72 protein-coding genes and 1 pseudogene (1 of these 73 running past the window's edge) are annotated in these 115,343 nt (G+C 41.3%); 62 read left to right on the forward strand and 11 right to left on the reverse strand.

Annotation, left to right across the window (positions count from 1 at the left end; all coding sequences use genetic code 11):
- The first annotated feature begins 92 nt into the window (after positions 1 to 92).
- The 23 genes from AB5217_RS07220 (at position 93) to AB5217_RS07330 (ending at position 32,934) form a co-directional block, all read left to right on the forward strand.
- Positions 93 to 584 (forward strand): hypothetical protein, encoded by a 492-nt coding sequence (locus AB5217_RS07220; protein WP_195647480.1) that lies wholly within the window; start codon positions 93 to 95, stop codon positions 582 to 584.
- A gap of 22 nt (positions 585 to 606) precedes the next feature.
- Complete coding sequence (locus tag AB5217_RS07225; protein ID WP_195647478.1) at positions 607 to 2,379, forward strand: hypothetical protein; 1,773 nt, start codon at positions 607 to 609, stop codon at positions 2,377 to 2,379.
- A gap of 43 nt (positions 2,380 to 2,422) precedes the next feature.
- Complete coding sequence (locus tag AB5217_RS07230) at positions 2,423 to 4,372, forward strand: protein-disulfide reductase DsbD family protein (RefSeq protein ID WP_195355488.1); 1,950 nt, start codon at positions 2,423 to 2,425, stop codon at positions 4,370 to 4,372.
- 311 nt (positions 4,373 to 4,683) lie between these two features.
- Positions 4,684 to 5,202: an HU family DNA-binding protein gene (locus tag AB5217_RS07235; protein ID WP_195355489.1), complete on the forward strand. Its 519-nt coding sequence runs from the start codon at positions 4,684 to 4,686 to the stop codon at positions 5,200 to 5,202.
- 85 nt (positions 5,203 to 5,287) lie between these two features.
- On the forward strand, positions 5,288 to 5,638 hold the full coding sequence (locus AB5217_RS07240; protein WP_143260142.1) for a hypothetical protein: 351 nt from the start codon (positions 5,288 to 5,290) through the stop codon (positions 5,636 to 5,638).
- Positions 5,639 to 5,666: 28 nt separating this feature from the next.
- Positions 5,667 to 6,605 carry an N-acetylmuramoyl-L-alanine amidase gene (locus tag AB5217_RS07245; RefSeq protein ID WP_195355490.1) on the forward strand — a complete coding sequence of 313 codons (939 nt, stop codon included), beginning with the start codon at positions 5,667 to 5,669 and terminating at the stop codon, positions 6,603 to 6,605.
- Positions 6,606 to 7,334: 729 nt separating this feature from the next.
- Positions 7,335 to 8,084, forward strand: a complete 750-nt coding sequence (locus AB5217_RS07250) for a DUF5131 family protein (RefSeq protein ID WP_195355491.1) — start codon at positions 7,335 to 7,337, stop codon at positions 8,082 to 8,084.
- Positions 8,085 to 8,212: 128 nt separating this feature from the next.
- Entirely contained in the window at positions 8,213 to 10,309 is a 2,097-nt protein-coding gene (locus tag AB5217_RS07255; RefSeq protein ID WP_195647476.1) for a glycoside hydrolase family 127 protein, read from the forward strand.
- Positions 10,310 to 10,345: 36 nt separating this feature from the next.
- Entirely contained in the window at positions 10,346 to 12,202 is a 1,857-nt protein-coding gene (locus tag AB5217_RS07260) for a right-handed parallel beta-helix repeat-containing protein (protein WP_195647474.1), read from the forward strand.
- 121 nt (positions 12,203 to 12,323) lie between these two features.
- Positions 12,324 to 14,528 carry an alpha-L-rhamnosidase C-terminal domain-containing protein gene (locus AB5217_RS07265; protein ID WP_195647473.1) on the forward strand — a complete coding sequence of 735 codons (2,205 nt, stop codon included), beginning with the start codon at positions 12,324 to 12,326 and terminating at the stop codon, positions 14,526 to 14,528.
- A 182-nt stretch (positions 14,529 to 14,710) separates the two neighbouring features.
- On the forward strand, positions 14,711 to 15,331 hold the full coding sequence (locus tag AB5217_RS07270) for an RNA polymerase sigma factor (RefSeq protein ID WP_128131912.1): 621 nt from the start codon (positions 14,711 to 14,713) through the stop codon (positions 15,329 to 15,331).
- Between the two features lie 5 nt (positions 15,332 to 15,336).
- Positions 15,337 to 16,329, forward strand: a complete 993-nt coding sequence (locus AB5217_RS07275) for a FecR family protein (RefSeq protein WP_008640446.1) — start codon at positions 15,337 to 15,339, stop codon at positions 16,327 to 16,329.
- Positions 16,330 to 16,356: 27 nt separating this feature from the next.
- Positions 16,357 to 17,112 carry a creatininase family protein gene (locus AB5217_RS07280; RefSeq protein WP_195647471.1) on the forward strand — a complete coding sequence of 252 codons (756 nt, stop codon included), beginning with the start codon at positions 16,357 to 16,359 and terminating at the stop codon, positions 17,110 to 17,112.
- A gap of 350 nt (positions 17,113 to 17,462) precedes the next feature.
- Positions 17,463 to 20,711 (forward strand): TonB-dependent receptor, encoded by a 3,249-nt coding sequence (locus AB5217_RS07285; RefSeq protein WP_195647469.1) that lies wholly within the window; start codon positions 17,463 to 17,465, stop codon positions 20,709 to 20,711.
- A 20-nt stretch (positions 20,712 to 20,731) separates the two neighbouring features.
- A complete protein-coding gene (locus tag AB5217_RS07290; protein ID WP_195647468.1) occupies positions 20,732 to 22,480 on the forward strand; it encodes a RagB/SusD family nutrient uptake outer membrane protein in 1,749 nt (582 codons plus the stop codon).
- Between the two features lie 16 nt (positions 22,481 to 22,496).
- Positions 22,497 to 24,179 (forward strand): hypothetical protein, encoded by a 1,683-nt coding sequence (locus AB5217_RS07295; RefSeq protein ID WP_195647467.1) that lies wholly within the window; start codon positions 22,497 to 22,499, stop codon positions 24,177 to 24,179.
- Between the two features lie 13 nt (positions 24,180 to 24,192).
- A complete protein-coding gene (locus AB5217_RS07300; protein ID WP_195647465.1) occupies positions 24,193 to 25,905 on the forward strand; it encodes a hypothetical protein in 1,713 nt (570 codons plus the stop codon).
- A gap of 3 nt (positions 25,906 to 25,908) precedes the next feature.
- Complete coding sequence (locus tag AB5217_RS07305; protein ID WP_394811995.1) at positions 25,909 to 27,480, forward strand: PQQ-binding-like beta-propeller repeat protein; 1,572 nt, start codon at positions 25,909 to 25,911, stop codon at positions 27,478 to 27,480.
- Positions 27,481 to 27,502: 22 nt separating this feature from the next.
- Positions 27,503 to 29,056: a hypothetical protein gene (locus tag AB5217_RS07310; RefSeq protein ID WP_195647461.1), complete on the forward strand. Its 1,554-nt coding sequence runs from the start codon at positions 27,503 to 27,505 to the stop codon at positions 29,054 to 29,056.
- 31 nt (positions 29,057 to 29,087) lie between these two features.
- Entirely contained in the window at positions 29,088 to 30,005 is a 918-nt protein-coding gene (locus tag AB5217_RS07315; RefSeq protein ID WP_195647460.1) for a dihydrodipicolinate synthase family protein, read from the forward strand.
- 11 nt (positions 30,006 to 30,016) lie between these two features.
- On the forward strand, positions 30,017 to 31,219 hold the full coding sequence (locus AB5217_RS07320) for an AGE family epimerase/isomerase (RefSeq protein ID WP_195647458.1): 1,203 nt from the start codon (positions 30,017 to 30,019) through the stop codon (positions 31,217 to 31,219).
- Positions 31,216 to 31,662 (forward strand): YhcH/YjgK/YiaL family protein, encoded by a 447-nt coding sequence (locus AB5217_RS07325; protein ID WP_004296059.1) that lies wholly within the window; start codon positions 31,216 to 31,218, stop codon positions 31,660 to 31,662. The genes AB5217_RS07320 and AB5217_RS07325 overlap by 4 nt, the downstream gene beginning before the upstream one ends.
- A 36-nt stretch (positions 31,663 to 31,698) precedes the next feature.
- Complete coding sequence (locus tag AB5217_RS07330; RefSeq protein WP_004296058.1) at positions 31,699 to 32,934, forward strand: MFS transporter; 1,236 nt, start codon at positions 31,699 to 31,701, stop codon at positions 32,932 to 32,934.
- Positions 32,935 to 33,378: 444 nt separating this feature from the next.
- Here the strand turns inward: AB5217_RS07330 and AB5217_RS07335 are convergent, their stop codons facing one another.
- Both AB5217_RS07335 and AB5217_RS07340 read right to left on the reverse strand, forming a co-directional pair.
- Entirely contained in the window at positions 33,379 to 33,909 is a 531-nt protein-coding gene (locus tag AB5217_RS07335) for a GNAT family N-acetyltransferase (protein ID WP_195647456.1), read from the reverse strand.
- Between the two features lie 114 nt (positions 33,910 to 34,023).
- Complete coding sequence (locus tag AB5217_RS07340) at positions 34,024 to 36,456, reverse strand: ATP-binding protein (protein WP_195647454.1); 2,433 nt, start codon at positions 36,454 to 36,456, stop codon at positions 34,024 to 34,026.
- Between the two features lie 219 nt (positions 36,457 to 36,675).
- Here AB5217_RS07340 and AB5217_RS07345 point away from each other — a divergent pair, with 219 nt between their 5' ends.
- From AB5217_RS07345 to AB5217_RS07355, 3 genes are all read left to right on the forward strand, one after another.
- Positions 36,676 to 39,375 (forward strand): hypothetical protein, encoded by a 2,700-nt coding sequence (locus tag AB5217_RS07345; protein WP_195647452.1) that lies wholly within the window; start codon positions 36,676 to 36,678, stop codon positions 39,373 to 39,375.
- Between the two features lie 331 nt (positions 39,376 to 39,706).
- Entirely contained in the window at positions 39,707 to 43,906 is a 4,200-nt protein-coding gene (locus tag AB5217_RS07350) for a malectin domain-containing carbohydrate-binding protein (RefSeq protein ID WP_195647450.1), read from the forward strand.
- Positions 43,907 to 44,120: 214 nt separating this feature from the next.
- A complete protein-coding gene (locus AB5217_RS07355) occupies positions 44,121 to 44,966 on the forward strand; it encodes a helix-turn-helix domain-containing protein (RefSeq protein WP_004318341.1) in 846 nt (281 codons plus the stop codon).
- Here AB5217_RS07355 and AB5217_RS07360 read toward each other — a convergent pair.
- The gene (locus AB5217_RS07360) at positions 44,963 to 46,465 is read right to left on the reverse strand and encodes an ATP-binding protein (protein ID WP_004318339.1); all 1,503 of its coding nucleotides are present in this window, start codon (positions 46,463 to 46,465) and stop codon (positions 44,963 to 44,965) included. The two genes, AB5217_RS07355 and AB5217_RS07360, sit on opposite strands and share 4 nt — an antisense overlap.
- 172 nt (positions 46,466 to 46,637) lie before the next feature.
- Positions 46,638 to 48,167, reverse strand: a complete 1,530-nt coding sequence (locus tag AB5217_RS07365) for a TlpA disulfide reductase family protein (RefSeq protein ID WP_195647449.1) — start codon at positions 48,165 to 48,167, stop codon at positions 46,638 to 46,640.
- A gap of 126 nt (positions 48,168 to 48,293) precedes the next feature.
- Between AB5217_RS07365 and AB5217_RS07370 the strand changes: the two genes are divergently transcribed.
- From AB5217_RS07370 to AB5217_RS07395, 6 genes are all read left to right on the forward strand, one after another.
- The gene (locus AB5217_RS07370; RefSeq protein WP_229115835.1) at positions 48,294 to 51,611 is read left to right on the forward strand and encodes a glycoside hydrolase family 2 TIM barrel-domain containing protein; all 3,318 of its coding nucleotides are present in this window, start codon (positions 48,294 to 48,296) and stop codon (positions 51,609 to 51,611) included.
- Between the two features lie 36 nt (positions 51,612 to 51,647).
- Entirely contained in the window at positions 51,648 to 54,497 is a 2,850-nt protein-coding gene (locus tag AB5217_RS07375; RefSeq protein ID WP_368112696.1) for a glycoside hydrolase family 2 TIM barrel-domain containing protein, read from the forward strand.
- A gap of 145 nt (positions 54,498 to 54,642) precedes the next feature.
- On the forward strand, positions 54,643 to 55,329 hold the full coding sequence (locus AB5217_RS07380; protein ID WP_004296049.1) for a response regulator transcription factor: 687 nt from the start codon (positions 54,643 to 54,645) through the stop codon (positions 55,327 to 55,329).
- Positions 55,326 to 56,693 (forward strand): ATP-binding protein, encoded by a 1,368-nt coding sequence (locus tag AB5217_RS07385; protein WP_368112695.1) that lies wholly within the window; start codon positions 55,326 to 55,328, stop codon positions 56,691 to 56,693. The genes AB5217_RS07380 and AB5217_RS07385 overlap by 4 nt, the downstream gene beginning before the upstream one ends.
- Positions 56,694 to 56,813: 120 nt before the next feature.
- Positions 56,814 to 59,465: a magnesium-translocating P-type ATPase gene (gene mgtA, locus AB5217_RS07390; protein ID WP_368112694.1), complete on the forward strand. Its 2,652-nt coding sequence runs from the start codon at positions 56,814 to 56,816 to the stop codon at positions 59,463 to 59,465.
- A 162-nt stretch (positions 59,466 to 59,627) separates the two neighbouring features.
- Positions 59,628 to 61,151, forward strand: a complete 1,524-nt coding sequence (locus AB5217_RS07395) for a TlpA family protein disulfide reductase (RefSeq protein ID WP_004318327.1) — start codon at positions 59,628 to 59,630, stop codon at positions 61,149 to 61,151.
- A 76-nt stretch (positions 61,152 to 61,227) separates the two neighbouring features.
- Here the strand turns inward: AB5217_RS07395 and AB5217_RS07400 are convergent, their stop codons facing one another.
- The 3 genes from AB5217_RS07400 to AB5217_RS07410 all read right to left on the reverse strand — a co-directional run bounded on the left by AB5217_RS07400 (position 61,228) and on the right by AB5217_RS07410 (position 63,831).
- Positions 61,228 to 61,863 carry an RloB family protein gene (locus tag AB5217_RS07400; RefSeq protein ID WP_004318325.1) on the reverse strand — a complete coding sequence of 212 codons (636 nt, stop codon included), beginning with the start codon at positions 61,861 to 61,863 and terminating at the stop codon, positions 61,228 to 61,230.
- Positions 61,864 to 61,866: 3 nt separating this feature from the next.
- Positions 61,867 to 63,087, reverse strand: a complete 1,221-nt coding sequence (locus AB5217_RS07405) for an AAA family ATPase (protein ID WP_004318323.1) — start codon at positions 63,085 to 63,087, stop codon at positions 61,867 to 61,869.
- A gap of 219 nt (positions 63,088 to 63,306) precedes the next feature.
- Positions 63,307 to 63,831 carry a hypothetical protein gene (locus AB5217_RS07410; RefSeq protein WP_004318320.1) on the reverse strand — a complete coding sequence of 175 codons (525 nt, stop codon included), beginning with the start codon at positions 63,829 to 63,831 and terminating at the stop codon, positions 63,307 to 63,309.
- A 620-nt stretch (positions 63,832 to 64,451) separates the two neighbouring features.
- Here AB5217_RS07410 and AB5217_RS07415 point away from each other — a divergent pair.
- The 18 genes from AB5217_RS07415 to AB5217_RS07500 all read left to right on the forward strand — a co-directional run bounded on the left by AB5217_RS07415 (position 64,452) and on the right by AB5217_RS07500 (position 97,202).
- Entirely contained in the window at positions 64,452 to 65,039 is a 588-nt protein-coding gene (locus AB5217_RS07415) for a DUF3575 domain-containing protein (RefSeq protein ID WP_004318318.1), read from the forward strand.
- A 7-nt stretch (positions 65,040 to 65,046) separates the two neighbouring features.
- Positions 65,047 to 66,588: a DUF3868 domain-containing protein gene (locus AB5217_RS07420; RefSeq protein ID WP_004318316.1), complete on the forward strand. Its 1,542-nt coding sequence runs from the start codon at positions 65,047 to 65,049 to the stop codon at positions 66,586 to 66,588.
- 55 nt (positions 66,589 to 66,643) lie between these two features.
- Positions 66,644 to 68,233, forward strand: a complete 1,590-nt coding sequence (locus AB5217_RS07425) for an Mfa1 family fimbria major subunit (protein ID WP_004318315.1) — start codon at positions 66,644 to 66,646, stop codon at positions 68,231 to 68,233.
- A 3-nt stretch (positions 68,234 to 68,236) separates the two neighbouring features.
- Positions 68,237 to 69,205, forward strand: a complete 969-nt coding sequence (locus AB5217_RS07430) for a FimB/Mfa2 family fimbrial subunit (protein ID WP_234123196.1) — start codon at positions 68,237 to 68,239, stop codon at positions 69,203 to 69,205.
- A gap of 21 nt (positions 69,206 to 69,226) precedes the next feature.
- Positions 69,227 to 71,716 (forward strand): fimbrial protein, encoded by a 2,490-nt coding sequence (locus AB5217_RS07435; RefSeq protein ID WP_234123198.1) that lies wholly within the window; start codon positions 69,227 to 69,229, stop codon positions 71,714 to 71,716.
- Positions 71,717 to 71,746: 30 nt separating this feature from the next.
- Entirely contained in the window at positions 71,747 to 74,056 is a 2,310-nt protein-coding gene (locus tag AB5217_RS07440) for a DUF4906 domain-containing protein (protein WP_234123200.1), read from the forward strand.
- A gap of 33 nt (positions 74,057 to 74,089) precedes the next feature.
- Positions 74,090 to 74,884 carry a DUF1566 domain-containing protein gene (locus AB5217_RS07445; RefSeq protein ID WP_234123201.1) on the forward strand — a complete coding sequence of 265 codons (795 nt, stop codon included), beginning with the start codon at positions 74,090 to 74,092 and terminating at the stop codon, positions 74,882 to 74,884.
- Between the two features lie 51 nt (positions 74,885 to 74,935).
- Entirely contained in the window at positions 74,936 to 75,301 is a 366-nt protein-coding gene (locus AB5217_RS07450; protein ID WP_004296035.1) for a DUF4469 domain-containing protein, read from the forward strand.
- A 79-nt stretch (positions 75,302 to 75,380) separates the two neighbouring features.
- Complete coding sequence (locus AB5217_RS07455) at positions 75,381 to 76,274, forward strand: helix-turn-helix domain-containing protein (protein ID WP_004318302.1); 894 nt, start codon at positions 75,381 to 75,383, stop codon at positions 76,272 to 76,274.
- A gap of 207 nt (positions 76,275 to 76,481) precedes the next feature.
- A complete protein-coding gene (locus AB5217_RS07460) occupies positions 76,482 to 79,781 on the forward strand; it encodes a glycosyl hydrolase (protein ID WP_234123203.1) in 3,300 nt (1,099 codons plus the stop codon).
- A 116-nt stretch (positions 79,782 to 79,897) separates the two neighbouring features.
- A complete protein-coding gene (locus AB5217_RS07465; protein WP_151934717.1) occupies positions 79,898 to 81,331 on the forward strand; it encodes a sialate O-acetylesterase in 1,434 nt (477 codons plus the stop codon).
- Between the two features lie 33 nt (positions 81,332 to 81,364).
- Complete coding sequence (locus tag AB5217_RS07470; RefSeq protein WP_368112693.1) at positions 81,365 to 83,716, forward strand: DUF5703 domain-containing protein; 2,352 nt, start codon at positions 81,365 to 81,367, stop codon at positions 83,714 to 83,716.
- Between the two features lie 311 nt (positions 83,717 to 84,027).
- A complete protein-coding gene (locus tag AB5217_RS07475) occupies positions 84,028 to 86,682 on the forward strand; it encodes a glycoside hydrolase family 2 protein (RefSeq protein ID WP_234123105.1) in 2,655 nt (884 codons plus the stop codon).
- A gap of 136 nt (positions 86,683 to 86,818) precedes the next feature.
- Positions 86,819 to 91,249, forward strand: coding sequence for a two-component regulator propeller domain-containing protein (locus tag AB5217_RS07480; protein ID WP_080599515.1), 4,431 nt, complete (start codon positions 86,819 to 86,821; stop codon positions 91,247 to 91,249).
- A 58-nt stretch (positions 91,250 to 91,307) separates the two neighbouring features.
- Complete coding sequence (locus tag AB5217_RS07485; RefSeq protein ID WP_008640305.1) at positions 91,308 to 92,990, forward strand: polysaccharide lyase; 1,683 nt, start codon at positions 91,308 to 91,310, stop codon at positions 92,988 to 92,990.
- Between the two features lie 30 nt (positions 92,991 to 93,020).
- On the forward strand, positions 93,021 to 96,140 hold the full coding sequence (locus AB5217_RS07490; protein WP_234123103.1) for a DUF6298 domain-containing protein: 3,120 nt from the start codon (positions 93,021 to 93,023) through the stop codon (positions 96,138 to 96,140).
- A gap of 176 nt (positions 96,141 to 96,316) precedes the next feature.
- Positions 96,317 to 96,868, forward strand: a complete 552-nt coding sequence (locus AB5217_RS07495) for an RNA polymerase sigma factor (protein ID WP_004296026.1) — start codon at positions 96,317 to 96,319, stop codon at positions 96,866 to 96,868.
- Positions 96,869 to 96,950: 82 nt separating this feature from the next.
- A complete protein-coding gene (locus tag AB5217_RS07500; protein WP_004309749.1) occupies positions 96,951 to 97,202 on the forward strand; it encodes a hypothetical protein in 252 nt (83 codons plus the stop codon).
- 118 nt (positions 97,203 to 97,320) lie between these two features.
- Here AB5217_RS07500 and AB5217_RS07505 read toward each other — a convergent pair whose 3' ends face one another.
- On the reverse strand, positions 97,321 to 98,574 hold the full coding sequence (locus tag AB5217_RS07505) for an MFS transporter (RefSeq protein WP_211480476.1): 1,254 nt from the start codon (positions 98,572 to 98,574) through the stop codon (positions 97,321 to 97,323).
- A gap of 77 nt (positions 98,575 to 98,651) precedes the next feature.
- Between AB5217_RS07505 and AB5217_RS07510 the strand changes: the two genes are divergently transcribed.
- The 3 genes from AB5217_RS07510 to AB5217_RS07520 are packed head-to-tail and all read left to right on the forward strand — an operon-like array spanning position 98,652 to position 100,646.
- Positions 98,652 to 99,419: a threonine/serine exporter family protein gene (locus AB5217_RS07510; RefSeq protein ID WP_004296023.1), complete on the forward strand. Its 768-nt coding sequence runs from the start codon at positions 98,652 to 98,654 to the stop codon at positions 99,417 to 99,419.
- Between the two features lies 1 nt (position 99,420).
- Positions 99,421 to 99,906 (forward strand): threonine/serine exporter family protein, encoded by a 486-nt coding sequence (locus AB5217_RS07515; protein WP_004306108.1) that lies wholly within the window; start codon positions 99,421 to 99,423, stop codon positions 99,904 to 99,906.
- 11 nt (positions 99,907 to 99,917) lie between these two features.
- Positions 99,918 to 100,646 (forward strand): DUF6064 family protein, encoded by a 729-nt coding sequence (locus AB5217_RS07520; protein WP_004296021.1) that lies wholly within the window; start codon positions 99,918 to 99,920, stop codon positions 100,644 to 100,646.
- Between the two features lie 150 nt (positions 100,647 to 100,796).
- On the opposite strand, the gene AB5217_RS07525 is transcribed toward AB5217_RS07520, so the two are convergent.
- Positions 100,797 to 101,606, reverse strand: coding sequence for an SDR family oxidoreductase (locus AB5217_RS07525; protein ID WP_032846594.1), 810 nt, complete (start codon positions 101,604 to 101,606; stop codon positions 100,797 to 100,799).
- Between the two features lie 37 nt (positions 101,607 to 101,643).
- Positions 101,644 to 102,264: an HAD family hydrolase gene (locus AB5217_RS07530; RefSeq protein ID WP_032846592.1), complete on the reverse strand. Its 621-nt coding sequence runs from the start codon at positions 102,262 to 102,264 to the stop codon at positions 101,644 to 101,646.
- A gap of 253 nt (positions 102,265 to 102,517) precedes the next feature.
- Here AB5217_RS07530 and AB5217_RS07535 point away from each other — a divergent pair, with 253 nt between their 5' ends.
- From AB5217_RS07535 to AB5217_RS07545, 3 genes are all read left to right on the forward strand, one after another.
- On the forward strand, positions 102,518 to 103,633 hold the full coding sequence (locus AB5217_RS07535; protein WP_032846590.1) for a tetratricopeptide repeat protein: 1,116 nt from the start codon (positions 102,518 to 102,520) through the stop codon (positions 103,631 to 103,633).
- 512 nt (positions 103,634 to 104,145) lie between these two features.
- Positions 104,146 to 107,283 (forward strand): DUF2723 domain-containing protein, encoded by a 3,138-nt coding sequence (locus AB5217_RS07540; RefSeq protein WP_032854703.1) that lies wholly within the window; start codon positions 104,146 to 104,148, stop codon positions 107,281 to 107,283.
- A gap of 11 nt (positions 107,284 to 107,294) precedes the next feature.
- Positions 107,295 to 107,549 carry a DUF3098 domain-containing protein gene (locus AB5217_RS07545; RefSeq protein WP_004325939.1) on the forward strand — a complete coding sequence of 85 codons (255 nt, stop codon included), beginning with the start codon at positions 107,295 to 107,297 and terminating at the stop codon, positions 107,547 to 107,549.
- On the opposite strand, the gene AB5217_RS07550 is transcribed toward AB5217_RS07545, so the two are convergent.
- Positions 107,546 to 108,565: an arginase family protein gene (locus AB5217_RS07550; protein WP_181990075.1), complete on the reverse strand. Its 1,020-nt coding sequence runs from the start codon at positions 108,563 to 108,565 to the stop codon at positions 107,546 to 107,548. The two genes, AB5217_RS07545 and AB5217_RS07550, sit on opposite strands and share 4 nt — an antisense overlap.
- A 91-nt stretch (positions 108,566 to 108,656) precedes the next feature.
- Here AB5217_RS07550 and AB5217_RS07555 point away from each other — a divergent pair, with 91 nt between their 5' ends.
- The 6 genes and pseudogenes from AB5217_RS07555 to AB5217_RS07580 all read left to right on the forward strand — a co-directional run.
- The gene (locus tag AB5217_RS07555; protein WP_004296014.1) at positions 108,657 to 109,007 is read left to right on the forward strand and encodes a winged helix-turn-helix transcriptional regulator; all 351 of its coding nucleotides are present in this window, start codon (positions 108,657 to 108,659) and stop codon (positions 109,005 to 109,007) included.
- Positions 109,008 to 109,102: 95 nt separating this feature from the next.
- Positions 109,103 to 109,654, forward strand: coding sequence for an RNA polymerase sigma-70 factor (locus tag AB5217_RS07560; RefSeq protein WP_032846980.1), 552 nt, complete (start codon positions 109,103 to 109,105; stop codon positions 109,652 to 109,654).
- A 96-nt stretch (positions 109,655 to 109,750) separates the two neighbouring features.
- Positions 109,751 to 110,722, forward strand: coding sequence for a FecR family protein (locus AB5217_RS07565; RefSeq protein WP_032846979.1), 972 nt, complete (start codon positions 109,751 to 109,753; stop codon positions 110,720 to 110,722).
- Between the two features lie 127 nt (positions 110,723 to 110,849).
- Positions 110,850 to 113,471 (forward strand): annotated as a pseudogene (locus AB5217_RS07570) (carboxypeptidase-like regulatory domain-containing protein).
- 149 nt (positions 113,472 to 113,620) lie between these two features.
- A complete protein-coding gene (locus AB5217_RS07575) occupies positions 113,621 to 114,724 on the forward strand; it encodes an MBL fold metallo-hydrolase (protein ID WP_080706955.1) in 1,104 nt (367 codons plus the stop codon).
- A 187-nt stretch (positions 114,725 to 114,911) separates the two neighbouring features.
- Positions 114,912 to 115,343: the beginning of a 4Fe-4S binding protein gene (locus tag AB5217_RS07580; protein WP_004306092.1), read on the forward strand. 1,077 nt of this gene lie beyond the right edge of the window; 432 of the gene's 1,509 nt are visible here — the first part of the coding sequence; it begins with the start codon at positions 114,912 to 114,914; its stop codon lies off the right edge, out of view.

The following is a 115,343-nucleotide window of genomic DNA, read 5'->3' on the forward strand; positions in this document are numbered from 1 at the left end:
CAATGCTTCAAGGAAATGTTTCCAAGTTTTTCCAAATCGATTTTCTGCTAAATCCATAATGCTTCATTTTTATACATCGCAAAAATATAAGAATGAAAAAAGGGCGACAAGATAGAATCGCGGAGACGCTTACAAGTGAATCAGAATATGAAGTGGTGGATAATGTAGTAACTAGCTGGTATTCAAGCTATCATTACGAAAAAACACTACCTTTAAGTGAATTGTTATGTATTGGAGAGAGTGATAAATGTCCTTTGTCGAATACATACATATCAATAGTAAATTATGATTCTGAATATCCGATAGTCATACCGAGAGGTGTCTATCAATGGAATGACTATGGACGTTGGATAGATAGACCTGTACCTTCCGATGGGGCTATGAAGGAAATATTTAATTCTGATTGGTATGCGACTGTTGTAGTATTATATGGTGGTGAAGGAACATACAATTTTGCTGTAAGAATTTACAATCCTACTTTAAACAAATATTTTGTAACCAAGCCATATCAATTGAAAGTATGGAGAGAAGGAACGGAGGGGGAGTATAAGTGGTTTCGTTCTATTTCACTGGTAAATAATTAATTAACTTTAAAGAAAGAATACTATGAATGATAAAAATATGATGAGTTTCTTGTTCTATTGTTTGGTGGCTTCTTTTTGCTTTTCATGCAGTAGCAATCTGGAGGAGTTGGTAATTAAAGATAAAACAACTTCAGAGAAAATAAAAACTAGAGGACTAGAAAGTTATTCTTCTATTCTTGAGGCTGATAAAGCAATATTAGCAGCTCATGGGTATGATACTATAGCAATAGTAGATTGTGATTCTTTTTATCTGGTTGAATCGGAACTTATTTTTGAGAAATCAAGATTACAAGAATTACGTGAACAACCTGAAGCACGTTTGAATTATAAAAAACGGATAGATCCTGAATGTTATCGAATGCATCTGATACTTCATGATAACCAATATAGTAATGAAACTATTTTTAAAGAGGCTGTAGCGGAATGGAATAAATTGAGCAAATGCTGCCTACATTTTAGTACTTATTTTGATACGTTTTCACCTAAAAACCGCCCATTAATAGATGTTTTATTCCAAGATAATGCAAATTCAATGAGTTCATCGGAATTTATACGTGTTGATGGAGTTGTAAATGGTAAACTAGGAAGTCGTATATATATAAATACCAAATATAAATACTGGTCAGAATTGACTAAAGATCAAAAGAAGTATGCTTTGATGCATGCTATAGGGCATTTAGTAGGATTGGAGCATTCTAGTGAATATGATACTTCTATTATGCAACCAGAATCGGGATTAGCAACAAATAAAAATCTTTGGAATGGATTTTCTTTTGAAGATAAAGTTCTTATTCCTGAATTATATCAATTGAATCCAGCTAAAATTCAAATTGATTACAACCCGACCCCTGAAAATAATAAAGGCACAATGAAACTAAAAATAGGAGTGAAATATACTGTTACAACTTCGTATACATATGAGTGGTGTTATGACCCCAAATATACAATTACAGTAGAACCTGTTGCTAATCCAGGATCTTATGAATTTAAGAAAACAGGTGAAAATTCATTCGATTTATGTTTCACAGAAGCGGGGGGATGTATGGTTACTTTTGTAGTAACTGATTACATAGATGGTACCGAGCAGAAATATACAAAGAAGTTTAATGCCGCATATGATAAACCAACCTTTACAGTTCCAAGCAGTATTGAACTTGGAGAGTATTATGATTTCAAAGTGGCGTATCAGGAGGATGGATTTATACCTACTTTTAGAATTACCGTAGAAGAAAGTGCGTTTGATAATAATACAGCACAAAGTGTTTCGATAGTACAAGTCACTAATGGACATGTGCGAATTAAATTTAATGACTATGGGAATTATAAAGTTACTGCAAGAGTCTCTAATAATAGAAATATCCCGGCGAGGTATTTTCATTTTTCCAAATATTATCGTCCTGATTATAATGTGACTTTTACAGAAGAGGGAAAAGTAAATGAAGGAAATGTTAGTTTACCTCCAAGTAAGCCAAGTCAGCCGACAGGAGAAAATAGGTTAGAGCGTTATAGATATGATATAAGTATGGGGCAAGCATCGACATTTGAACATCGTGTGGCTTGTGATATTAAAACTACATATATTCAGAACTTCTTAAAATTTCGTCGTATTGATCGTAGCTATATCGAAGACTCCGCACCTCGTGTTTTTCGTGCGGGAGAGTCAACCCAATTGGGATTAACGGTTTATAGTATGTATCATCCAGATTCATTAAATTACGTGGATCATCATTCTATTCTTTATCCTCTTAAATGTGAAGTCGTATATCCTAAAGATGCTTGCTATTTGATAAAATAAGAGTGAAGAAGAAATTGATGGATTATAATTTAGAACTTAGAAAATGAGAATTGTTTTATTTATCTTATTGAGTTGGTACACAATCGGGAATATACAAGCACAAATCAAAGAGCCTGTAAAGTTCAAGAATGAGTTGAAAATAACTTCGGAAACAGAAGCCGAAATCGTATTTACAGGATCCATTGAGAAAGGATGGCATGTATATTCGACTGAATTGGGAGATGACGGTCCTATTTCCGCCACTTTCAACCTAGATACAAGTAATCATGTGGAAATAGTAGGTAAACTGCAACCTGTTGGAAAAGAAATCAGTATTTATGATAAGATGTTTGAGATGAATGTACGCTATTTTGAAGATACGGTACAGTTTATCCAAAAAATAAGATTTACAGGAAGTGATTACTTTATAGAAGGATTTTTGGAGTTTGGGGCTTGTAATGATGAGAGTTGTTTACCTCCGACTCAAATCCCTTTTCAATATGGAACAAAAGCAGAAGCGAATATCGCAGTTATAAAAGAGGAGGAAGCGACTCCGGTAAATGTAGTGGAGAAGCAATCGGAAAATGATCTTTGGAAGCCGGTTATTAATGAACTGCAAGAGTTGGGTGAAGAACATTCTCAAGAGGATAAATCCTGGCTGTATGTATTTGTCACCGGATTTATTGGTGGGTTATTGGCTTTGTTCACTCCTTGCGTATGGCCGATTATTCCTATGACTGTGAGCTTCTTCCTGAAGAGAAACAAAGACAAGAAGAAGGGAATTCGGGATGCATGGACTTATGGCGCTTCGATTGTGGTGATTTATGTGACCTTGGGACTGGCAATTACTTTAATTTTCGGTGCCAGCGCATTAAATGCCTTATCAACGAATGCCATATTCAATATTCTCTTTTTCCTGATGTTGGTTGTTTTTGCAGCTTCTTTCTTCGGGGCGTTTGAACTTACTCTACCGTCTAAATGGAGCAATGCGGTGGATAGTAAAGCGGAAGCGACTAGTGGATTATTAAGCATTTTCCTGATGGCGTTTACACTTTCTTTAGTTTCCTTTTCTTGCACAGGACCTATTATCGGCTTTTTGCTCGTACAGGTTTCTACAACTGGCAGTGTAATTGCTCCTGCTATCGGAATGTTAGGTTTTGCCATTGCTTTGGCTTTACCTTTTACACTATTCGCCCTTTTTCCTTCGTGGCTGAAGTCAATGCCCAAATCAGGAGGATGGATGAATGTGATTAAAGTGACACTGGGCTTTCTGGAACTTGCTTTTGCACTGAAATTCCTGTCTGTGGCCGATCTTGCATACGGCTGGAGAATCTTGGACAGGGAAACTTTTCTAGCATTATGGATTGTGATTTTTGGTCTGATGGGCATATATCTGTTAGGGAAGATCAAGTTTCCGCACGATGGTGATGAAAATAAAGTAGGCGTTACACGTTTCTTTCTTGCACTTGTCTCTTTAGCATTTGCTGTGTATATGATTCCCGGACTTTGGGGAGCTCCCCTAAAAGCTGTCAGTGCATTTGCCCCTCCTGTTATGACACAGGATTTTAATCTGTATTCGAATGAAGTCCATCCGAAGTTCAGGGATTATGATGCCGGAATGGAGTATGCCCATCAACAGGGAATGCCTGTAATGGTTGACTTCACAGGATTTGGTTGTGTGAACTGCCGGAAGATGGAGGCTGCAGTATGGACTGATAATCAAGTAGGCCGCATTATTAATGACAAGTATGTGCTTATCTCTTTGTATGTGGATGATAAGACTCCGTTGGACAAGCCGCTTAAGGTTACGGAAAATGGAACGGAGCGTACCTTACGCACGGTAGGGGATAGATGGAGCTATCTGCAACGTGTGAAGTTTGGAGCAAATGCACAACCTTTTTATGTATTGCTGGATAATGAAGGTTATCCGTTGAATAAGTCGTACGCATATAATGAAGATATTACTTCCTATATTGAGTTTTTACAGAAAGGATTGGAACATTACGTAAAATGAATTTAGTCATTTATTTTCTTTTTAACCTGGACTCGTGATCGATAGGATTAGAAAAAGAAATTGTTTTTAGGTAGTAAGATCGGCATACAAAGCGTGACTTTGTTTGCCGGTCTTTTTTATGTTCCCTTGCCTCCCTGCTTGTCGTTTTTTTCAAGGTATTGGGTTGATTATTTGCTATAAATATTGTTTGTAGGCTTTGTAGTGCCGATAATCGCTTGTCGTTTCATGTCCGTTGAATATGCCGCATCTTTGCATCGTTAACGTTAGCGAAATAATTATTAAACAGTATTCATTAAAAAAAGAAAAGTATTATGGCAATTAGATTTAAAAGAGTTCAACGTCTGTGTGACCCGACAAACAAAGAGGCAGGAAAGAAAGTGTATCCGGTGATTTCTTATCAGTATGATACGAGTGCTACACTGGATGAGTTTGCGAAAGAAATCTCTTCTACTTCCGGTGTCAGTGAGGGTGAAACGATTAGTGTATTGAAAGATTTTCGTACACTTCTACGTAAGACATTACTTTCGGGCCGTTCAGTGAACATTAAGGGATTGGGTTACTTTTTCCTTTCAGCTCAAAGCAAGGGAACGGAAAAGGCGGAAGACTTTACTGTATCCGACATCAGCGGTCTGCGGGTTTGTTTTCGTGCGAATTCGGATATTCGTCTCTTTACAGGAACTTCGACACGTTCGGATGGATTGAGGTTTAAGGATTTGGATCATATCAACGACTCAAGTATCATTGACGGTGATTCAGGTGAAGGAGGCGAAGCACCGGATCCTGACGGAGGTGCAGGAGGCAATGGTGAAGCACCCGATCCGGCAGCTTGATAAACGGGAAGTCGGGAATTAGCGACTTTGTTTGGAATGGGGCTTCGGCCTCATTCTTTCTTTATAACTACATAAATAGATCAATATGCAAATAACTACAATCCTTGCTTTCATTACTGCTATGGGTGGTTTGGAAGCGGTGAAATGGATGGTGAGATATATCTCTTGCCGGAAAACGGATGCACGGAAAGAGGAGGCAGACGTAAGCAGTCTGGAAGAAGAAAATCGTCGTAAAAAGGTGGATTGGCTGGAAGATCGCCTGACACAGCGGGACGAGAAAATAGACGGGCTTTATATTGAGCTTCGCAAGGAGCAGGAAGAGAAGATCGACTGGATACATAAATGCCATGAGGTAGAGTTGGCACAGAAAGAGTCGGAGGTGAAGAAGTGTGAGATCAGAGGGTGTGTGAAGCGCATTCCTCCTTCAGAATATTAATGAGGTTAGTTGATAAGAATAAAATGTCATGAGAAAGATAGATTCTATTATAGTGCATTGCTCGGCTACAAAAGCCGGACAGGATTTTACCGCCGCAGATATTGACCGTTGGCACCGGGAACGTGGGTTCAACGGTATTGGTTATCATTATGTTATCCGTCTGGACGGAAGACTGGAGAAAGGAAGGGAGATTGATTTGGCAGGAGCGCATTGTAAAGGTTGGAATGAGCGAAGTGTCGGGATCTGTTATATCGGGGGGCTGGATGAGAACGGACATCCGGCAGATACCCGGAGAAATGCTCAAAAACGGGTGCTTTATCAAGTAATAATGGATTTGCAACGGCAATATACTATTCTTCAGGTATTGGGACACCGGGATACTTCGCCGGATTTGAATGGAGACGGAGTGATCGAACCTTATGAATATGTGAAAGCGTGTCCTTGTTTTGATGTGAGGGAGTTTATGAAGAGTGGGAGGGAGCTGCTGTTTGTTTTATTATTGGGTCTCGTTCTTCCGGGGGTGCTTTCGGGATGTAGGACTAAGAAGGAAGTTATCAGTAGGAGCAGTGAGGTGCAGATGGATTCAAGTTCTTCCGGGCATTCTTCCCATGTGGCTTCGTATGATGTTAATCAGGAAAGGAAGATGCTGGAACGGATGGAGGAGTCTACCGAACAAATATTGGTAGTATTGGGGAAAGATACTGCGACAGGGGATTTCTCTTCCACCTGTTTTATTTCAGGTAGCAGAAAGACGGTGAATAAGGTTTTTGAAAAGAAAGAGAGAATAGATGAGAAAGAAGATACTCAAATATCATCTTTCATCGACACGAATCATCATAAAGTGGTTTGTGAGGAGGAAGAGAATAGCTTATATTATAGGAAAAATATAAGTTGGATGCTAATAATTAGTATATCGGCATTGATGTTACTTTACTTTATTTATAAAAAGAGGAGAATTCTTTTTTGAGGATTTGCATAGAAATATATAGAATAATACTATCTTTGTAGAGGTATATCGGGCTTAATGGAGTGATTGTTCAATAATATTCATATTCATCATCGGGATATACAATGAGAATGAGGGCGAATTTTTCTATTGTGATAATTGGAATTGTATAGCCCTAAATGTGCGAATAACGTAAAAGTGGTAGCTTTTGAGTTTGAATTTTGCATATACTGAAACAGGCTATTTTAAAATATTAGCTATTAGTCTTGTTTGTAAACAGATATTGTTCTCTTAAACATGAATACAATTTGCCATATTCGTGATTATACGGACCTTTGCAGAAGGTAACTAACAAACAATATTAGGGATTAATGATTATATATAATAGTCGATTAGCAAAATGTCTTCTCGATAAAAAAACATTCTTTTATGATTTTTGGGTGCTACTTTACCCGTTATAAGCAATTAGAATTTTGGGAGGAAATGGAAAACCGGATTCATGTAAGGCAATACATGGAATACTTTTTGCCTGCATTGTTATCAGCAGTAGGAGTATCGCTATGAGTGAAGCTATCATCATCAAGATGGGCTGACTAAGATAAAGATCCCTTGTGGATCGGCTGCCTGTGAAGGTCGCTCTATTGTTTGTTTTGTTTGTGTTTTGGTGCACCTTTATTCTGTTGAAGAATAGGGTGCACTCTTTTTATGGTTATGTAATAGTTTAAATATATCTTTGAAGAAAAAAAGAAGATGGGTGAAAAAGCTTCAATGTGGAATCTTTGGCATGGCTGTCACAAATTGAGTGAGGGCTGCCGCCATTGTTATGTGTATCGGACGGATGGTAAATATGGAAAAGACAGTTCTGTGGTGACAAAGACGGAGAAGTTTGATTTACCCTTGCTTCGGAAAAAGAACGGTACGTATAAGATACCTTCGGGCAATCTGGTATATACCTGTTTTACTTCGGATTTTCTGATAGAAGATGCTGACGAATGGCGTGCCGAAGCATGGGAGATGATGCGGATACGGCAGGACTTGCATTTTCTTTTTATAACCAAACGAATCGATCGATTACAACAGTGTCTGCCTACGGATTGGGGCGATGGATATGAGAACGTAACAATCTGCTGCACAATGGAGAATCAGGATAGAGTGGATTATCGTCTACCTATTTATAAAGAAACACCTATTAAACATAAAATTATTATCTGCGAGCCGCTACTTAGTCAGATTGATTTCAGAGGCGAGTTAGGGGATTGGGTGGAACAGGTGGTTGCCGGAGGAGAATCGGGAAAGGAAGCCCGGATATGTGACTATGAGTGGGTGCTGGATATTCGGCAGCAATGTATAGGTGCGAATGTCGGCTTTTGGTTTAAACAGACTGGGAGTTATTTGCTCAAAGAGGGACATGAATATAAGATTGCCCGGCAGTTCCAACATTCGCAGGCGAGGAAGGCAGGATTGAATTATACGCCTGATAAACAAGAAATAAAAGGTTAGTTCAAATATTTTTTACTGAAAGCGAGGGTTGCTTGGCAATCTTCGCTTTTTTGTTTTATTGAGTACAAAATACGGATAATCACGTCTTTTTATAAAGATATTGTGTAAATTTTAAATTATCCATATTAATGAAACAGATAAAACTGTTACTTCTTTTAGCTTCCGCCTCCGTTACGGGAGCACTTGCGCAAAGCAATGGATTGACGGATATGAGTCAGAGCCGTTTTGCGAAGATGGCGAATACCGGAATCGGTGCCGTACATTGGACGGATGGATTCTGGGGAGATCGTTTTCAGGTATTTAGCCGGACTTCCCTGCAAAGTATGTGGAACACTTGGAACGCGCCGGAGATCTCTCACGGTTTCCGTAATTTTGAGATTGCTGCCGGGGTATGCAAAGGAGAGCATTGGGGACCTCCATTTCATGACGGAGATATGTATAAGTGGATGGAAGGAGTGGCTTCTGTCTATGCTGTCAACAAAGATCCGGAACTGGATAAGTTAATGGATAACTTTATTGCTTGTGTCGTAAAAGCCCAACGTGCAGATGGTTATATACATACACCTGTTGTTATCGAAGAACTGAATAAAGGGATTGACTCCCATGCATTAGGGGATCAGTATAAACAAACGGTCATTGGAACGAAAGTAGGTGATGAGAATGAAAAAGGAGCTTTTGCCAATCGGTTGAACTTTGAGACATATAACCTGGGACACCTGATGATGGCGGGTATTGTGCATCGTCGTGCCACCGGAAAGACTACTCTTTTTGATGCTGCCGTAAAAGCAACGGATTTTCTTTGCCACTTTTACGAAACGGCTTCTGCCGAACTGGCTCGTAATGCCATTTGCCCTTCACATTATATGGGAGTGGTCGAAATGTATCGTGCCACAGGAAATCCCCGTTATCTGGAACTTTCGAAGAACCTGATTGATATTCGCGGTATGGTGGAAAACGGAACGGATGATAATCAGGATCGTATTCCTTTCCGCGACCAGTATCGTGCAATGGGGCATGCCGTACGTGCAAATTATCTGTATGCAGGAGTAGCAGATGTATATGCAGAAACCGGTGAGCAGCAATTAATGAAGAATCTGACTAGTATCTGGAATGATATCGTGACCCGGAAAATGTATGTGACCGGTGCTTGCGGTGCTCTTTATGATGGTACATCGCCCGATGGAACGTGTTATGAGCCGGATAGTATTCAGAAAGTGCATCAGAGTTATGGACGTCCTTATCAGTTGCCGAATAGCACAGCGCATAATGAAACATGTGCTAATATCGGAAATATGCTTTTCAACTGGCGTATGCTGGAAGTGACAGGGGATGCGAAATATGCTGATCTTGTAGAGACTTGTCTTTATAATAGTGTATTGAGCGGTATCAGTCTGGATGGAAAGAAATATTTCTATACCAATCCGCTTCGTATCAGTGCCGATCTTCCTTACACGCTTCGTTGGCCGAAGGAACGGACGGAATATATCAGTTGTTTCTGCTGTCCTCCGAATACATTGCGTACATTGTGTCAGGCACAGAATTACGCCTACACATTGAGTCCGGAAGGCATTTACTGTAACTTGTATGGTGCAAATACGCTGACTACGACTTGGAAAGGCAAAGGAGAACTGGCATTAACACAAGAGACGGATTATCCCTGGGAAGGAAATGTACGTGTAACGTTGGATAAAGTTCCTCGTAAGGCGGATACTTTCTCGCTCTTCTTGCGTATTCCTGAATGGTGCGAAAAGGCTACGCTCACGGTGAATGGACAACCGCTGCAAGCCAACACAAAGGCAAATTCGTATGCGGAAGTAAATCGTACATGGAAGAAGGGGGATGTAGTGGAGCTGGTGATGGATATGCCTGTCCGTTTGCTCGAAGCTCATCCGTTAGCAGAGGAGATTCGTAATCAGGTGGTCGTGAAGCGCGGGCCGTTGGTGTACTGTCTGGAAAGTATGGATATTGCAAACGGGGAAAAGATTGATAATGTATTGATTCCCGCTGATATAAAACTAACTCCGAAGAAAATCACAATCGAAGGTAGTCCGATTGTTGCACTTAAAGGGGTGGCACGTCTGGCATCTGCAACTTCGTGGGAAGGAGTGCTTTACCGGTCGGTTGTTCAGGCTGAAAAGACAGTAAATATCCGCTTGATTCCTTATTATGCCTGGGGAAACAGAGGAAAGGGAGAAATGACTGTATGGATGCCTCTTGCCAGATAGTCTGGATTGTTTAGTATACAGAAATGAAAAAAAGTCATGAAAAAGTTATTTGTAACGGCTATATGTATCTTGTGCAATCACTGGCTATTGGCTGGAGAGATATGGATTTCTCCCAAGGGCAGTGACTTCAACGATGGAACTCGTCAATCTCCTAAAGCCACGCTGACTTCTGCCTTGCGACAAGCACGAGAATGGCGCAGGACAGAGGATAACCGTATTCAAGGTGGAATCACAATCTATATGGAGGGTGGAACGTATGCCTTCCATGAACCGGTTTTTATCCGTCCGGAAGATAGCGGAACCAAGGAATCGCCCACAATTATCCGTTCGGTAGGCGATGAAAAGGTGGTATTGAGTGGGGGAATCTGCATAAATGGCTGGAAGAAGCAAGGGAAAGTTTGGGTAGCAGATGTCCCGGCATTTAATGGACGTCCATTGGATTTCCGCCAGTTGTGGGTGAATGGAAAAAAGGCAGTTCGTGCCCGTGATGTGGAGGATTTCGAAAAGATGAATCGCATTTGCAGTGTGGATGAGAAGAATGAAATTCTTTATGTACCTGCAGTTTCCATTCGCAGACTTATTGATAATAAAGGAAATTTGAAAGCTAAATATGCCGAGATGGTATTACACCAGATGTGGTGTGTTGCCAATCTTCGGATTCGTTCAGTTGAAGTGCAGGGAGACAGCGCGGCAATACGTTTTCATCAACCGGAAAGCCGGATTCAGTTTGAGCATCCCTGGCCGCGTCCGATGGTGACGACGGACGGACATAATTCTGCTTTCTATCTGACAAATGCCCGTGAATTACAGGATGTACCCGGAGAATGGTATCATGATATAGATGCCCGTAAAGTATATTATTATCTACGGGAAGGAGAGAAGATGCAGGAGGCGGAAGTGATCGTGCCTGCCGTTGAGACATTAGTACGGGTGGAAGGAACTTTGGATCGCCCTGTGTGTCATATTCGTTTTGAGAAAATTACTTTTTCCTATACTACGTGGATGCGTCCGTCAGAAAAAGGACATGTACCTCTTCAGGCAGGTATGTATCTGACAGATGGTTACCGGATTGATCCGAAAATGCAACGGAACTATTTGAATCATCCGTTGGATAACCAAGGATGGTTGGGACGTCCCGCAGCTGCTGTTCGTGTGGTTGCTGCAAGGCAGATTGATTTTGAGCGTTGCCGGTTCGAGCATTTAGGCTCAACCGGATTGGATTATGAAGAAGCGGTGCAAGGCGGTGTTGTTCGTGGCTGTCTCTTCCGCGATATTGCCGGAAATGGTCTGTTAGTCGGCAGTTTTTCTCCGGCTGCCCATGAAACGCATTTGCCATACGACCCTGCTGATCGTCGGGAAGTATGCACACAGCAACAAATCAATAACTGCTATTTCACGGAAATAGGCAATGAAGATTGGGGATGCCTTGCCATTGCTGCGGGATATGTAGGGGACGTCAATATCGAACATAATGAAATCAGTGAAGTGCCTTATAGTGGCATCAGCCTTGGTTGGGGATGGACGCAAACTGTGAATTGTATGCGTAATAACAGAGTACATGCCAATCTGATTCATCATTATGCGAAACACATGTATGATGTGGCAGGTATTTACACACTCGGTTCGCAGCCGAAAAGTTATGTAACGGAGAATTGCGTGCATAGTATTTATAAGCCGGGGTATGTGCACGATCCTAATCACTGGTTCTATCTTTATACGGATGAAGGTTCTTCTTTTATTACTGTACGTGATAATTGGACAGAAGGAGAGAAGTATCTGCAAAATGCCAATGGCCCGGGAAATGTATGGGAGAACAATGGCCCGAAGGTGGATAATGTTATTCGTGAACGTGCGGGAGTGGAAGCAGCGTATAAGGATCTGCTGAATTATTAATAGCAGCCGATAAATAATCTTATTGTAAGATATGCTTCGTTCCACCATGGTGGAACTAAACGTCAACCACTGTGGAACGAATTATTTCTTATGATTCAGTTTGTTAGTAATAGAAAGAAAAATGAAAAAGAAATATATGATATTGCTTAGTGCCTTGTCTTTGGCAAGCAGCACATTTGCCCAGACTTGGATATGGTATCCGGGAGACTACGAAATCTGGTTGGGAAATCAAATGAATAACCGTCGTACGGAACGAGGTGCATTTTTCCCTCCTTTTTGGAAAACGGACAGTCATTATGTTGTCGTAGAATTCAGCAAGCAACTGAATCTTTCCGAGCCGGAAGAAATCTTTATTGCTGCCGAAGGAAAGTACAACGTCAAACTGGATGGAAAGCTCCAGTTCGGTATGCCGGAAACCATGTTGCTTCCGGCCGGAAAACATAATCTGAACATCAAAGTCTGGAATCAGGCAACTCCTCCCACTATTTATGTGAAGGGAAAAACGGTGAATTCAGACTCTTCCTGGCGTGTGACTTACGAAGATAAAGAATGGATTGACGAGAGCGGAAAAGCCAGTGACACATCTGCCACTATCTATATGGATGCCGGATGCTGGAACTTTGACGGAGCTACCCAACGTCCTTCACAATTCAGTCTGATGCGTGAACCGCAGCAACCTGTTACGAAGTCAGAACAGTCTGAAGGAGGTATTCTTTATGATTTTGGAAAAGAAACATTCGGATTCATCACATTGAAGAATCTTTCCGGAAAAGGAAAAATAGAAATTTATTATGGTGAAAGCCCGGAAGAAGCAAAAGATAAAGCATATTGCGAAACATTGGACAAACTCTTGCTCGAACCGGGACAAGTGACCGACCTTGCTATCCGCAGCACTTCTCCCTTGAGTAATTCTGAAAACGAATATACATTGGAGAACAGTAAAGCCTTTCGCTATGTCTATGTAACTCACGAGCCGGGTGTACAGATTGGAGAAGTCTCCATGCAATATGAATATCTTCCTGAAGAATACCGCGGAAGTTTCCGTTGTAATGATGAAGAATTGAATCGTATTTGGGAAGTTGGCGCATACACCATGCATCTCACTACCCGCGAATTCCTCATTGATGGTATCAAACGTGACCGTTGGGTATGGAGTGGCGATGCTATCCAAAGTTATTTGATGAACTACTATCTTTTCTTTGATAACGAGTCCGTCAAACGTACAATCTGGTTACTTCGTGGCAAAGATCCTGTGACCAGCCACAGCAATACAATCATGGACTATACTTTCTATTGGTTTCTTAGTGTATATGACTATTATATGTATAGTGGCGACCGCCATTTTGTCAACCAACTATATCCACGTATGCAAACAATGATGGATTATGTGTTGGGACGTACCAATAAGAATGGCATGGTAGAAGGAATGACCGGTGACTGGGTATTTGTGGACTGGGCGGACGGCTATCTGGATAAGAAAGGCGAACTCTCTTTTGAACAAATCTTATTTTGCAGAAGTCTGGAAACAATGGCTTTGTGTGCGGAACTGGTTGGAGATGCCAATGGCAAACAAAAATACGAGAAACTGGCTGCTGCTTTGAAAGCAAAGTTAGAACCTGCCTTCTGGAATAACGAGAAACAGGCATTTGTACATAACTGCGTCAACGGTCAGCAAAGTGATGCGGTCACCCGCTATGCGAATATGTTTTCTGTCTTCTTTCAATATTTGAATGAAGATAAGCAACAAGCCATCAAACAGTCTGTTCTGCTGAATGACAGTATTCTGAAAATAACAACTCCCTATATGCGTTTTTACGAGCTGGAAGCCCTTTGTGCTCTTGGCGAACAGGATGCTGTAATGAAAGAAATGAAAGCCTATTGGGGTGGAATGTTGAAGGAAGGCGCGACCTCCTTCTGGGAGAAATATAACCCAGAAGAAACCGGAACGCAACATCTTGCCATGTATGGCCGTCCTTATGGAAAGAGTTTGTGCCATGCCTGGGGAGCGAGTCCTATCTACCTGTTGGGCAAATATTATCTGGGAGTAAAACCTGTAAAAGAAGGATATAAAGAATTTGCTATTGCTCCTGTGTTGGGAGGATTGAAATGGATGGAAGGCACTGTCCCCACTCCAAATGGCAATATCCATGTCTATATGAACAGCAAAACGATGAAAGTGAAAGCAACAGAAGGGAAAGGCTATCTAACCATCAAAAGCCGTCGTCCACCTAAAGCAAATATCGGAACACCAGAAAAAGTGTCGGTAGGAGTATGGCGGCTCTGGATCGATTCACCTGAAGAAAGAATTGTTACCTATCATTTATAATACATTGTTAATTAGTTAGTGGAGTAGTCCTTGATTAACGGTTCCTCATTTGAAAAGAGGAATTGTTAATCAGGGACTTTTTTCGTAAATCCCTTTAAATTTCTAGGGAATTTGCTACATTTGCTCTTCATAAAGAGAGAAACATTTAGTTCTTTTGGAAACAAGTAAACAAAATCCGAAGAATGAAAAACAAGATTGACCAATATACTGATACAGATGATGAGAAACTCTTCGCCTTGATTGAACAAGGTGATGAAGGAGCTTTCACCCAAGCCTATGAAAGGTATCATAAACTATTATATGTATTAGCCTATCGTTATTTAATGAGTTCTGATATGGCAGAAGATGTAGTGCAACATGTCTTTAGCCGTTTGTGGGAATTTCGTTCAGAACTACGTGTGGGAATCAGCCTAAAGAACTATCTCTTTACAATGGCAAAAAATCATGTCTTGAACTTGATTCGCAATGAAAACAGCGCGATTGCAAAGAACTATGAGATGGCACAAGCCGCTTCGCCTTACGAAGATAATCTGATAGAAAAATTGGAGAAAAAAGAGTTGATGTCCAGTTTTTATAAAGCTGTGGAAATGCTTCCTGTGCAAAAACGGGATATTTGCTTGATGAAAGTACAGGAGGAACTGACAAATCAGGAAATTGCGGAACGGATGAATCTATCCGTAAATACTATCAAGACGCATTATTCGGAAGCGTTGAAACTTCTCCGTATCCATCTAAGTAAGATGTTAATAATTGTTGCATTTACCACACTAATGACCTTTTTGAGTGTCCATTTAATAAAGTGATAAAAATGAATAGACCTACTGATAAACAAATAGAAGAAGTCCTGGCAGGAATTGCCAGCCCGGAAGATGCAAAATATGTGGCAGAGTGGTTTGCTACGGAAGAAGGTAGCGACTATCTCGAAGCTGCTATGACACAGGATTCCGAACTGATAAAAAATGAGTTTGCAGACTTGTATGTAGACCATGATATTCCTTCAAAGAAAATATTAGAACAGATACGGAAGAACATTCGCATCAAGAAATTGAAGCGTATCTGTTTCCGAGTTGCAGCCGTATTGATACCTGTTGTCTTAATTGTCGGACTTTATATGCAACTGAACTCAAAAGTCGACCTGTTCGGTACTTCCGAATATGAGGAAGTGGTGGTAGATAAAGGAGAACGCATACAAATCATGTTTCAGGACGGAACAAAAGTATATATCAATTCTGATTCGAAACTAAGATACCCGAAGAAGTTTGCTTTGAACACCCGGGAAGTTTATCTTGAAGGAGAAGCCTATTTCGTAGTAGCTAAAAATAAGAACCGTCCTTTTATAGTCAATTTAAGTGGACCGGCAATTCATGTATTGGGAACTTCTTTCAATGTACAGGATTACCCGGAGAATAAGGATATAGTAGTATGTCTGGATGAAGGAAATATTAATCTTACCCTTCCTACGGAAAAGAAATACCCGGTGCAACCCGGCGAAAGATTAGTGTACAACAAAGATAACCAGCAGTGCACTATTTCCAAAATGAACGATATGCAACGCCTGTCGATGTGGAAACAGAATGTGATAGTATTTAAAGATACCCCGTTGCCGGAAGTCATTAAAATATTGAACCGCTGGTATAATGTAGAGTTTAAAGTCGAAGATGAAAACGTTTTGAAGTATGTCTATACATTGACTTCGGACAATACATTATTAGAGAAAGTATTAATGGATTTAGAGAAAATCGCTCCGGTGAAGTTTGAGTATAATGAAGATAAGAAAGAAGTGATAGTAAAAATGAAATAATATAATCATTAGAAATAAATGGGGTATATGAATAAAGAAGTGGATTTATCCGTATCTTGTTATGGAAAAGTAAAAGACAGGAAATATGATATTGTGATATTGCCGTGGGGAGCTACCGAACCTCATAATCTGCATTTGCCATATATGACAGATTGTATTCTTTCCCATGATGTAGCAGTTGATGCTGCATTGATAGCTAAACAGAAATATGGCGTGAACTGCATGGTTATGCCACCCATCGGCATGGGTTCACAAAATCCGGGACAACGGGAACTTCCTTTCTGTATCCATACGCGTTATGAAACACAGAAAGCAATACTGACTGATATTGTTTCTTCCCTTTATGTTCAAGGTGTCCGAAAATTGATTATTATCAACGGGCATGGCGGCAATACTTTTAAAAGTATGATTCGTGATTTGTCGGTAGACTATCCTGACTTCCTGACAGCATCGAGTGAATGGTACACCGTGTTAAAGGTAAAGGACTATTTTGAAAATCCGGGTGACCATGCAGATGAAGTCGAGACATCCGTAATGATGCACTATCACCCCGAACTGGTCAATCTTGAAGAAGCAGGGAATGGAGAATATAAAACTTTTGCCATACAATCTTTGAATGAAAAAGTAGCATGGATTCCCAGGAACTGGGGGAAAGTATCTAAAGATACCGGTGTTGGCGATCCACGTGGAGCTTCCGTAGAAAAAGGAAAGAAGTTTGCGGAAGCAGTCGCAAAGAAATATGCAAAGCTCTTTGACGAATTGGTGAATCAGGAACTTTACTAGATTGCAAAGAATATAGTGACGGTATCCTGTTCACATAGTGACGCTATACTTACCGGATACCGTCACTATCACAAAAGACTGTTTCTAGCGAATTGCCAAGAACACGAATCTATTGTTATAAGTCCTTCTGAAAATAAAATCCGGAAGGACTTTTCTTTTTATATCCCATTTTCCTACAAATAAAAACTAAACCATATCTTGTTGAAAACTAATGCATTATCACACAAAAAATATTGGAAATAAAAAAACTTCAGAAAAAAACGTTTTTTCCCTCACCCGCTTCTTAATCTCGTGTGTCCACTAAATACAAAGAGATTAAGAACCTATTTATAACTTTAAACAAACTAAGTATGAAGAACAGAGTATTGCTTATATTGTTATTGAGCTTTGCTGTAAGTCTTGCGGCGTCGGCTCAGAAAATAACAATGAATCTTCAACAAGTCAAGTTGGAGAAAGTCTTTTCGCTCATTACTAAACAGACAGGACTTACGGTAGCATATAGCCGTACGATTGTCAATCCCGAACGGATTGTTTCTGTCCAGGCAAAAGACAAAGACCTTTCTAAAGTATTGGATGATTTATTTGCGGGTACAAATGTAGCTTATGAAATTGGAGAGAAGAAAATATATTTGAAAGCAAAAGAAGCTCCCGTAGCATCACAAGGGAGCCAAAAAACAAAGAAAATAACGGGAACCGTGACGGATATCAAAGGCGAACCGATAATTGGTGCCAGTGTATTGGTGAAAGGAGCGGGGACGGGTACTGTGACAGACGTTGATGGTAACTTTACATTGGATGCTCCGACAGATGCTCTTCTGGCAGTCAGCTATATTGGTTATAAAACACAGGAAGTAAAGGTGGGGAATAAGAACTCATATTCTATCCAATTGCAGGACGACACCGAAGTACTGGATGAAGTCGTAGTAGTTGGTTACGGCGTGCAGAAGAAATCAAGTCTGACAGGTGCCGTTGCTTCCATCTCTTCTCAGGAAATCAGCAAACAGGTATCATCTAATGTTGCTTCAACCTTACAAGGACGTACGCCGGGTGTAGACATTGTGCAGCAAGCGGGTGTGGCAGGTGCAGATGTAAATATCGTGATTCGTGGTGCTGCTTCTTTTGGCGCTACCGAACCTCTTTATGTCATTGATGGAGCATTCAGTAATGCTGGATTAAGCTCATTGAATCCCAATGATATTGAATCTATCGAAGTACTGAAAGACGGTGCGGCAGCCGCTATCTATGGTTCACGTGCCGCCAATGGTGTCGTTTTGATTACTACCAAGAAAGGAAAGTCCGGTAAGCCCGTCATTCAGATAGACGGTTCGTTCGCATTCCAGAAAACGACTAATATTCCGGAGTTCCTCAATGCGTCGGAATGGAGAGAATTTGCCAATATGGTGGCAGATAACAGTGGCTTGCCTCATGCACCGGAGAATGACAATCCCACCAATCCGAACCTGAATACCGATTGGTCAAAAGAATGGATACAGTTTGCCCCGGTATGGAATCTGAATGCCAGTATCGCAGGGGGTGGGGATAACTCTACTTTCAGCACAAGCCTTGGTTATCTTGACCAAACCGGTATGACGATTTATTCGGATTATAAACGTTATAACTTCCGCCTGAATACCTCTTATAAAAAAGGACGTTTCTCATTTTCTGAAACCCTCGGACTGACGCATAAGGATAAAACTCCTACAACAGCTTTCAACATAGCTTTACCAACGTTACCTATTTATGATGAACAAGGACGGTTTACCTCTGGTGGCCCTGATTATTACATCAACCCCGAAGATGGCAAAGCGCAGAATAAGATAGCCCCATTGCATTATACAGACCAGTTTAATAAAGTGACGGATTTAATCGGCTCTTTGAATGCCCAACTGGATATTTGGGGCGGCTTAAAATACAAATTATCGTTGAGTGGAAATTATAGCAATAAGCATAATTACACCCATACCCCCGAGTACTATACAAAGTGGAACTTGGATGGAACTCCCGATAAAGATTACGGCAACACACGTAACAGTGTATCGGAAACAAGAGGTGAAGAGTTCACCTATACGATTGATAACTTGCTGACTTACAACAAGACATTCAACCGTCACTCAATAGACGCTTTATTAGGAACAAGCTGGATGAGAGAATACTATCGTTACATGACCAACTCTACCATTAACGATTTGGGAGGAACGGATATTACCGGATTCCAAAATGAAGATGGTAAGATTTCGGCAGGCGACAGTAATGCAGCATTGCTCTCTTTCTTCGCCCGTGTGAATTACGATTATGATAATAAATATCTGCTGTCCTTGAGTATCCGCCGGGATGAATCTTCCAAATTCCATAAAGACAATAGAGTAGGTTACTTCCCCTCTGTCTCCGCCGGATGGAATGTGCACCAGGAAAAATGGTTTCAAAATCCTGTAATGAGCAAATTGAAGATCAGGGCTAGCTACGGTGAGTTGGGTGCCAACTTCCTCAATCCTTATAATTTTGACGCGATAGCTTATGGACCTATTCCTTACACAGTAGGCGGTGAACGTTATGTAACAGGACGCGCAGCCTATCTGAAATCGAAAGACTTGAAATGGGAAACTGCCAAAACCACAGATATTGGTATCGAACTGGGCTTCTTCAACAACGACTTGACCTTGTCATTAGACTATTTCGTGAAAAAGAACGTAGATTTGTTGGCACAGATAGACTTGAACCTGTCTTCCGGGCAAATCTTTGAAATCAACAGTTCACGTGAAAAACCCTACGTTAATACAGCTTCCGTAAAAAACACAGGATGGGAGTTTATGATGAATTACAGGAAACAATTGACGAAAGACTTCCATATAGATGCGACATTTAATATCGCAACGTTAAAGAATAAAGTATTATCACTGGGAGAAAACGTGCAGCCGATTACTTCCGGAGCAATGTCCAGCTATTTTAATGATGCAGCTTCCATTACCATGCCAGGAGAAGCTATCGGTTCATTCTATGGCTATAAGATTGACGGTTTTGATGCGGAAGGAAATTTTATATTTGCGGATACGGACAAGAATGGAGTAGTCAATGCAAATGATAAAGTTATTCTGGGCAGCCCTATCCCTGACTTCACATACGGTTTGAACATCAACATGGAATACAAAGACTTTGATTTGACTGTCTTCTTTCAGGGAGTGCAGGGAAATGATATATTCAATCAGAAAAAGTACACCTATTATTTTGATTATTCCAATAATGTAGTCAAAGAGGCTATGAATGGATGGACGAAAACAAATAAGAATACAGGAATCCCTATTATGAAAACCCAAAATACAAGTGGCGGAAATTCCCTGCCGAGTGAATTTTATATTGAAGACGGTTCCTATTTACGTCTGAAAAACCTTCAGTTAGGTTATTCACTACCTAAAAAGTGGTTGGAAGCAATCCGGTTCAATAAACTGCGTGTTTATGCAGGCGTACAAAATCTATTTACGTTGACTAAATACTCCGGTTATGACCCGGAAGTTAGTTCAAATGTATTGTTCTCACGTGGTATTGACGTCAGTTCATATCCTAATGCCCGGACATTCACTTTTGGTTTTAACGCTTCATTCTGATAACTAAAAATATGATTAATATGAAAAACTATAAGAAAGTATATGCCGCATTTATCTTGGCGGGCGGCTTGATATTACACGGATGCAACGGTATCTTTGATGACCTGGCAATTAATCCGAACCAGCCGAGTATGGGAGCTTATTTCACCAGTCCGTCCGCTGTTAATGACGCAGTGATGACCATGTACGGATATATGTCTACGCAACGCTGCCTGGGAGCTTCCGGCTCTAAAACAACGATAATCCGCTCCGACGAGGCATCGTCCAATTCGGATTATGGCAAACCGGGCATGTTTGGTGCCGACTTGAATGCCAGTTATTACACTATTGAGCAACCTTATACATTGATGTACACCACTGCTTCTCAAGCATCCTACATCATTGAAACCGCCCCGTCTGTTGATTTCAGCGGTAATGAGGAACTGCGGAACGCATACATGGGGGAAGCTTATTTCTGGAGGGCATTTGCGCATTATTACCTATTGATTAATTTCCGGAATATATCTCCCATCAGACAGATGCCACGCAATGGCGATGACTATGTCCGTCCTTTGGAAAAACCTGCTGCCGTATGGAATTTTATTCAAGAAGACCTGGCACATGCGAAAGAACTGTTGCCCGTGAAGGGATATTGGGACAGCAAGAATGCCGGTCGTGTGACAAAGGCTTCCGCAGCCGCCTTATTGGGAAAAGCTTACCTCTACCGTAGTGGAATCGAACAATATTATGGTGAAGACAAGACTACATTTTACAGTGAAGCTGCCAAAGAATTTGGTGATGTTATAGACGGAAAGTACGGAACTTATGACCTGACTAAAAATTATGCTGATAATTTTGATGTCGCTCATGAAAATAATGAAGAATCAATCCTTGAGTTTCAATTCTTAGGCGATGTCGATAATGCAGGATTCAATCCGGGGCTTGCCACTTCCGGTTTGGCGTTCGATTCACGTGGACTGATGTTACCGGGGGCGGGAGTAGGTTATGAAGGCGTAGTACATAACTGGCTTTATAACGCATTTGTGAATTCGGTAGACAAGGACGGTTATACGGATATCCGGATGTTCTCCACAATGATATTCAATGATTTGGATGCGAGCATTCATTTGAGAAATGATGCAGGCGGCAATCTTGTACGTCTGGAAGGTCCCGGCGGTTATAAATGGGAAGAACTTTATCCTGCAAAGAATGGAAAAGAAGGATTTGCTACCGTGTCCAATCCTTTGGCACATTCATTCAAAGCAGGTATAAGAAAAGGGATTGATTGTTCCATGCCTACACAAACGGAAGCAGACGGGACTCCTAAACTGGTCGGTGTAGGTGCAGGCGTTAAGGAGTATGTATATAATCAGCCCCGTGCCCATGGAGTGAATTGGCGCTATATCCGCTATGCCGATGTGTTGATGATGTATGCGGAAGCTGTCGTTAGCGGTGGCACGCAAGCATCAAACATGACTCCCTTGCAGGCGGTAAATAAAGTACGCGGACGTGTCAACATGAGCGAACTCCCTTCGGTAACCATGACTGATATTCAGAATGAAAGAATCCTGGAATTTGCTTTGGAAGGGCATCGTTTCTATGATTTGCTCCGTTGGGGCAAGCTAGCCAGCCGTTTTACAGAGTTGCAGGAATCCGATCCTAACTTCAAGAAGTTCATATCGGCAGATGACTTTAAAGGATTCGTCACCAATAAGCACGAATGGTTGCCGATTCCTATCAATGAAGTGAATTCTAACCCTTATATCACAGAAAATAATCCGGGATATTAACTAAGAAAGAATTAGCATGATAAATTTGAAAAATATTGCGGTACTACTGTTCAGTTTGGTAGTACCGGGGCTCGCTATTGCCCAAACAGAAGTACTTTACAATGGCATACACCTGCCTGAACAATGGCCACCCCGCTATGCGGAACCACAAAAAGCACAAGATATGCCGATACCCTATCTTGAACAAAAGCCGGGAGTAATTCCTGTAAATGTAGGACGGCAACTATTTGTTGATTCTTTTCTGATTGCAGAAACTAATTTGAATAGAGTGATTCATACTCCCCGGTTCTACGAAAGGAATCCGGTACTCGGACCTGATAAGGAATGGGAAAAGACAACCGAAGGCGGACTCTACGCTGCACCCTTCAGTGATGGGATCTGGTATGACGAAAAAGACGGGAAGTTCAAAATGTGGTACTTGGCAGGTGCAGGTGTTCTTCACAAAGGAGACAATCAGACCTTTTATACCGGATATGCCGAATCGGAAGACGGCAAGTACTGGACAAAACCTGTACTGGATATTTGGAACCAAACCAATATTGTAGATACCTGCAATCGTGACGCAGCTACTATTTGGCTGGACAAACAGGAGAAAGACCCGTCCAAACGGTACAAGATGTTCAATGTCGAACGCCGCCCCACCGACCGCAGATGGCAATTTATTTTGAAATACTCATCGGACGGGATTCATTGGGGAGAGGGAGTCGCCCAGTCCGGTGATTTATACGACCGTTCATCCGCATTCTACAATCCCTTCCGTGATGTGTGGGCATTGAGTATGCGTTACGGGACAACAGTTTCTTCCCGCTCACGCAGTTATTTGGAAAATAAAGACCCGGAAATGGCAGTAAGTTTCGCACATCGTATCCGAAAAGGAGTACCTGATAAGAATATGGTCTACTGGTTTACTCCGAGCGATAAAGAGCCGCGTCATCCGGAGTTTCCGGAAGTAGAACCGGGTATTTACAATTTTGATGCCATTGCTTATGAAAGCATTATGTTAGGATTGTACAGTGTATGGCAGGGACCGGAAAATGGAGTTTGTGCCAAACTAGGTATTCAGAAAAAGAATGAAATCTTTCTAGGGTATAGCCGTGACGGCTTCCATTTCTATCGTCCTTCTTTCAAGCCTTTCATGGCAGTGAATGAGACGGAAGGAGCATGGAACTGGGGAAATATGCAGTCTATCAATGGAGTGCCTTTGATAGTAGGAGATTCACTTTATTTCTATTCTAGCGGACGCCAAAGGAACAAGATTATGTGGGATAGCTATACATCTACCGGACTGGCTACTTTGCGCAGAGATGGTTTTGTCTCCATGCATGGAGATAAGGACGGCTATCTGCTGACGGAGAAGGTTCGTTTTGACGGCAAACATCTTTTTATCAATGCAGATGTAAAAGGTAGCTTGGCTGTAGAAATTCTGGATGAAAATGGAAAGCCATTAGAAGGATTCACACGGAAAGACTGTGTACCGGTGAAGAAAACAGATAAAACAAAATTGTTGGTTACATGGAAGAAACACCAGAATATAGCATCACTTATCGGGAAGGCTGTCCGACTGAAGTTCTACCTGAATAACGCTGATATATATGCATTTTGGATTTCTCCATGGCAAACGGGCGAAAGCCGTGGATATACAAGCGGCGGCGGACCGGGACTGTCAACCTGTGGCATAGATGTTCCTGCAAACAAATAAAAGATAAATGACTATGAAACGTTTATTTTATACATTACTATTTTTCCTGCCTTGTATGCTGATAGCTTGCGGTGGCAGTGATGATACTCCGGATGGAGATAATAATCCCCCGGTAGTGGCTCCCCCTAGCGAAGAGCCGGTAGATTCACGGCTATTGTACAATGGTATTCGTCTGCCCGAACAGTGGCCGCCGGTACGTTCATCTTCGTCTGAACTGGAAAAAGGAATGTCACCTTTTTATCTGTCGGATAAACCTTCTGTTATTAATATCTCGGTAGGACGCCAGTTATTTGTAGACAATTTCCTGATAGAATCCACTAATCTGAAACGTACGTTCTATTATCCTGAATATTATTCAGGCAATCCGATACTGACACCAGAACAGGATTGGGAGAAAACCGGAACAAAAGGTGCGGCATTCGCCGCTCCTTTCAGCGACGGGGTATGGTATGACGAAAAGGAAGGAAAATACAAAATGTGGTACATGGCAGGTGGTGGCTCCTATGCAACTAGCGGAGCAGGAGTGACTTGTTATGCGGAATCAACGGACGGTATTCACTGGACAAAACCCACTCTTTCCATTGTAGCCGGAACAAATATCGTTGACTATAACTCAGAACGTGACGCGTCTGTTATTTGGCTGGATAAACAGGAAGGTAATGCTTCGAAAAGATACAAGATGTTTTTAGTTGCCCGTGAATCCGGGAAATGGAGATACCATTACAAGACTTCCCCGGACGGCAAAGTCTGGCGTGCCGCAGTTCAATCGGAACCGATTGCCGACCGTTCAACAGTATATAAAAATCCTTTCAGAAACGTTTGGGTATATAGTATGCGGCATAATGTTCGGGTGGATGCGAATAAGCTGGTACGTGCGAGGGATTATAATGAAAACACCGATCCGGAAGCCGGAACAAAGAAAGCGGAAGCATTATTGAGTGCATTCTGGTTTGGTCCGTGGGCTAATGAGCAACACCATACAGACTATCCGAATATAGCGCCTGCGATATATAATCAGGATGCCACGCCTTATGAAAGCATTATGCTGGGATTCTTCTCCGTTTGGCAAGGGCCGGAAAATGATGTTTGTGCTTCGGACAACGTAATCAAGAGAAATCAAGTTATGGTAGGATATAGCCGTGACGGTTACAGTTGGTTCCGTGAGGATATGAATCCTTTCCATGCCGTAAATACGACCACCTCGGACGCATGGAATCAAGGTAACCTGCAATCCGTAGCCGGAGCACCGTTAATAGTAGGTGACAAACTCTATTTCTATCTGAGCGGTCGTCGTTTGAGAGGCACTCAAGAGATTACCACTACCGGGCTTGCCATGCTTCGTCGCGATGGATTTGCATCTATGAAAGGAACAGGAGAGTTGCAAACTTCCTTACTGAAATTTGACGGTTCGTACTTCTTTGTCAATGCCAATGTCACGGGAGAAATGAAAGTGGAACTTTTAGATCCCAATAATAAAGTAATCGAAGGATTCTCAAAAGATGAGTGCAAAGCCTTTAAAGGGGATAATGTAAAAGCGAAGATAGAATGGACAGGCAACGCTTCATTAGCCTCTTTGAAGAACAAACAACTGAAAGTGAAATTCTATATTGATAACGGTGAAATATTTGCTTTTTGGATTTCTCCTTCTGCGAATGGAGAGAGTATGGGATACACCGCTGGCGGAGGTCCCGGGTTGAATATTTCCGGAATAGATAAAACCAATTAAAAAATGAATACTATGAACAGATTAGCTTATTTATTATCATTGATTTGTATTCTTGCATTTTCTTCTTGCGAAGAGGATAAGGTATATTATCACACTGCGGCAAAGGCAGACTTTACCATTGGTGAGAATATGTACGAACTGGGACAGACCGCTGTTTTTAAAGATGCTTCCATACCCGATGAAGGAAGCCGGATAGTAGCATGGTTATGGGAGTTTGGCGATACAAAAAAATCCGTCTCGACGGAACAGAATCCAACTTTCGTTTATCAATCGGACGGTACATTTACCATTAAACTGACGGTGACTGATGATAACGGCTTGAGCGCGACAGCCAAGAAAGACCTTACCATCTTGGATCCCGCTAAAGCAATCAATGTAATGTGGCAGAAAGAAATGGGCGGACCTATTGAAAGTACAGTCTCACCTGCATTGTCGGCTGATGGTAAAACGGTTTATATGATTACCGACCAGACTTCCACAGGAGCATTTGACGTGAAACTTTATGCTTATGATACGGAAAATGGGACACAAAAATGGGCATTTGACATAACCGCCAACATGAATGAACTGAATCCGGGTGGTGGGGCAAGCATGGTATATGCAAGTCCGGCAGTAGGACCGAATGGAGATGTGTATATTGTGGTCCGCGATTTGAAGCCGGCTACCACTGAACATCCCCGTGCTTTATTCTTATTTGCCATAGGAAGCAATGGTAGTAGAAAATGGGCATACAAAGCTGCCGATTCTAATTTATATGCTGTTACTCCGGCTATTGACGCATCTGGTAATATCTACTTCGGACATAGAGGAAAGAAACTAATCGTATTAAGTCCTGCCGGTGATGTAGTCAAAGAAATAGCTTTAGATGTAGAAGTGTTGTCCGGTATGTCTCTGTCCAAAGACGGAACTGTCTATTTCGGCTCTTCCAAGAATACGGGGTATTTCGGTTATGATTTTGCTACCGGTACTCAAAAGTTTGTCTATCAGAAAGATTTGGGTGGTACAGCATTGAAAGGAAACTCGTACACAGTAGGAACGGACGGAACTATTTATACCGTAGCCGAACTGACATCAGGTGGCGCCATCATAGCTCTGAATCCTGACGGAACGGAAAAATGGGTGTACAAGACACCGGGAGCCATTGTTAACGGTGGTGTTGTGATTGGTACGGATGGAACGCTTTATGCCAACGGTGGAAATACTGTTGCCGGTGAAGCTTCGGCAGGTGTTTTCGCTTTGAATTCGGACGGTTCTTTAAAATGGCATTATGCTACAACGGAGGACGTTAGCAACTGCGTGCCAATCATCGATAACAGAGGATATATCCACATCATTTCGGACAAAGCCATCTATTATATTGTGAAACAAGACGGTAGTTTGCTTGCATCCGCCGAATTAGGAGTTAAATGTACCTCCAGTCCGGTAATGGATTCAAGAGGATATTTATATATCGGCATAGAAGCTGTCGCAGGTGCATCTGATATGGTATGTATCTCATCTGGAGCTACTTCCTATGCAGCTTCTGCATGGCCGATGAAAGGCCAGAATCCGCAACGGACAGGTTTGCAAAAGTAAGTAGTTTAAAATGTAGACGATTATGAAGAAATATTCTTTATTGGCAGTTTTCTTATTATTAATGTGCAATGTTTCGGTATGCGGGCAAACAGGACGTATCCTTTTTGTGGATACAACATTCATTGAGAAAACAAATCTGCAACGAATACATCATTCCCCCGTCTATTATTCAGGCAATCCTGTATTGAAGGCTGATAAAAAATGGGAGTTGAATATAAATGGTGACCCTTATGCCGCCCCTTTTAGCGGTGGCGTATGGTATGATGAGGAAGAGCAAAAATTCAAGATGTGGTATTCTGCCGGTGGCGGGAAGTTATTAGGGCTCGTCACTTGCTATGCAGAGTCGTTCGACGGGAAAGTCTGGATAAAACCGGAGCTGGACGTTGTTCCGGGAACCAATATCGTAGATACATTAGAGCATGATTGCGTTTCCGTGTTGCTTGATAAATTTGAGAAAGACCGGACGAAGCGTTATAAAATGTTTGTTGTAGAATTTAATAATCGCTTCACAGTCAGCATGAAACTCAAATATTCTTCTGACGGAATCCATTGGAGTGAGCCGAAAGCTCTTTCGGGAGAATTGTACGACCGTTGTGCGGCTTATTACGACCCGTTTCGCAAGAAATATGTCCTGTCATTGAAAACCATAAATGGAGTGTATAGGCGTTCACGCAATTATTTGGAACATGAAGATCCGGAAATGCTGGTTAGCCTGGCACATAGGATATATGACAACAAGAGTGATAAGTTTATCCGTTATTGGTTTAATGCCGATGACGACGATCCGCGTCATCCTCAATTTCCCGAACTGCGTCCACAGATATACAATCATGAAGCAATGCCGTATGAGGGCTGTATATTAGGCTACTTCACCGTTTGGCAGGGACCGGAGAACAATGTTTGTGACAGTCTGAACATTCAAAAAAGGAATGAAGTCCTGATAGGTTGGAACAAAGACGGTTTTCATTGGAACCGGGAAAACAAGAAACCATTTCTTCCTGTCAGTGAGGACTTTCATGCATGGAATGCAGGCAATGTACAGTCTACTGCGGGTAGCCCTCTGATAGTCGGAGACTCTCTTTATTTTTATGTCAGTGGACGCTATAACAGCAAGCCGAAACATGATTCCAATTTTGCCACAGGACTTGCGATGCTTCGTCGTGATGGTTTTGTTTCGATGCGGGCAGGAAGAAAAGAAGGATATGTAGAAATAAAAACTAAGATTCCGGCAAATGGAAACTATTTGTTTGTAAATGCAGATGTGAAGGGAACTTTAGCGGTAGAAGTGTTGGATGATAACGGTCAGCCAATGGAAGGATTTACAAAGAAAGACTGCATATCAATGAAAAAATCGGATAAAACGAAACAGATGATTTCATGGGAAAAACATCCAGGCGTAACATCACTGGTGGGGAAAACAGTCCGGTTGAAGTTTTATCTGAATCAGGCGGATATCTATGCATTTTGGATTTCGGCATGGCAAACAGGCGAAAGTGGTGGATATACCGGCGGTGGAGGACCGGGACTATCAGACAAGGGTATAGATACCCCCATAGATAAATTGAAAAATAACTAAATATATTAAACTTAAAAAAAGAAACTGTATTATGGAAAAGATTATAGGATTAATCAATGCTCCTTTTACTCCGTTTTATGAAAATGGAGAAGTAAATTATGAACCAATCGAAGCCTATGCAAAGCTACTTGTAAAAAATGGCTTGAAAGGTGTTTTCATCAACGGTTCTTCTGGAGAAGGGTATATGTTGACTGATGAAGAACGAATGAAGTTGGCAGAACGTTGGATGGAAGTTGCACCGGATGGCTTTAAGGTTATTGTACACGTGGGGAGTTGCTGCGTAAAGTCAAGCCGGATGCTGGCGGAACATGCGCAGAAAATCGGAGCTTGGGGAATTGGTGCAATGGCACCTCCTTTCCCGAAAATAGGACGAATAGAAGAATTGGTAAAGTACTGCGAAGAAATCGCTGCCGGAGCACCGAAGCTGCCCTTCTATTATTATCACATTCCTGCATTCAATGGAGCATTCTTATCGATGCTTGCTTTCCTGAAAGCAGTTGAAAACCGTATTCCCAATTTTGCGGGAATCAAATATACCTTCGAAAGCCTGTATGAATACAATCAATGTCGTTTGTATAAAGACGGCAAGTTCGATATGCTTCACGGGCAGGATGAAACCATTCTTCCTTGTCTCGCAATGGGAGGGGCGCAAGGCGGAATCGGCGGAACGACCAACTATAACGGTATAAACCTGGTAGGTATCATTGATGCCTGGAAAGCCGGTGAATTGGAGCAAGCCCGTGAATTGCAAAACTTCTCTCAGGAAGTGATTAACGTAATCTGCCATTTCCGTGGGAATATTGTTGGTGGCAAACGTATCATGAAGCTTATCGGACTTGATTTGGGCGGCAACCGTACTCCTTTCCAAAACATGACCGCTGACGAAGAAAAACAAATGAAAGCGGAACTGGAAGAAATCCGTTTCTTCGAACGTTGCAATAAATTCTAACAGGAGGACGTATGAAGAATATTACTGACTATATACAACAATGGGCTAATACCTATAAGGATGATATGCAGAATAATATCATGCCCTTTTGGATAAAGTATGGACTGGATAGAGTGAATGGTGGTATATATACTTGTGTAGATCGCGACGGTGCATTAATGGATAGTACAAAATCCGTTTGGTTTCAGGGGCGTTTTGCATTTACTTGTTCCTATGCCTATAATCATATAGAAAAGAATCCGACATGGTTGCAAGCCGCAAAAAGCACACTAGACTTTATAGAGAAGTATTGCTTTGATTCGGATGGGCGTATGTACTTTGAAGTGACAGCGGACGGTCGCCCTTTACGTAAGCGCCGTTACATTTTCTCCGAGTCATTTGCAGCCATAGCGATGTCCGAATATTCGATAGCGTCGGGGGATAAGACGTATGCGGTGAAGGCACTCGAACTGTTCAAACGTATGCAATATTTCCTGCAAACTCCCGGACTGCTTGCTCCCAAATATACAGATACGCTCCCCATGAAAGGACATTCCATTACCATGATATTGATAAACGTAGCTTCCCGAATCAGGGAAGCTATTCAAGACGAATGTCTGACACGGCAGATTGACGAGTCCATTAGCTGTCTGGAAAAAGATTTCCTACATCCGGAGTTCAAGGCATTATTGGAAACCGTAGGACCGAACGGAGAATTTATAGACTCCAATATGGGGCGTACCATCAATCCGGGGCATTGTATCGAAACAGCTTGGTTTTTGCTGGAAGAATCCAAGCTCCGGGGAAGGGATCAAAACATAAAAGAACTGGGGCTGAAGATTCTGGACTGGTCATGGGAGTGGGGCTGGGATAAAGAATTCGGCGGTATTATCAATTTCAAAGATTGCAGGAATCTTCCTTCGCAGGACTATGCGCAGGATATGAGATTCTGGTGGCCGCAAACAGAAGCAATTATCGCTACCCTGTATGCCTATCTGATGACGAAAGAAGAGAAATACCTGAAGATGCATCAACAAATCAGCGAGTGGACATATACACATTTCCCGGACAAAGAATACGGAGAGTGGTATGGCTATCTCCATCGGGATGGAACAGTCGCCCAGCCGGCAAAAGGAAATTTATTTAAAGGACCTTTTCATATCCCTCGCATGATGACAAAAGGATATATGCTTTGTGAGGAAATAATGTCTGAAATAAAAAAAGAAATAAGATGATTGTATCCAATTTACAAAATAGCCAACGGGTGGAGAAACTTCACCCGTTGTTCAAACAGCTTTTCGATTATGTGAAATCGCACGATCTGTTGCACGAGGAACTGGGAACTATCAGACTGGATGGTGATAATCTGATTGTCAATAATATCTATCCCGAATGTATTCCTGAAGGAAAGCGTTTATTAGAACTGCATCACGATTATATTGATGTGCACATATTGCTTGAAGGCAAAGAAACCATTGGCTGGAAAGCCTTGGAAGAATTAAAAGTGGAAAGACAAGCTTATGATAAAAAGAGTGATTGTGCCCTATATGGTGACGTTCCTACTACTTTCATCAATCTCTTGCCCGGACAATTCGTCATTGTATATCCGGAGGACCCCCATGCTCCGGCTATCGGTAAAGGCTGGATACGCAAACTGATAGCTAAAGTAAAAGTCTAAGTAAACAGTCTCAAAAATCTTTTAAATATAACTACCATGAAAAATAAAAATATTTATCCATGGGTAGTGGTTGCGTTGCTTTGGGTAGTAGCGTTGCTCAACTACATGGATAGACAAATGCTTTCTACAATGCAGGAAGCAATGAAAATAGATATTGTAGAGCTGACGAAGGCAGAAGCTTTCGGTGCATTAATGGCAGTCTTTCTTTGGATTTACGGCTTTATGAGCCCGGTTGCCGGAATTATTGCAGACAGGCTTAGTCGTAAATGGTTAATTGTCGGAAGCTTGTTTGTTTGGTCGGCTGTAACATTCCTGATGGGATATGCCACGACGTTTGAGCAATTATATGGTTTGCGTGCAGTGATGGGGATTAGTGAAGCATTGTATATTCCTTCCGCTCTGTCCTTGATAGCGGATTGGCATCAGGACAAATCACGCTCATTGGCAATTGGAGTTCACATGACCGGACTGTATGTCGGTCAGGCAATCGGTGGGTTTGGAGCTACGGCAGCCGCTGCATTTTCCTGGCAGAGCACTTTTCACTGGTTTGGCATTGTAGGTATTGCTTATTCTGTGGTTCTTATCTTTTTCCTACATGAGAATCCTGTCCGAATGAAAATAGAAAAGGTTGTTGCTAATGGCATTAGCAAGGGGAATTCAATTGGAAAAGGGCTGTTACTGTTATTTTCAAATATTTCTTTTTGGGTGATATTATTTTATTTTGCGGCTCCAAGTTTACCGGGGTGGGCTACAAAGAACTGGTTGCCAACGCTATTTGCGGAGAACCTGGATATTCCGATGTCACAGGCAGGACCAATATCTACGATTACCATTGCTCTATCTTCATTTGTCGGAGTAATATTGGGAGGATTCTTGTCGGATAGATGGGTGCTGAAGAATATCCGCGGACGTGTCTACACAGGGGCAATCGGACTGGGGATGACTATCCCCGCACTGTTATTGTTAGGTTTCGGACACGGTTTCATTAGCGTAATAGGTGCAGGATTGTTGTTCGGCATCGGCTTTGGTATTTTCGATGCCAACAATATGCCTATTCTATGCCAGTTCGTTTCTGCTAAATATAGGGGGACGGCATATGGTATTATGAATATGACAGGAGTTTTTGCAGGAGCTGCAGTAACTCAATTATTGGGAAAATGGACGGACGGTGGAAGTCTGGGCGAAGGATTTGCTATGCTTAGTATTGTCGTTGCACTTGCATTAGGGCTACAAATCTACTTTTTAAGACCTAAAACGGATAATATGGAGTAATACAATGATGGTTATAGTTTGGGGTGTTATGAGTAATAAGAAGAAAAGAATTTTAGTGTAAAGCTCATTTATTATCTCAAATGTATAGATATATTTGTAAATATTGTATTCGTACTATTCTTACTCTTAAACTGTTTTCTTTTTATTATACAGGATGCTAATAAACTCAATTTGCATTTTTAATAAATAATGAAACAGTTTATTATAAACGGGTCTTACATTTATAATAAACGATATTCGGGATAATTCACTAAGTAGATACGAATATATTAAACAAAATGGGGTGAAATCTATGTAGATTTCACCCCATTTCTATTCTTTCAGACACATATTTATGTTTCTGTAAATTCTCTTTATGTCTTTATTTTTGTATATATCATATCTGTTGTCTGCTAATTGGTTATTGCAAATATACGAAATTAAAAGAGGAAAGTCAATAGCATTTTAAAATTTGATGTGATACAACACATGCCTGCACAACGGATGCTCACCAGGGACAAGCGGATGATCGAATTCCCTCATTCGTTCCATTCCTATTTTCTGCATTACACGTTCTGACCGTTGGTTGAGAAGGGAAGTAAAAGAAAAGAGTTCTTTTATATCCGTTTTATTGCGTGTATATTCCAAACAAGCTGTTGCAGCTTCAGGAGCATAACCCTGTCCCCAATATTCGTGTGCTAACCGCCAGCCTATTTCTATGCCCGGAGCAAAGTCTACATCAAATGTAATCTGATGTAGTCCGGTATAGCCCATAAAAGCATGATCTTCTTTTCGTTCTACAGCATACAAACCGAAGCCACAGGTTTGGAACTCATTTTGAATACGCTGATAAAAGGCAAATGATTCTTCCGATGACAATGAATTAAGAAAAAACTCCATCACATTCGGATCGGCATTCATACGGGCAAAAAACGGGATGTCTTCTTCTTTCCAGTCGCGGAGAATCAGACGGGGTGTTTCTATATACTTTTGCATAACTATGATAATAATAAAATGCAAAGGTACAATTCTTTTTCCTTATTGGAAGTTATTCGTTATTATAAGTATTAACCATCATTCATTGAATACCCCCTTTCACATATAGTCAGTCTAGTCAGCAGCGTGATACGGATGTGTAAACCAGAAGCAGGAGCCTACTCCTTCGGTCGAATCCACGCCAATTTCTCCTCCCATTTGGGAAACAATGCTCTTACAGATAGAAAGTCCCAGTCCTGTACCCTGAACAAAAGTATTCAGCTTCACAAAACGTTCAAATACGCTCTTTTGCTTTTCTTCCGGTATTCCCATTCCGGTGTCGCGCACATAGAATTTTATTTTCTGATGGGGTACTTGTTCATATCCCAGGGTGATACTGCCTTGTTGGGTGAACTTTAACGCGTTATTTATAAAGTTACTGATTACTTGGGTGAATCTGTTTTTATCCGTATAGATATAACATTCCGGGAATGGTTCCTCTAAAATCAGTTCAACACCTTTACCCACTTTCATACCCATTGATTTGATAATTTCAGAACAAGTCTCGTTTACATCCACATTGGTATATACAAAATTGAATGTTCCCGCTTCGATTTTCGAAAGATCGAGAATGTCCGATATCAGTTGCAAGAGAAGTTCATTATTCTCTTGCACAATCTTGATATATTCCTGCCGTTCGCTTCTGCTATCCGTTTCTGCCAGAAGACTGGAAAAGCCGACAATAGCATTGAGAGGAGTACGGATCTCATGACTCATGTTAGCCAGGAAAGCCGATTTCAGACGATCCAGTTCTTCCGCTTTATCACGGGCAATAATCAATTTCTGTTCAGTTTCTTTCAAAGGCGTGATGTCATAATTGATACACAACATCTCAATAATGCCGTCTTGCGGACGATAATCTCTGACCATTACGTTAATGCTGGTCCATGTATATTTGCCATTCTCCCTGCATACACGAACTTCTTTACGCAAACTGGTTGCCTTTCCCGTTTTCACTTCACCTACAAAGTTTTTCAGAACAGCCTGATCTTCAGGAACCACATGTGCATATACTCCGATAACCTGTGGCATGGGAATACCTTCTTTCTCTCCCAAATTCCTGTACCATGTATCTTGGGCATATCCGTCTCTTGTCAATATATTGAAATGAGCAAATCCTACCTTGGCGTAATCACCGATGAGAAGAAACAGATTCTCAAACTCCTGTATCTTGGTGTATGCATTGGTCGTTTCCGTCGTATCTATATTGATAAACAGATAGTTGATAAATCGATTTTGAGAATCATAGAGAGCAGTAACTTTAGTGTTAAGATTAATAATCCCATTTCTCCGGCTATCTACATATTGATTTATTTTGGAGAAGTCATAATTGATGGAGAAATTTACATCTTCTTTCGCTCTCAATCTCTCTTTAACCTCTGAAGGAATATTGGGATTATCGAACAGATTAACTCCCAATGCCTCATTCTTGTCAGACAAGCCGAATATTTCAAGCTCTTTATCATTAATATCTACCAGATAACCGTCTTTGTCGTAAAGTTCGACGCCTGCCGGAAGATTCTTATAGATGTTTCTCAATATCTTCTCGCTGTTGTCCAAAGCTAGACGATCTTCTTTGGCTTGTAACTCCGACTTTCGCAATTCGATGCAAATACTGATAATATTAGCAAGGGAGGAGAAGCATTGATAATCCACATTGCTCCAGCTACGCTGCGTTCTTACCATATCAATTCCCATATAGCCCCATACCTCTTCTTTAGAGATTAGCGGAACTACCATCAGTGACTTGATATCCTGCATCTCCAACGTCTGACGATATTCCGCAGCTTCTTCGGGCATATCGTCCAGCGTGTTCAGTATGATAGCCCTTCTTTCAGCTATCTGATGATTCCACCAGGTAGAAGGGTCCCAGGGAATATTGCTCAAGAACTCCTGTTCCTTGGATATTCCTTCGGCGGTAACCTCATAAGTGCAATCCTGGCGTTGTTCTTTTCTGTTTATTTCGAAGATATAGATACGATCGCCCAAAAATTGGTGAAGAAGATCTCCTAATGTCTTGTTAACCACTTGAGCGACATCATCACATTGCAGAAAAGCAAGCAATGAATATGAAATATTAGTTTGTTGGTAAAGCAAATTGCTTACTTGAAAGAAATCAATGTTTCCATTCGTAGTATCGATCGGTCTGTCAATATATTGCAGAAAGCCTGTCATGTTCCTATATCCCTCTTTATCGGGCTTTTGGAAATTAATCTTAGAGTACACCCATATTTCCCCGTCTTTTGCCCGGATTGGGAACATTTGTTCGTATGTCTCCAGATAAGAAAGAGACATATATTCATTTTTAAGACGCAGTCGGTGGTCTTCACGTATTCTTTGGTGGAATTCGGTGAAACTGATGCGGTTACTTTCAAGGCCGAGTAAGTCAACAATAAAGTCAGAGCAGATATATTCTTTATTCTTCAAATCTGACTCCCACCATCCCATTTTGGCCATCTGTGCTATCTGAACGTATTTTTCATAGTCATAATTTGTTTGTTCTTTCATATTGTTTGCTCTTGTTTTCTGTTTTATATTATAAGACACTAGCCGGCAAAGATAAGCATAACTTTTAAATAATGAGGTGTTTGCATATCACAGCAGGATGAAAGTGGAAATTTGGTGCTGAAAAGTGGAAAAAGAGACGAATGAGTACAAACAGGGGATTATTTCGTCTTGCTCTTAGTGAAGAAATGAATTATATAATCTATAATATATATCAGAAGAATGAAAAATACCAGATTATTCATGTTTGCGGCATGCACACTTTTTTTGGCAGCGTGTGGCAGGCAAACCGTGAAGATTATGACTCCGCCGGATGCGTCAAATCGTGTTCTGTTTGGTGCGGAGCAGTTACAGACTACCTTGGATAAAGCCGGTTATCAGGTAATGATGCAACAGGGAGACACGACATTCTCCGATCCCGAAATCAAAACGATTCTGTTGACGGAAGTAAATGACACGACGCTCAAGAAAGAAGGTTTTCATATTTCGACGACGGGCAATCTGACCAAAGTGTCCGGCAGGGATGGGAGTGGTGTCATTTACGGATGCCATGAACTGATTGACCGTGTGAATGATTCGGATGGTAAGTTGAACTTCCCGGAGGAACTGAAAGACGGTCCTGAAATGGTATTGCGTGGTGCATGTGTAGGATTACAGAAGATGACCTACCTGCCGGGACATGGTGTGTACGAATATCCGTATACGCCGGAAAGTTTCCCCTGGTTTTATGATAAAGAACAGTGGATTAAATACTTGGATATGTTGGTTGCCAACCGCATGAATTCGCTGTACCTTTGGAATGGCCATCCGTTTGCGTCATTGGTGAAACTGGAAGATTATCCGTTTGCGCTGGAAGTAGATGAAGAAACATTCAAAATGAATGAAGAAATGTTCTCTTTCCTCACGGAAGAAGCGGACAAGCGCGGTATCTTTGTCATACAGATGTTTTATAATATCATTCTTTCCAAACCTTTTGCAGAGCATTACAGACTGAAAACACAGGACCGTAACCGTCCTATTACTCCTCTGATTGCCGATTATACACGCAAGAGTATTGCCGCTTTCATTGAAAAGTATCCCAATGTAGGATTACTTGTTTGTCTGGGTGAAGCGATGTGTACAGTGGAGGACGATGTGGAATGGTTTACTAAAACAATTATTCCGGGAGTGAAAGACGGATTACAGGCATTGGGACGTACGGATGAACCGCCTCTTTTGTTGCGTGCGCACGACACGGACTGCAAACTGGTGATGGACGCTGCCTTGCCGCTCTATAAGAATCTTTATACGATGCATAAGTATAATGGTGAATCGTTGACTACCTACGAACCTCGTGGTCCCTGGTCGAAAATTCATACGGATTTGAGTTCGTTGGGTTCCATTCATATCAGTAACGTACATATCCTGGCAAATTTGGAACCGTTCCGCTGGGGTTCTCCGGATTTCGTACAAAAGGCGGTCACTGCCATGCACAATGTACACGGTGCCAATGCGTTGCACCTTTATCCGCAGGCTTCATATTGGGACTGGCCTTATACGGCTGACAAATTACCGAACAATGAACGTGAATTCCAGTTGGATCGTGATTGGATCTGGTATCAGACGTGGGGACGCTATGCGTGGAATTGCCACCGAGATCGTACAGATGAAATGGGTTACTGGGACCATCAGTTGGGCAAGTTCTACGGAACCTCTGACGAAAATGCAAGTAATATCCGTGTAGCATACGAAGAAAGCGGAGAGATTGCTCCGAAGTTGTTACGTCGTTTTGGTATTACAGAGGGAAATCGCCAAACGTTATTACTGGGTATGTTTATGAGTCAGCTTGTCAATCCGTACAAATATACGATCTATCCGGGATTCTATGAAAGTTGCGGACCGGAAGGGGAGAAGCTGATAGAGTATGTAGAGAAAGAATGGAAAAAGCAACCTCATGTAGGTGAAATGCCTTTGGATATTGTTGCTCAAGTAATAGAACATGGAGATAAAGCAGTAGCGGCTATTGATAAAGCAGCAGGTTCCGTCTCTTCAAATAAGGATGAATTTGCACGTTTGCAGAATGATATGCATTGTTATCGTGAATTTGCGTATGCGTTCAACCTGAAAGTGAAAGCTGCCAAACTGGTATTGGATTATCAATGGGGAAAAGAGATTAAGAATCTTGAAGAAGCTATTCCTTTGATGGAACAAAGTCTGGAACACTATCGCAAATTGGTGGAACTGACGGATGAACATTACTTGTATGCCAACAGTATGCAGACTGCCCAACGTCGTATTCCTATCGGTGGAGATGATGGAAAGAACAAGACTTGGAAAGAACTGCTGGTACACTATGAGAAGGAATTGGAAAATTTCAAAGCCAACCTCGCTTTGTTGAAAGAAAAACAGAATGGAAATGCGGTGACTGAAACTGTCGAGATTGCTGCCTGGACTCCTGCAAACGTGAAACTGATTTCTAATTATCCGACAGTGAAAATGGATGAGGGTATTTCTTTATTTATGGATGTTCCAAGTAAGATAGAAGCAGTAGCTCCTGAATTAAAAGGAATGAAAGCGCTTCGTTTCAATGGAAACGAGCAGAGAGAGAAAGGCACGAGTATCACTTTCGAAACAGATGCTCCGGTGAAATTATTAGTAGCCTATTTCAAAGACGACCAGAAAAAGTATGCAAAAGCTCCGAAACTGGAAATCGATGCGTCAGCCAATGATTACGGTCAAGCGGAACCTGTGTTGACGAATGCTGTCCGTATCAACGGAATGCCTTTGGCAAATGTGCATGCATATAGTTTTCCGGCTGGAAAGCATACGTTGATGTTACCCAAAGGCTATCTGCAAGTGTTGGGATTCACGGCTGCGGAAACGAAAGTGCGTAATGCAGGGCTTGCCGGGGATGAAGAGACAATGGATTGGTTGTTTTATTAATGGGAATTTATCGGTTAAATGAGAATTTAGCGGTTAAATGGGAATTTTGCAGTTAGGCTGAAAGCCTTACAATTATATATTTATTGGGGTGCCCTGAAAGGGCTTAATTCTATAGCGTAGGGCAACGCCCTACGAAAAAAACACACCAGCCACAAGCCCTGAAAGGGCGGAACTGTATACAATTATGCCCTTTCAGGGCGCAAATTCAGATTGCCGTTTTTACGTAGGGCGTTGCCCTACGCTATATAATTAAGCCCTTTCAGGGCACTCCGCAAAATTATCATTTAGTGGTTATGCACTATTTAAGTATTAAACGATTAGAAAAAGTATCATGAAGAAGTTATTGCTGGCAGTTTTTAGTATAGCCACCACTTTCTCTCTATATGCGCAACGGGAAGTTCCGCAGGAACGAATGGAGCAGATTTATGAGGAAGTAAAGACACCATACAAATACGGGCTTGCAGTTGCCCCGGCAGACAATTATCATAAGATTGATTGTCCTACCGTTTTTCGCCAAGGAGACAAGTGGCTGATGACTTATGTGGTTTACAACGGTAAAGGTGGAACCGATGGTCGTGGTTACGAAACGTGGATAGCAGAAAGTGATAATTTGCTCGAATGGCGCACTTTGGGACGGGTTCTTTCTTATCGGGATGGAAAATGGGACTGCAATCAGCGTGGCGGATTTCCTGCATTGCCGGATATGGAATGGGGTGGAAGCTATGAGCTTCAGACTTATAAAGGTCGCCATTGGATGACTTATATCGGTGGTGAAGGAACGGGTTACGAAGCTGTAAAAGCCCCGCTTTATGTCGGACTGGCATGGACGAAAGGAGATATTTCTACGGCACATGAATGGGAATCTCTGGACAAACCGATTTTGAGCATCCATGATAAAGATGCCCAATGGTGGGAAAAACTGACTCAATATAAGAGTACCGTTTATTGGGATAAAGATAAAACATTGGGAGCTCCGTTTGTAATGTATTACAACGCGGGCGGGCGTCATCCGGAAACGGATTTAAAAGGCGAACGTGTCGGCATTGCGCTTTCCAAAGATATGAAAACATGGAAACGCTACTCCGGCAATCCGGTCTTCGCGCACGAAGCAGATGGAACCATTACAGGAGATGCGCATATCCAAAAGATGGGAGATGTGTATGTGATGTTCTATTTCTCTGCTTTTGAACCTTCGCGTAAATATAAAGCATTCAATACATTTGCCGCCAGCTATGATTTAGTGAACTGGACCGACTGGAAAGGGGCCGACCTGATTATCCCCTCCAAGAACTACGATGAACTGTTTGCTCATAAGAGCTATGTGGTGAAACATGACGGAGTGGTTTATCATTTCTATTGTGCAGTAAACAACGCAGAGCAACGTGGCATTGCCATTGCTACCAGTAAGCCAATGGGACGTTCGGCTGTCCGTTTCCCGGTTCCGGAGAGTAAGAATCGCCGGCAAATCATGACATTGAATGAAGGTTGGAAAACCTGGATTACAGAGGCAACTCATTTGAAAGGTAATTTTATGATGCCTGCAAAAACGGTGAATATTCCTCATAATTGGGACGATTATTATGGATACCGTCAGTTGACACATGGAAACCTGCATGGAACAGCTATGTATGTGAAAGATTTCACGGCAGATGTAAAATCCGGGAAACGGTATTTCCTTCGTTTTGACGGAGTGGGTACATACGCCACCATTACAGTGAACGGAAAGAATTTCGGTCGCCATCCCATAGGGCGCACCACATTGACTTTGGATGTCACAGATGAATTGAAACAGGGAGTAAATCGCCTGGAAGTGAAAGCCGAGCATCCTGAAATGATTGCCGATATGCCTTGGGTATGTGGGGGATGTTCGTCGGAATGGGGATTCAGTGAGGGTTCCCAGCCGTTAGGAATCTTTCGTCCTGTGGTATTGGAAGTAACAGATGAGATTCGCATAGAACCTTTCGGTGTACATATTTGGAATGACGAAAAGGCTGCTAACGTATTTGTAGAAACAGAGGTCAAGAATTATAGTAAAACAACAGAAACGGTAGAGTTAGTCAATAAACTAAGCAATGCCGATGGAAAACAAGTTTTCCGTTTGGTTGAGAAAGTTACTTTAGCTCCGGGAGAAATGAAAGTGATTCGCCAGCAGGCTCCTGTTGAGAATCCTGTCTTGTGGAATACGGAAAATCCATATCTCTATAAATTGGCCAGCATGATTAAGCGTGATACGAAAACAACTGATGAAATTTCGACACCTTTCGGCATTCGTACCATTAGCTGGCCGGTAAAACGAAACGATGGAGACGGACGTTTTTACCTGAATGGGAAGCCCGTGTTTATCAATGGAGTATGCGAGTATGAGCATCAGTTCGGACAAAGCCATGCGTTCAGCAATGAACAGGTTGCTGCAAGGGTAAAACAGATACGTGCGGCCGGTTTCAATGCATTCCGGGATGCTCATCAGCCCCATCATCTCGATTATCAGAAGTACTGGGATGAAGAGGGAATCTTGTTTTGGACACAATTTTCCGCCCATGTGTGGTATGACACTCCGGAGTTTCGTGAGAACTTTAAAAAGTTGCTTCGTCAATGGGTGAAAGAACGTCGTAATTCCCCGTCAGTGGTGATGTGGGGATTGCAGAATGAAAGCACTTTGCCTCGTGAGTTTGCACAGGAGTGCAGTGATATTATTCGGGAGATGGATCCGACTGCAAAGACAATGCGTGTCATAACAACCTGTAATGGCGGTGAAGGTACAGACTGGAATGTAATTCAAAATTGGAGTGGTACGTATGGAGGAGATGTGACGAAATACGGTCGTGAACTCTCTCAAACGAACCAATTATTGAACGGGGAATATGGAGCGTGGAGAAGTATCGACCTGCATACGGAACCGGGAGATTTCCAGGTGAACGGAGTGTGGAGTGAAGACCGTATGTGTCAGCTGATGGAAACTAAAATCCGTTTGGCAGAACAGGCTAAAGATAGTGTTTGCGGACAATTCCAGTGGATATACAGCAGTCATGATAATCCCGGACGTCGTCAACCGGATGAAGCGTATCGCAAGATAGATAAAGTAGGTCCGTTCAATTATAAAGGATTGGTTACTCCGTGGGAAGAACCATTAGACATATATTATATGTATCGCGCCAACTATGTTCCGGCTGCAAAAGACCCGATGGTTTACCTGGTATCACATACATGGGCCAACCGTTTTGAAAAAGGACGTCGCCGTGCCACTATCGAGGCTTACAGCAATTGTGATTCTGTATTGCTATACAACGATCTGACAAATGAAAAGGCAACCTTCCTCGGACGTAAAAAGAACAACGGAACAGGCACTCATTTTATGTGGGAAAACCGGGATATTCGTTATAACGTACTTCGTGCAGTAGGATATTATAAAGGTAAACCGGTAGCAGAAGACCTGATCCTATTGAATGGTCTGGAGCAAGCCCCTAACTTCGAACTTCTTTATCAGGATGATAAAAAGATATTGAAAGGAGAGACAGGATATAATTATCTGTATCGTCTCAACTGTGGAGGGGATGATTATACAGATAGTTTCGGACAGCTCTGGTTGCAGGACAATACGAATTATTCCCGTTCATGGGCGGAGAATTTCAAGGATCTGAATCCTTATCTTGCCAGTCAACGTACCACCAATGATCCGATTCATGGCACTCGTGACTGGACGTTATTCCAACATTTCCGCTTCGGACGTCACCAACTGGAATATCGTTTCCCTGTGGCAGACGGAACATATCGTATTGAACTGTATTTCACAGAGCCGTGGCATGGTACGGGCGGAAGCGCTTCTACCGACTGTGAAGGACTGCGTATATTTGATGTTGCCGTGAATGATTCTATTGTATTAGATGACTTGGATATTTGGGCTGAAAGCGGTCACGATGGAGTTTGTAAGAAAGTGGTATATGCCACAGTGAGAGGTGGAATGTTGAAAATTCATTTCCCGGAAGTGAAAGCAGGACAAGCCTTGATTTCAGGCATTGCTATTGCCAGCACAGATCAGGAACTGAAACCGACGGTATTCCCTGCATCCGGTTGGAGCTGGGAAAAGGCGGATAAAGAAGTGATGGAAAAGACTCCGAAAGAGTTGCTTCCGGAAGACAAAAATGCTCGTGTCAGTATATCATACGAAGCGGAAATGGCTGTACTGAAAGGCAAATTCCAAAAGAAAGAACATCGCAAACAGATCGGAGTGTTTTTTGGTAAAGGAAAAGGCAACAGCATTGAATGGAATGTTTCTACCGGGTTGGCGCAAGTGTACGCGCTTCGCTTTAAATATATGAACACTACCGGAAAGCCAATACCTGTCTTGATGAAATTCATTGATTCAAAAGGAGTAGTATTGAAAGAGGACATATTGAACTTCCCGGAAACACCGGATAAATGGAAGATGATGAGCACCACTACCGGAACCTTTATCAATGCCGGACATTACAAAGTATTACTTTCGGCAGAAAATATGGACGGTCTGGCATTCGATGCATTGGATGTTCAATAAGTTTTTTAGAAAAACACACATATAAACAGAAAAATAGAAGCGGGACATTAAGAAGTTTGAATATACTTCCGGTGTCCTGCTTTTCATATTCTGATACTTTCTTATAAATAAAATATAGATGTTATTTTTTTAAGATTCGATGTTCTGATTTTAATTATTCGAGGGAGAAACTTCAAATAATCCCTATATTTGAAATCAAAAACAAAATAACACAATGGAGAGCGATTTACCTAATTTTGATTTGCCGTCTGATTATATGGTTGGAGAAGGGTATGGGATAAATTTATTAAAAAGGTATAAAAACTTTCCTTGCAGGGTAAAAGCCGGTTTTTTCATTCTTTGTGTAAAAGGGATAATGCAAACGACAATCAATGGGAATCTTCAAAATATTGGTGAAAATGATTTGATAACCTTACCGCCCGGATATTTTATGGAAATTCTTGATTTTTCACCGGATATTCATATCTATTATGCCGGGTTCTCATCCGGATTCATAGAGGGTATAAATCTAATGAAGTCTACAGAACATCTTCTCCCTATAATTATGGAAAATCCGATAATAAGATTATCTCCATTGCAGGCTTGCAGTTATAAAATGTTCTATGAATCGTCAATTCTTTCGTATGCTTCTCCAAAAACATTGGCAAACAAGGAAATAGTAAAGGCGGTTCTTACCATGTTCCTTCAGGGAGCCACTGAAATTTATAAAATGCAAAATAACTTGTATTTATCTTCCCAGTCAAGAAAGTACGAGATTTATCAGGATTTTTTGCAATTGGTCATGAAATATTATACTATTCATCACGGAACCTCTTTTTATGCCGAACATCTAGGACTTAGCTTGCCGCATTTCTGTTCAACAATAAAAAAGGTTGCAGGAAACACTCCTTTGGAAGTCATAGCTTCCATCATTCTGATGGATGCCAAATCCCGGCTGAAGTCAACCAATGAACCGGTGAAGAATATTGCCTTATCTTTGGGATTTAATAATATCTCTTTCTTCAATAAGTTTTTTAAGCAACATACGGGTGTTACCCCACAGGAATACAGAGGACATTAAGCTTCCACCGGCTGTTTTTCGAGTGGTAATGTAACGGTAAAACGGCTGCCTCTTCCTACTTCTGATACAACAGAAATACTCCCTTGCAGATGTTCTACAATCGTTTTGCAGATAGAGAGTCCCAACCCCGTACCCTGCTTGAAAGTATTGACTTTATAGAAACGGTCGAATATTTCTTTCTGGCATTCTTGGGGAATACCTTCCCCCGTGTCCTCCACAAACAGACAAACTGAATCGTCATTTTCCGGATTAACCATAAAACCGAAATGAATATATCCTTCTTCTGTAAATTTCCGGGCATTATTTATGAAATTGCATATTACTTGTTTCAAGCGTGTAGCGTCAGTAGTTATGTAAATATCATCATCCGGCAAGATTGCTTTTATTTCGATTTCCGGCACATTTTTCACGACCTGCTCTTTCTCTATATCCTTCATTATGGATTTGAGGGAATAATTGGAATAAGTAAACTTGATAGTGTTTGATTCAATCTTGGACAAATCAAGTATATCGTCAATCAATCGTACTAAATGTTCGCTATTGATGCTGATTAGTCGCACGAAATCGGCACGTTCCTCTTCACTTAACTCATCATAAGTAGAACCTATAACATCAGAAAAGCCGACTATTGCATTCAGCGGCGTACGGATTTCATGACTCATATTGGCTAAAAATGCCATTTTAAGACGATCGCTTTCTTCTGCTTTTTTACGTGCCTCGATTAAGGTGTTTTCTATGTCTTTATATTCCTGAATACTCAAGCAGATTCCCACTAACCGATAGGGATGACCGGATATGTTTGCAATATAAGTTGACTGCCCTTCAAACCATTCCCAAGTACCATCCCCCCGGCGCAAACGGAATGGAACTGTTTTGTCAAAAGTTGTATTACCACTAAGTTGTACAACAAAGGCGTCAGCCATAGTTTGCCGATCGTCCGGATGAATCATATTCACATATTCCTCCATTGTCAAAGTATTATTCTCTCCGGCTGGAATACCTAAATGTTCAAAATAACGATCGTCAAGAGTAAATTCACTCCGGCTTATATCATAATACCATGGATAGATTCTGGTTCTTTGCAAAGCAGTATTCAGAATATATTCCTGTGTAAGTTCTACTGTAATATTGCGGAAAAAGAATAAGATGTTTTTTTCGCCCTCTTCATTTTCCATTGTAGCAAATTCTCCTCTTATCGGGAATTGTGTATAGTCAACTTGTTCCTGCATAAATGTATGTTCAGGCAGCGAGTATACTTTTTTGCCCTGACGGATTTCTTCCAAAATGGTCGAGAGTATATCTTCTTTCTTATTTAACAGCTTGAATATCTTGTTGGTCGGAAGAGGCATCATCGCATTGACTGACGAATGTACATGAAGTTCCGTAAGAGCTTGCTGATTCAGTTGTATGACTTCTCTATTTATATCCAATATGATAACTCCGTCAGGCAGGATATTAAGCAAATCATCATTGTAGAGTGTTTGTCCGTTCGCTTCCATATTTTGTTATTTTTCGTTCAATGTACAAGATAATAATTAAATTCATAACAAAGAAAGCCATTTTACTGAAGAAAACATTATTTCAACAAACCTTTTGTACCTGTTTATACAGCTATTTTAATTTGCAACACATTGAATGTTAATACGATATTCCTTTTTTAAGATTCGATACTCATTTATTAAGCCTCACTCCGTTTATTTGCCAGTCATTTTTTTCTGTTCCTTCAGTGAAATTGAATGATTGCACAGAAGAAGACAACGGTTCGAATGTGAGTGAAAATTCTGCTTCGCCGCTTTCAGGCAAATAAAAGTGCTCACCGGGTTTAATCCCATCTGCTTTCTTTAAGGTATACATTTCACCTTTCTCATCTACCAATCTACAATTCGGGCTGACTCGTATCCAGTATTTGGGAATATAATAAGCGTTGAAATGTACGGTGGTAGCGGTGTCTGTCAGTACCACTTGCTTGACTTCAAGAATATCGGTATTGGTTGATTCCGACACAGGATAGTTAACGACTTTTGTATTTCCTTGCCATGTAATACTCATTTCATGTTTGACAGCATCCAGATACCTGCGCATTTTTAGTTTCAAACTGCCTTTGCCATAACCCGACCATATTTTCATGATTTTACCTTCGGGAGAGATAAGGACATAGTTGGGAATACCTCGAACTCCATATTTAGCGTATAATCCGGCTGTTTGTTTTAAGTCATTTAAATTCTGCCAGGTCATTTCATGTTTTGCCGAAGCTGCCTTCCACCTGCTTTTCGTATCGGAGCTTAGACTAATGATAGTAAGACGCTCTTTATATTGTTCTTGAATCTCTTTCATCTCTGGTAAAGCCATAATGCAAGGACCGCAACCGCTACTCCAGAAATCAAGCAATATATATTTTCCATTGAAATCAGTCAGATGATGAATCTTTCCATCCAAATCGAAAAGTTCGGTATCTGCCATTTTATCTCCCTCTTTCACAACTGTAGGCGGGAAAAGATTAACTGCAATTTCCTGTCCTGTTATAGAAGTTTTTTGTGCTTCATTCATTCTATTATACAAAGCCAGTGTTTCATCTTTATAAGAGAAATTTGGATTGTACTTCACTGACATGCTCAATTTATATAGCCTGTCCATCCAAATGTTTGATACAGGAAGTTCCTGCATCAGTTTCATTTCACGTTTGCTGATTAAAGCTGAAATACTGTCTTCTTTCACACGTAGAGCCTTCTGTTCGGCTTCCGGGGCAGAACGCAGGCTTCTTGCTTTGATAGACAAACGTTGATACTCATCCCATAAATCGTGTGAATCTTCAATAAACCTATTATATTCTATTTGTTCCTTTACAGGGCTGTCTACTGTCCACGTATGTATCAAGGTATTCGTTCCGGTTACTTTGATTCTTGCATTAGGAGTCGCATAAATCTCCAGCGACATGGAAGGAAAATCATCATTACGGGTACACATTAGAGATAATTTGTCTAAACCATCTTCTCCGGCATTTCGTTTGAAGAAGAAAGTACCGTTTTGTATGGTATCCATGGCTACTGTACTTCCTACATTTCCGTCAAGTAGAAAAAGAGAAACAAGAGTTCCATCCTTTACACCTTCCACTTTACCTTCAATCGTATACTCGTGCTGTGCTTGTGAAACGAGACTGCCAAATAAAAAGAGGCTGCTAAATAGTAGTTTTTTCATCATCATAATATTAGAAGTAATTATACGCCACAAGGTAAAGCTTTTCTTTATAGAGTGTTACTCCTTTTATTGTTCTTTAATATTTCTGTAAAAGAAAAGGGTACAAAATGCCCTTTCGTCCGTCTACTTGATATGAAGAAAAAAGAACGAATGAAAATATATACTTTACTGCTTGGCGCATTGTTTGTAAGTCCTACACAGGCACAAACAATGCATGATTGGGAGAATCATCATGTTCTCCAGATCAATCGTGAACCGGCAAGAGCCGCTTTTACCCCTTTCTCTGTACAGAAAGGAGACGGCTCAATCTCTTTAGACGGAACCTGGAAATTCCGTTGGACTCCCGTTCCCAATGAAAGAGTCGTGAACTTCTATCAGATAAATTTTGATGATAAAGATTGGACGGATTTTCCTGTTCCCGCCAATTGGGAAGTGAACGGATATGGCACGCCTATCTATGTTTCAGCAGGCTATCCGTTTAAAATAGATCCTCCACGGGTGATGGGAGAACCGAAAACTGACTATACCACGTATAAAGAACGGAACCCGGTAGGGCAATATCGCCGCACCTTTGTTTTGCCGGCCGGATGGGAAGCGGATGGACAGACTTTTCTACGCTTTGAAGGTGTAATGAGTGCGTTTTATGTTTGGATCAACGGCGAACGGGTAGGGTATAGCCAAGGCAGTATGGAACCGAGCGAATTTAATGTCACGAAGTATCTGAAATCCGGAGAAAATCAGATTTCACTGGAAGTCTACCGATATAGTGACGGTTCTTATCTGGAAGATCAGGATTTCTGGCGTTTTGGTGGTATTCATCGTAGTATTCATCTGATACATACACCGGATATTCATGTCCGTGATTATGCGGTACGTACTCTTCCCGCATCTGTTGGTAATTATAAAGACTTTATTTTGCAGATTGATCCGCAATTTAGTGTATATCGAGGGATGACCGGAAAAGGGTATATTTTACAGGGAGTACTGAAGGATGCTTCAGGTAAAGAAGTTGCCACATTGAAAGGTGATGTGGAAGATATGCTTGATTTGGAACATAAAGCAAGCCGGATGAATGAATGGTATCCGCAGCGTGGCCCGCGTAAGATGGGACGTTTGTCAGCTATTATAAAATCACCGGAAAGATGGACGGCAGAAACGCCCTATCTCTATAAATTACACTTAACTCTCCAAAATGAAGAAAGAAGAGTCGTAGAACAGATAGAACAGGCCGTGGGCTTCCGCTCTGTAGAAATCAAAAAAGGACAACTGTTAGTGAATGGTAATCCGGTTCGTTTTCGTGGAGTGAACCGTCACGAACATGATCCACGGACGGCACGTGTCATGAGCGAAGAACGGATGCTTCAGGATATTCTTTTAATGAAACAGGCGAATATAAATGCCGTACGCACCAGCCATTACCCCAATGTCAGCCGTTGGTACGAGCTATGCGACAGCTTGGGATTGTACGTGATGGACGAAGCGGATATAGAAGAACACGGATTGCGTGGCACACTCGCAAGTACTCCCGACTGGCATGCGGCATTTATGGACCGTGCGGTCCGTATGGCGGAACGTGATAAGAATTATCCATGTATTGTAATGTGGAGCATGGGAAACGAAAGCGGTTACGGACCGAACTTCGCTGCTATTTCGGCATGGCTGCATGATTTCGATCCCACTCGCCCTGTACACTATGAGGGGGCACAGGGAGTGGACGGAAATCCTGACCCGAAGACGGTAGATGTTATCAGCCGCTTTTATACCCGGGTGAAACAGGAATATTTAAATCCCGGTATTGCAGAAGGAGAGGATAAAGAACGCGCTGAAAATGCACGTTGGGAACGGTTGCTGGAGATTGCGGAGCGTACCAATGACGACCGTCCGGTGATGACGAGTGAATATGCACATTCCATGGGGAATGCATTAGGAAATTTCAAGGAATATTGGGATGAGATATATAGTAATCCCCGTATGCTGGGTGGTTTTATATGGGATTGGGTAGATCAGGGAATCTACAAGACATTACCCGATGGCCGTACCATGGTGGCTTACGGCGGTGACTTTGGCGATAAGCCGAATTTAAAAGCTTTCTGCTTTAATGGACTACTGATGAGTGACCGTGAAACTACGCCTAAATATTGGGAGGTAAAGAAGGTATATGCACCAGTTGAGTTGAGAGTTGAGAATGGAGAGTTGAGAGTAACCAACCGGAATCATCATATTGATTTATCACTTTATCGTTGCCTGTGGACATTATCAGTGGATGGTAAGGAGAAAGAACGGGGAGAAATAACATTGCCGGAAATAACCCCAGGCGAAAGTAAAACAATTGATTTGCCGGCTTTCCGATCATTAAAAGGCGCTTATTCTTTAAGTAATAAAAGTGAGGAAATTAGTAAGACAAATAAAAAAACGGAGAAAACTCTTTCCGATTGCCAACTGAAAGTAAGCATTGTTTTGAAATCGGATGCTCTTTGGGCAAAAGCGGGACATGAAGTGACCCAAGAACAATTCTGCTTGCAGAAAGGAGATTTAGCCTCTACTGATCTGATTAATAAAGGAATACTTCAGGTGAAAGAGGATGATAAATCTTTATTGATTAGCGGACGCGGTTTTTCTGTTCAGTGGGAAAAGAAAGTGAACGGAAGTATGACCTCCCTTATATATAAGAACAAAGAAATGCTGGCTCACTCCGATGATTTTCCGGTTCAGCCTGTCACTCAAGTTTTCCGTGCTCCGACAGATAATGACAAGAGCTTCGGAAACTGGTTGGCTAAAGACTGGAAATTGCATGGAATGGATCATCCGCAGATAAATCTGGAATCTTTCCACCATGAAAAACGTGCAGACGGGGCGGTCATTGTCCGGATTCAAACTAGTAATTTATATAAAGAAGGAAAAGTGGTGACTACTTCTGTCTATACAGTCTTTTCAGATGGAACGATTGATCTGAAAACAACTTTCTTGCCACAAGGAGTTCTTCCTGAAATTCCCCGTTTAGGTATCGCATTCTGTCTGGCGCCTGCTTATGATACATTTACCTGGTATGGCAGAGGGCCACAGGATAACTATCCTGACCGCAAAACATCTGCTATGATAGGGCTTTGGAAAGGAAGCGTTGCAGAACAGTACGTACATTATCCACGTCCGCAGGATAGTGGGAACAAAGAGGAAGTGCATTATCTGACCCTGACCGACAAACAGAATAAAGGTATTCGTGTTGACGCGGTAGAAAACGTATTTTCTGCATCTGCCCTGCATTACACCGTACAGGACATCTATGAAGAAACTCACGATTGTAATTTAAAACCACGTGCGGAAATCATTCTTAGTATGGATGCTGCCGTACTTGGATTAGGAAACAGTAGTTGCGGACCGGGTGTATTGAAGAAATATGCCATAGAGAAAAAAGAACATACGCTGCATATCCGCATCAGTAGTAAACAATGATAGCAATAAATAACTAACACAATTATAAAAGTAACAATGAAAAAAGTAACCACTTTATTATCGACCTTAGCGTTGGCAACTACCCTGGCTGCTCAAAACCTTCCACAAACGGAAAGGCAATATCTCTCCGGTCACGGATGCGACGATATGGTTGAATGGGACTTCTTTTGTACCAACGGACGCAATTCCGGCAAATGGACGAAAATCGGTGTACCTTCCTGTTGGGAATTGCAAGGCTTCGGCACTTATCAGTATGGGATCACTTTCTATGGAAAACCATTTCCTGAAGGTGTTGCTGATGAAAAAGGTATGTATAAGTACGAATTTGAAGTCCCGGAAAAGTTTCGCGGAAAACAGGTCAGTCTTGTATTTGAAGCTTCAATGACAGATACGGAAGTAAAAGTGAACGGACGCAAAGTTGGTTCCAAACATCAGGGAGCCTTCTATCGTTTTTCATACAACGTCACGGATTTCCTGAAATATGGCAAAAAGAATTTACTGGAAGTCACTGTTGCCAAAGAGAGTGAAAATGCCAGTGTGAACCTTGCCGAACGTCGTGCTGATTATTGGAATTTCGGCGGTATCTTCCGTCCGGTGTTCTTGGAGGTGAAACCAGCCGTAAACCTGCGGCACATTGCCATTGACGCAAAGATGGATGGAACTTTCCGTGCCAACTGCTACACAAATATCTCTAATGACGGAATGAGCATCCGTACACAGATTTTAGATAAAAAAGGAAAGAAGTTAGCGGAAGGCACTGTACCTGTAAAAGCGGGTGGCGACTGGACTTCTTTGCAACTGAATGTCTCTAACCCTGCACTATGGACTGCGGAAACTCCGAATCTTTATAAAGCTCAATTCTCCCTGTTGGATAAGGACGGTAAAGTGCTGCATAGTGGTACGGAAAACTTTGGTTTCCGTACCATTGAAGTACGTGAAAGCGACGGACTTTATATAAACGGAGTACGTATCAATGTACGTGGTGTCAATCGTCATAGTTTCCGTCCTGAAAGTGGCCGTACATTAAGTAAAGCGAAGAATATCGAAGACGTTCTTTTGATGAAAAGCATGAATATGAATTCCGTCCGTTTGAGCCATTATCCGGCAGACCCGGAATTTTTGGAAGCTTGTGATTCTCTCGGACTTTATGTGATGGATGAGTTGGGAGGCTGGCATGGCAAGTATGATACCCCCACCGGAGTACGTCTGATTGAAGGTATGATAGAACGTGACGTGAATCATCCGTCTATTATTTGGTGGAGTAATGGTAATGAAAAAGGATGGAATACCGAACTGGATGGAGAGTTTCATAAATACGATCCGCAGAAACGTCCGGTTATTCACCCGCAAGGTAACTTCTCCGGTTTTGAAACCATGCATTACCGCTCTTACGGAGAAAGCCAGAACTACATGCGCTTACCGGAAATCTTTATGCCTACGGAATTCTTGCATGGTTTGTACGATGGCGGCCATGGTGCCGGATTATACGATTATTGGGAAATGATGCGCAAGCATCCCCGTTGTATCGGTGGATTCCTTTGGGTATTGGCAGACGAAGGCGTGAAGCGTGTAGATATGGACGGATTCATCGACAATCAAGGAAACTTTGGAGCAGACGGTATTGTAGGGCCACATCACGAAAAGGAGGGTAGCTACTACACTATCAAGCAGTTATGGAGTCCGGTGCAAATCATGAATACTTCTATCGACAAGCAATTTGATGGCAAATTCTCCGTAGAAAACCGTTACGATTATCTGAATCTGAATACTTGCCGTTTCCTTTGGAAGCAAGTAAAATTCCCGCTGGCAACAGATGCTTCCAATGCCGCTGTTCAAGTACTGAAAGAAGGAGAGGTGCAGGGTAGTGATGTGGCTGCTCATTCGGCAGGTGTCTTAGATATAAGAACAAATATCCTCGCTGATACAGATGCTCTTTACCTGACAGCTATTGATAAATACGGTCATGAACTTTGGCGCTGGACTTTCCCGGTCAACAAACTGAATCAACAGACAGAACAGCTTTCTCCCTTGTCCAGTCGTCCTACTTATACAGAGACAGAAAATGATCTTACTGTGAAAGCGAATAAGCGTACATTCATCTTCTCAAAGAAAGACGGACAACTAAAAGGAGTATCTGTAGATAATCGTAAGATTAGTTTCGCCAATGGTCCCCGTTTCATCGGAGCCCGTCGTGCAGACCGCTCATTGGATCAGTTCTATAACCATGATGATGAGAAAGCAAAAGAAAAAGACCGCACATACAGCGAATTCCCGGATGCTGCCGTATTTACGAAACTGGATGTGAAAGAAGACGGAGGTAATCTGGTTGTTACCGCCAATTATAAACTGGGTAATTTGGATAAAGCTCAATGGACAATCAACCCGAGTGGGGATTTGGCTTTGGATTACACCTACAATTTCTCCGGTGTTGTAGATTTGATGGGTATTCGTTTCGACTATCCTGAAGATCAGGTAATCAGCAAACGCTGGCTGGGTGCCGGACCTTACCGTGTATGGCAAAACCGTATTCACGGAACGCAATACGATGTATGGGAAAACGACTATAACGATCCTATTCCGGGTGAGACCTTCACATATCCCGAATTCAAAGGATACTTTGGTGATGTTTCCTGGATGAATATCCAAACGAAAGAAGGCACTATCAGTCTGACAAACGAAACTTCCGACGCGTATATCGGAGTATATCAGCCTCGTGATGGCCGCGACCGTTTGCTTTATACTCTCCCCGAAAGCGGAATCTCTGTCCTGAACGTGATTCCTCCGGTACGTAATAAAGTAAACTCCACCGATTTGTGTGGTCCCTCTTCACAACCGAAATGGGTAAATGGTCCACAAACCGGACGAGTCATTTTCCGGTTTATGTAAATGAATCATATAAAGGTATCCACATTGCGTTGGGTACCTTTTTTATTTGGCCTTCTCACCGATTTTTCAAGGAAAAAGGCTATAAGTGGGGAATAATCATTATTTTTGTTTCGTTTTATACATTCAGATTAATGAATTCTTTCCTATGTACACAATACTAATTATAGAAGATGAACCCCGGGTTGCAAGTTTGCTGATGAACGGACTGGAGGAAAATGGCTATCAGACAATGGTGGCTTATGACGGACTAATGGGGTTACGGCTTTTCCAGACGCACACATTCGATCTGGTTATATCTGACATCGTTTTGCCTAAGATGGACGGATTTGAACTGGCGAAAGAAATTCGCAAAACCAATCCCCATATCCCTATATTGATGTTGACGGCATTAGGATCGACGAACGATAAACTGGACGGTTTCGATGCCGGTGCAGACGATTACATGGTGAAACCTTTTGATTTCAGAGAGTTAAATGCCAGAATCAAAGTGCTGTTGAAACGTGTGGCGGGTAATGCACAGGAATTGCCGCAGGAACTTGTCTATGCAGATTTGCGTATTGACCTTCAACGTAAAGACGTAGAACGAAACAGCATATCCATAAAACTTTCTCCTAAGGAATACAACTTACTGTTATATATGGTAGAAAATGCCGAAAGAGTATTGAGCAGGGTTGAAATAGCAGAAAAAGTATGGAACACCCATTTTGATACAGGAACGAATTTCATAGATGTATATATCAACTATCTCCGCAAAAAGATAGACAGGGACTTTGAACCGAAACTTATTCATACCAAAGCCGGAATGGGTTTCATACTGACTGATAAATTATGAAGATCAGAACAACGTTGACTCTACAATATGCAGGGCTTACAGCTGCGGTATTCTTTGTTTTTGTGATGGCTGTCTACTATGTCAGTGAACATTCGCGTAGTAATGCTTTCTTTCGTAATCTTCAAAGTGAAGCTATAACCAAAGCACATTTATTCCTTAAAAATCAAGTAGATGCCAAAACCATGCAGTCTATATACCTGAATAATCAGAAGTTTATTGATGAAGTAGAGGTTGCCGTCTATACAACAGATTTTAAAATATTATATCACGACGCTCTGCAAAACGATATTGTCAAAGAAACACCGGAGATGATAAAGCGTATTTTACAGCGGAAGAACATCAATTTCTATGTAGATGAATATCAGGCTATAGGACTGGTGTATCCGTTTGAGGGCAAAGACTATGTGGTTACCGCCGCAGCCTACGACGGTTATGGATACGCCAACCGGGATGCGCTAAGAAACATGCTCATTCTCCTATTTATCGGTGGATTGAGCGTATTGGTGGTTGTGGGGTATATCCTGTCTCGAAGCACTTTAAAACCGATACGTAATATAGTGAAAGAAGCGGAAAAAATCACAGCATCGCATATTGATAAAAGATTGCCTGTAAAAAATGAACAGGATGAACTGGGAGAATTGAGTACGACATTCAATGCATTGTTGGAGCGCCTGGAAAAGTCTTTCAATTCACAAAAGATGTTCGTCAGTAATGTATCTCATGAATTACGTACTCCTATGGCAGCCCTTACAGCTGAACTGGATTTAGCTTTATTGAAAGAACGAAGTTCCGAGCAATATCAGATAGCTATCGGCAATGCATTGCAGGATTCTCACAGAATTGTAAACCTGATCGACGGATTATTGAATTTGGCAAAAGCGGACTATCAGTCGGAACAGATCACAATGGAAGAGGTTCGTTTAGACGAGCTGTTGCTGGACGCCAGAGAGCTGGTATTAAAAGCCCATCCGGATTATCACATCGAATTAGTATTTGAGCAAGAAGCTGAAGAAGATAATGTGCTGACAGTAATTGGAAACAGTTATTTACTGACCACTGCTTTTGTGAATTTGGTAGAGAATAACTGCAAATATTCTTCCAACCGAACTTCGTCAGTCTTGATAGCCTATTGGGAGCAATGGGCAATCATCCGCCTGTCAGATACCGGTGTAGGCATGTCTGATACGGATAAAGAAAACCTGTTTACACTGTTTTATCGCGGAGAAAACAAGAATATTGCTCCCGGAAATGGTATAGGTATGGCCTTGACACAAAAGATCATCCACCTTCACAAAGGCGAACTTACCGTATCTTCCCATAAGGATGAGGGCACTACCTTTGTGGTGAGGCTCCCGCATATCTAAGAAATTCTAATCGTTTTCTAATACCACTCTAATCATTCTCTAACAGCTTCCCGGTGAAGTCCTCCTTACTTTTGCATCGAATTAATAAATGCAGTTAGTAACTAAAAAAAAATAGAGATTATGGTATGGAAGAAAAAACTGCGTTCACCACAGTACACATTCAATTCAGAGAAAGTATTTTTGGTTGCCACACAACCCAGTAAGTCAATCTATTCATACTTGCAGACAACCAAGCTTGGATTAACACAGGGAGAAGTGCAGGAGCGACAATCCATTTATGGAAGAAACGAAGTGGTACATGAACAGAAAAAGAATCCGTTTATCCTGTTTATCAAAACGTTTATCAATCCTTTCATTGGTGTTCTGACCGGGCTCGCCATTATATCCTTATTTTTGGATGTATTGATGGCCGATCCCGGAGAGCAGGAATGGACGGGAGTCATTATCATCTCATCCATGGTGCTGTTCAGTGCTATCCTGCGTTTTTGGCAGGAATGGCGAGCAAGTGAGGCTACGGATTCTTTAATGAAAATGGTAAAAAACACATGTCTTGCCAAACGTGCGGGAGAGCATGAAGAAGAGATCGAGATTACGGAACTCGTCCCGGGGGATATCGTGTATTTGGCAGCTGGGGACATGGTTCCCGCTGATATTCGGATCATCGATTCGAAAGACTTGTTTATCAGCCAGGCTTCATTAACAGGAGAGTCCGAACCGATAGAAAAGTTTCCGGAGGTACGTGGACAGCAGTTCCGAAAAGGAAGTGTCATTGAATTGGACAATATTTGCTATATGGGTTCCAATGTGATAAGTGGTGCGGCAAAAGGAATCGTTTTTGAGACGGGGAACAAAACCTATCTGGGTACTATTGCAAAAAGCCTGGTCGGACATCGTGCCACTACAGCTTTTGACAAAGGCATTAGTAAAGTTAGCTTTTTGTTGATTCGTTTCATGTTGGTTATGGTTCCATTTGTATTTTTCGTGAATGGCTTTACGAAAGGAGACTGGTTCGAGGCTTTCATATTCGCCATATCCGTTGCGGTTGGTCTTACCCCGGAAATGTTACCAATGATTGTGACTGCCAACCTTTCCAAAGGAGCGATAGCCATGTCCAAAAAGAAAACAATCGTAAAGAATCTCAATGCCATTCAGAATTTTGGAGCGATGGACATACTCTGCACTGACAAAACCGGTACATTGACCTGCGATAAAATCGTGTTGGAAAAATATATCAATGCAGATGGCAGTGACGACAACAGTAAACGTATTCTTCGTCATGCTTACTTCAACAGTTATTTCCAAACCGGTTTAAGGAACCTGATGGATAAAGCGATTCTTTCCCATGTAAGAGATTTGAGCCTGGAACATCTGAAGGATGACTATACCAAAGTGGACGAAATACCTTTCGACTTTACGCGCAGAAGAATGTCTGTTGTAATAGAAGACAGGCAGGGAAAGCGGCAAATCATCACCAAAGGAGCGGTAGAAGAGGTTCTCGATGTCTGTTCCTATGCCGAGTTCAACGGGCAGATTCACCCCTTGACTGATGCCTTGAAAATCAAAGCACAGATGATTAGTGAAGATATGAATCAGCAGGGGATGAGGGTATTGGCAGTCTCCCAAAAAAGTTTTATCGAGAAAGATTGTAATTTCGCCATCGAAGATGAAAAAGAAATGGTATTGATCGGGTATCTTGCTTTTCTTGATCCTCCGAAACCTTCTGCTGCCGAAGCCATCGAACAATTATATGCGCATGGAGTAGCAGTTAAAATTCTATCGGGAGACAATGATATTGTAGTGAAAGCTATTGCACGACAGGTAGGAATTGACACCAGTCATTTTCTTACGGGGATAGAAATAGAAAATATGGACGAAACAGCATTGAAAGAAGCGGTAAAGGATACCACTTTATTTTCAAAACTGACTCCATTACAAAAGACGCAAATCATCTCTCTGTTGCAGGAACAAGGGAATACGGTGGGATTCCTGGGAGATGGAATCAATGATGCAGGTGCATTACGTCAGTCGGACATTGGTATATCAGTCGATTCTGCTGTGGATATAGCCAAAGAAAGCGCAGATATTATCTTGTTGGAAAAAGATTTGATGGTATTGGAAGACGGAGTGCTCGAAGGAAGAAAGACATTCGGCAATATCAATAAGTACATAAAGATGACTGCCAGTTCCAATTTTGGTAATATGTTCAGTGTGATGTTTGCCAGTGCATTCCTGCCGTTTCTGCCCATGATGCCGATACATCTATTGATCCAGAACTTGTTATATGACATATCGCAGACCACCATTCCTTTTGACCGTATGGACCCGGAGTTCCTGAAGAAACCCCGTAAATGGGATGCGTCCGATCTAAGTCGTTTTATGATTTATGTAGGTCCCATCAGTTCTATCTTTGATATTATAACGTATCTGGTTATGTGGTACGTATTTAGCTGCAACAGCCCCGAACATCAGACACTGTTTCAGACCGGATGGTTTGTGGAAGGTTTGTTATCACAGACATTGATTGTCCACATGATACGTACCCGCAAGATACCGTTCATACAAAGCCGTGCCACATGGTCTGTGATGGGACTGACCTTCTTAATCATGGCAATAGGTATTCTTATTCCTTTCACCGCTTTCGGGCGTTCCATCGGATTGACAGCTCTTCCTTTGAGCTATTTCCCCTGGCTGGTTGGGATTTTGCTCTCTTATTGCATTTTGACGCAGATCGTGAAGAATTGGTATATCAGGAAGTTTGTGCGCTGGTTATAGCTTTGTCTGTTTATCTCGCAAATTAAATGTATATATTGTAAAAGATTTAAAATTGAGACGAATTGTCTGTCAAGAGTTTTTGCCCCTAAAATTAATTTCATATATTTAGGAGCAAGAACTCTTATTTATTTAGATTTGCAAACTTTCTAATATTCAGGCACGATGAAACACTATTATTCCTTTCTGATAATAACCTCTTTGTTATTAGCCGGATGCGGGCAAAAAGACCGGGCAAAATCTCAATTCGAATCATCTGTACAGACAGAAGAAAGTTATTCGTTAGCAAAAGAATATATTAAAGAAGCTGTTATCACAGGAAAAGTGTTGAACCGGGATTTTTATCCTCAAGAAAAGGAATTAACTCTCATCATTCCATTTTTTTGGAAAATGGAAAATCAATATCGTACCCCCATACAAGAAGATGGTTCATTTTCATTCCGCTTTCCGGTTTATGCAAAATTAAGAGAAGTTTCCATTCGCAATTATGCGGAACATTTGTATATCCACCCGGGAGATAGCATACACGTGGAAATAGACTTCAAAGATCTTTTTCATCCCAAAGTAACAGGTGATGCAGAGAAGTTGAATCAAGAAATACTGGCATTTACAGAAAGCGCCTACTATTACATACAGAATTATAGTATAAACCCGAATTTGAATATTAAGGATTTTGAGACTGAATTAAAGAAGGAATATGACTTTCGTTTGGAGCGGAGAAACGAGTATCTGACGAAGTATAAGCCAATGGACGATGTTACGTTATTTACTGAAGAGTTACTGAAACAGGACTATTATTACGCTTTGTTATCCTATGGTAACCAATGCCAGTTTAAAACGAAAAAAGAAATGGACCGATATCATAAACTTCTGCCTGCAATCAATAAGCTTTATAATAAAGGGATTCTTTCGGCACGTTTATATGATATTGCTGATGAGGTAGAACGCTATATAGCTTATGGGATAACATACAAAGATAAAAAAAATCCATCTGTAGAAGAGATTATGTCGGCAGTAGGAGAGAATGAACTGAACCAGTATATATATACTAAAATGACAGTTGGCTCTTTGAATGCGAATGATACACTTGCTTTAACAACGAGGCACACGCAGTTTGATTCGATCGTAAAAATGCCGCATTTGCGTGCACAAGTGATGCAGATATATAATCAGACTAAATCTTACCTGGAAAATCCGCAACCAGTTTCCAATAATTTATTATATGGTGAGTTTCACGAAAACTCAAAGCTAAAAACATCTATGCCTTACATGGAACCCGTCTATAATATACTTGAGAAGAATCACGGAAAAGTGATCTATTTCGATTTTTGGGCTAGGTGGTGTCCACCATGCCTGGCAGAAATGGAACCTTTGAAACAATTGCGGAGTAAGTATTCCACCAAAGACCTGGTCATATATTCCATATGTGTAAGTGAACCCAAGGAAGAATGGGAAGAATGTCTGAATGAGTATTCATTGAAGAACCGGGGAATTGAATGTATTTATGCATCTGATTATTTTGGAAAAGATAACTTACAGAAAATTCGCAAACAATGGAAAATAGATAGAATGCCCTATTATCTGTTAATTAATAGAAAAGGGCAAATTGTAGATTTCGGAACTACAGCACGTCCCAGCAATCCGCAATTTGTATCTCGAATTGAGGAAGCTGTAAAGGACAGCAAATAATGTTGTGAGAGAAATAAGACAAATAAGAAAAGATTAAGCAACCCACACAAAAAATATCAAATGTTTCCGATTTATATTATAGGAATTTATTCAACTCTTTTACCAACAAATGAACAGTAGTAGAAGATTCTTGTTGTGCTGGATTATTTCCATCAAATTGTCTCATGATAGTTTTAGCGTGATTAATGGCTTGTTCTTGTTTAGAAAACAAAGTATTAAACATTTTAGAACTTACACCCGATTTCTTTGTATAAGCAAATCCGAGCAAAGCGCTCAACATTTTTTCATATCTGGAACGATGCAACGCTCCTTGGTATAGATTAAAATGCAGTAAAAACCAAAATTCAAAAGCTTGGTTACTATAAGCCACTTCAAAACCGTTTTGTTGTGCCAACAGGATTGCAGAGTTAAAATCATTTTCAGGAAAATCATCTTTATCAAAGACCACCCAATGCTGATTATATGTTCGTCCCTTTAGCTTTTCTTGCTCTTTTATATGGATAGCCTTGTGTACTAATGCCAATGTTCCCATACCTTGACCAAGTGCCTTCACATTGGCAGAAGTCAAACGAAAAGCGTTGAAATAATCAGGTTCGGTATTAACTCCTTCGCAAATAATCAGAAATGTTTGTTTCACCTCACGTACACTACTGATACGGGTTATCTTTCTTTCGATACGCGGATTTATATTTTTCCTTTTTGTAGCCGTCATGGTTTAATTTTCTTGGGTATTAAACAAACGGGTTAAATCTCCAACAATTGGAATTGCTCCATACTTTCCTGATAAATAATCTTTTTCAAACGAAGCATCATTACGTACTTTATACTCTGCCAATGAATAAAGTTCGGTTGCACCATAGCGGTCTTTTTGTGTAAACCAAACCTGATCCCGCCGGAATATATTAGCACTTAACAAATTTGTATCGTGAGTAGTGAAAATTAGTTGAGCATTTTGGGGATTTGTTTCTTTTGAATTAAACAAGGCAATAATTCTACATGTAAGAAGAGGATGCATTTTAGAGTCAAATTCATCTATTATAAGACGCTTTCCATTATCCAAAGCATCAATGATAGGGTATGCCAGGGAAAAATACTTTATTGTACCTTCCGATTCATTTTTCCTGAATGGGAAAGTAATAGTTTTGACTTCATGACCTTCCTCGTCATATTGCGTATGTGTACTCACAATAGCATTATCAATTTTTTCAATATTTTCAATACCTAAATCAGCATAACGGGAAAACTCTACAATTCTCTGTTTCATTTTGATATCATCCAGTTGGATAGTTGCTGTATTCCATATTTTTTCATCGTTAGAACCTGAAATAATAGTGGTATCATTCAACCATGTCATTATCTCTACTGCTGTCGGATCATTGAATTGTGCCGCAACAGAAAGCAATAACGCATTTGCCCTCACCATTCGTTTACCTGCAAGTTCTTTACCAACGACAAACTTAGTATGAATATCAAAATTATCTTTTTCCCGATAGAATAATTCAATTTCCTTAGCTCTCTTTTTATTGGCTTTTTGATAAAGCCATTCCGAATGTACCAATGAATTATCTGCTTCAAATCCATAACGATATTGGTTATCTTCATCACAGAATATTGCTTCAAAATAACTTGGTTCGTTCGCAGTAAGTGAGTTTAACCGGAAACTTTCTATATTAACACGTTCGCCTGCTTGAATATCCTTCGATGAATTTATCACATACCACTTAAAAAATTCCAATGCTTTTATAAAATTGGATTTGCCTGATGCATTAGCACCATAGACTACCGCGCTCTTCATTAATGATAATCCGGAAGTTCCTACATTAAAGATTATATCTTCAGCCGGAACCTGTATTTCTTTCAAAGCTGATGCTACTAACGACAATGTAGATTGTTCTTTGAAAGATAGAAAATTTCCTATTGTAAATTGAATAATCATATTTTAATTGCTTTATTCGAGATTTTATCACAAATATACTGTTTATTTTATGATATAAGCAGATGTATTAGGTGAATTATATTATTTTATGTCTAATAACATACATTCCCGCTTATAAAGAAAAAATATTCCATCCTATATCAGCACGATAGTAAGAGGTGCGATTAGTATAGTATATCACGTTTCATTATGGATTAAATCAAAATCAATATACTTTCATTATAGCTTTATAGCTTTTTCTTCTTTCACCAACTTCCTCCATCTTTGAAATGCCCTCATCAGCGTTTCTTCCTGTACCAGTCCTACCATTTCGTAGTGCTCTACGAATTGTTCTATTGACTTTTTAAACATCACTCCTTTATTGAACTTATTATCCAATAGAAAGGAGTATAATTCCGCTTTCATCTCCGTTTCTATTTCCTTTTCTATAATCAATGCACTATCGTTTCCGATATAGTTATAGACTTCCGGATTCTTCCCATTACGCGGTTTGGGCAGTACAAAGCAAATATTCCCAATTTCTTTCCATGAAGTATTTTGCGGATGAGGGACAGATAGTTGATGAAGGAAGTGATAAACTGGAGTAATGTGGGAGAGATGGATAGGGATAAGTCGTTTGGAAGAAGAAGGAGAAGGAGAGGAGGAATGAGACTGGTTCTCTGGATCGGGTTCTAAACTTTGTCGATATCGGACATACATATATCCAGCCAAATATGGCTTGATATTAATTGTAACTGTAACCATGGGAAAATTTTTAAAGTTTGTAATAAAAAAGTATGTATATACAGCCCTTTGGACTGTGAATTCCGTTTGGTTTATTGAGAATATTCCCATGGTTATCGGGACGGAATTCTTCTTTTTATAATAAATTGATATACAGCGTATTATAGATACTGTTTTTTGGTTTAAAACCAAGGAACCGTTCCTTTTAAAGGAACGACCTGTTTCTCACCGAGGAACGCCTTGTTCCTTTTAAAGAAACGGATGACTCCTTAAAATCCGGGAACAAAACTAGTTGTAATATTCCGATATTTCAAGATGGATGATTGAAGCATTAAACAATACGTGTAAATATAAATAATCATTTTTATACATCGTTTATTTTACGCGTGTATAAACAACCGATATGTCATGAAAGTTAATTGAATAGAATGGATAATAATTTAACAATGTTTACCGGATAAACCTTTTTTGAGAGTGTTAAAACTCGCTTCTTAGATGATTATGTGGCTATTTTGAGTGAAATTTCGGAATCTGTGTGCAATTTCAGAACGTTTTATTTTAATATATATTTCTTTTGTAAATTTGCAGCGTATAATATTTAAATAAACATAAGCGAATAAGCAATAAATATACGCATTTTAATGAAGATACATGACATAGCAATTCTTTTTTTTATATTTTGGGGAAGCATTTCACAATGTGCGGCTCAAAAGATAGCGGTAAAAACAAACCTACTCTACGGTACATACGCCAGTTCACCTAATCTGGAAACCGAATTCGGGATTTCACCGCGAGGTACAGTAGATCTGGGTGCTGGCTTCAACTGGTTTACATCCGCTCATTCATCCTCAAACAAGAAACTGGTGCATTGGCTTGGCTCGGTAGAATATCGTTATTGGACGTGTGAAAGATTCAGCGGACATTTTTGGGGAATACATATACTAGGCGGACAGTACAACATAGCCGGTCATCATTTGCCGCTTCTATTTGGAGATGATTCCGGTCACTATCGCTATGAAGGATGGGGAATAGGCGGAGGCATTTCGTACGGCTACCATTTTCTTTTAGGCAATCGTTGGAGTCTCGAAGCAAATATAGGTATAGGGTATGTCAGACTACATTATGACAAGTTCCGATGCGAGACTTGTGGTGAAAAGACCGGAACAGAAAATCGCAACTATTTCGGACCTACTAAAGCAGCAGTTTCACTTATATTTCTTATAAAATAACAAAAACATGATAAATCTAAAATCTATCCTATGGCTGTTGCCTCTGTCACTGCTCGTTTCTCCATTACTATATGGAGAAAACCTGCCGGACAAATGGTATAAAGGAACGATACAAGCAACAGCCATCGAATTGCAACAAGTGGGGGATTCCCTACATATTCAAGTGCTTTATGACCTTGATAAAATAAAAGTCAGTTCCAATCATTCGATAGAACTGATACCGGTATTGATTGCTGCAAACCACCAACTGGAGTTACCGGAGATTTCTGTCAAAGGGCATAGTAATTTCCAAAACCTGAAACGTAAACTGGCCTTAATGAATACACAGGAACGTGATTTTTACCAGTCGGAAGCTCCGTACTATGTTGTGAAAGGATATGGAATAACCGAAGAAAAACAAATTCGATATTCCTTGGTCATTCCATTCGAATCGTGGATGAAAGATGCACGTTTGGATATAAAAAAGGAAGTAATGGGCTGTTGCAAACCGGGCAAGTTATTATCGACGTTTCCGCTTTTCGGTACCGTCACTTTGGAGCAACCGCCTGTTCCATATCACATCGTCCCGCATATCAGTTATGTCCGCCCCCAAGTTGAACCTGTAAAAAAACGTGAGATGTCATGTGAAGCGTTCCTGGATTTTGTTGTATCAAAGACCATCATAAGGCCGGATTACATGAACAACCCGGTCGAACTGGAAAAAATATCCTCTATGCTTGCCGAAGTGAGAAATGATACAACTATTACCATTCGTGGAATATCAGTCATTGGTTATGCTTCACCGGAGGGTTCTGTCCTTTTTAACAAACAGCTTTCCGAAGGACGTGCAAAGGCACTTGTTAATTACCTTCTCCCTCGTTTCCCTTTCTCTAAAGAATTATACAAGGTGGAATATGGTGGCGAAAACTGGGAAGGACTACGTAAAATGGTTGCAGAGTCTGACATGGCAGAAAAGGATGGAATTCTTCATATTATAGATCACATACCAGTTGAAATAAACTACCGAACGAATACCAGTCGCAAGAAATCGTTGATGCTATATAAACAGGGCAATCCTTATCGGTTTATGTTGCGTGAGTATTACCCACATCTGCGTAAAGCGATCTGTAAAATAGAGTACGATGTTCAGAATTTTAATATAGAACAGGCAAAAGTGCTGATTCATAGTCGGCCACAAAATTTGAGCCTGAATGAAATTTATTTGGTCGCTCTAACTTACAAAAATGGTTCACCGGAGTTTATCGAATTATTTGAAACAGCCGTTAGCGTCTTTCCTGATGATAAGATTGCCAATCTGAATGCCGCTTCGGCTGCACTTTCACGTAAAGACACTCTTTTGGCAGAAAAATACTTAAAGAGAGCAGAGACTTCCACACCGGAATACGAAAATGCCGTGGGAGTATTACATCTGCTAAGAGGTGACTATGAACAAGCAAAGTTACATCTAAATAAGGCTGCTGAATCCGGATTGAAACAAGCAAATCTCAATCTGGAGGAATTAGCCAAAAAAGAAGAGAATATCGAATTGATGAGTAAACTAGATTATTGATTTTTTATATATTATAATTATCTTTTTATTTACAACATTTAAACATTTAACAATGATGAAAACAAGAAGTTTTCTATTATCTACATTGGCAGTTTTTATATTTGCCGGCTGTAGTAGTGAAGATGCTCGGGAAGGGAATATTCCGAGCGGTGAGCTGAATGGAAAGGCGTATCTGTCGCTTTCCCTGCAAAGTCACACATCCACTACAAGAGCTGCGAATGTAGTAGAAAAACCGGGAAGTTCAGGGGAAAGTAAAGCAGGGACAGTCAGAGTTCTATTATTTGACGAGGAAGATGTGTGCCTTGATGTGGTTAATTTTGATGGTTTGACCGTTGGGAATAGCGGAGGAACAAGCACAGAGGGGACAGGGACCCCGGAAGCTGCAGCTAGTGAAGCTCAATTAGTACCGGAGAAGACTAAAAAAGTATTTGTGGTTATCAATCCTTACACCGACGGGAATAAAGGGTGGAATTTAACTGCGGATGCTGTAAAAGGTAAACCTTGGTCTGCAATTAACACTGCCATTGAGGCAGTTATTGCCAACATCGCTACCAATGATAATTTCATGATGGCGAGTGTAGGCGAAGGAGCTGGCATAGAAGGAGCATTGATGGGAGTAACGGTGTATAAGCCGGATGGATATACCCAAGACAAAATAGATGCGGCAAAAAAAGAAGCAAAAGACCATCCTGCAAAAATCTCTGTAGATCGATTGAGTGCAAAAGTAGAGCTTGTGGTTAAGGAGTCTTTTACTACCAAACCTGATGGTGCTAAATTTACTTTCGGCGGTTGGGAATTAAGCGTTACCAATAAGAGTGTGAAACTGTATAGTGAACTTATCACTTACGATAATGCCACGACTGGAGCGGTTTATCGTCAGGATAAAAACTACTTGTCTGACGAACAACCTGATGTATCAAATGCGAGTACTATGGAAACGAATATGGATGCAGCTTTCAATTATCTAAAAAATATAGATAGCGAAAGTGAGGAGATACCTGCTGTTGCACAGAGTAAGGGAACAAGTCTGTATTGTCTTGAAAATACAATGGAAGCTAAGGCACAGCAATTAGGATTCACCACCAAGGTAGTGGTAAAAGCTACATATACTCCCAATGGTTTGACCGAAAATAGCAGTTATTTCTCTTGGAAAGGGAACTATTATACATTAGACCAGCTTAAAGATGAATATAATAACACTGCTAGTGGCGGACTGAAAACAGACTTACCTATATTCTTAAAAAAAGCGGGTGTCGTGGCAGAGGGTGTTTCGGACATAGATAAGGCGATTGCAGAGCTTACCGCAGGCAAATTTACTGCGAAAACCGGTATCATCGGACGCTTCTGTGCCGTACGTTATTATCATGAATCTGTATGCTATTACGATGTCCTGATTCGTCACGACCAAAATGTAACAACCAAAATGGCTTTAGGTAGATACGGTGTGGTACGTAACAACTGGTATCACCTGGAACTTCAGAGCGTGAGCGGTCCCGGAACACCGTGGATTCCCGACCCGTCTGATCCTGATCCTACTAATCCTACACCTCCGGGTACCGATGATGATGAAGCAGACGCATACATTTCTGTAAAAATCACTATCAATCCATGGACTTACTGGACACAAGGTGTTGATTTGCATTAATAGATGAAAATCAAGAGACACATAAAGAAATACATAATAATCCTTGCCGCTTTTATGGCGGCAGGGATTACCGGTTGCGACGTCTTTCATGACGATCTCGACCAGTGTGACCTTTTTCTTGAATTCAGGTATGACTATAACATGGTAAATGAAGACTGGTTTGCCGATCAGGTGGAGGAAGTAAAAGTCTATGTGTTCGATGCAGAAGGGAAATATCTTCAGACATTCATCGAAAAAGGTAATCCGCTGAAAAATACGGACTATCGTATGCTGATACCCTATCGACTGAAAGGCTGTACGGCTGTTATATGGGCTGGAAAAACAGATGAGTTTTACCGGCTATCATCAATGACTGCAGGTGATCCGATAGACAAACTATCCTTAAAATACGAACCCGATAATGACATGAGCAACAATCATCTTGATGCATTATGGCATAGCGGTCCCCTGCAAATGTTTTCTCCGGAGAACATAAGCAATACAGAAACTGTCAGCCTGATACGTAATACCAATGATATAACGATAGGCATTACACGAGGCAGCAATCAGGTCGATCTTTCAAAATACAATATACAATTGATAGCGGCAAACAGTATTTATGACTATAAAAATAATTTTGGAGATGGAAACAAGAACATAATTTACCACCCTTGTGCGGATGAGGAAGACAACAAACTATCTCTTCAGACCCGGCTCCACACGCTTAGATTCGTCAAAGATGTCGCTATGCCTTTTTCCATTACGGAGCAAACATCAGGAAAAGCGATAGACATTGGAGGAGAAACAACCATAAACCTTATTGACTACTTGCTGAAAAGTAAACCGGAAGCGATGGGTGACCAGGAATATCTCGACCGCAGATATCAGTGGGACATTAACGTCCGCATCGGAGATAAGGAAGAGAACGGTTATGTAGCATTAAGTATCACTATTAACAACTGGACCTACTGGTTTCAACCAACAGATATGTAAGCCGTTTTTTGAAACGAAATTATGGCACAATTAAGGATGAATATAACTATCAACATACAATTTTCGGCAAATGTCCTGCTTTTGACAATATTTGCTTTGTTTGCTTACTCTTGTACAAAGGAGAACGAAACAACAGGCGCACGTATTTACGAAGGAGAAAGGATACCGATGAGTATTAAAATGGGAACACGCAATACTACTGCTGACGATGATGAAGTCATAAAATCCGTACGCGCAATTGTGTTTAACGACAAAAACGAATTGGTATACAACGACGTTTCTGATGCTTCCATAAACGTAGATAACATATATATCGCTCCCATAAGAGCGGCACGGGGATATAACAACATTTACATCATCTGTAACGAAACACCGGAGCTTACGGAAAAGCTCGCCGCCATTACATTGGAAAATGAAATAGAAAAAGTGACATTCTCTGCTATAGGTATTGTTGCTCCGCCACCTATGTATGGAAATGTGTCACGTGCCTATGTGGAGTCTCGTAGCGACGGAACAAATGCCACAGTTACCATCAATAATGTTACGACAACGGAACTGCCGATTGAGGTAAACCGTATGGTGTCCCGCATCAGCTTTACGGCAATTAAAAATATCACCAATGAGGATGAAGATTTTAAAGTAACCAAACTGAATGTAAAAGTGTGTCGTATGCCGGTCGCCACTACTATAGGAGAGGGGCAGGCATATACAGAAAATGTATGGTCGGATGATCTTACTATATCAGGAACAGGTGAACTCGATAATAACGGTACGTATACGATAAATGGAAATAACTACACCATTCCTGATAACATAGATTTCATAACGATTCCTATTACTTATATTCCCGAACATCTATTGTCCGAACCTCAAAATGCTTCACAAGCAACCTATCTTAAAATTGATGCACAATGCGTTCTTAAAAACGGCAGTACACAGGTACTGAACTGCATCTATCTGCTGAATATTGGTCAAGAGCCTCCTAAAAATCATAACCTGACACGAAACAACCATTATCGGATATACGCCACCATTACCGGCATGGGAGCAATGGGACTTTATGCGGAAATAGTGGCAATGGAGGAACATGACATCACTATCAACTGGAAACCTATTGACGGACTGGTTATTGTAAGTGACAAGGCTGCAGACTATGACGCCGTAGCCGATACGTCCAGAAATGTGAATATATGGAATGACTTTAGTGTTTATTCAGGGATACTGAAAGCATATCATTCAGGAACAGGATACAAGGATATCCTATTTAAATACGGCAGCCTGATAGCCATAAGTTCACCGGATGCAAATACGGAATTCACCCCACCTACCAATGCCACTATATTGAATGATGTACTTTGGTATCCGGGCTCGTACGCTCCTTTAAATATTACGGAATGGGCGGATATTCCTTATCTGGAAACGGATAAAATACCCACAGATAATACAATTGTCCAAGTAGCAGCGGGAAAGGGAGACCCTTGCAAACTTGCCGGACTGTCCGAATCTCAAATCAAGACTTTGGGGATTGTGGATAATAAGCAGTGGCGCATGGCTACTCCGGCTGAAAATCTAATATTGAAAACGGCAGCAGAAAATGAAAGTAATTCACAGGGTTATCCTTCATTCCATTGGCTATTTTCTCCACATAACAGATATAGGGATACGAACGGTATATCGCAAGGAGACCGTTCCAATGGATGGTATTGGGATAACAATGCTACCGTATTCCATTTTTCCGGAGAAGAACCGCAAAATGCAGAAATTCAAGAAAATATGGACAGGCAAAACGCGTATATGATCCGTTGTGTGCGCAATGAGATGATAAAAAGCCAACTGGAAGTAGGTATCATCAGCAGTCCTACTTATCAGGGAACTGAAACGAGCGGAAATGCTTATTTTGGTATTATCTCGAATATTCCTTACTGGACAGCAACACTTGTCACAGAAGGAGCATATGTGGGTTCAACAACCGAATTTGACGATTTCTCATTTGTAGCCGGAGAAACAATACATACCACCCATGGCGGTAACACTCAAAACATACCGATATACGTCAAACGTAAAGAAAGTACCTCACCGCGTTCATTCAGAGTGAAAGTGGAGGGGATCGGTTTGGAAGGAAAAACAGTAAATAAAATACTCACAGTTTCACAAAGCGGATATGATTTACGTGCAAAAACGGGATTAAGCAGCATGGGTAATATACCGCAAGAAGGAGGATCTTATACTACGACTATTAACCTCACCCCTACGGACGTAACAATCTCTTCCGGAAAACTGTATTTACAAATCACTTATGGAGGTGTCATAAGGTGCAAAAGTACTGAAGTACATACTGAACCGAATAAATATAGTTATGATGTTACTATAACAATTCCGGAAAACAATAGTCCAAGTATCGTTGAGCTTATAGGAAATATATATTTAGAGTATGAAAACAACTTGACAGTTCCTCTTGGCAGTCCGACAATTAAGCAGAACGGAACAATATCCTCCAACAATGAGAATTGAGGTGAAAGTATGATGATAAATAGACACAATATGACAATAAAAATAAAATATAATGTGTATTTCCGGACAGCTTGCATTGCTTTGTTTTCACTGATATTCACAAGCTGTACAAAAGATAAACTGGAAGAATTCGATCCAGGAAATGCTACCGGCAAAATGGTGATGGTCAGCCTGAATGTCAGCCTTCCTCCTGCTGTAGAGCCAACGTCTGTGAGCGGGTATGCAGTTACCAAGCCATTTTTTAGAAACAGAACCAATGCTGATTCGCCGTTTACAGTAATTTTGGGAGAGGGGCAAAAGGAATATGCAATAAACTCCAATACCCGGGTATCCGATGGTACAACCTCGTTATATAATCTTTGGCTTTTCCAGTTTCATGAGAATGGTTCGATTAACGGAAAACCCCACAAACTTAGTGATGTAAAGACAGCTATTAATGACATGGTAACTATAGATGTTCCCTTAGTTGTGGCAGATAATCAGACTTTATACCTGCTTGTACTGGGACCTAAACTTGATTATGATATGAGTGAAGTGGGAACACTTGATGATCTTAAGAAATGGAATTTCAAATATCTGACTAATGTAGAAGGACATACCCAATCGCTTATCACAGCTGATAATGAGGTGCCATTTGCCGGAGAAGTGTCAGGAGTCACTGTCGTAAACGTTGATGATGGTAAACGTGGCCTGGTGGAATACAACAAGCCCGTTGGTTTTGTAGGAGGTATTGAAGTCAGGAGGTTGATGGCACGCATTACATTACGCTATAAATTTGAAGTGGAGAATTACCAATTACAAGGACTGAAATTATTGAATGTCAACAATACGATTCGACTTTCCAACCCTTCAAAAAATACCGCAGAGGACACTTATGCCACGCTTGAAACTGTTGATTTTGAGGGACCCGATTCCAATGATTTCTATTCGGCAACCTGGTATGTTGCACAGAATTGTCAAGGGACGATAGAAAAAATTCTTAGTGAAAATCAACGCTACTATAAAATTGTTGATAAAACCCCTGCTGGGGATGCACCGCCATTGGGTACGCAGATTGAGGCATGGGCATACCCGACAACTGCATCTGCAACTGACGAATATGCAATTTACCAGATGTATGTTGGAAATAACAATACCAATAACTTTGACGTAGAACCCAACCATTTTTATAACCTACGTACTACCATAAATACAGACCTTACTTCGGCAAAGAATGACGAACGGATCAGAATGTATACCGCCAGTCAGTATGTAGAGTTTCATGCCAGCCAGAATATAAGCGTTGGTGGAGGAGCAAAATTTGATAATACTAAATACAACAAAGCGGGCGTAAGCTATGATCTTGATGCAGCCTATGATGTACGTCCCATAGTTATACAGACTCAAGGAAGGAAAGTGGAAGTTGGGATATATACGGATAATCTCTGTATCACAAAAGTTTCTTCTAATAAGAGTTGGCTCTATCTGTCTTCCTCATCTAATTATACAGATGCGTTCAACAATGTTGATGAGCCGCTGGCTACATCTGTCAAAGCAAATACCATACTTCCTACACAAGTGACGTTTTATCTTTACAATAATGAATATGTTTATGATGAAAACGGCAAATTGGTCAATCCCGGTGAAAATGATAAGGACGGAAAGCGTTCCCTATATATCAAAGTGACTACCACGACCGAAGGTGAAGGAGGAGGAGCAGTGCAAGCTTATCATATATTCAAGATGGATCAGCGACCGGCAGTATATGCCGGACGTTTCGGAGGAGAGAGAGATGCAGACGGAAACTATACGATGGGATTGGTACATGACAGATTGCCTGTGCGCGGCCCTAAATATTTAGAAAGTATAACAACTATGGGAACAATACAATATGGTTATGATAAAGTTGAAACAGCTGCATATTCATACGGAACCGATAATATGGATTATGGGAAAGAGGCAACGAGAAATTTGTCTGAAAATATTAGAAATCTTCCTTGGAACAACGAAAAAATAGCTGCCCCGCAAAAAGATGCATCTAGATATGTATTACTCTATCAATATCAATATCCGGCCAGCTCCTTTTCAGCGAGAGTTTGCTATGACAAAAACAGGGATGAAAATGGAGACGGACGAATTGATAAAGAGGAGATGAAATGGTATTTTCCGGCGTCTAATCAAATGATTGGTATGTATATAGGCAGTTTTTTAAACAACGAAAGCTTTCCAGGTAGTGCCACAACAGAAGATGGAAATGACTATGTCAAAAGATGGTACCAAGGGGTAAATTCTAATCAAAAAATGCAAACCGGATCATCCAGATGTGTCAGAGATATAGATATCTCGCTCGATACTGATTAATGATGACATGAACTAAAATAAATAAAGAACAAAATGAAAAGAATAACAGTCATAATCTTCGTATCTTTTTTTATCCTGCTGAAAGGGTATTCTCAAAAGATTGAAATATATGAAGAGGCGGGAATTAAGTATGCAGCTATTAAATCAATGGAGTTACCGGCAAACAGGGTGGAAAATAGAAGTGAAAACCCTGACTTTTATAAAACTATTCAATTATTTAAGTACACCGACAGCGGTATGGATACTGAACCCATTCAAGTTAACGGTGAGAATGTTTATGTAAAACGGATTACACGACATCCTTACAACGAGAATAATCAAACAATAAAAATCGTTTGGAAAGTATCGGAATACTTTATCATTTCTCCGGATAATGTATGTAGCGATGGAAATGATAGTGATGGAAAGAATGTGGGAGAGAAAACAATGAAATGGGCTACAGCGAACGGATACCTTGCTACGGCAAACACAAATAGTTATACTACGGCAAGTTTTGCAGTACCCAAAGGATGTGCAATGTATCGTGGAAAGGACGGGAAAGATGAACCTGGGACATGGCGGATACCTACATTAAGGGAGGGAAGCCTAATTATGATTTTTTATAAGGAATTAGAGAGAACCAAGGATAAAGGCACCGATTTCCAGCCGTTTGATTTGTCGTTAGATGATAAAAAGGGAACAGCTTATTGGTTGGGAACAGAAAATAATAGTAGTACGAATGCATGGTCTATAAAATTTTATCCTACGGCAGTGAAATATACATCATCCCTTATCTCCAAGGGTAGCACTCTTTATCTCCGCTGTATCCGGGATATTCCATTAAAATGAGTTACGAACAAAATCATCATCAGTTTATATACACACTTATTATCATACAAAATGAAAACGATAAAAGCCGAAATATTAATGATTGAAGGAGCACCATTCCCTGCCATTGAAAAAGTATATGATCCTTCAAGTAAAAAATGTAATGGGAGGATTACACCACAAGCCCCCATTGTCATCACTGGACATCACTTGGATATGTTAACATGGGATAGCGCCAATCTATACCTTGTGTCTTCAGTAAATGACAGAATGTTGATAGAATGTGGTGATATTCATAAATATTCGGACGATAAAGTGTATACAACCATTCCTGATATTGATGAAGGTGAATATTTTCTGGCACTGATGATTCTGATGAAAGATAAAGAAAGTTTCTTATATATCTTTCCCATATCTTTGATTGTACAATTTACTTAATCAAAATGTCACGATTAACATATGTATATATAGAAGCAAGAAATAAAGACAAACAGCATAATAGCATAAATTGCAGTCAATGAAAGATAATAAGCCATATAGGCAAAATAAAGTATTTGATAATATATCAGAAACAGAAGAGTTTAATGTCTATACTAAAATAGACGATTTACCGCTTAATGAAACTCCTGCGTATCTTGAAGAAGGGATAAACGGGATATGTACGGGAGGCAGTGCGCTTTTCAATGTTTTTGGTAATAAACGACGGATTGTTCCCAATGATCTGGTTGTTATTTTTCCTTTCCAATTGGCTGCTGTCACAGAGATTAGCGATGACTTTTCAATGACTTTTCTCAAAGTATCCAAAAACTTGTTTATGGATACGATAAGCGGAGTATGTATACCTACTCTTGATTTTTTCTTTTATATGCGGAAAAATTTCAGCACTCCGCTATGCAATGAAGAATGTCAACGCTTCATTCACTTTTGTCATATACTGATTTATCGTATCAACTTGCCTCGGAACTTATTCAGACGGGAGTCTATTATGCAACTATTACGTGTTTTCTATTGGGATATCTATGTGGCTTATAAAAGAAATCCGAAAGCTGCCGAATTAGTAAAATATACCCGTAAGGAAAAACTTTTATTCGACTTCTTTTGTTTGGTGATCGAATTTCATACCGTAAGCCGGGATGTTGCGTTTTATGCACAAAAGATGTGCGTGTCCGCTAAACACCTTACAATGGTAATTACGGATATGAGCGGCCGTTCGGCAAAAGACTGGATTATAGAATATTCCATTCTTGAGATAAAGGCTCTTCTACGGGATTCGGACCTTGAAATAAAAGAAGTGGCATCACGTACAAACTTCCAGTCGAATTCCGTTATGACAAGGTTCTTTCGCGAACATACCGGCATGACACCGTCTGATTATAGAGAAAGAATTTTTATTCAGATAGATGGATCATGATTTATAGTTAGTTAAGTAATATACGAAATACTGCCTGTGAAGGTCGTCTATTGTTTGTTTTGTTTGTGTGGTGCACCTTCTTCCGAGAGTAGGAAAGGAGGTGCACCTTTTTTTGATTAAAGTTGTTATATTCCTGATCTCATAAGCTAATAGTGAGTACAAAACAGAGTGATTTTCGTCTTTACTTTAGTAAAAATATAGACTGGAATGAAAAGCCGACTGAAACAACAAATATTTGCACTTTCTCTATTAGCATGGACAGCCGTATGCCCTGCCGATGCACAGCAAACACGCTCACTTCGCGATCAATTTCTAAATCCTTCTGACGAAGCGAAACCTTGGACTTTTTGGTACTGGATGTATGGTGCCGTGTTTAAAGAAGGCATTACAGCCGATTTGGAGGCTATGAAACATGCCGGATTGGGAGGTACTTACCTGATGCCGATTAAAGGTATCCACGAAGGCGCCCAATACGATGGCAAGGCGCAGCAGCTAACTCCCGAATGGTGGGAGATGGTACGTTTCAGTATGGAAGAAGCAGATCGTTTGGGGCTGAAATTGGGAATGCACATTTGTGATGGTTTCGCATTGGCGGGAGGTCCCTGGATTACTCCCGAAGAATCTATGCAGAAAGTGGTTTGGAGCGATACGATTGTAAACGGAGGAAAGCTGATGGCTATTCGCCTGCCACAACCGGAAGCCTATGAAAGCTATTATGAAGATATTGCATTATTCGCTTTGCCGGTAGAAGACGCAGCGGACGAGATGCAGGTAAAGATTACTTGTGTCAATCTAGCCACGACAGGAAATGTAAAAGCTACTCAAACAGTGAATATGGATGCGGCAGGAGTGATCCGTTCTTCGTATCCTTGTTATATCCAGTATGAATACGAACAACCCTTCACTTGTCGGAATATTGAAATCGTTTTAAATGGTAATAATTATCAGGCACACCGCTTGAAAGTAATGGCCAGTGATGACGGAGTGAATTATCGTTTGGTTAAGCAGTTGGTTCCTGCCCGTCAGGGATGGCAGAATACGGATGAGAATTCAACTCATAGTATTCCTCCGACTACCGCCCGTTTCTTTCGTTTCTACTGGACTCCTGAAGGAAGCGAACCGGGAAGTGAAGATATGGATGCTGCCAAATGGAAGCCCAATCTGAAAATAAAAGAATTACGCCTGCACCGGGAAGCCCGTCTGAACCAATGGGAAGGAAAAGTCGGACTGGTATGGCGTGTTGCTCAAGCGACTAAAGAAGAGGAATTCGGGAAACAGGATTGCTATTCACTTTCACAAGTCATCAATCTAACAAAGCAATATACCGGTCATTCGAATGGAAAAACATTGACCGCCACTCTCCCCAAAGGAAAATGGAAATTACTTCGCATGGGACATACAGCTACCGGGCATACCAATGCGACAGCGGGAGGTGGAAAAGGATTGGAATGTGATAAGTTTAACCCGAAAACGGTACGGAAGCAATTCGATAACTGGTTTGCGCAGGCATTTGTAAAGACCAATCCCGAAATAGCTCGTCGCGTACTGAAATATATGCATGTCGACAGTTGGGAATGTGGCAGCCAAAACTGGAATAAACGTTTCGCTATTGAATTTCAGAAACGTCGTGGCTACGATTTGATGCCTTATCTACCTCTATTGGCAGGTATTCCGATGGAAAGTGTCGAACAAAGTGAAAAGATTCTGCGAGACGTACGTACTACCATATCAGAACTCGTCGTAGATGTGTTCTATCAGGTATTGGCGGACTGTGCGAAAGAATATGATTGCCAATTCTCGGCAGAATGTGTAGCTCCGACGATGGTAAGCGATGGTCTACTACATTATCAAAAAGTAGATCTTCCGATGGGTGAATTTTGGTTGAACAGTCCCACACATGACAAACCGAATGATATGCTCGATGCTATTAGCGGAGCACATATCTACGGAAAGAATATTATTCAGGCTGAAGGATTCACCGAAGTGCGTGGCACGTGGGATGAATACCCCGGAATGTTGAAAGCCTTGTTGGATCGTAATTATGCATTAGGAATCAACCGCCTTTTCTACCATGTATATGTACATAATCCCTGGCTGGACCGCAAGCCCGGCATGACATTGGATGGCATCGGACTTTTCTTCCAACGGGATCAGACCTGGTGGGATAAAGGGGCAAAAGCCTTTTCCGAATATGCTACCCGTTGCCAGTCGTTGTTGCAATATGGGCATCCGGTAACAGACATCGCAGTCTTTACAGGTGAAGAAGTGCCGAGGCGTTCGATATTACCGGAACGATTGGTTCCTTCTCTGCCGGGAATCTTCGGTGCGGAACGAGTGGAAAGTGAACGCATCCGTCTGGCCAATGAGGGACAGCCTTTACGTGTACGTCCGGTAGGTGTTACCCATTCAGCCAACATGGCTGATCCGGAGAAATGGGTGAATCCGCTTCGTGGATATGCATACGATAGTTTTAATAAAGATGCAATCCTTCGTTTGGCGAAAGCCGAAAACGGACGAATAACGTTGCCGGGTGGAGCAAGTTATAAAGTGTTGGTACTACCTCTTTCGCGTCCTATGAATCCCGAACCTGTGTTGTCATCGGAAGTGCAGAAGAAAATCAATGAACTAAAAGAAGCTGGCATTTTGGTGCCTTCTTTACCTTATACAGAAGAAGATTTTTCCGTGTATGGCTTGGAACGTGACATGATCGTGCCGGAAGATATTGCCTGGACGCATCGTCGTGGCGAACTTGGCGAACTCTATTTCGTAGCCAACCAAAAGGACGAAACACGCACGTTTACTGCAAGTATGCGTATTAACGGTAAGAAACCGGAATGTTGGAACCCGGTGACGGGTGAGATGAATATTCATCCTTCCTATCGTATCAACGGAAACCGGACGGAAGTTACTCTCACATTGGCTCCTAACGAGTCCGTATTCATCGTATATCCTGCGGAGGGAGTACATGAAGGCTATGGAGAATCCTCTCTCCAACTGCAAAAGGAGAAAAAAGATACAGCCAAAGAGCCTTTAAACATAGCGTTGGAAGCAAAGGAATATACTATAACTTTTGCAGCTAACAAAAAAACGCTCACACGAAAAAAACTCTTCGACTGGAGCCAAGAATCGGACGAACAGATACGTTATTATTCGGGGACAGCGACCTATAAAACCACTTTTCGCTGGAAAAATAAACCGAATAAAGACCAACAGATTTATCTGAATCTGGGAACAGTTTATAATTTGGCAACTGTTCGTGTGAATGGCGTAGATTGTGGCACAATCTGGACAGCTCCTTATCGTGCAGATATTACAGGTGCCTTGAAAAAAGGAATTAATGAGCTTGAAATAGAGGTTACAAATACATGGGCGAATGCACTGGCAGGAGCTGATGAAGGAAAAGCGCCGTTTGATGGCATTTGGACTAATGCAAAATATCGCAGGGCAGAGAAAACGCTGCTTCCGGCAGGATTACTCGGACCTTTGAGTTTTTCTACCACAGAATAAAATAGATTTTTAAGGCACGGATTACGCGGATTACACGGTTTATGAGAATCGTATTACATAAAGTAACAGCGCAATCCATGTAATCCGTGCCCAATTCATTATAATATAGCTAAAGTATGAAAAGTTCAATTATTAAAACAGGTACAATGTTGGCAGGTTTTCTGCTTGCTGCCTGCCTGTCAACACACGCAGAAGTAAAGCTACCGGCTATTTTTTCTGATGGCATGGTGATGCAGCAACAGACCAATGCAAACCTTTGGGGGACGGCGACTCCTTATAAAAAAGTAACAGTGACCACTAGTTGGAATGGAAAACAATATGCAGCAACAGCAGATAAAAATGGGGCATGGAAACTGACAGTAGCTACTCCCGAAGCGGGAGGTCCTTATACTGTGACCTTTGATGATGGAACCAAAAAGACACTGAATAATATTCTGATAGGCGAACTTTGGCTTTGTTCCGGACAAAGTAATATGGAAATGCCGATGAAAGGATTCAAAAACCAACCGGTAGAAAATGCCAATATGGACATTCTTCACAGCAAGAATCCGCAAATCCGTCTGTTTACGGTGAAACGTACTTCTACATTCACTCCGCAGAATGACGTTATCGGTTCGTGGAAAGAAGCTACTCCGGCCAGCGTCCGTGATTTCAGTGCAACAGCCTATTATTTCGGGAGACTGGTAAATGAAATATTAGATGTTCCGGTTGGATTAGTTGTAGCAGCCTGGGGTGGTTCCGCCTGTGAAGCATGGATGACGGCAGACTGGCTGAAAGCCTTTCCGGAAGCGAAGATACCTCAAACGGAAACCGACATAAAATCCAAGAACCGTACTCCGACCGTGCTTTATAATGGTATGTTGCATCCGTTAATCGGTATGACCATGAAAGGAGTGATTTGGTATCAGGGTGAAGATAACTGGAATCGTGCCCATACGTATGCTGATATGTTTACCCGATTGATTAACGGTTGGCGTGCCGAATGGAAACAGGGGGATTTCCCTTTCTATTATTGCCAGATAGCTCCGTATGATTACGGGATTATTACCGAAAAAGGAAAGGAAGTGATAAATTCGGCATATCTCCGGGAGGCACAGGCAAAAGTAGAACATCGTGTAGCTAACAGCGGTATGGCTGTATTATTGGATGCAGGAATGGAAAAAGGTATCCATCCCGCAAAGAAACAGGTTGCGGGCGAACGCCTGGCACTTCTGGCTTTAACTAAAACGTATGGAGTGGAAGGCGTGAATGGCGAAAGTCCTTATTATAAAAGCATTGAAATAAAGAACGACACCGTAGTTGTCAGCTTCGAACGTGCCAATATGTGGATTAGCGGCAAGAACTGTTTCGAATCGAAAAACTTTCAGGTAGCCGGCGAAGATAAAGTTTTTTACCCGGCCAAAGCATGGATAGAACGTAGTAAGATGCTAGTGAAAAGCGATAAAGTGCCGCACCCGGTAGCTGTACGATATTGTTTTGAAAACTATGTGGAAGGAGATGTATATTGCGACGGATTGCCTTTAGGGTCTTTTCGTTCGGATGATTGGTAATCGTAAATAGACAAGGTAAAATATGAAAAATATATGAAGAGATTTTATCTGATTATAACCATACTGTTTGTTGGCGTGTCGGCTCTTTGGAGTCAGCATGCCAATGTCATTTGGAATACTCCCAGTCGTAATTCTTCTGAATCTATGCCTTGCGGTGGTGGAGATATTGGGATGAATATATGGGTAGAAGACGGTGATGTTATGTTCTATGTGAGCCGTAGCGGTACATTCGACGAAAACAACTGCCAGTTAAAGCAAGGGCGTGTACGTCTCCGCCTATCACCCAATCCTTTCAAAGACGCTAAAGATTTTCGTCAGGAGTTGAAGCTGAAAGACGGATATGTAGAAATCGCGGCAGGAAACACACAGATACAATTTTGGGTAGATGTTTTTCATCCGATTATACATGTAGAGGTAACAAATGAACAACCGTTGCAGACTGAAGTCTTTTATGAAAATTGGCGCTATCAGGAACGACCTGTCAGAAAAGGAGAGGGGCAACAGTGTTCCTACAAATGGGCTCCCCCGAAAGGTACTGTGACGGAGGCCGACTTTATTTCTTTAGACAAAATTACTGATTCAACAGGAAAGGCTGAAATAAATAGGACTTCAATAAAGAGGAACCAACTTCTGTTTTATCATCGCAATCCCGAACAGACCGTTTTTGATGTAGTTGTAGCTCAACAAGGAATGAACGAAGTAAAATCTCAAATGATGAATCCTTTGAAAAACTTGACTTTTGGAGGAACTCTTTTGGGTGAAAACTTAGAATTTGCAGGCACTGCGGATGATGTATATGCCGGAACAGACTATCGTGCTTGGAAATTCCGTTCTTCCAAAGCAGCCCGGAAAGAACATATCTGTATTGTGTTACATACAGACCAGACAGAAACAATAGAAGAATGGGAGCAGGGACTACAAACTGCTTTACAAAGAATAGCCCCCAAAGGTAAAGTTTCATTGAAAACTATCATACAGGATAAAAAACAGACCCGTTCGTGGTGGAATTCCTTTTGGCAACGCAGTTTTATCGAAGCAGAAGGGGAAGCAAAAGAAATAACCAGAAACTACACCCTTTTCCGCTATATGCTGGGATGCAATGCTTATGGCAGCGTACCGACTAAATTTAATGGCGGACTATTTACCTTTGATCCTTGCCATGTCGATGAAAAACAATCTTTTACTCCCGACTACCGGAAATGGGGAGGTGGTACGATGACTGCACAGAATCAACGTTTAGTATACTGGCCGATGCTGAAAAGCGGAGACTTTGATATGATGCCTTCCCAGTTTGATTTTTATAACCGCATGTTGAAGAATGCAGAACTGCGAAGCCGTATATATTGGCAACATGATGGAGCCTGCTTTAGCGAGCAGATCGAAAATTTCGGTTTGCCGAACCCCGCAGAATATGGTTTCAAACGACCGGACTGGTTCGACAAAGGATTGGAATATAATGCCTGGCTGGAATATGAATGGGATACGGTTCTTGAATTCTGCCAAATGATATTGGAAACAAAGAACTATGCAAATGCTGATATTACCCCTTATTTACCTCTGATCGAAAGTTCGCTGACATTCTTCGACGAACATTACCGGCAACTAGCTTCCCGCCGGGGACGGAAAGCGTTGGATGGCAACGGACATCTGATTCTTTTCCCGGGTTCTGCTTGTGAAACATATAAAATGACCAATAACGCAAGCAGCACCATCGCCGCCCTGAAAGTGGTATTAGAAACATACGGAGAGAAAGAGGAGATGCTAAAAGCAATACCTCCGATTCCATTGCGATACATAGAAATAAAAGATACGTTGAATCCGACTATTGCTCCGGTCTTGAAGCAAACAATTTCGCCCGCCGTAAGTTGGGAACGAATTAATAATGTTGAAACGCCACAACTTTATCCAGTGTTTCCATGGCGTATTTATGGAGTAGGAAAGGAGGATCTGGATATAGCCCGTAATACCTACTTTTATGACCCGGATGCCATCAAGTTCCGTTCGCATACCGGATGGAAACAAGATAATATATGGGCTGCCTGTTTAGGCCTAACCGAAGAAGCAAAGAAACTATCTTTAGCCAAATTATCGAATGGACCGCATCGTTTCCCCGCATTTTGGGGACCGGGATATGATTGGACACCCGATCACAACTGGGGAGGTAGCGGCATGATAGGACTTCAGGAAATGCTATTGCAAACCAATGGAGAACAAATACTCCTTTTCCCGGCATGGCCGAAAGAACGGAACGTACATTTCAAACTTCATGCTCCGGGCGAAACAACAGTAGAAGCCACTCTCAAAAACGGAAAAGTGACGGATTTGAAAGTTTTACCGGAAAGTAGAAAAAAGGATATTGTTATAATGATTGAAAAGGAAAAATGATAATTTTGCGGAGTGCCCTGAAAGGGCTTAATTATATAGCGTAGGGCAACGCCCTACGTAAAAACGACAATCTGAATTTGCGCCCTGAAAGGGCATAATTGTATACGGTTCCGCCCTTTCAGGGCTTGTGGCTGGTGTGTTTTTTTCGTAGGGCGTTGCCCTACGCTATATAATTAAGCCCTTTCAGGGCACCCCAATAAATATATAATTGTAAGGCTTTCAGCCTAACTGCAAAATTCTCATTTAACCGATAAATTCCCATTTAACCGCTAAATTCCCATTTAACGAATGAAATATATAAATAAAGAATTATGAATAAAAGACCATTTATCATCTTATCAACTTTTCTGTTGCTATTTTCCTTGATAGAAAAAGGGCAGGCTACAGAAACTTACCGTCCCGAGACATCGGTTGCCGGATTCATCCAGCTTCCCGGTAGCGGGCGACAAGTCTATAATTTCAATCCGGGATGGCGCTTTTTCAGAGGCGATGTCCAGGGAGCAGAAGCGGTAAACTTTGATGACCGTTCCTGGAACGTCGTTTCCACTCCTCATACCGTAGAGTTGATGCCGGCCGAAGGAAGTGGATGCCGCAATTATCAAGGACCGGCTTGGTACCGTAAGCACTTTGTCCTCCCCGCCGAAACAAAAGGGAAACGGGTAGTACTTCATTTTGAAGCAGCTATGGGCAAACAGATTCTTTATCTGAATGGTAAACGCATTCAGGAACATCTGGGAGGTTATCTGCCTTTTACTTTAGACTTGACCGCCAATGGCGTACAAGCCGGAGACTCCTGTCTGCTCGCTGTTTTCACGGACAACAGTGATGACAAATCCTATCCTCCCGGAAAACGTCAATATACATTAGACTTTGCTTATCATGGTGGCATTTACCGTGATGTATGGATGATTGCCAAATCTCCGGTAGCTATTACTGACGCTATTGATTCACAAATCGTTGGCGGTGGAGGTGTATTCGTTCATTTTGATAAGATCAGTAAAAAGAGTGCGCAGGTATATGTAAACACCGAAGTTCAGAATGACGACGCCCGTTCCGAGTCAGTCACTGTAGAAACGACTTTGACAGACGCGGATGGAAAAGTAATCAAACGCAGTTCAGGAAAACTTTCTTTAAAGCCGGGAGAGAAAAAATCCATCCGTCAACAGATGGAAGTAAAGAATCCTACTCTTTGGTCACCGGATACACCTTATTTATATAGGGTACAATCACGTATTAAAAAAGGAAATAAATCCATTGACGGAGGCATTACCCGTGTCGGTATTCGTCTGGCAGAATTCCGTGGTAAAGACGGATTCTGGCTGAATGGCAAACCTTTCGGACAACTGGTAGGAGCCAATCGCCATCAGGATTTTGCATACGTAGGCAATGCTTTGCCGAACTCACAGCAATGGCGTGACGCCAAACGTCTGCGTGATGCCGGATGCACCATTATTCGTGTAGCCCACTATCCCCAAGACCCTGCCTTTATGGATGCCTGTGACGAGCTCGGTCTGTTCGTGATTGTCGCTACTCCGGGATGGCAGTACTGGAACAAAGACCCGAAATTCGGAGAGTTGGTTCATCAGAATACCCGCGAAATGATTCGTCGTGACCGTAATCACCCTTCCGTACTGATGTGGGAACCCATCTTGAATGAAACCCGCTATCCGCTCGATTTTGCCTTGAAAGCTCTTGAGATTACCAAAGAAGAATATCCCTATCCGGGACGTCCGGTAGCTGCTGCCGATGTCCATTCGGCCGGAGTGAAAGAGCATTATGACGTTGTTTATGGCTGGCCGGGTGATGATGAAAAGGAAGACAAGCCGGAGCAATGTATCTTTACCCGTGAATTCGGGGAGAATGTAGACGACTGGTATGCTCACAACAATAATAACCGTGCCAGCCGCAGTTGGGGAGAACGCCCGTTACTGGTACAGGCTATGTCCTTGGCAAAGAGCTATGACGAGATGTACCGCACGACCGGTTTGTTTATCGGTGGCGCTCAATGGCATCCGTTCGATCATCAGCGTGGTTACCATCCGGATCCTTATTGGGGTGGTATTTATGATGCTTTCCGTCAGAAGAAATATGCGTATGAAGTATTTCGCAGCCAGTCGCCGGCTAGTCTCCAACACCCATTGGCAGAATGTGGCCCGATGATATTCATTGCTCATGAAATGTCACAGTTCTCCGATAAGGACGTAGTTGTATTCACAAACTGTGATTCAGTCCGTCTTTCTATTTATGATGGAACGAAAACCTGGACAAAACCGGTGATTCATGCCAAAGGGCACATGCCGAATGCTCCCGTTATATTCGAGAATGTCTGGGACTTTTGGGAAGCACGCGGATATAGCTATACTCAAAAGAACTGGCAAAAAGTGAACATGGTTGCCGAAGGAATCATCGACGGAAAAGTAGTATGCACTCAAAAGAAAATGCCTTCCCGACGTTCCACCAAACTACGCCTTTACATAGATACCCAAAAAGTGAACCTGGTAGCTGACGGCTCCGACTTTATCGTCGTAGTTGCTGAAGTAACCGATGATAGTGGAAATGTGCGCCGTCTGGCAAAAGAGAATATCGTTTTCACGGTAGAAGGTGAAGGAGAAATCATCGGAGATGCTACTATTGGCGCTAATCCCCGTGCGGTGGAGTTCGGCTCCGCTCCGGTGTTGATTCGTTCTACCCGGAAAGCCGGAAAAATAAAGGTGAAAGCCCGCGTACAGTTTGAGGGTACTCAAGCTCCGACAGCTACTGAAATTGAACTGGAAAGCGTTCCTGCAGAATTTCCTTTCTGCTATGAGGAACAGACTTATGAAATACAAAGGACAACACCGTCCACTCTCAATGTAAACCCGGGCAAAGAATCATCTGAAGGAAAAGTGCAACTGACAGAAGAAGAACGCCAACGAGTGTTGGATGAAGTAGAACGTCAACAGACTGAATTTGGAACTGAAAAATAGTACGATAAAGTGATTAGCAGGTTAGTGATTAGTGATTAGCGGGGTGACCTGCCAACTTGTTTTTTATATGTTACTAAAGCACTATTCAAAAAAAAAGACTATCTTTGAGTACGTTTAATTCCAATTATAGCCATCAATGAGAAAACGGAATATTCTAATACTATTACTATCCATGATAGGTATGTATGCTTTTGCCTATCCAAATATGATTGTAGAACACTACACGGCTGAACGTGGTTTGCCTAATAATATCGTAAACTGTACATTAAAAGGACAAGACGGATTTATCTGGTTTGGTACCTGGTATGGACTATGCAGCTTTGACGGAAGTAAATTCCGTTCCTACGATAATCATGACGGCTTTTATTCCACAGATATTCCGCCGCGTAAAATTCAGCGCATCGTAGAAGATAAGAATGGTTTTCTGTGGATTAAGACTATCGACCGTAAACTCTATCTGTTCGATAAACGGCATGAGAGCTTTCATGCCGTCTACGACGATGTGAAAGAATATTCCGAGAACATTCAGATTATCAAGATTCAGACGACCGAAGACGGCGACGTATTGTTGCTGACAAAAGATAAAAGCCTTTTGCGTGCGTACACCGACAAGGAAGGTAAAATAACGATGAAACAATTGCATGATTCGCGTCCTAACGTGAACGTGTACGACATGCGTCTGAAACACAACATATTCTGCGAAACAGCCGAATTTATCAATTGGATCGGTATGGATTATCAGATTCTGTCCCTACGGAAAGGGGAAGCGCTGAAAGACAAACCTGCCGATTTTATACAGAAAAAAGTATCTGCCAACCCGGATCAGTTTACTTGTGCCTCCTATAATTCTAAATTCTTATGGTTGGGAGACAAGAAAGGCCACATTTATAGCATTGATCCGCAAAACGGAGTGGTCAACCGTTACGAGATACCGGAAATCAAACAGCCGGTTTCTAATTTGCTGGTAACGGAATCCGGTTTGATGTACATTACCACTAACGAAGGAGCATACGAGTACAATATCGGCTACAAACAGTTGACCAAGCTCCCCTTTACCATCCCCGAAAAGGACAATGGAATTATATTCTATGATAAATATGATAAGGTATGGTTTCAGGAGGGTAACCAGGCATTGACCTATTATGATCCCCTGAACAGGAGCCATCACCGCTTTACATTCCCCAATCAGAACGCAATCGGCAATTTTGAAATGCAGGATGCCGGCGAACAAGGCATGTTCTTTATGACTCCGGGAGGGGAAATTCTTCTATTCGACAGGGAGAAACTGGAAATGACCCGTATCAACCAATTGAAGCCTTTCTCCGACGATCTTCCCAATCAGCTTTTCTTCCATCTTCTGCTGGATAAAGATGGCATCCTTTGGCTGGCATCTACGAGCAGCGGAGTATACAGGCTTAATTTCCCCAAGAAGCAATTCCAACTGCTGACAGAAGTTTCTCCATCTCCGGTGGTGCCCGAGAGATCGACTTCCTGGAATCAGGGAATACGTGCTCTCTTCCAGGCGCAAAATGGGGATATTTGGGTAGGAACCCGCTGGCAAGCCTTGTATCGCCTGGATCGTAACGGACAAGTGAAACAAATCTTCTCGGATAAGAACTATCTGTTAGGAGCCGTATATCATATTATGGAAGACAAAGACGGTAATCTTTGGTTTTCCACCAAGGGAAACGGGCTTGTTAAAGCCGAACCGGACATGAATTCACCGCACGGGTTGCGTTTTACCCGTTATATCAATGACCCCAAGAATCCGAATTCTATCAGTAACAACGATGTGTACTTTACCTATCAGGACAGCCAGGGACGCATTTGGGTAGGATTACTGGGAGGAGGTCTGAATCTAATTTCCGAAGAGAACGGAGCAATTACCTTTATCCATAAATACAATGGCTTGAAACAATATCCTGCATACGGTCTTTATATGGAGGTGCGTACCATGACGGAAGATGAAGACGGACGTATTTGGGTAGGAACAATGGATGGCCTGATGTCTTTCGACGGACATTTCACTGTCCCCGAACAGATCCAGTTTGAAACGTACCGCCAGGTCAGCGAAAATTCAAACGTAGCAGATAATGATATTTATGTACTCTACAAAGATACTGATTCGCAAATCTGGGTAAGTGTATTCGGAGGCGGTTTGAATAGATTAGTCCGCTATGATAAAGAAAAGCGTGAGCCGATTTTCAAATCATACGGCATACGTGAAGGAATGAATAACGATGTAGTCAAGTCCATCGTAGAAGATAAAAACGGTAACTTGTGGTTTACAACGGAAATTGGCTTGTCCTGCTTCAATAAAGCTACCGAACAGTTTCGTAACTACGACAAATACGACGGTTTCCTAAATGTGGAATTGGAAGAGGGTAGTGCCCTCCGTACCTTGAATGGAGATTTGTGGATTGGTACCCGGCAGGGAATCCTGACATTCTCTCCCGACAAACTGGAAACATTGCATACGAACTACGATACACGTATTGTTGACTTTAAAGTTTCCAACCGCGATCTGCGTAGTTTCCGCGAATGTCCGATCCTGAAAGAATCCATCACATACGCCAAAGCAATCGAACTGAACTACAATCAATCCATGTTCACGATTGAATTTGCTGCATTGAATTTCTATAATCAAAACCGGGTATCTTATCGATATATACTCGAAGGATATGAAAAAGAATGGCATTATAACGGAAAGAACCGTATCGCTTCTTATACCAACGTACCTCCCGGAGACTATACATTCCGTGTAGAAACCGTAGATGAAGCCAATCCGGAGCTGGTTTCCAACTGTACACTGGCTATTACTATCCTTCCACCGTGGTGGTTGAGCTGGTGGGCAACCCTTATTTATGTAATTCTAGGTTTGGCAGCTCTCTATTTCAGCCTGCGCCTGGCTTTCTTCATGCTCAAAATGAAGAATGATATTTATATCGAGCAGAAAGTATCGGAGATGAAAATCAAGTTCTTTACCAATATCTCCCATGAATTGCGCACTCCTTTGACATTGATAAAAGGTCCGATACAGGAACTAAGAGAACGCGAAAAACTCTCTCCGAAAGGATTGCAATATGTGGATCTGATGGAGAAGAATACCAATCAAATGCTGCAATTAGTGAATCAGATCCTTGATTTCCGGAAGATTCAGAACGGCAAGATGCGTTTGCATGTGTCATTAATTGATTTTAATGAGATGATAGCTTCTTTCCAGAAAGAATTCCGGGTACTTTCCGAAGAAAACGAAATCAGTTTTACTTTCCAGTTGCCGGATGAACCGATTATGGTATGGGCGGACAAGGAAAAAATGAGCATTGTTATCCGCAACATCATATCCAACGCGTTCAAATTCACTCATTCCGGAGGAAGTATTTATATAACTACCGGATTGACAGACGACGGTAAACGTTGTTATGTACGGGTGGAAGATAACGGAGTAGGTATTCCACAAAATAAACTGACCGAGATTTTCGAACGCTTCTCGCAAGGAGAGAACGCAAAAAACTCCTATTATCAGGGCACGGGTATCGGATTGGCACTTTCAAAAGAGATCGTCAATCTGCATCACGGACAGATTCGTGCTGAAAGTCCCGAAGGACAAGGGGCGGTGTTTATTGTGGAACTTCTGATGGATAAGGAACATTACCGCCCGTCGGAAGTAGACTTCTATGTGGGAGATACAGAGACAGCCCCTGTTTCGGTAGAACAAGATCCTGTTGCAAATGCCATATCCGAAGACGGTACGGAAGAAGAACCGGAAATCGACGCTTCATTACCGACCCTTCTGTTGGTGGAAGATAACAAAGACCTTTGCCAGTTGATAAAGCTTCAGCTGGAAGACAAGTTCAATATCCATATTGCCAATAACGGAGTGGAAGGTTTGAAGAAAGTACATCTGTATCATCCGGATATTGTGGTGACCGATCAGATGATGCCCGAAATGGATGGGCTTGAAATGTTGCAATCCATCCGCAAAGATTTCCAAATCAGTCATATCCCTGTCATTATCCTGACTGCGAAGAATGATGAAGGCGCCAAGACCAAAGCGATCACTTTAGGGGCGAACGCCTACATTACCAAACCTTTCAGTAAGGAATATCTGTTGGCACGTATTGACCAGTTGCTTGCCGAACGGAAACTGTTCCGTGAACGAATCCGTCAGCAAATGGAAAACCAGACAACGACCGAAGAAGACAGCTACGAACAATTTTTGGTAAAGAAAGACGTACAGTTCCTCGAAAAGATACATCAGGTCATTGAAGAAAATATGGACGATAGTGACTTTAACATTGACACCATAGCATCCGGTATCGGATTGAGCCGTTCGGCATTCTTCAAGAAACTGAAGAGTCTTACCGGCCTGGCACCCGTTGACCTGGTAAAAGAGATTCGTTTGAATAAATCTATCGAGCTGATTAAAAATACGGATTTAAGTGTTTCCGAAATTGCTTTTGCTGTCGGATTCAAGGATTCGGGATATTATAGTAAGTGTTTCCGGAAAAAATATAATCAGTCCCCTCGCGAATATATGAATGAATGGCGGAAAGGAGAGAGATAACCGATTACAAAATGCTTTCTTAATCGTCCTTTTAGAAACCTAATTAAGATTCGAAAGAATGAACAACATTAAGAAAGTATTATCAGCGTGGATGCTGGTTGCCTGTGTACTACCTGTGGCAGCCCAGTATCCTGTAATTCCGGACTCGGTAAAAGCAAGAGGAGCAAAACAAGAAGCGGAGTTTGAACGGAAATCGGATGCGGCATGGGAAAAAGCTTTGCCGACAGTGTTAGAAGAAGCAAAGAAAGGTCGTCCCTATAAGCCTTGGGCCTCCAAACCCGAAGATTTGATAAAAAGTAATATCCCGGCTTTCCCCGGCGCGGAAGGCGGAGGTATGTATACTCCCGGTGGTCGTGGAGGTAAAGTGATCGTAGTCACTTCGCTGGAAGATTCCGGCCCCGGAACATTACGCGAAGCCTGCGAAACGGGAGGTGCACGTATTATTGTATTCAATGTAGCGGGAGTGATTCGTTTGAAAAGCCCGATTAGCGTACGTGCCCCTTATGTAACGATTGCCGGACAAACAGCTCCCGGAGATGGTATCTGCGTCACCGGACAATCTTTCCTGATCGATACACACGATGTTGTGATTCGCCACATGCGCTTCCGTCGCGGTGCGCAGGACGTAGCTTTCCGTGATGATGCAGTAGGAGGGAATGCGGTTGGGAATATTATGATTGACCATTGCTCCGCCAGTTGGGGATTGGATGAAAACATGTCTATCTACCGTCATGTATACAACAGAGGGGCAGACGGACACGGGCTGAAACTTCCGACAGTAAACATTACCATCCAGAATTCTATTTTCTCTGAAGCATTGGATACCTACAATCATGCTTTCGGTGCAACCATCGGTGGGCATAACAGTATGTTCTGCCGTAATCTCTTTGCTTCCAACATCAGCCGGAACAGTTCGGTAGGTATGGACGGCGACTTTAACTTCGTCAATAATGTTGTTTTCAACTGGTGGAACCGTTCCGTAGACGGAGGCGATCACAACAGTTTCTACAATATGATAAACAACTATTTCAAACCCGGTCCGATCACTCCGATAGGTAAACCGATTTCTTATCGTATTCTCAAACCGGAAGCAGGACGTGACAAAAACAGACCGCTTTCATTCGGAAAAGCATACGTAAACGGAAATATTATCCATGGCAATGCCAAAGTTACAAAAGATAACTGGGACGGAGGCGTACAACTGAAAGAAGAGGTGGACGTCGCAAAGTTTCTGCCGCTAATTAAATCGGACGAGGCTTTCAAAATGCCACCGGTAACTGTAATGGATACCAAAAAAGCTTATACCTTTGTATTAGATAATGTAGGAGCTAATTTTCCGAAACGTGACGCAGTAGATGCACGTGTCATTAAGACCGTACAAACAGGAAAGGCCATTTATGCGAAAGATGCACCGGAGTTTGTCTCTCCTTACGTGAAGAGACGGTTACCGGCTGATTCTTACAAACAAGGTATCATCACAGATATTCGTCAGGTAGGCGGACTGCCCGAATATAAAGGTGAAGCAGCAGTAGACTCGGACGGCGACGGTATGCCGGATGCTTGGGAAATTGCCAACGGATTGAATCCGAACGACCCGGCTGACGCAAACATGGACTGCAACGGTGACGGATATACCAATATTGAAAAATACATCAATGGCATAGACACCAAGAAGAAGGTAGACTGGACAGACTTGAAGAACAATTACGATACATTGTCTAAACGGAAAAGTCTGTTGTAACCGGATGAAAAGAGATTAAAGTTTATTGTAATGAATATACAAGTAAGAACGATCCTTTTAGGATTATTGAGCATTGGGTTTGTGCAAAGTTATGCGCAAACCTTTGCTTTACAGGTTAAGAATGACCAGATCACTTACCTGAATGATGATCGGGGAAACCGGATTCTCGATTTCTCTACATGCGGATATAAATCCTCCGAACAGGATATTCCTTCTGTTCGTAATGTGGTGTTTGTACCCTGGAAAGCCGGAGATAATACTGCACGTATTCAACGTGCCATTGATTATGTAGCTTCGCTGACTCCTGACGCTTCCGGTTTTCGGGGAGCCGTATTACTCGATCAGGGAGAATTTTCCCTGTCCGGCAGTATTCGTATCTCCGCATCCGGAATTGTATTGCGGGGTACGGATAAAGAAAAAACAATACTGCTGAAAAAGGGTGTAGACAGAGGTGCGCTTATCTACATGGAAGGAGTGGACGACCTGAATGTGCAAGACACATTGAAGGTGCTTTCCCACTATGTTCCGGTAAACGCGAGAACATTGGAAGTCGCTTCGGGTGTTTCTCTGAAAAAAGGAGATCGTGTCATGGTTACCCGTCCTTCCGGCAAAGAATGGATTGCCTCTTTGGGTTGTGATATCTTTGGAGGAGGTATCAGCGCTTTGGGATGGAAAGAAGGTGACATGGATCTGACTTGGGACAGAACAGTCAGTGAAGTAAACGGCAACCAGGTAACACTGGATGCTCCGCTGACCGTAGCTTTGGATGCTAACTATGGAACTTCTTCCCTGTTGACTTATCAATGGAACGGACGTATTCATGATTGTGGCGTAGAAAATATGACACTGATTTCTGATTACGACAAGCGTTATTCTAAAGACGAGGATCATTGCTGGACAGGTATTTCCATTGAAGATGCGGAAAACTGTTGGGTGAGACTGGTTAATTTCAAGCATTTTGCAGGAAGTGCTGTAATTGTTCAGCGTACAGGTTCCAAAATTACCGTTGAAGACTGTATCTCGAAAGAACCCGTTTCAGAAATCGGAGGGATGCGTCGTTGCACTTTCCATACGCTGGGACAACAAACTTTATTTCAACGCTGCTATTCGGAACAGGGTATTCATGACTTTGCTGCCGGATATTGTGCAGCCGGTCCCAATGCTTTTGTACAATGTGATTCGTATGAATCTTTGGGATTCAGCGGTTCTATTGATGCCTGGGCGTGCGGACTGCTGTTTGACGTAGTAAATATCGACGGTCATAACCTGACTTTCAAGAATTTGGGACAAGATAAAAACGGAGCCGGTTGGAATACGGCAAACAGCTTGTTTTGGCAATGTACCGCAGCGGAAATCGAATGTTATGCCCCGGCAAAAGATGCGATGAACCGTGCATACGGTTGTTGGGCACAATTCTCCGGTGACGGTGAATGGGCACAATCCAACAATCATGTACAACCTCGCAGTATTTTTTATGCTCAATTGGGAGAACGGTTGAACAAAGAATGTGCAGAACGTGCACGTATTCTGCCCAGAAATACAAGTGCAACCAGTAGTCCCACAGTGGAAGTAGCTATGGAACTCGCTAAAGAAGCATATAAACCACGGTTGACGTTGGAACATTGGATCGGCGATAACAAGTTTGCTCCTTCGGTGGCATCAGCCGGAGTAAAATCAATCGATGATATTAAAGAGAAAAAGAGCGCTGCGCTTGCAAATTCTTCTTCTACTGCTGCTAAATTATTAACCCAACCGGAAGTAACTGTAACCAATGGACGTATTCAGATGGACGGTGCTCTATTGGTGGGAGGCAGTCATACCACCCCTTGGTGGAACGGAAAGCTCAAAACCAATTATCTGAAAAAGGCAAGTCCGGCCATCACCCGCTTTGTGCCGGGACGTGAGGGATTGGGATTAACCGACCGCATTGATTCTGTAGTCGACTTTATGAAACAGAAAAACATTCTTGTTTTCGATCAGAATTATGGTCTTTGGTACGATCGTCGCCGGGATGACCACGAACGGGTTCGCCGTCGGGATGGTGATGTATGGGGACCTTTCTATGAACAGCCATTCGGTCGTAGCGGTCAGGGAACAGCATGGGAAGGATTGAGCAAATATGATTTGAAACGCCCTAATGCATGGTACTGGAGCCGCTTAAAAGAATTTGCAGAAAAAGGAAATAAGGACGGACTGCTGTTGTTCCATGAAAACTATTTCCAACACAATATATTGGAAGCCGGTGCGCATTGGGTAGATTCTCCATGGAGAAGCAGCAATAACATCAATCAGACCGGATTTCCTGAACCTGCTCCATTTGCCGGAGACAAACGAATCTTTGTGGCGGATATGTTCTATGACATTACTCATCCTGTCCGTCGTGAATTGCACAGACAATATATCCGCCAATGCCTGAATAACTTCGCGGACAATTCGAATGTTATTCAGTTGACAAGCGCTGAATTTACAGGCCCGTTGCACTTCGTACAATTTTGGTTGGACGTGATAGCTGAATGGGAAACTGAAACCGGGAAGAAAGTAAAAGTGGCATTGAGTACAACGAAAGATGTACAGGATGCAATCCTTGCAGATCCTAAACGTGCTGCCGTAGTAGATATTATTGATATTCGATACTGGCATTATAAGACGGACGGAATCTTTGCGCCGGAAGGTGGAAAGAATATGGCGCCACGTCAGCACATGCGGAAGATGAAAGTGGGAAAGGTAACTTTCACAGAAGCATATAAAGCTGTCAATGAGTATCGTCAGAAATTTCCTCAAAAGGCAGTGACATTCTACGCACAGAATTATCCGACTATGGGATGGGCTGTGTTTATGGCAGGAGGTTCATGTCCTGTAATTCCGTGCACAGATAAAGCGTTCCTGAAGGATGCAGCAGCAATGGAAGTGGAAGAAACAAATACGGATGAGTACAAAAAAATGGTAAAATTTGATATTGGAAGTATCATTTATTCCAAGTCCGGAACAGAAATTCCTGTTCAATTATCGTCCGGAAAGTATGTATTAAAGTACATTCATCCTGCTTCCGGAAAGATTGAAACGATAAATAAATCGCTGAAAATAAATGGTTTATACAATCTAAAGGTGCCAGATAAGAAAGAAGGTATTTATTGGTTCCATAAGTTATAAAGCAGAGAATCCCGTTGAAAACCATTCAGCGGGATTTTTGCTTTTTATTGGTAATTTCTAGTAAAAGAGTGTTATAAAACATGATACTTGTTTTTTCAATCCACAAACCAGATTTTACCTAACGTTGCGGTCGATACTGCTTAGTTTTGCAACATCAAATCAATCGAATTAATGCTATGATGGAACAGACTAATCATTCAACCGACACTTTGCTCGCTTCTTTTCAAGCGGGAAACATGGCAGCTTTTTCACAGCTGTATAACTTGCACATCAACGTCCTTTTTAATTACGGATTGAAGTTGACCATTGATAAAGAGTTACTGAAAGATTGTATTCACGACATCTTCGTGAAACTCTATACAAAGAAAGATGAATTAGGAACCATTGATAATTTGAGATCTTATTTATTCATCTCCTTAAAGAATAAGTTGTGTGATGAACTTCGCAGACGTATGTATATGTCTGATACGGCAGTAGAAGAAGTTAGCATATCCACTCCTACAGATGTAGAAGATGATTATATGGAAGAAGAGCAACGCAAGAATGAATTTTCATTGGTTAGACGTCTGCTGGATCAATTATCTCCCCGCCAACGTGAAGCGCTTACATTATATTATATAGAAGAAAAGAAATACGAGGATATTTGCGAGATTATGAATATGAATTATCAGTCTGTACGCAACTTGATGCATCGCGGATTGACAAAATTGCGTAGTCTGGCGAGTTAATTTTAGTAAAAAGGTAAATGGGTTGAGTACATAGACAGGATAACGCCGTCCTACTTATGTAAACGCTTAAAAAGGATGCGATATGTGCTCAAAGGTAATGGATTTTTTGACGGATGATGATTTTATCAACTATGTGCTGGGTGTAACTCCGCAATCAGCTTCCCAATGGGAAACTTATTTCAGAGAGCACCCGGAAGAGATGGCAGATGCAGAAGAAGCTAAAGCTGTATTATTGGCTCCGGCAAATGTAGACTGTGGCTTCTCAATAGTTGAAAATAACGAATTGAAAGATAGGATTATTAGTAGTATAAAAGATTTTTCGGGTATTTTGTAGATAGGTTAGTATAGTTAAGATAAAGTAGTTAGGTTAGTTAAGGCATTAAAAGATTGACGCGGCCTTTCACAGGAGGTTTAATTTTAAACACTGTGAAAGGCTGCGTTTTTTATTTGTCCTATTCAGGTTTATCGCCGGATTCCTGAATATTGAAAGCACTACTGAAACTGACTATTAATACGATACATCCGCCCAATATGCCGATAATCATATAAGCGATACGGATATCGAACGCCTGCGAGATGGCACCGATAAGCAGAGGAGCAATCAACGAACCTATAAAACTGATACTTGACAGAATGGTAAGTGCAATACTGACCGGTGTTTTTGATTTGGCTCCCACGAAGCTGTACAAAGTAGGCACAATGCAGGATATTCCCAAGCCGACCAGCATGAAACCTAAAGAATTAATGATTACTTTCATAGCCATAGATTCGAAAACTCCTCCTAACAGGGCAGAAACAAAAAAGCCGATACAAATAAAGCTGCCCGCCAGTTGCAGGACTTTCTTCTTTCCCCAAAGCTGATAAGCGTAGTTAGTCAGGAAGCGGCCCGTTGCCATCATAATCATAAATACAAGAAAACCGATTTGCAATGATTTAGGTACGTGAACCACTGATTCGAAATAAACGGCACTCCAGTCGAACATCGCACTTTCTACAATCAGCGCAAACAGTCCGACAAGTCCTAACTGCAAAAGCAACATTTCCGGTTTTTGAAATAACAGGCGAAAACCATTGGGAGCTTTGGCTGTATTTCTTTCCTGCGTCTTTGTATCAGAAACTTCCGCTTCCTGCGGTGCGCTCTCCTGCAAATATTTCCGCCCGGAAAGTGCAATTATAAGGATGATTATAAATATCAGTGTGTAATGCCAGATAGGGGAGACTCCTGCCAAAATCATTACGAAGCCGATAAATGCTCCTGCACATGCCCCCAGACTCCATCCTCCATGAAAAGTGGCCATAATGGTTTTACCATAGATACGTTCCACCTCAATGCCTTGTGTATTGAATGATATATCGCACAAATTCCAGCACACACCGAAGCAAAAGAGCAGAAAGCCTAAAAGATAGACCTCATGGGCCAGCCCAATGCAAAGCAGGGATGAAGCGTATCCCAGGATACTGACCTGTACCATGCTCCGGCTTCCTAACTTCGAAACAAGATAACCAGCCAAGGGGATCGCGACAAATTTTCCGACAGGGATCATAAATAAAATCAGTCCCCAGTAGAAAGCATAATTTGCGGCAAAAACGTCTTTAAAATCAGGGATTCGGCTAGCCCAACTTGCCATACAAAGTCCTTGGGCAAAGAAAAAAGTCAATATGGCAAAGCGTATTCTCTCTTTTGGATGCGTAAATTGGTTATTCATGCATTTTTTATTTTTAATCGCGGCAAAGGTATCTATTTTTTTTGTACTTTTGCGCCCGATTTAAAAATATCATATTCATGAAGACAGGCGAATCTTTATTATCCATAGGTAAATTTATTGCAGAATATTCAGCCCATTTAATGGGAGCCGGAGTACACACCTCGCGGGTAGTACGTAACACAAAGCGTATTGGAGAGGCTTTCGGACTAGATGTCAAATTAAGCGTATTTCATAGAAACATCATTCTGACTATTATAGACAAAGAAACAAACGAGGCTTGTAACGAGGTCATAGACATTCCTGCACACCCGATCAGTTTTGAACATAATTCAGAGTTAAGCGCATTAAGCTGGGAAGCAGTAGACAATCATTTGTCATTGGAAGAACTGAAAGACAAATACAAGAAGATTATTTCTGCTCCGCGGATACATCCGCTTTTCGTTTTACTACTAGTAGGATTTGCCAATGCGTCTTTCTGCAAATTGTTCGGCGGTGATTTAATTTCGATGGGAATTGTGTTCTCGGCTACCATTACAGGATTCTACCTGAAACAACAAATGCAGGCAAAAAAGATCAATCATTATGTTGTATTTATAGTCTCGGCTTTTGTTGCTTCCCTGTGTGCTTCCACCGCGCTGATTTTCGACACAACTTCGGAGATTGCCATGGCAACCAGCGTGCTTTATCTTGTGCCTGGGGTTCCCTTGATTAATGGCGTGATTGATGTAGTAGAAGGATACGTTTTAACAGGATTTGCCCGTCTGACAGAGGCTTCTTTGTTGATTGTCAGCATTGCTATCGGACTTTCCTTCACATTATTAATGGTAAAAAACAGTTTAATTTGATATGATAGCACTTGACATTCTTACTGATGGATTTTTTGCAGCAGTAGCAGGTATAGGATTTGGTGCGATTTCCGATCCTCCTTTGCGTGCATTCAAGATGATTGCCATACTGGCAGCATTGGGACACGCCTGTCGTTTTTGTTTAATGAACTATTTAGGCATGGACATTGCCACAGGTTCGTTGTTTGCCGGATTAGTCATCGGCTTCGGCAGTTTGTGGTTAGGGAAAAAAGTATATTGTCCGATGACGGTATTGTATATTCCGGCATTACTTCCCATGATTCCGGGAAAGTTTGCATACAACATGGTATTTTCACTTATCATGTGTCTGCAAAATGTGAATGATCCGGACAAGCTGGACAAGTTTATGTCGATGTTCTTCTCTAATACTCTAATAGCAAGCACAGTGATTTTCATGTTGGCGGTAGGAGCTACGTTCCCGATGTTCCTGTTCCCACATAGAGCCTTTTCATTAACAAGACATTAAAACGAACTTTTATGGAGATTTTTTGGAGAACAATTGCATATTATAATTCAGCTACCTGGCTGTTACAGATAGTTATCATTCTGATTGGTATTGCATTGACCGGATTGCTTATCGGCCGACCACGTCCGTGGGTGAAAATGGCGATGAAGTTCTATATGATAGGTCTGTATACGTGGATTTCTCTGGTCTACTATTATATCTACTGTGAAGAGCGTAGCTATAATGGGGTGATGGCTATGTTTTGGGGTGTGATGGCTATCATTTGGATATGGGATGCGATTACGGGATATACTACCTTCGAACGTACCCACAAATATGATTTGCTGTCTTATGTGCTGTTAGCAATGCCTTTTATATATCCTTTGGTTTCATTGGCACGCGGACTTTCATTCCCGGAAATGACTTCTCCGGTCATGCCTTGTTCGGTAGTGGTGTTTACCATCGGATTGTTATTGCTGTTTGCGCAAAAGGTCAATATGTTTTTGGTATTGTTCCTTTGCCACTGGTCACTGATCGGATTATCCAAAACTTATTTCTTTCAGATTCCGGAAGATTTCTTATTGGCAAGTGCTACGATCCCCGGCTTGTATCTTTTCTTTAGGGAGTATTTCCTGAATAATCTGCATGCCGACACCAAGCCGAAAGCAAAATATATCAATTGGCTGTTGATAAGCGTTTGCGTCGGACTGGCCGTATTGCTGACTACTACCATGTTTTTGGAATTGGTTCCGAAAGGTTAATCCGGAAACATAGAAGATATTCAAATCAAAAAAAGAGGCCGTTCAAAAAAGCCTTGATCTTATAAAATCGTCCTTACTACAGTCTATCGTAGTAAGGACGACTTTTCTTTTAGGAACTTTGGGAACAGTTTCTTTTATATATCGTATCGTTTACTTAATTGCGTAGAATATCCGTAAGGCATACTGCATCACTGCATCAGGCAACCATTTTTTACTCTTCGCAAACAATACCTGTATCCAGGGACCTACTTTCGTCCGAAAAGGAGGATTGGTACGTTCCACTATCTTACAGATGGCAGCACCCAACTTCCGCGGATGGCATCCATTACGTTCTTCTTTTTCTATAATCTCTAATGATTTCAGAAAACTTTCTCCATAATCGGCATCTAGTCTTGTCTGTTCGGAGATATTCCGGTTATCAGTAAATCCGGTGTTGAAATCTCCCGGTTCTACTACACAAACCTTTATATGGAACGGATAAACCTCTAAAGCCAATGCTTCGCTATATCCCTCCACTGCAAATTTCGAAGCAGAATAAAATCCCTGATAGGGGATTCCCATTACACCACCGATAGAGCTGATATTGATAATCTTACCTTTTCGTGCCTTTCGCATAGATGGCAACACAGCTTTACACATGTTCACTACGCCGAAGAAGTTTGTATTCATTTGTATATTCACTTCTTCTTCAGTAGCAAGTTCCAATGCGCCGCCGATACCTATTCCGGCATTATTAATCAATACGTCAATCCGTCCTTGCTCCGATAGAATCTGCTCTACGGCCTGACAAACGGAAAGGGAATTGGTAACATCGACAACAAGCATTTTTACATGATTCATGTCTTCGGAAGGTTTCCGGCTTGTTCCATAAACGATGTGCCCTTGTTCCGATAACATTTGAGCGGTAATCTTGCCGAATCCGGAGGATGCTCCGGTGATAAGTATGACTTGTGGTTGCATATTTTTTATTTGCGGTATGGTACTAACTGCTCAATTATCATTTCTGCAAGATAGCAGTCATTTCTTCCCGCCAATCCGCACCATTCTTCGGTTGGAACGTTTCAAATCCGAGTTCCTTGCCTATATGGATATTCGAAGCACCGTCATCTACAAATAAAGTTTCGGAAGGAATGATATTACAATCATTTACCATAAATTCGAAAATTTCGGGCGCAGGTTTCGTATGACCGACCTCATAAGACAAATATAGTTTGTCACAATAATCATTCAGCGGCTTTTTCTTCGATGAGAAATCAGAGCTGCATGCCCACGACATAACGAAAGGATTGGTATTACTTAAAATATATACATGATAGGACTTTCTCAATTCCAATATATAATTGAGTTTATTTAGATTCACTTCATTGAAAAAGCCCAGCCATGCCTGTTTGGTTTCCTCCATCGTCAATGGACGGCCACATAAATCCCCCAGTTGTTTCCGAAACTCATCCGCGCTTAGCTTTCCTTCTTCCAGTTCTTGAAAGATGCCGGTCTGGTGATATTTATCCAGCCGGGTATCAGCATCTGCCAGTCCCAGTTTGATAAATGCCTGAACCGCTTTGTCACGATCAATATCTACAATCACTCCTCCAAAATCAAATACAATGTTTTTAATCATGATATATAATTTTCTTGTTTGCTACAAAGATACGGCTTATCTTCTTAATTAATAGCCCGCATCGGCTTGATATTTGTCAAAAAAACATAGTGACGCTATCCTGTCAGGATAGTGACGCCATTTAGCAAGGATAGTGTCACTATAAGAACAGGATAGCGTCACTATATTTTGTGTAACTTATAGAAGCATAAATGCCGATTATTTTTTATATTTGCAAATCCAATCAATCCTTTGCAAAGACAAAAATAGAGTTATGAATAATCTTCGAATTTTATTGTATATGATGCTCCTTTCACTAGCTGCCTGCCATCCGGAAGGAACAAGCGTGAAGCAAGGGCTGGACAAGGCTGCGCAACTGATGGAGCAGGACCCTGATACAGCATCCATTATTCTTGAGACTATTCAGTCAAGCCAAATGAATGAGGCTCAACTGGCAGAGTATAATTTATTGTGTACCCAACTCAACGAGGACAAAAGTATTCCTCATTCTTCTGATAAGCAAATCAGGCAGGCGGCATCTTATTATGAGAAAAATGGCAATGAATATCAAAAATCCAAAGCATATTATTATCTTGCCTGTGTGGAAAGTGATCTGGAACAGAAAGAGGAGGCAGAAATCCACTTTAAGAAGGCAATCAAGCTTGCCAAGGAAACAGAGGAATACGATCATCTGGCAAAAATCTGCAAACGATGTAGTCTTTATTATCAGAAATACGGTAACTTTGATGAGGCACTGGAAATGGAGAGAAAGGCTTACGCCAGTCAGTTGATGTTGAATGACGGTAAAAGCGATTCTTCAGTAATTCTTTCTTCTGCTTTAGGAATGTTTGGTGTGATGTCTTTGTTACTTGGGCTACTCTGGAAGAAAAATCGGCACGCACTTTCCCAATTGGATCTTTTCAAAGAAGAAATACTGAAAAAAGATGTTGAATCGGATAAGCTGATTTTGCAATGTAACCATCTCGAAGAGAAGTATCAGTCTCTTCAACTACATATCTATGAAAGTTCCCCCGTTGTCTCAAAAGTACGACAGTTTAAAGAACGGAATGTTTTGTCTTCTAAAATCCCTTCTTTCTCCGAGAAAGACTGGACAGAGTTACTGCGACTTCAGGAAAACGTCTATGGACTTGTATCTAAATTGAAAGAAATAGGTCCGAAGCTCACAGAAGAGGATTTAAGGGTATGTGCTTTTCTGCGGGAGGGAGTCCAACCTGCTTGCTTTGCTGATTTAATGAAACTGACTACAGAGACGCTGACCCGGAGAATCTCCAGAATAAAAACGGAGAAACTGATGTTGGCAAATTCTAAAGAGTCACTGGAAGATATTGTGAAATCATTGGGGGATCTTTCATTTTGTGCAAGAAATTAATTATTATCTGGTAATGATTCATTATCTCCTTACTACATTTAAGGCTTTTCGTTGCAGAGATTAATGTTTTTTGGTACAGAAATTAGTAATCTTTTATGCAGTCGGGTAGTTGTCCCGTTATAACGGGACGATGGGCATCCTATAGGGTGACAAATGTCACTTTATAAGGTGATATTTGTCATTCTGTAATATGATTATCTGTCTTTAGAAGAATGAAAGTCATTAAAGATACGAAATTAAATAGCAAAAAACAAGAGTGGCACTTGTTTTTCCTAATATCCCAATAGTTTTTTCATATTTGATACATTGTCATTTTTATGCCATTTACTTTACTATGCCATTATTAATTTGTACCTAATTTATCCTCTGTCTGTTTTTGTCTATCTCTTCACTTTTATTATTATTATTGATTATCAACATATTATCATTGACGACCGTCCGTATCCGTCCGGTAAAAAATGCCTATTTTAGCAGTATGTCCTGTAACTTTGCAAATAAAAAAGTACAGAACAATGAGCAACTTATTATTTAAAAGATGGAATGATTTCGGTGGGTGGCTGGTCTTTCTGATAGCAGCATTTGTGTATGGGATGACCATCGAACCAACCGCAAGTTTCTGGGATTGTCCCGAATTTATTTCTTGTGCTGAAAAATTACAGGTAGGGCATCCGCCGGGAGCACCTTTCTATATGCTTGTCGGCAACCTGTTTACCCAGTTTGCTTCCGATGCTTCGCAAGTGTCGGGAATGGTCAACTTTTTAAATGCACTATTGAGTGCCGGTTGTATCTTGTTTCTTTTCTGGAGTATTACCCGATTAGTGAGAGCCTTGCTTGTGGGCGATGAACGGAAATTATCTGTTATGGATGTTATTATCATTCTGGGAGCAGGTTTTGTGGGAGCTTTAGCTTATACTTTCAGTGATACATTCTGGTTTAGTGCGGTAGAGGGGGAGGTATATGCCTTCTCTTCTTTCCTCACAGCCTTGGTATTTTGGATGATTCTTCGCTGGCAGGATGAAGCAGATTCTGTGTCCGGTGACCGCTGGATTATCCTGATAGCCTATATTATAGGGCTTTCAATCGGAGTGCATTTGCTTAATCTGCTTTGTATTCCTGCCATTGTATTAGTGTTCTATTACCAAAAATATCAGACTCTATCACTCAAGGGAGTTATCGGGGCCATTGCATTATCCGGTATTCTTATTGTATTGATTCTTTTTGTTTATATACCCGGAATGGCTGATGTAGGAGGATGGTTCGAATTATTCTTTGTCAATGTGATGGGATTACCCTTCCAGTCAGGATTGATCGTCTTTCTGGGTTTGGTCCTGTTTTTACTGATAGGAGCCATTTATCGGTTCAGAAAACGCATCGTGAATACCGGTTTGTGGTGTTTACTCATGCTCACCATAGGATATACCACCTATGCGGTCATACTCATTCGTGCCAATGCTAATACGCCGCTCAATGAGAATGCACCGGATACTATTTTCACACTCAAAAGCTACCTGAATCGCGAACAGTATGAAAGTGCTCCTTTACTTTATGGGAGAACCTATGCGTCCGAACCGGAGTATGTGCCCGAAGGAGACTATTACAAGGTAAAGACAGAAAAAGGTAGTGCCATCTATCGGCCGGATAAGAAAGAAGGCAAGTATAAAATTATTCGCTATAAGGAAGACGTGTGCTACACTCAAAATATGTTGTTTCCGCGAATGTGGAATGATCGTTCGGCCGCTTCTTACAAAGGATGGTCCGGTGGAGGTGCGAATGAGGCTCCTACACAAAAAGAGAACCTGACTTATTTTATCACATACCAACTCAATTACATGTACTGGCGCTATTTCCTATGGAATTTTGTCGGACGACAGAATGATATTCAAGGAAGCGGTGAACCGGAACATGGTAACTGGATTACAGGAATTTCCTGGCTTGATAATCTGCGACTGGGGGATCAAAAACTTTTGCCGGAATCTTTGCGTGAGAACAAAGGTCACAATGTGTTCTATGGCTTACCATTATTATTAGGATTACTCGGTATCTATTGGCAATGGACACGTGGAAAAAAAGGCAAGCAGCAATTCAGTGTCTTATTTTTCCTTTTCTTTATGACGGGATTGGCTATTGTGCTCTATCTGAATCAGACTCCCGGACAACCCCGTGAACGGGATTATGCGTATGCAGGTTCGTTTTATGCGTTCGCTATCTGGATTGGAATGGGAGCCGCCGGATGCTGTGACATGCTTCGCAGGAAACAGGCAAAAATCCTCCCAGTCGGCTTACTTATGCTGCTTTGCCTGTTTGTCCCCATACAAATGGCAAGCCAGACTTGGGATGACCACGATCGAAGCAACCGGTATACCTGTCGTGACTTTGGTGCTAATTATCTGATGACACTTCCCGACAAAGGAAATCCGATCATATTCTGTAACGGGGATAATGATACGTTCCCCTTGTGGTATAATCAGGATACGGAAGAAGTACGCAGAGATGTACGTATCTGCAATTTAAGTTATGCGCAGACCGACTGGTACATTTATCAGCAACAATGTCCTCTGTACGATGCTCCCGGACTGCCGATCAGTTGGGATCAAAATCAATACCAGGAAGGGAAGAACGAATATGTGGCTGTTCGTCCGGAATTGAAGAAACAGATAGAAGCATTGTATCAGAAACATCCCGAAGAAGCCCGTGATAGTTTTGGAAATGATCCGTATGAAATAAAGAATATCCTGAAATATTGGGTGTTCGCAGAGAAACAGGAATTCCATGTGATACCTACCGATACAATAAATATTTATATTGATAAGGATGCAGTACTCCGTTCTGGAATGATGTTGCCTGAAGCCATTCGTCATTTAAAAGGGGAAGAACTAAGAGATGCAATACCGGATAAACTGTCTATTTCTCTAAAAAATATACGTCTGTTGACTAAAGTGGACTTACTCATGCTCGAGATCCTGGCTAACTGTAACTGGGAACGTCCCCTGTACATGGCTATCTCGGTAGGCAACTCCAGTAAACTGAAGTTTGATGACTACTTTGTTCAGGAAGGGTTAGCATTCCGGTTTACTCCTTTCAACTATAAAGAATGGGGAGACGTGGAAGAAGGCAATGGATATGCCATAGATACGGAGAAGCTCTACGAGAATGTGATGAACAGATATAAATACGGAGGATTGGATACTCCCGGACTTTATCTGGACGAAACAACCCTGCGCATCTGTTATTCTCATCGAAGGCTCTTTGCGCAACTGGCTAAAGAATTGGTGAAACAAGGAGACGACATCCGTGCCAGAAAAGTATTGGAATATGCTGGGCAAACTATTCCGGCATATAATGTTCCTGAAGTATACGAGAGTGGTTCGTATGATATAGCCACCGCTTATGCTTCCATAGGAGAAACGCAGAAAGCGACCGATCTATTGAATCATCTGATAGCAGAATCGGAAAATTATATCGACTGGGCTTTCTCATTGGGAGATAACCGGATAGGGATGGTTCAACAGGATTGTTTGTATAGGTTCTGGCAATGGAATCAGTGTAATGAATTACTGAAGAGTATGGATAAAGAGAGATATGAACAGAGTAATCAGCAATTTGAAAAGAAATATATGCGCTTTACTCAACTAATGAATTATCACAACTAAACTCAAAGAATATGAAATCGAAAAGAATAAGAGAAGAAGAAATAAAAACAGTATTGGGCAAAAGAAATTACGTCATCTTAATTATCGGCTCTATATTGATTATCATAGGATATATATTAATGAGCGGTGAGGGGAGTACCCTTGCCGCCTATAATCCCGATATATTTAGTGGAACACGCATACGTATTGCCCCATTATTGTGTTTATTGGGGTATCTACTGAATGTATTCGGTATTCTTTACCGTCCTCGTCAAAGGGGAATTTAATCTTTCAATAGAGGTAACTGATTGAGCATATTTCTAAGTTTGATTGCCACTCGTGGCATAGGTTCGGCAACTGTAAGTCCTACCAGATCATATTCGGAGGATATATCATTAATGATACGAACTACTTCTTCAATCTTCATGCCGTTAGGCTCAATGCCTACGGCAGCGATTATCTCTGCTGGGTCCAATACATCCATATCGAAATGTATAACCACCTTCGAAACCCCGGTACTTTTCAGCCATTCCATAATCTTTGTACGATCATTGGCAACTTCCTGTGGAGATAATCCTTTAATTCCCAGCTTTCTTTGTCGTTCCTGCATACCCTCATCCCATGAGCGGAGTCCGACAATCAGGGCTTTGGAAGCATCTGTTTTTCCCGGAAGTAATTCCATAATTTCTTCATCTCCCATTCCCAAACAAGCTGTTAGTGCCATTGCATGATAACCCTTATATTCATCATAAGGCAGATTGATGTCGGGATGCGCGTCTATCCAGACAATAGCTACATCATCCGGGTATCTATTGATTAAATAAGTAAACGGAACAACACTTACAGAACATTCTCCTCCTAAAGTGACAATCCGGTCCGGATGATTCTCTTTAAGCAGATCGAACGCAGCTTTAGTTTGTTTCAGTATGACACTGCGTGCACTGATACCTTTTTCCGTCGCTCTGTCATTTATATCCAGTGAAACCGGAACTTCGACCGTATTCTGACCGGTCTGTGGGGCTAAATAGTTCAATAACTGTGCTCCCAGATAGTAGCCTCTGGATGAATCTTCCGCCGGAATATCAGGCATCCAATGATCTACAATTCCTCCTTGCCATTGAGGATAGATAAAACGAAGAGTTGATTTTTTATTTTCCATATTTACATTGTTTGTTACTTTTTCTTGTGCATTCATTGAAACGACTCCAACGACTAATGCAAGTGATAATAAATACTTTCTCATCTTTTTGAAGCAAAAGTAGGGAATACCTGAAACATCGGCAAGTAGGGACGAATTATTCATATACTGATAAATTTAGCCCTATACTACATTTTGGGGTTATTATTTTTGTTTTTGTAGTGATATCCTTATTTTTGCAGAAAAGCAGAAAACTATGTATAAGAAGAAAATTCCTTTTGATATTGATTGTGGGATAAAGATTACGATGGAAGTGATCGGGGGAAAATGGAAAAGTTGCATCATTCAGGAATTATGCACTGGTCCGAAACGTCCCAGCGAGCTGCATCGTTTATTTACCGAGGCAAGTCCCCGGGTCATCAATCAACAACTGAAAGAATTGGAGATGCACGGCATTATCAGCAAAAAGATATTCATGGAGCTTCCTCCCCATTCGGAATATGCTATCACCGAATTGGGAAAGACGCTGATTCCTCTGATTGAGCAACTGGAAATCTGGGGTGATAGCTTTCGTCCGGAGATGAAGAGAATCTTGAAAATAGAATAAATCTTTCTAATATCATTAATATTTCAAAAAAGACCATCTATCTAAAATAAATTATTGCTTCTTTTGTCCTAATGAAATGAAAATTGGGAGATAGTATGAATAACAACATTGATATAAAAACGCTGGAGGCCTTTCAGGATGGGAATCACAAGACCTTTGAGACTATTTTTATAGCATACTACAACAAAACCAAAACATTCATTGACGGATATATAAAATCAGAACCTGATGCGGAAGAGCTGACAGAGGATTTATTTGTCAATCTTTGGATCAACCGTCATTCGATTGATACGTCCAGATCATTCAATTCTTATTTGCACACCATTGCAAGAAATGCAGCAATCAACTTTCTGAAACATAAATATGTGTGTGATGCCTATCTGAACAATAATCAAGAAACAGGATATAGCTCTACTTCCGAAGAAGACCTTATTGCCAAGGAATTGGAAATGCTGATTGACGAACTTGTCGGAGGAATGCCCGAACAACGGAGAATGATTTATACATTGAGTCGTAACGAAGGATTATCCAATGCCGAAATTGCCGAACGCCTGAATACTACCAAAAGAAATGTTGAAAGCCAGCTAAGTCTTGCTTTGAAAGAAATACGGAAGGTTATTTCATGTTTTCTGGTATCACTATTATAGCATTATATTTTTTTTCATTCTGCTTTATAAAAAAACTTCCACTTTCTTATTGAGCTTTTTGCCACTAAACTGTATATATAGTAAAGTGCAGCAAAAATGAAGAAAAGTAATATCAGTAAAATCATCAAAATGTTCCTCTCCGCACGCTTTCCATCCGAAACGGAAAAGAAAGTGCAGAAGTGGATCATTAAAGACCAAAATCAGCAGGCGAAAGCAAAAGCTTCATTGGATTATTGGAATGAATTGGACGTAGAAGCCGATTCGAGCACTTATGTCTCATTGGAACGGGTAAACTTAAGAACAGGATATAATAAGGAGCATCTGACCAACGTAGCTTCTTATCAGAAGTTTGCCCGTGTTGCCGCCGTTATTGTTCCTTTGTTTTTATTGGCAGGAGGAATGTTCTACTATCTTTCTCCCCGAAACGAAATGATAGAGGTATCTGTTGCCTATGGAGAACAGAAGCGTCTAATTTTGCCGGACAGTTCGGAAGTATGGTTGAATGCGGGAAGTTCCATTTTATATCCGGAGACTTTTGCCAAAAATAAACGTCAGGTCATTCTCAACGGTGAAGCTTATTTCTCTGTCAAAAAAGATACTGTAAGTCCTTTTATTGTAGAAACCTCCCAACTTTCTGTGAAAGTGCTTGGAACCAGATTCAACGTGAAAGCTTATCCTAATGATGAAAAAATAACGACTACATTGACTAGCGGTAAGGTGGAAGTGAGTATTCATGCCCAATCTCCCCATATACTAAAGCCTAATGAGCAACTTACATACGACAAAAAAACATCAGATATCCATATATCAGTGATAGATACGAATGATACAAACTCTTGGATGGTGGGAAAACTGGTCTTTACCAATGCCAGCGCCGGAGAAATATTCCGAACTCTGGAAAGACACTATAACACCACGATTGATAATACAGCAAATATCCCTGCATCCAAACGATATACAGTCAAATTCCTGAAAGATGAAAGCCTGGATGAAATACTGAATATATTGAAAGATATAATCGGCTTTGATTATCAGCAGTATGAAAAGAAAATAGTATTAACCCAATAATAAAAAGAAACAGCCTATGAATAAAAAGAACCGGGAAGCAGCTTGAGACCCTCTTCCCAGTTCTGAAATGTCTATCCTCATTCAACAAGTGACGTAAAATGAAGTATCAACATACAAATATAGAATAATGAATCGAATAAATACGAATAAACAGGCGGCTAAGCTTGCCATTTTTTTATTTTTTACTTTTCTCTCTCTCACAACTGTTGCACAGAATAAAGAAAAAAAAATTACCATACAAAATAAAAGTATCTCACTAAAAGAGGCTTTTGCACAAATAGAAGTACAAACGGGATATAGCATTGCTTATGAACAGTCAAATCTGGATATAGAAAAGAAACAATCTTTATCTCTTAAAAATGTAGCCATCGACAAAGCTATGACTCAACTATTGAAGGAAACCGGATATGTATATAAGATAAAAGGATATCATATTATTATTTCTTCGCAAGATAACAAGCAAAAGCCCGCCAACAATGATACACAAAAACTGACTCAAACCATAAGAGGAATCGTTGTTGACTCCAAAACCAATACGCCCATAGAATATGCCTCCGTTTGTATAGCAGAAGATCCCTCACGGGGAGGTTCGACGGATGGACGGGGAAACTTTCGGATCAATAATGTCCCGGTAGGTCGTTATAATATTCAGGCATCTTTTATGGGATATCGTCCAAGTATCATCAGCGAAGTTTCTGTCACTTCATCTAAAGAAGTGTTTGTAGAAATTCCTATGGATGAAAATGTGCAGGATTTGGCTGAAGTACTTGTCAAACCGGAAATAAAGAAAGACCGGACCGTCAACCCGATGGCCATCACAGGAGGACGTATGATTAGTATCGAAGAAGCGTCACGATTTGCCAATGGCTTTGACGATCCTGCACGGTTAAGTTCTGCATTCGCAGGAGTAGCGGGAGATGTCGGCACCAATGCGGTTGCTATCCGGGGAAATGCCCCACAATTTACACAATGGAGATTGGAGGGGATTGAAATACCTAACCCTACCCACTTTGCCGATCTATCAGGCTTGGGAGGAGGATTCCTGTCTGCTTTGAGTACGCAGGTTATCGGCAACTCCGATTTCTACAACGGAGCTTTCCCGGCGGAATACAGTAATGCCCTATCAGGTGTTTTCGATATGCATCTACGAAATGGTAATAATCAGAAGTACGAACATGCTTTTCAGGTCGGACTCATGGGAGTAGATTTAGCTTCGGAAGGTCCTATCAGCAAAAAAAGGGGAAGCTCTTATCTGGTGAATTATCGCTTTTCCACTACTTCACTGGCATCGGGCAATGACATCAACCTGAAATATCAGGATTTAGCCTTCAAACTAAATTTTCCCACACGTAAAGCTGGAACCTTTTCGATCTGGGGATTAGGATTGATAGACAGAAATAAAGCAGATGTTTTGGAACGTTCCGAATGGGAAACGATGGGAGACCGGTCGTCGGGATATAATAAACTGGATAAACTGGCAGGTGGCTTAGCGCACAAATATGTACTGGATGAAAATACTTATATCCGTTCTTCTCTATCCGCTACCTATTCCAAAGACCGTTCATTGGCGGACTTACATACCGACGACGCTATTATTAATGTAGCAGATATTCAGAATAGCAGATGGAATTTAGTATTCAATTTATATCTGAATAAGAAATTCAGTCCGAGGCATACCAACAGAACAGGGATTACCATTACGGAACTTAAATATGATCTTGATTACAAAGTCAGCCCTTATTTGGGATTAAACAAACCTATGGAACAAATATCGAAAGGCAGTGGAGAAAGTACAGTCCTCTCGGCATATAGTAGTTCTGTAATAAACTTGAGCAACAATCTGACAACCAGTTTAGGGGTTACCGGACAATATTTTACTTTAAACAAGAACTGGTCGATAGAACCGAGAGTTGCCCTTAAATGGAAAATAAATCCTGCACATTCTTTAGCAGCAGCTTACGGCTTGCATAGCCGCCGGGAAAGGCTCGACTATTACTTTGTTGAACAGATAATCAATGGTAAAAAGGAATCAAACCGGTACCTGGACTTCTCAAAGGCACATCATTTCGGATTCACTTATGACTGGAATATCAATCAGAGCCTACATCTGAAAATAGAACCCTATTATCAATACTTGTTCCACATACCGGTTGAGGAAAACTCCTCCTTTTCGATTATCAATTACGAAGAATTCTATTTAGACCGCATATTGACAAACACCGGAATAGCCAAAAACTATGGAATAGATATAACACTGGAACAATAGATGAAAAACGGCTTCTACTATATGATTACAGCTTCATTATTCAAATCGAAATATAGGGGAGGAGACCGTATCTGGCGAAATACGAGACTGGATAAAAGTTTTTTAGTGAACCTGCTCGCCGGAAAAGAATGGATGGTTGGCAGACTCAAACAGAATGTATTAAGTGTAAACGGCCGCCTGTTCTTTCAGGGAGGAGGACGCTATACACCTGTGGATGAAGAAAAAAGTCAGGAAGAAAAAGACATCGTTTTTGACGAGAGCAAAGCATATACTAAACGATTCAATCCATCTATAAACGGTGATGTTTCGATCAGCTTCCGGATCAATAAGAAAAGAGTATCCCACGAGTTTTCTCTGAAAATACTGAATGTGGGTATGCGCACCGGAATGCATTTCTATCAATACAATGAAAGAACGAGTGTAGTAGAAGAAAAAGACGGAGCGGGTCTGATTCCGAACATCAGCTACAAAATTTATTTCTAAATAACTGAACAAGAAAAGGGTTTGTTCACACAATAGACTTGACACCCAACAGGCAACTGCTTTCAGTAATTATGGTATAACAATCTGTAATATATATACTAACAAGCTCTCTGAATACCTGTATATTTGCTGCGTGAAATAATTTAGTTATGAATTATATGCGTATCATATTCAAGAAATTCAAAGCACGTATGATTGTAGGATGTATATTAGCTGTAATAGCATTGCTGGCGGTGTCAGTCATTGTTTTTATCAATCAAGCCAGTTTCGGCAGAACTCCCCGTGGGGAACGGCTGGAAAGAGTCATGAAATCTCCTAATTACAGAAACGGAGAATTTAAAAATCAGCATGAAACTCTATTGATGACTTCCGACAGGGGACGTTTTAGCGGAATCTGGGAGTTCATTTTCAGAAAGATAGACGGTTTGCGCCCCGAACAGGCTGTCAAAGCAATAAAAACAGATTTACGCAAGATTGGCCGTAATGAAGAAATATTGGTATGGTTCGGACATTCATCTTACCTGATTCAAACGGGAGGAAAGCGAATATTGGTTGACCCGGTATTTTGTATGGCTTCTCCCGTATCTTTTGTCAACAAGCCATTCAAAGGTACGGAACTTTATACACCGGATGATATGCCGGACATTGATTATCTCGTGATTAGTCACGATCATTGGGATCATTTGGATTACAACACAGTCAAAAAATTAAAAGACCGGATTGGAGCAGTGATTTGTCCGTTGGGTGTTGGCGAACATTTCGAATATTGGGGATTTGATAAAGAGCGTCTGATAGAACTTGACTGGAATGAAGACGCAAACCTCGCTCCGGGCTTTATGATACATTGTTTGCCTGCCCGTCATTTCTCCGGTCGCAGACTTACTACCAACCAGTCACTTTGGGCTTCTTTCCTGCTAGAAGCTCCTTCACAAAAGATATACATTGGCGGAGACGGAGGATATGATACGCATTATGCAGAAATAGGCAACCGGTTCCCCGGCATCGACCTCGCAATTCTTGAAAACGGGCAATACAACGAAGAGTGGAGCTTAATTCATCTGATGCCCCAATATATGGCACAGACGGCCAGAGATTTAAAAGCGAAAAGAGTTCTGACCGTACATCATTCTAAATATGCGTTGGCCAAACATCGTTGGGATGAACCTCTCAAAAATGCAGAAGAGATGAAGAATAAAGATTCTCTGAATGTATTGATTCCGGAGATTGGAGAGGTCGTGGCATTAGAAAAATAGTGCTTTACCCAATCGGCTAAAGGTTTTCCCGTCTGTTATCAGTGAAATTGGTAAAACATTCTGTAATTTGTATAGTTGAAAAACAAATTTCCCTGATTAACTTTGCAAAGTTGAAATATAGATGGTTCAATCCTGACAGTTTTAGACATTTAGATATAACTACTATAAATTGAAAATTAATTAGTTTATGCTACGTACTATCAGACTTACAACCGCCATTGTGTGCTTTACACTTATTACCCTGCTCTTTCTCGACTTCACGGGTACATTGCACACATGGTTCGGATGGTTGGCGAAAATTCAATTTCTGCCGGCTTTATTAGCCTTGAACATAGGTGTCGTATTGTTTTTAGTTGTACTTACATTCCTGTTCGGACGTATCTACTGCTCTGTTATTTGTCCGTTGGGAGTGTTTCAGGACATTGTTTCGTGGGTATCCGGCAAACAAAAGAAAAACCGGTTCCGTTATTCACCAGCAATGAAATGGTTGCGGTATGGCGTTTTAGGAGTATTCATTATTATGATGGTTGCAGGATTGAACTCTTTGGCTATCTTGCTGGCACCGTATAGTGCTTATGGCCGGATAGCTTCCAGTCTTTTTGCACCGGTCTGGCAATGG

The sequence above is a fragment of the Bacteroides sp. MSSM.1001136sp1_RTP21357st2_D2_RTP21359_211015 genome, from assembly GCF_040913205.1.
Taxonomy (GTDB): Bacteria; Bacteroidota; Bacteroidia; order Bacteroidales; family Bacteroidaceae; genus Bacteroides; species Bacteroides ovatus.

Excerpts from the sequence above, each read along its gene's own strand:
- AB5217_RS07220 (WP_195647480.1), top strand. The coding sequence starts at position 93 with ATGAAAAAAGGGCGACAAGATAGAATCGCGGAGACGCTTACAAGTGAA.
- AB5217_RS07225 (WP_195647478.1), top strand. The coding sequence starts at position 607 with ATGAATGATAAAAATATGATGAGTTTCTTGTTCTATTGTTTGGTGGCT.
- AB5217_RS07230 (WP_195355488.1), top strand. The coding sequence starts at position 2,423 with ATGAGAATTGTTTTATTTATCTTATTGAGTTGGTACACAATCGGGAAT.
- AB5217_RS07235 (WP_195355489.1), top strand. The coding sequence starts at position 4,684 with ATGGCAATTAGATTTAAAAGAGTTCAACGTCTGTGTGACCCGACAAAC.
- AB5217_RS07240 (WP_143260142.1), top strand. The coding sequence starts at position 5,288 with ATGCAAATAACTACAATCCTTGCTTTCATTACTGCTATGGGTGGTTTG.
- AB5217_RS07245 (WP_195355490.1), top strand. The coding sequence starts at position 5,667 with ATGAGAAAGATAGATTCTATTATAGTGCATTGCTCGGCTACAAAAGCC.
- AB5217_RS07250 (WP_195355491.1), top strand. The coding sequence starts at position 7,335 with ATGGGTGAAAAAGCTTCAATGTGGAATCTTTGGCATGGCTGTCACAAA.
- AB5217_RS07255 (WP_195647476.1), top strand. The coding sequence starts at position 8,213 with ATGAAACAGATAAAACTGTTACTTCTTTTAGCTTCCGCCTCCGTTACG.
- AB5217_RS07260 (WP_195647474.1), top strand. The coding sequence starts at position 10,346 with ATGAAAAAGTTATTTGTAACGGCTATATGTATCTTGTGCAATCACTGG.
- AB5217_RS07265 (WP_195647473.1), top strand. The coding sequence starts at position 12,324 with ATGAAAAAGAAATATATGATATTGCTTAGTGCCTTGTCTTTGGCAAGC.
- AB5217_RS07270 (WP_128131912.1), top strand. The coding sequence starts at position 14,711 with ATGAAAAACAAGATTGACCAATATACTGATACAGATGATGAGAAACTC.
- AB5217_RS07275 (WP_008640446.1), top strand. The coding sequence starts at position 15,337 with ATGAATAGACCTACTGATAAACAAATAGAAGAAGTCCTGGCAGGAATT.
- AB5217_RS07280 (WP_195647471.1), top strand. The coding sequence starts at position 16,357 with ATGAATAAAGAAGTGGATTTATCCGTATCTTGTTATGGAAAAGTAAAA.
- AB5217_RS07285 (WP_195647469.1), top strand. The coding sequence starts at position 17,463 with ATGAAGAACAGAGTATTGCTTATATTGTTATTGAGCTTTGCTGTAAGT.
- AB5217_RS07290 (WP_195647468.1), top strand. The coding sequence starts at position 20,732 with ATGAAAAACTATAAGAAAGTATATGCCGCATTTATCTTGGCGGGCGGC.
- AB5217_RS07295 (WP_195647467.1), top strand. The coding sequence starts at position 22,497 with ATGATAAATTTGAAAAATATTGCGGTACTACTGTTCAGTTTGGTAGTA.
- AB5217_RS07300 (WP_195647465.1), top strand. The coding sequence starts at position 24,193 with ATGAAACGTTTATTTTATACATTACTATTTTTCCTGCCTTGTATGCTG.
- AB5217_RS07305 (WP_394811995.1), top strand. The coding sequence starts at position 25,909 with ATGAATACTATGAACAGATTAGCTTATTTATTATCATTGATTTGTATT.
- AB5217_RS07310 (WP_195647461.1), top strand. The coding sequence starts at position 27,503 with ATGAAGAAATATTCTTTATTGGCAGTTTTCTTATTATTAATGTGCAAT.
- AB5217_RS07315 (WP_195647460.1), top strand. The coding sequence starts at position 29,088 with ATGGAAAAGATTATAGGATTAATCAATGCTCCTTTTACTCCGTTTTAT.
- AB5217_RS07320 (WP_195647458.1), top strand. The coding sequence starts at position 30,017 with ATGAAGAATATTACTGACTATATACAACAATGGGCTAATACCTATAAG.
- AB5217_RS07325 (WP_004296059.1), top strand. The coding sequence starts at position 31,216 with ATGATTGTATCCAATTTACAAAATAGCCAACGGGTGGAGAAACTTCAC.
- AB5217_RS07330 (WP_004296058.1), top strand. The coding sequence starts at position 31,699 with ATGAAAAATAAAAATATTTATCCATGGGTAGTGGTTGCGTTGCTTTGG.
- AB5217_RS07335 (WP_195647456.1), bottom strand. The coding sequence starts at position 33,909 with ATGCAAAAGTATATAGAAACACCCCGTCTGATTCTCCGCGACTGGAAA.
- AB5217_RS07340 (WP_195647454.1), bottom strand. The coding sequence starts at position 36,456 with ATGAAAGAACAAACAAATTATGACTATGAAAAATACGTTCAGATAGCA.
- AB5217_RS07345 (WP_195647452.1), top strand. The coding sequence starts at position 36,676 with ATGAAAAATACCAGATTATTCATGTTTGCGGCATGCACACTTTTTTTG.
- AB5217_RS07350 (WP_195647450.1), top strand. The coding sequence starts at position 39,707 with ATGAAGAAGTTATTGCTGGCAGTTTTTAGTATAGCCACCACTTTCTCT.
- AB5217_RS07355 (WP_004318341.1), top strand. The coding sequence starts at position 44,121 with ATGGAGAGCGATTTACCTAATTTTGATTTGCCGTCTGATTATATGGTT.
- AB5217_RS07360 (WP_004318339.1), bottom strand. The coding sequence starts at position 46,465 with ATGGAAGCGAACGGACAAACACTCTACAATGATGATTTGCTTAATATC.
- AB5217_RS07365 (WP_195647449.1), bottom strand. The coding sequence starts at position 48,167 with ATGATGATGAAAAAACTACTATTTAGCAGCCTCTTTTTATTTGGCAGT.
- AB5217_RS07370 (WP_229115835.1), top strand. The coding sequence starts at position 48,294 with ATGAAGAAAAAAGAACGAATGAAAATATATACTTTACTGCTTGGCGCA.
- AB5217_RS07375 (WP_368112696.1), top strand. The coding sequence starts at position 51,648 with ATGAAAAAAGTAACCACTTTATTATCGACCTTAGCGTTGGCAACTACC.
- AB5217_RS07380 (WP_004296049.1), top strand. The coding sequence starts at position 54,643 with ATGTACACAATACTAATTATAGAAGATGAACCCCGGGTTGCAAGTTTG.
- AB5217_RS07385 (WP_368112695.1), top strand. The coding sequence starts at position 55,326 with ATGAAGATCAGAACAACGTTGACTCTACAATATGCAGGGCTTACAGCT.
- mgtA (WP_368112694.1), top strand. The coding sequence starts at position 56,814 with ATGGTATGGAAGAAAAAACTGCGTTCACCACAGTACACATTCAATTCA.
- AB5217_RS07395 (WP_004318327.1), top strand. The coding sequence starts at position 59,628 with ATGAAACACTATTATTCCTTTCTGATAATAACCTCTTTGTTATTAGCC.
- AB5217_RS07400 (WP_004318325.1), bottom strand. The coding sequence starts at position 61,863 with ATGACGGCTACAAAAAGGAAAAATATAAATCCGCGTATCGAAAGAAAG.
- AB5217_RS07405 (WP_004318323.1), bottom strand. The coding sequence starts at position 63,087 with ATGATTATTCAATTTACAATAGGAAATTTTCTATCTTTCAAAGAACAA.
- AB5217_RS07410 (WP_004318320.1), bottom strand. The coding sequence starts at position 63,831 with ATGGTTACAGTTACAATTAATATCAAGCCATATTTGGCTGGATATATG.
- AB5217_RS07415 (WP_004318318.1), top strand. The coding sequence starts at position 64,452 with ATGAAGATACATGACATAGCAATTCTTTTTTTTATATTTTGGGGAAGC.
- AB5217_RS07420 (WP_004318316.1), top strand. The coding sequence starts at position 65,047 with ATGATAAATCTAAAATCTATCCTATGGCTGTTGCCTCTGTCACTGCTC.
- AB5217_RS07425 (WP_004318315.1), top strand. The coding sequence starts at position 66,644 with ATGAAAACAAGAAGTTTTCTATTATCTACATTGGCAGTTTTTATATTT.
- AB5217_RS07430 (WP_234123196.1), top strand. The coding sequence starts at position 68,237 with ATGAAAATCAAGAGACACATAAAGAAATACATAATAATCCTTGCCGCT.
- AB5217_RS07435 (WP_234123198.1), top strand. The coding sequence starts at position 69,227 with ATGGCACAATTAAGGATGAATATAACTATCAACATACAATTTTCGGCA.
- AB5217_RS07440 (WP_234123200.1), top strand. The coding sequence starts at position 71,747 with ATGACAATAAAAATAAAATATAATGTGTATTTCCGGACAGCTTGCATT.
- AB5217_RS07445 (WP_234123201.1), top strand. The coding sequence starts at position 74,090 with ATGAAAAGAATAACAGTCATAATCTTCGTATCTTTTTTTATCCTGCTG.
- AB5217_RS07450 (WP_004296035.1), top strand. The coding sequence starts at position 74,936 with ATGAAAACGATAAAAGCCGAAATATTAATGATTGAAGGAGCACCATTC.
- AB5217_RS07455 (WP_004318302.1), top strand. The coding sequence starts at position 75,381 with ATGAAAGATAATAAGCCATATAGGCAAAATAAAGTATTTGATAATATA.
- AB5217_RS07460 (WP_234123203.1), top strand. The coding sequence starts at position 76,482 with ATGAAAAGCCGACTGAAACAACAAATATTTGCACTTTCTCTATTAGCA.
- AB5217_RS07465 (WP_151934717.1), top strand. The coding sequence starts at position 79,898 with ATGAAAAGTTCAATTATTAAAACAGGTACAATGTTGGCAGGTTTTCTG.
- AB5217_RS07470 (WP_368112693.1), top strand. The coding sequence starts at position 81,365 with ATGAAGAGATTTTATCTGATTATAACCATACTGTTTGTTGGCGTGTCG.
- AB5217_RS07475 (WP_234123105.1), top strand. The coding sequence starts at position 84,028 with ATGAATAAAAGACCATTTATCATCTTATCAACTTTTCTGTTGCTATTT.
- AB5217_RS07480 (WP_080599515.1), top strand. The coding sequence starts at position 86,819 with ATGAGAAAACGGAATATTCTAATACTATTACTATCCATGATAGGTATG.
- AB5217_RS07485 (WP_008640305.1), top strand. The coding sequence starts at position 91,308 with ATGAACAACATTAAGAAAGTATTATCAGCGTGGATGCTGGTTGCCTGT.
- AB5217_RS07490 (WP_234123103.1), top strand. The coding sequence starts at position 93,021 with ATGAATATACAAGTAAGAACGATCCTTTTAGGATTATTGAGCATTGGG.
- AB5217_RS07495 (WP_004296026.1), top strand. The coding sequence starts at position 96,317 with ATGATGGAACAGACTAATCATTCAACCGACACTTTGCTCGCTTCTTTT.
- AB5217_RS07500 (WP_004309749.1), top strand. The coding sequence starts at position 96,951 with ATGTGCTCAAAGGTAATGGATTTTTTGACGGATGATGATTTTATCAAC.
- AB5217_RS07505 (WP_211480476.1), bottom strand. The coding sequence starts at position 98,574 with ATGAATAACCAATTTACGCATCCAAAAGAGAGAATACGCTTTGCCATA.
- AB5217_RS07510 (WP_004296023.1), top strand. The coding sequence starts at position 98,652 with ATGAAGACAGGCGAATCTTTATTATCCATAGGTAAATTTATTGCAGAA.
- AB5217_RS07515 (WP_004306108.1), top strand. The coding sequence starts at position 99,421 with ATGATAGCACTTGACATTCTTACTGATGGATTTTTTGCAGCAGTAGCA.
- AB5217_RS07520 (WP_004296021.1), top strand. The coding sequence starts at position 99,918 with ATGGAGATTTTTTGGAGAACAATTGCATATTATAATTCAGCTACCTGG.
- AB5217_RS07525 (WP_032846594.1), bottom strand. The coding sequence starts at position 101,606 with ATGCAACCACAAGTCATACTTATCACCGGAGCATCCTCCGGATTCGGC.
- AB5217_RS07530 (WP_032846592.1), bottom strand. The coding sequence starts at position 102,264 with ATGATTAAAAACATTGTATTTGATTTTGGAGGAGTGATTGTAGATATT.
- AB5217_RS07535 (WP_032846590.1), top strand. The coding sequence starts at position 102,518 with ATGAATAATCTTCGAATTTTATTGTATATGATGCTCCTTTCACTAGCT.
- AB5217_RS07540 (WP_032854703.1), top strand. The coding sequence starts at position 104,146 with ATGAGCAACTTATTATTTAAAAGATGGAATGATTTCGGTGGGTGGCTG.
- AB5217_RS07545 (WP_004325939.1), top strand. The coding sequence starts at position 107,295 with ATGAAATCGAAAAGAATAAGAGAAGAAGAAATAAAAACAGTATTGGGC.
- AB5217_RS07550 (WP_181990075.1), bottom strand. The coding sequence starts at position 108,565 with ATGAATAATTCGTCCCTACTTGCCGATGTTTCAGGTATTCCCTACTTT.
- AB5217_RS07555 (WP_004296014.1), top strand. The coding sequence starts at position 108,657 with ATGTATAAGAAGAAAATTCCTTTTGATATTGATTGTGGGATAAAGATT.
- AB5217_RS07560 (WP_032846980.1), top strand. The coding sequence starts at position 109,103 with ATGAATAACAACATTGATATAAAAACGCTGGAGGCCTTTCAGGATGGG.
- AB5217_RS07565 (WP_032846979.1), top strand. The coding sequence starts at position 109,751 with ATGAAGAAAAGTAATATCAGTAAAATCATCAAAATGTTCCTCTCCGCA.
- AB5217_RS07575 (WP_080706955.1), top strand. The coding sequence starts at position 113,621 with ATGAATTATATGCGTATCATATTCAAGAAATTCAAAGCACGTATGATT.